This is a genomic window from Bradyrhizobium sp. LMG 9283 (genome assembly GCF_045571415.1).
In the GTDB taxonomy this organism is placed as follows: Bacteria; Pseudomonadota; Alphaproteobacteria; order Rhizobiales; family Xanthobacteraceae; genus Bradyrhizobium.
Genome location: NZ_CP120691.1, coordinates 4,026,087 through 4,137,442, shown reverse-complemented (window position 1 = coordinate 4,137,442; position 111,356 = coordinate 4,026,087). Strand labels below are relative to the sequence as shown.

At 64.2% G+C, this 111,356-nt stretch carries 110 protein-coding genes, 2 tRNA genes and 1 pseudogene (2 of these 113 cut by a window edge); 42 read left to right on the top strand and 71 right to left on the bottom strand.

Features of this window, described 5'->3' with window-relative positions; all coding sequences use genetic code 11:
- Positions 1-396 carry the 5' portion of a DUF169 domain-containing protein gene (locus P6U29_RS19550; RefSeq protein WP_407119044.1) on the bottom strand. The gene continues 387 nt to the left of window position 1, outside the view, so only the first 396 of its 783 coding nucleotides appear in the window; its start codon is at positions 394-396; the stop codon falls past the left edge of the window.
- 52 nt (positions 397-448) lie between these two features.
- Positions 449-1,216, bottom strand: a complete 768-nt coding sequence (locus tag P6U29_RS19545) for a YdcF family protein (protein ID WP_407119362.1) — start codon at positions 1,214-1,216, stop codon at positions 449-451.
- Positions 1,217-1,384: 168 nt separating this feature from the next.
- Between P6U29_RS19545 and P6U29_RS19540 the strand changes: the two genes are divergently transcribed.
- From P6U29_RS19540 to P6U29_RS19530, 3 genes are all read left to right on the top strand, one after another.
- Positions 1,385-2,326, top strand: coding sequence for an acetamidase/formamidase family protein (locus P6U29_RS19540; protein WP_407119043.1), 942 nt, complete (start codon positions 1,385-1,387; stop codon positions 2,324-2,326).
- A 200-nt stretch (positions 2,327-2,526) separates the two neighbouring features.
- Positions 2,527-2,724: a hypothetical protein gene (locus tag P6U29_RS19535; protein ID WP_024341172.1), complete on the top strand. Its 198-nt coding sequence runs from the start codon at positions 2,527-2,529 to the stop codon at positions 2,722-2,724.
- Positions 2,725-2,798: 74 nt separating this feature from the next.
- Positions 2,799-3,278: a GcrA family cell cycle regulator gene (locus tag P6U29_RS19530; protein ID WP_407119042.1), complete on the top strand. Its 480-nt coding sequence runs from the start codon at positions 2,799-2,801 to the stop codon at positions 3,276-3,278.
- A 275-nt stretch (positions 3,279-3,553) separates the two neighbouring features.
- Here the strand turns inward: P6U29_RS19530 and P6U29_RS19525 are convergent, their stop codons facing one another.
- A complete protein-coding gene (locus P6U29_RS19525; RefSeq protein ID WP_407119041.1) occupies positions 3,554-5,110 on the bottom strand; it encodes a porin in 1,557 nt (518 codons plus the stop codon).
- A 408-nt stretch (positions 5,111-5,518) separates the two neighbouring features.
- Between P6U29_RS19525 and P6U29_RS19520 the strand changes: the two genes are divergently transcribed.
- Positions 5,519-6,025, top strand: coding sequence for a MarR family winged helix-turn-helix transcriptional regulator (locus P6U29_RS19520; RefSeq protein ID WP_407119040.1), 507 nt, complete (start codon positions 5,519-5,521; stop codon positions 6,023-6,025).
- A gap of 16 nt (positions 6,026-6,041) precedes the next feature.
- On the opposite strand, the gene P6U29_RS19515 is transcribed toward P6U29_RS19520, so the two are convergent.
- Positions 6,042-7,154 (bottom strand): alpha/beta hydrolase family protein, encoded by a 1,113-nt coding sequence (locus tag P6U29_RS19515; protein WP_407119039.1) that lies wholly within the window; start codon positions 7,152-7,154, stop codon positions 6,042-6,044.
- A gap of 249 nt (positions 7,155-7,403) precedes the next feature.
- Positions 7,404-8,375 carry an SDR family NAD(P)-dependent oxidoreductase gene (locus P6U29_RS19510; RefSeq protein WP_407119038.1) on the bottom strand — a complete coding sequence of 324 codons (972 nt, stop codon included), beginning with the start codon at positions 8,373-8,375 and terminating at the stop codon, positions 7,404-7,406.
- A gap of 408 nt (positions 8,376-8,783) precedes the next feature.
- On the opposite strand from P6U29_RS19510, the gene P6U29_RS19505 reads away from it, so the two are divergent.
- Positions 8,784-9,023 carry a hypothetical protein gene (locus P6U29_RS19505; RefSeq protein ID WP_407119037.1) on the top strand — a complete coding sequence of 80 codons (240 nt, stop codon included), beginning with the start codon at positions 8,784-8,786 and terminating at the stop codon, positions 9,021-9,023.
- A 122-nt stretch (positions 9,024-9,145) separates the two neighbouring features.
- Here P6U29_RS19505 and P6U29_RS19500 read toward each other — a convergent pair whose 3' ends face one another.
- Positions 9,146-10,120: an alpha/beta fold hydrolase gene (locus tag P6U29_RS19500; protein ID WP_407119036.1), complete on the bottom strand. Its 975-nt coding sequence runs from the start codon at positions 10,118-10,120 to the stop codon at positions 9,146-9,148.
- 121 nt (positions 10,121-10,241) lie between these two features.
- Between P6U29_RS19500 and P6U29_RS19495 the strand changes: the two genes are divergently transcribed.
- Positions 10,242-10,865, top strand: coding sequence for a TetR/AcrR family transcriptional regulator (locus P6U29_RS19495; protein ID WP_407119035.1), 624 nt, complete (start codon positions 10,242-10,244; stop codon positions 10,863-10,865).
- 28 nt (positions 10,866-10,893) lie between these two features.
- Here P6U29_RS19495 and P6U29_RS19490 read toward each other — a convergent pair whose 3' ends face one another.
- Positions 10,894-11,262: a hypothetical protein gene (locus tag P6U29_RS19490; protein ID WP_407119034.1), complete on the bottom strand. Its 369-nt coding sequence runs from the start codon at positions 11,260-11,262 to the stop codon at positions 10,894-10,896.
- Positions 11,226-12,953 carry an IS1182 family transposase gene (locus P6U29_RS19485; RefSeq protein WP_407119033.1) on the bottom strand — a complete coding sequence of 576 codons (1,728 nt, stop codon included), beginning with the start codon at positions 12,951-12,953 and terminating at the stop codon, positions 11,226-11,228. Before P6U29_RS19485 ends, P6U29_RS19490 begins: the two co-directional genes overlap by 37 nt.
- On the opposite strand from P6U29_RS19485, the gene P6U29_RS19480 reads away from it, so the two are divergent.
- The 4 genes from P6U29_RS19480 to P6U29_RS19465 all read left to right on the top strand — a co-directional run bounded on the left by P6U29_RS19480 (position 12,952) and on the right by P6U29_RS19465 (position 15,239).
- Entirely contained in the window at positions 12,952-13,212 is a 261-nt protein-coding gene (locus P6U29_RS19480; protein WP_407119032.1) for a hypothetical protein, read from the top strand. The genes P6U29_RS19485 and P6U29_RS19480 overlap by 2 nt on opposite strands.
- A 398-nt stretch (positions 13,213-13,610) precedes the next feature.
- A complete protein-coding gene (locus tag P6U29_RS19475) occupies positions 13,611-14,018 on the top strand; it encodes a hypothetical protein (protein ID WP_407119031.1) in 408 nt (135 codons plus the stop codon).
- Positions 13,993-14,583 carry a helix-turn-helix domain-containing protein gene (locus P6U29_RS19470; RefSeq protein WP_407119030.1) on the top strand — a complete coding sequence of 197 codons (591 nt, stop codon included), beginning with the start codon at positions 13,993-13,995 and terminating at the stop codon, positions 14,581-14,583. Before P6U29_RS19475 ends, P6U29_RS19470 begins: the two co-directional genes overlap by 26 nt.
- Complete coding sequence (locus tag P6U29_RS19465) at positions 14,580-15,239, top strand: hypothetical protein (protein WP_407119029.1); 660 nt, start codon at positions 14,580-14,582, stop codon at positions 15,237-15,239. Before P6U29_RS19470 ends, P6U29_RS19465 begins: the two co-directional genes overlap by 4 nt.
- Positions 15,240-15,339: 100 nt before the next feature.
- On the opposite strand, the gene P6U29_RS19460 is transcribed toward P6U29_RS19465, so the two are convergent.
- Positions 15,340-15,570, bottom strand: a complete 231-nt coding sequence (locus P6U29_RS19460) for a helix-turn-helix domain-containing protein (RefSeq protein ID WP_407119028.1) — start codon at positions 15,568-15,570, stop codon at positions 15,340-15,342.
- Between the two features lie 76 nt (positions 15,571-15,646).
- Here P6U29_RS19460 and P6U29_RS19455 point away from each other — a divergent pair, with 76 nt between their 5' ends.
- Positions 15,647-15,931 (top strand): helix-turn-helix transcriptional regulator, encoded by a 285-nt coding sequence (locus P6U29_RS19455; protein WP_407119027.1) that lies wholly within the window; start codon positions 15,647-15,649, stop codon positions 15,929-15,931.
- Positions 15,932-16,011: 80 nt separating this feature from the next.
- On the opposite strand, the gene P6U29_RS19450 is transcribed toward P6U29_RS19455, so the two are convergent.
- The 7 genes from P6U29_RS19450 to P6U29_RS19420 form a co-directional block, all read right to left on the bottom strand.
- A tRNA-Pro gene (locus tag P6U29_RS19450) sits at positions 16,012-16,089 on the bottom strand.
- 114 nt (positions 16,090-16,203) lie between these two features.
- Positions 16,204-16,782, bottom strand: coding sequence for a MerR family transcriptional regulator (locus P6U29_RS19445; RefSeq protein ID WP_407119026.1), 579 nt, complete (start codon positions 16,780-16,782; stop codon positions 16,204-16,206).
- 24 nt (positions 16,783-16,806) lie between these two features.
- On the bottom strand, positions 16,807-17,148 hold the full coding sequence (locus tag P6U29_RS19440; protein WP_407119025.1) for an integration host factor subunit alpha: 342 nt from the start codon (positions 17,146-17,148) through the stop codon (positions 16,807-16,809).
- A gap of 133 nt (positions 17,149-17,281) precedes the next feature.
- Entirely contained in the window at positions 17,282-18,262 is a 981-nt protein-coding gene (locus P6U29_RS19435) for a beta-ketoacyl-ACP synthase III (protein ID WP_407119024.1), read from the bottom strand.
- Entirely contained in the window at positions 18,259-19,320 is a 1,062-nt protein-coding gene (plsX, locus tag P6U29_RS19430; protein ID WP_407119023.1) for a phosphate acyltransferase PlsX, read from the bottom strand. Before plsX ends, P6U29_RS19435 begins: the two co-directional genes overlap by 4 nt.
- A 297-nt stretch (positions 19,321-19,617) precedes the next feature.
- Positions 19,618-20,184 carry a YceD family protein gene (locus P6U29_RS19425; protein ID WP_407119022.1) on the bottom strand — a complete coding sequence of 189 codons (567 nt, stop codon included), beginning with the start codon at positions 20,182-20,184 and terminating at the stop codon, positions 19,618-19,620.
- On the bottom strand, positions 20,181-20,732 hold the full coding sequence (locus P6U29_RS19420) for a ubiquinol-cytochrome C chaperone family protein (protein ID WP_407119021.1): 552 nt from the start codon (positions 20,730-20,732) through the stop codon (positions 20,181-20,183). The genes P6U29_RS19425 and P6U29_RS19420 overlap by 4 nt, the downstream gene beginning before the upstream one ends.
- 98 nt (positions 20,733-20,830) lie before the next feature.
- On the opposite strand from P6U29_RS19420, the gene P6U29_RS19415 reads away from it, so the two are divergent.
- Both P6U29_RS19415 and P6U29_RS19410 read left to right on the top strand, forming a co-directional pair.
- Entirely contained in the window at positions 20,831-21,316 is a 486-nt protein-coding gene (locus P6U29_RS19415) for an outer membrane protein assembly factor BamE (protein ID WP_027577348.1), read from the top strand.
- A gap of 194 nt (positions 21,317-21,510) precedes the next feature.
- Positions 21,511-22,536: a Bug family tripartite tricarboxylate transporter substrate binding protein gene (locus tag P6U29_RS19410; protein ID WP_407119020.1), complete on the top strand. Its 1,026-nt coding sequence runs from the start codon at positions 21,511-21,513 to the stop codon at positions 22,534-22,536.
- A gap of 172 nt (positions 22,537-22,708) precedes the next feature.
- On the opposite strand, the gene P6U29_RS19405 is transcribed toward P6U29_RS19410, so the two are convergent.
- The 12 genes from P6U29_RS19405 to P6U29_RS19350 all read right to left on the bottom strand — a co-directional run bounded on the left by P6U29_RS19405 (position 22,709) and on the right by P6U29_RS19350 (position 33,383).
- The gene (locus P6U29_RS19405) at positions 22,709-24,829 is read right to left on the bottom strand and encodes a sodium-translocating pyrophosphatase (RefSeq protein ID WP_407119019.1); all 2,121 of its coding nucleotides are present in this window, start codon (positions 24,827-24,829) and stop codon (positions 22,709-22,711) included.
- Between the two features lie 236 nt (positions 24,830-25,065).
- Positions 25,066-26,064 carry a thiamine-phosphate kinase gene (thiL, locus tag P6U29_RS19400; protein ID WP_407119018.1) on the bottom strand — a complete coding sequence of 333 codons (999 nt, stop codon included), beginning with the start codon at positions 26,062-26,064 and terminating at the stop codon, positions 25,066-25,068.
- 175 nt (positions 26,065-26,239) lie between these two features.
- Positions 26,240-26,737: a transcription antitermination factor NusB gene (gene nusB / locus P6U29_RS19395; protein WP_027573694.1), complete on the bottom strand. Its 498-nt coding sequence runs from the start codon at positions 26,735-26,737 to the stop codon at positions 26,240-26,242.
- Positions 26,738-26,741: 4 nt separating this feature from the next.
- Positions 26,742-27,233, bottom strand: a complete 492-nt coding sequence (ribH, locus tag P6U29_RS19390; RefSeq protein ID WP_407119017.1) for a 6,7-dimethyl-8-ribityllumazine synthase — start codon at positions 27,231-27,233, stop codon at positions 26,742-26,744.
- Between the two features lie 125 nt (positions 27,234-27,358).
- Positions 27,359-27,967: a riboflavin synthase gene (locus tag P6U29_RS19385; protein WP_407119016.1), complete on the bottom strand. Its 609-nt coding sequence runs from the start codon at positions 27,965-27,967 to the stop codon at positions 27,359-27,361.
- Entirely contained in the window at positions 27,967-29,115 is a 1,149-nt protein-coding gene (ribD, locus tag P6U29_RS19380; protein ID WP_407119015.1) for a bifunctional diaminohydroxyphosphoribosylaminopyrimidine deaminase/5-amino-6-(5-phosphoribosylamino)uracil reductase RibD, read from the bottom strand. Before ribD ends, P6U29_RS19385 begins: the two co-directional genes overlap by 1 nt.
- The gene (gene nrdR / locus P6U29_RS19375; RefSeq protein WP_011087793.1) at positions 29,112-29,594 is read right to left on the bottom strand and encodes a transcriptional regulator NrdR; all 483 of its coding nucleotides are present in this window, start codon (positions 29,592-29,594) and stop codon (positions 29,112-29,114) included. Before nrdR ends, ribD begins: the two co-directional genes overlap by 4 nt.
- A 15-nt stretch (positions 29,595-29,609) precedes the next feature.
- Positions 29,610-30,908 (bottom strand): serine hydroxymethyltransferase, encoded by a 1,299-nt coding sequence (gene glyA, locus P6U29_RS19370; protein ID WP_407119014.1) that lies wholly within the window; start codon positions 30,906-30,908, stop codon positions 29,610-29,612.
- A gap of 242 nt (positions 30,909-31,150) precedes the next feature.
- Positions 31,151-31,372: a hypothetical protein gene (locus tag P6U29_RS19365; protein ID WP_407119013.1), complete on the bottom strand. Its 222-nt coding sequence runs from the start codon at positions 31,370-31,372 to the stop codon at positions 31,151-31,153.
- A gap of 37 nt (positions 31,373-31,409) precedes the next feature.
- On the bottom strand, positions 31,410-31,643 hold the full coding sequence (locus tag P6U29_RS19360; protein ID WP_407119012.1) for a hypothetical protein: 234 nt from the start codon (positions 31,641-31,643) through the stop codon (positions 31,410-31,412).
- Between the two features lie 200 nt (positions 31,644-31,843).
- Positions 31,844-32,362 (bottom strand): transcriptional regulator LdtR, encoded by a 519-nt coding sequence (gene ldtR, locus P6U29_RS19355; protein WP_407119011.1) that lies wholly within the window; start codon positions 32,360-32,362, stop codon positions 31,844-31,846.
- Positions 32,363-32,879: 517 nt separating this feature from the next.
- A complete protein-coding gene (locus tag P6U29_RS19350; RefSeq protein ID WP_407119010.1) occupies positions 32,880-33,383 on the bottom strand; it encodes a DUF6163 family protein in 504 nt (167 codons plus the stop codon).
- A 122-nt stretch (positions 33,384-33,505) separates the two neighbouring features.
- Between P6U29_RS19350 and hemB the strand changes: the two genes are divergently transcribed.
- The 3 genes from hemB to P6U29_RS19335 all read left to right on the top strand — a co-directional run bounded on the left by hemB (position 33,506) and on the right by P6U29_RS19335 (position 36,404).
- The gene (gene hemB / locus P6U29_RS19345) at positions 33,506-34,567 is read left to right on the top strand and encodes a porphobilinogen synthase (RefSeq protein WP_407119009.1); all 1,062 of its coding nucleotides are present in this window, start codon (positions 33,506-33,508) and stop codon (positions 34,565-34,567) included.
- Between the two features lie 402 nt (positions 34,568-34,969).
- On the top strand, positions 34,970-35,512 hold the full coding sequence (locus tag P6U29_RS19340) for an RDD family protein (protein WP_407119008.1): 543 nt from the start codon (positions 34,970-34,972) through the stop codon (positions 35,510-35,512).
- Between the two features lie 115 nt (positions 35,513-35,627).
- Positions 35,628-36,404 (top strand): arginyltransferase, encoded by a 777-nt coding sequence (locus tag P6U29_RS19335; protein ID WP_407119007.1) that lies wholly within the window; start codon positions 35,628-35,630, stop codon positions 36,402-36,404.
- Positions 36,405-36,535: 131 nt separating this feature from the next.
- On the opposite strand, the gene P6U29_RS19330 is transcribed toward P6U29_RS19335, so the two are convergent.
- On the bottom strand, positions 36,536-37,900 hold the full coding sequence (locus P6U29_RS19330) for an Nramp family divalent metal transporter (protein WP_407119006.1): 1,365 nt from the start codon (positions 37,898-37,900) through the stop codon (positions 36,536-36,538).
- A 166-nt stretch (positions 37,901-38,066) separates the two neighbouring features.
- On the opposite strand from P6U29_RS19330, the gene P6U29_RS19325 reads away from it, so the two are divergent.
- Positions 38,067-39,320, top strand: coding sequence for an MFS transporter (locus tag P6U29_RS19325; protein ID WP_407119005.1), 1,254 nt, complete (start codon positions 38,067-38,069; stop codon positions 39,318-39,320).
- On the opposite strand, the gene P6U29_RS19320 is transcribed toward P6U29_RS19325, so the two are convergent.
- Positions 39,317-40,576 (bottom strand): adenylate/guanylate cyclase domain-containing protein, encoded by a 1,260-nt coding sequence (locus P6U29_RS19320; RefSeq protein WP_407119004.1) that lies wholly within the window; start codon positions 40,574-40,576, stop codon positions 39,317-39,319. The two genes, P6U29_RS19325 and P6U29_RS19320, sit on opposite strands and share 4 nt — an antisense overlap.
- A 174-nt stretch (positions 40,577-40,750) precedes the next feature.
- Here P6U29_RS19320 and P6U29_RS19315 point away from each other — a divergent pair, with 174 nt between their 5' ends.
- On the top strand, positions 40,751-41,908 hold the full coding sequence (locus tag P6U29_RS19315; protein WP_407119361.1) for an MFS transporter: 1,158 nt from the start codon (positions 40,751-40,753) through the stop codon (positions 41,906-41,908).
- Positions 41,909-41,939: 31 nt separating this feature from the next.
- The gene (locus tag P6U29_RS19310; RefSeq protein ID WP_407119003.1) at positions 41,940-42,131 is read left to right on the top strand and encodes a hypothetical protein; all 192 of its coding nucleotides are present in this window, start codon (positions 41,940-41,942) and stop codon (positions 42,129-42,131) included.
- On the opposite strand, the gene P6U29_RS19305 is transcribed toward P6U29_RS19310, so the two are convergent.
- The 3 genes from P6U29_RS19305 to dmeF all read right to left on the bottom strand — a co-directional run bounded on the left by P6U29_RS19305 (position 42,128) and on the right by dmeF (position 44,968).
- Complete coding sequence (locus tag P6U29_RS19305; RefSeq protein ID WP_407119002.1) at positions 42,128-43,006, bottom strand: DMT family transporter; 879 nt, start codon at positions 43,004-43,006, stop codon at positions 42,128-42,130. The two genes, P6U29_RS19310 and P6U29_RS19305, sit on opposite strands and share 4 nt — an antisense overlap.
- A gap of 80 nt (positions 43,007-43,086) precedes the next feature.
- Complete coding sequence (locus P6U29_RS19300) at positions 43,087-43,917, bottom strand: N-acyl homoserine lactonase family protein (RefSeq protein WP_407119001.1); 831 nt, start codon at positions 43,915-43,917, stop codon at positions 43,087-43,089.
- Positions 43,918-43,990: 73 nt separating this feature from the next.
- Positions 43,991-44,968 carry a CDF family Co(II)/Ni(II) efflux transporter DmeF gene (gene dmeF, locus P6U29_RS19295; protein WP_407119000.1) on the bottom strand — a complete coding sequence of 326 codons (978 nt, stop codon included), beginning with the start codon at positions 44,966-44,968 and terminating at the stop codon, positions 43,991-43,993.
- Positions 44,969-45,164: 196 nt separating this feature from the next.
- Here dmeF and P6U29_RS19290 point away from each other — a divergent pair, with 196 nt between their 5' ends.
- Both P6U29_RS19290 and chrA read left to right on the top strand, forming a co-directional pair.
- Positions 45,165-45,983: a chromate resistance protein ChrB domain-containing protein gene (locus tag P6U29_RS19290; RefSeq protein ID WP_407118999.1), complete on the top strand. Its 819-nt coding sequence runs from the start codon at positions 45,165-45,167 to the stop codon at positions 45,981-45,983.
- Positions 45,983-47,368 (top strand): chromate efflux transporter, encoded by a 1,386-nt coding sequence (gene chrA, locus P6U29_RS19285; RefSeq protein ID WP_407118998.1) that lies wholly within the window; start codon positions 45,983-45,985, stop codon positions 47,366-47,368. The genes P6U29_RS19290 and chrA overlap by 1 nt, the downstream gene beginning before the upstream one ends.
- A gap of 93 nt (positions 47,369-47,461) precedes the next feature.
- Here the strand turns inward: chrA and P6U29_RS19280 are convergent, their stop codons facing one another.
- The 3 genes from P6U29_RS19280 to P6U29_RS19270 form a co-directional block, all read right to left on the bottom strand.
- On the bottom strand, positions 47,462-48,433 hold the full coding sequence (locus P6U29_RS19280; protein WP_407118997.1) for an ABC transporter substrate-binding protein: 972 nt from the start codon (positions 48,431-48,433) through the stop codon (positions 47,462-47,464).
- A gap of 117 nt (positions 48,434-48,550) precedes the next feature.
- Positions 48,551-50,095 (bottom strand): GMC family oxidoreductase, encoded by a 1,545-nt coding sequence (locus P6U29_RS19275; protein ID WP_407118996.1) that lies wholly within the window; start codon positions 50,093-50,095, stop codon positions 48,551-48,553.
- A gap of 4 nt (positions 50,096-50,099) precedes the next feature.
- Positions 50,100-51,650 (bottom strand): ABC transporter substrate-binding protein, encoded by a 1,551-nt coding sequence (locus P6U29_RS19270; RefSeq protein WP_407118995.1) that lies wholly within the window; start codon positions 51,648-51,650, stop codon positions 50,100-50,102.
- A gap of 404 nt (positions 51,651-52,054) precedes the next feature.
- Here P6U29_RS19270 and P6U29_RS19265 point away from each other — a divergent pair.
- Positions 52,055-53,231: pseudogene (locus P6U29_RS19265) on the top strand (IS481 family transposase).
- 40 nt (positions 53,232-53,271) lie between these two features.
- On the opposite strand, the gene parC reads toward P6U29_RS19265, so the two are convergent.
- The 11 genes from parC to rpoZ form a co-directional block, all read right to left on the bottom strand.
- Entirely contained in the window at positions 53,272-55,530 is a 2,259-nt protein-coding gene (parC, locus tag P6U29_RS19260; RefSeq protein WP_407118994.1) for a DNA topoisomerase IV subunit A, read from the bottom strand.
- Between the two features lie 60 nt (positions 55,531-55,590).
- Complete coding sequence (locus tag P6U29_RS19255) at positions 55,591-55,866, bottom strand: hypothetical protein (protein ID WP_407118993.1); 276 nt, start codon at positions 55,864-55,866, stop codon at positions 55,591-55,593.
- Between the two features lie 101 nt (positions 55,867-55,967).
- Positions 55,968-56,720: a DNA repair protein RecO gene (gene recO / locus P6U29_RS19250; RefSeq protein ID WP_407118992.1), complete on the bottom strand. Its 753-nt coding sequence runs from the start codon at positions 56,718-56,720 to the stop codon at positions 55,968-55,970.
- 181 nt (positions 56,721-56,901) lie between these two features.
- The gene (locus P6U29_RS19245; protein ID WP_407118991.1) at positions 56,902-57,282 is read right to left on the bottom strand and encodes a hypothetical protein; all 381 of its coding nucleotides are present in this window, start codon (positions 57,280-57,282) and stop codon (positions 56,902-56,904) included.
- A gap of 22 nt (positions 57,283-57,304) precedes the next feature.
- Positions 57,305-58,231 carry a GTPase Era gene (era, locus tag P6U29_RS19240; protein WP_407118990.1) on the bottom strand — a complete coding sequence of 309 codons (927 nt, stop codon included), beginning with the start codon at positions 58,229-58,231 and terminating at the stop codon, positions 57,305-57,307.
- A complete protein-coding gene (gene rnc, locus P6U29_RS19235) occupies positions 58,221-59,072 on the bottom strand; it encodes a ribonuclease III (protein WP_407118989.1) in 852 nt (283 codons plus the stop codon). Before rnc ends, era begins: the two co-directional genes overlap by 11 nt.
- Positions 59,069-59,833 (bottom strand): signal peptidase I, encoded by a 765-nt coding sequence (lepB, locus tag P6U29_RS19230; RefSeq protein WP_407118988.1) that lies wholly within the window; start codon positions 59,831-59,833, stop codon positions 59,069-59,071. Before lepB ends, rnc begins: the two co-directional genes overlap by 4 nt.
- A 249-nt stretch (positions 59,834-60,082) precedes the next feature.
- A complete protein-coding gene (acpS, locus tag P6U29_RS19225; RefSeq protein WP_407118987.1) occupies positions 60,083-60,502 on the bottom strand; it encodes a holo-ACP synthase in 420 nt (139 codons plus the stop codon).
- Complete coding sequence (locus P6U29_RS19220; protein ID WP_407118986.1) at positions 60,499-61,251, bottom strand: pyridoxine 5'-phosphate synthase; 753 nt, start codon at positions 61,249-61,251, stop codon at positions 60,499-60,501. Before P6U29_RS19220 ends, acpS begins: the two co-directional genes overlap by 4 nt.
- A 45-nt stretch (positions 61,252-61,296) precedes the next feature.
- A complete protein-coding gene (locus P6U29_RS19215) occupies positions 61,297-63,579 on the bottom strand; it encodes a RelA/SpoT family protein (RefSeq protein WP_407118985.1) in 2,283 nt (760 codons plus the stop codon).
- A gap of 207 nt (positions 63,580-63,786) precedes the next feature.
- Positions 63,787-64,179: a DNA-directed RNA polymerase subunit omega gene (rpoZ, locus tag P6U29_RS19210; RefSeq protein WP_007603391.1), complete on the bottom strand. Its 393-nt coding sequence runs from the start codon at positions 64,177-64,179 to the stop codon at positions 63,787-63,789.
- Between the two features lie 328 nt (positions 64,180-64,507).
- Between rpoZ and P6U29_RS19205 the strand changes: the two genes are divergently transcribed.
- Both P6U29_RS19205 and P6U29_RS19200 read left to right on the top strand, forming a co-directional pair.
- Positions 64,508-65,152 (top strand): NYN domain-containing protein, encoded by a 645-nt coding sequence (locus P6U29_RS19205; RefSeq protein ID WP_027573659.1) that lies wholly within the window; start codon positions 64,508-64,510, stop codon positions 65,150-65,152.
- Positions 65,133-65,807 (top strand): uracil-DNA glycosylase, encoded by a 675-nt coding sequence (locus P6U29_RS19200; protein ID WP_407118984.1) that lies wholly within the window; start codon positions 65,133-65,135, stop codon positions 65,805-65,807. The genes P6U29_RS19205 and P6U29_RS19200 overlap by 20 nt, the downstream gene beginning before the upstream one ends.
- 104 nt (positions 65,808-65,911) lie before the next feature.
- On the opposite strand, the gene P6U29_RS19195 is transcribed toward P6U29_RS19200, so the two are convergent.
- From P6U29_RS19195 to dapA, 4 genes are read right to left on the bottom strand one after another with little or no spacing between them, the layout of a single operon-like run.
- The gene (locus P6U29_RS19195) at positions 65,912-66,493 is read right to left on the bottom strand and encodes a peroxiredoxin (protein WP_407118983.1); all 582 of its coding nucleotides are present in this window, start codon (positions 66,491-66,493) and stop codon (positions 65,912-65,914) included.
- Between the two features lie 4 nt (positions 66,494-66,497).
- A complete protein-coding gene (gene smpB, locus P6U29_RS19190; RefSeq protein ID WP_254194047.1) occupies positions 66,498-66,971 on the bottom strand; it encodes an SsrA-binding protein SmpB in 474 nt (157 codons plus the stop codon).
- Between the two features lie 59 nt (positions 66,972-67,030).
- A complete protein-coding gene (gene mscL, locus P6U29_RS19185) occupies positions 67,031-67,444 on the bottom strand; it encodes a large conductance mechanosensitive channel protein MscL (protein ID WP_407119360.1) in 414 nt (137 codons plus the stop codon).
- A gap of 56 nt (positions 67,445-67,500) precedes the next feature.
- Positions 67,501-68,391: a 4-hydroxy-tetrahydrodipicolinate synthase gene (dapA, locus tag P6U29_RS19180; RefSeq protein ID WP_407118982.1), complete on the bottom strand. Its 891-nt coding sequence runs from the start codon at positions 68,389-68,391 to the stop codon at positions 67,501-67,503.
- A 280-nt stretch (positions 68,392-68,671) separates the two neighbouring features.
- Between dapA and P6U29_RS19175 the strand changes: the two genes are divergently transcribed.
- Positions 68,672-71,071, top strand: a complete 2,400-nt coding sequence (locus tag P6U29_RS19175; RefSeq protein ID WP_407118981.1) for a transglycosylase SLT domain-containing protein — start codon at positions 68,672-68,674, stop codon at positions 71,069-71,071.
- Between the two features lie 468 nt (positions 71,072-71,539).
- Here the strand turns inward: P6U29_RS19175 and P6U29_RS19170 are convergent, their stop codons facing one another.
- Positions 71,540-73,111, bottom strand: coding sequence for a porin (locus tag P6U29_RS19170; protein WP_407118980.1), 1,572 nt, complete (start codon positions 73,109-73,111; stop codon positions 71,540-71,542).
- A gap of 836 nt (positions 73,112-73,947) precedes the next feature.
- Between P6U29_RS19170 and P6U29_RS19165 the strand changes: the two genes are divergently transcribed.
- Positions 73,948-74,040 (top strand) — tRNA-Ser (locus tag P6U29_RS19165).
- A gap of 441 nt (positions 74,041-74,481) precedes the next feature.
- On the opposite strand, the gene P6U29_RS19160 is transcribed toward P6U29_RS19165, so the two are convergent.
- The 8 genes from P6U29_RS19160 to P6U29_RS19125 form a co-directional block, all read right to left on the bottom strand.
- Entirely contained in the window at positions 74,482-74,748 is a 267-nt protein-coding gene (locus P6U29_RS19160) for a hypothetical protein (RefSeq protein ID WP_407118979.1), read from the bottom strand.
- Positions 74,749-76,293: 1,545 nt separating this feature from the next.
- On the bottom strand, positions 76,294-77,772 hold the full coding sequence (gatB, locus tag P6U29_RS19155; RefSeq protein ID WP_407118978.1) for an Asp-tRNA(Asn)/Glu-tRNA(Gln) amidotransferase subunit GatB: 1,479 nt from the start codon (positions 77,770-77,772) through the stop codon (positions 76,294-76,296).
- Positions 77,769-78,071: a hypothetical protein gene (locus P6U29_RS19150; protein ID WP_407118977.1), complete on the bottom strand. Its 303-nt coding sequence runs from the start codon at positions 78,069-78,071 to the stop codon at positions 77,769-77,771. Before P6U29_RS19150 ends, gatB begins: the two co-directional genes overlap by 4 nt.
- Entirely contained in the window at positions 78,062-79,537 is a 1,476-nt protein-coding gene (gene gatA / locus P6U29_RS19145; protein WP_407118976.1) for an Asp-tRNA(Asn)/Glu-tRNA(Gln) amidotransferase subunit GatA, read from the bottom strand. Before gatA ends, P6U29_RS19150 begins: the two co-directional genes overlap by 10 nt.
- Positions 79,534-79,746: a hypothetical protein gene (locus P6U29_RS19140; RefSeq protein WP_027547180.1), complete on the bottom strand. Its 213-nt coding sequence runs from the start codon at positions 79,744-79,746 to the stop codon at positions 79,534-79,536. The genes gatA and P6U29_RS19140 overlap by 4 nt, the downstream gene beginning before the upstream one ends.
- Before the next feature lie 21 nt (positions 79,747-79,767).
- Entirely contained in the window at positions 79,768-80,055 is a 288-nt protein-coding gene (gatC, locus tag P6U29_RS19135; RefSeq protein WP_007611211.1) for an Asp-tRNA(Asn)/Glu-tRNA(Gln) amidotransferase subunit GatC, read from the bottom strand.
- A gap of 77 nt (positions 80,056-80,132) precedes the next feature.
- Complete coding sequence (locus tag P6U29_RS19130; protein ID WP_407118975.1) at positions 80,133-81,209, bottom strand: NAD(P)H-dependent flavin oxidoreductase; 1,077 nt, start codon at positions 81,207-81,209, stop codon at positions 80,133-80,135.
- A 53-nt stretch (positions 81,210-81,262) separates the two neighbouring features.
- Positions 81,263-82,240, bottom strand: a complete 978-nt coding sequence (locus P6U29_RS19125; protein WP_407118974.1) for an NAD(P)H-dependent flavin oxidoreductase — start codon at positions 82,238-82,240, stop codon at positions 81,263-81,265.
- 97 nt (positions 82,241-82,337) lie between these two features.
- On the opposite strand from P6U29_RS19125, the gene P6U29_RS19120 reads away from it, so the two are divergent.
- Positions 82,338-83,228 (top strand): LysR substrate-binding domain-containing protein, encoded by an 891-nt coding sequence (locus tag P6U29_RS19120; RefSeq protein ID WP_407118973.1) that lies wholly within the window; start codon positions 82,338-82,340, stop codon positions 83,226-83,228.
- 190 nt (positions 83,229-83,418) lie between these two features.
- Positions 83,419-84,354 (top strand): cyclase family protein, encoded by a 936-nt coding sequence (locus tag P6U29_RS19115; RefSeq protein WP_407118972.1) that lies wholly within the window; start codon positions 83,419-83,421, stop codon positions 84,352-84,354.
- 119 nt (positions 84,355-84,473) lie between these two features.
- Here P6U29_RS19115 and P6U29_RS19110 read toward each other — a convergent pair whose 3' ends face one another.
- On the bottom strand, positions 84,474-86,618 hold the full coding sequence (locus P6U29_RS19110) for a DNA/RNA non-specific endonuclease (protein ID WP_407118971.1): 2,145 nt from the start codon (positions 86,616-86,618) through the stop codon (positions 84,474-84,476).
- Between the two features lie 439 nt (positions 86,619-87,057).
- Here P6U29_RS19110 and ruvX point away from each other — a divergent pair, with 439 nt between their 5' ends.
- On the top strand, positions 87,058-87,549 hold the full coding sequence (ruvX, locus tag P6U29_RS19105; protein ID WP_407118970.1) for a Holliday junction resolvase RuvX: 492 nt from the start codon (positions 87,058-87,060) through the stop codon (positions 87,547-87,549).
- Between the two features lie 3 nt (positions 87,550-87,552).
- Positions 87,553-88,476, top strand: coding sequence for an AEC family transporter (locus P6U29_RS19100; protein ID WP_407118969.1), 924 nt, complete (start codon positions 87,553-87,555; stop codon positions 88,474-88,476).
- A gap of 131 nt (positions 88,477-88,607) precedes the next feature.
- On the opposite strand, the gene P6U29_RS19095 is transcribed toward P6U29_RS19100, so the two are convergent.
- Genes P6U29_RS19095 through P6U29_RS19085 form a run of 3 tightly spaced genes read right to left on the bottom strand, consistent with a single transcriptional unit; the run spans position 88,608 to position 91,818 of the window.
- Positions 88,608-89,378, bottom strand: a complete 771-nt coding sequence (locus tag P6U29_RS19095) for a CPBP family intramembrane glutamic endopeptidase (protein WP_407119359.1) — start codon at positions 89,376-89,378, stop codon at positions 88,608-88,610.
- Positions 89,379-89,401: 23 nt separating this feature from the next.
- Positions 89,402-91,045 carry an acyl-CoA dehydrogenase family protein gene (locus tag P6U29_RS19090; RefSeq protein ID WP_407118968.1) on the bottom strand — a complete coding sequence of 548 codons (1,644 nt, stop codon included), beginning with the start codon at positions 91,043-91,045 and terminating at the stop codon, positions 89,402-89,404.
- A gap of 20 nt (positions 91,046-91,065) precedes the next feature.
- Positions 91,066-91,818 carry a M15 family metallopeptidase gene (locus P6U29_RS19085; RefSeq protein WP_407118967.1) on the bottom strand — a complete coding sequence of 251 codons (753 nt, stop codon included), beginning with the start codon at positions 91,816-91,818 and terminating at the stop codon, positions 91,066-91,068.
- 168 nt (positions 91,819-91,986) lie between these two features.
- Between P6U29_RS19085 and P6U29_RS19080 the strand changes: the two genes are divergently transcribed.
- From P6U29_RS19080 to P6U29_RS19065, 4 genes are all read left to right on the top strand, one after another.
- Complete coding sequence (locus P6U29_RS19080; protein WP_122402883.1) at positions 91,987-92,934, top strand: aspartate carbamoyltransferase catalytic subunit; 948 nt, start codon at positions 91,987-91,989, stop codon at positions 92,932-92,934.
- A gap of 5 nt (positions 92,935-92,939) precedes the next feature.
- On the top strand, positions 92,940-94,241 hold the full coding sequence (locus tag P6U29_RS19075; RefSeq protein WP_407119358.1) for a dihydroorotase: 1,302 nt from the start codon (positions 92,940-92,942) through the stop codon (positions 94,239-94,241).
- 32 nt (positions 94,242-94,273) lie between these two features.
- On the top strand, positions 94,274-94,870 hold the full coding sequence (gene plsY, locus P6U29_RS19070) for a glycerol-3-phosphate 1-O-acyltransferase PlsY (RefSeq protein WP_407118966.1): 597 nt from the start codon (positions 94,274-94,276) through the stop codon (positions 94,868-94,870).
- Between the two features lie 150 nt (positions 94,871-95,020).
- Entirely contained in the window at positions 95,021-96,217 is a 1,197-nt protein-coding gene (locus tag P6U29_RS19065; RefSeq protein ID WP_407118965.1) for a patatin-like phospholipase family protein, read from the top strand.
- Here the strand turns inward: P6U29_RS19065 and P6U29_RS19060 are convergent.
- Positions 96,209-97,453: an amidase gene (locus P6U29_RS19060; RefSeq protein ID WP_407118964.1), complete on the bottom strand. Its 1,245-nt coding sequence runs from the start codon at positions 97,451-97,453 to the stop codon at positions 96,209-96,211. The two genes, P6U29_RS19065 and P6U29_RS19060, sit on opposite strands and share 9 nt — an antisense overlap.
- Before the next feature lie 91 nt (positions 97,454-97,544).
- Here P6U29_RS19060 and dprA point away from each other — a divergent pair, with 91 nt between their 5' ends.
- Positions 97,545-98,687, top strand: a complete 1,143-nt coding sequence (gene dprA, locus P6U29_RS19055) for a DNA-processing protein DprA (RefSeq protein WP_407118963.1) — start codon at positions 97,545-97,547, stop codon at positions 98,685-98,687.
- Positions 98,688-98,773: 86 nt separating this feature from the next.
- On the opposite strand, the gene P6U29_RS19050 is transcribed toward dprA, so the two are convergent.
- Complete coding sequence (locus P6U29_RS19050; RefSeq protein ID WP_407118962.1) at positions 98,774-99,229, bottom strand: winged helix-turn-helix transcriptional regulator; 456 nt, start codon at positions 99,227-99,229, stop codon at positions 98,774-98,776.
- Between the two features lie 83 nt (positions 99,230-99,312).
- Here P6U29_RS19050 and P6U29_RS19045 point away from each other — a divergent pair, with 83 nt between their 5' ends.
- Entirely contained in the window at positions 99,313-99,921 is a 609-nt protein-coding gene (locus tag P6U29_RS19045; protein ID WP_407118961.1) for an FMN-dependent NADH-azoreductase, read from the top strand.
- A 68-nt stretch (positions 99,922-99,989) separates the two neighbouring features.
- Here P6U29_RS19045 and P6U29_RS19040 read toward each other — a convergent pair whose 3' ends face one another.
- Both P6U29_RS19040 and P6U29_RS19035 read right to left on the bottom strand, forming a co-directional pair.
- The gene (locus tag P6U29_RS19040; RefSeq protein WP_407118960.1) at positions 99,990-100,172 is read right to left on the bottom strand and encodes a hypothetical protein; all 183 of its coding nucleotides are present in this window, start codon (positions 100,170-100,172) and stop codon (positions 99,990-99,992) included.
- A gap of 169 nt (positions 100,173-100,341) precedes the next feature.
- Positions 100,342-101,115, bottom strand: a complete 774-nt coding sequence (locus P6U29_RS19035) for an SDR family oxidoreductase (RefSeq protein ID WP_407118959.1) — start codon at positions 101,113-101,115, stop codon at positions 100,342-100,344.
- 121 nt (positions 101,116-101,236) lie between these two features.
- Here P6U29_RS19035 and P6U29_RS19030 point away from each other — a divergent pair, with 121 nt between their 5' ends.
- Entirely contained in the window at positions 101,237-101,707 is a 471-nt protein-coding gene (locus P6U29_RS19030; RefSeq protein ID WP_407118958.1) for a winged helix-turn-helix transcriptional regulator, read from the top strand.
- A gap of 146 nt (positions 101,708-101,853) precedes the next feature.
- Here the strand turns inward: P6U29_RS19030 and P6U29_RS19025 are convergent, their stop codons facing one another.
- Positions 101,854-102,093 carry a hypothetical protein gene (locus P6U29_RS19025; protein ID WP_407118957.1) on the bottom strand — a complete coding sequence of 80 codons (240 nt, stop codon included), beginning with the start codon at positions 102,091-102,093 and terminating at the stop codon, positions 101,854-101,856.
- Positions 102,094-102,320: 227 nt separating this feature from the next.
- Between P6U29_RS19025 and topA the strand changes: the two genes are divergently transcribed.
- The 4 genes from topA to P6U29_RS19005 are packed head-to-tail and all read left to right on the top strand — an operon-like array spanning position 102,321 to position 108,631.
- The gene (topA, locus tag P6U29_RS19020; protein WP_407118956.1) at positions 102,321-105,059 is read left to right on the top strand and encodes a type I DNA topoisomerase; all 2,739 of its coding nucleotides are present in this window, start codon (positions 102,321-102,323) and stop codon (positions 105,057-105,059) included.
- Between the two features lie 7 nt (positions 105,060-105,066).
- The gene (rnr, locus tag P6U29_RS19015) at positions 105,067-107,415 is read left to right on the top strand and encodes a ribonuclease R (RefSeq protein ID WP_407118955.1); all 2,349 of its coding nucleotides are present in this window, start codon (positions 105,067-105,069) and stop codon (positions 107,413-107,415) included.
- Positions 107,409-107,849: a DUF983 domain-containing protein gene (locus P6U29_RS19010; RefSeq protein WP_407118954.1), complete on the top strand. Its 441-nt coding sequence runs from the start codon at positions 107,409-107,411 to the stop codon at positions 107,847-107,849. The genes rnr and P6U29_RS19010 overlap by 7 nt, the downstream gene beginning before the upstream one ends.
- 29 nt (positions 107,850-107,878) lie before the next feature.
- Positions 107,879-108,631, top strand: a complete 753-nt coding sequence (locus tag P6U29_RS19005; protein ID WP_407118953.1) for an NUDIX hydrolase — start codon at positions 107,879-107,881, stop codon at positions 108,629-108,631.
- 37 nt (positions 108,632-108,668) lie between these two features.
- Here P6U29_RS19005 and P6U29_RS19000 read toward each other — a convergent pair whose 3' ends face one another.
- Together P6U29_RS19000 and P6U29_RS18995 are read right to left on the bottom strand one after the other, a co-directional pair.
- Positions 108,669-110,039 (bottom strand): metallophosphoesterase family protein, encoded by a 1,371-nt coding sequence (locus tag P6U29_RS19000; RefSeq protein ID WP_407118952.1) that lies wholly within the window; start codon positions 110,037-110,039, stop codon positions 108,669-108,671.
- Positions 110,040-110,119: 80 nt separating this feature from the next.
- Positions 110,120-110,320: a hypothetical protein gene (locus P6U29_RS18995; RefSeq protein WP_407118951.1), complete on the bottom strand. Its 201-nt coding sequence runs from the start codon at positions 110,318-110,320 to the stop codon at positions 110,120-110,122.
- A 170-nt stretch (positions 110,321-110,490) separates the two neighbouring features.
- Between P6U29_RS18995 and P6U29_RS18990 the strand changes: the two genes are divergently transcribed.
- Positions 110,491-111,356, top strand: partial view of an LLM class flavin-dependent oxidoreductase gene (locus P6U29_RS18990; protein ID WP_407118950.1) — the 5' portion only. It continues 460 nt past the right edge of the window; only the first 866 of its 1,326 coding nucleotides appear in the window; it begins with the start codon at positions 110,491-110,493; the stop codon falls past the right edge of the window.

Genomic DNA, 111,356 nt, shown 5'->3' with positions numbered 1-111,356 from the left:
ACTGACGGCGAGCGCCTGATAGTGTCCGAACGGAACCACGTCCAGCGCCTCCTGACGCTTGCGCGCATCTTCTGCGGTACCATGCCAGACCCCGACATAGTTCTCGCCGGCGAGCCATTTGTCGTCCTGCGGCGCAAGCCCGATCACCGCGCGGCATTGGCTACCTACGAGATCGTCGGCGGTGATGCCGACGGTCCAACCGAGGCGCGCCGCCATGCTGACGATCTGGTCGGTGGTGTGAATTGCATTCGGGCGGCGGACCTTCGGGATCGCCTCCATCTCTGCGGCCGTTGCGAACAACTTCATGCCGATCACATTCGTCTTCAGCCGCAGCAAGCTATTGAGATCGGCGACGAGGCCGGCAAGATCGATCCTGTCTGCACTCTGCTGTTGCATGGCTTCCTCCGCGCCGGCGATCGCGCGCCGTTCTTGTCTTGGTGCCCTCGTTCTAGTCCTTGCCCGGTCCCGGAAGCAACTCGCCGGTCCGGCCCCTCAGACGGTAAGCCACGAGTCCGATCCACTCGCGTACGGCCACTTCGGTTCGGCCCAGCCCGTCCGCTCCTACGTTGGTGAAGGAAAAAAGATCGTCTCGTCCCCCCATCCGCCAGTCCACCGGATAGGCCTCGACGTCAAATCCGGCCTTGCGGAAGATCCCCATCGAGCGCGGCATGTGGAAGGCCGACGTCACCAGGAGCCAGCGCTCGCCCGGTTTCGGCGATACCAATCTCTTGGTGAAGATCGCATTCTCCCAGGTGTTGCGGGAATCACGTTCGAAGATCAGGCGTTCCTTCGCTATGCCGAGATTTTCCAGGATCGGCGCGGAATAGTCCGCCTCCTTCGCCTCGGTCGAAACCAGGTTCGCTGAGCCTCCGGTGAAGACGATGCGCGCGTTCGGATAGCGGCGCGCAAGCTCGGCCGGCGCAAACAGACGATCGGCGGCGTGCGCGACGACCGGCGTGCGATGCGCCGCCGACAGATCGGTGTCGACCGAGCCGCCGAGCACGATGATGCCGTCGGGCGCGCCGCGCGAGGCGTCCCACGCTGGAAAGCGCGATTCCAGCGGATAGATCAGGAGATTGCCGAGCGGCGAGAACGCCGCCAGCGCCAGCAACACCAGCGTGGTCACGGCAAGCTTGCGGCCGAGCGCGGCAAAGCGCGTGGCCATCAGCACCAGCGACAGGATACCGAGCTCGACCAGAAGGTTGATCGGCAGCAGCGCGGTGCCGAGGGTCTTAGACAGAACAAAAAACAGGGGAGCCTCGCTGAAATCATCTAACCTGTCTGTACGGGGCTTGACCGGCCGCGCCATCTTCAGAAATCTTCATGAAAGAGGATCGATCGCCGGGTCAAGCCCGCGGCCGAGGAAACCGACCGGACGCGGCACATGACCCATCATCACCTGCATTCCAGCCCCGAAACCTGTCATTGGGGCTTCTTCGAAGCCGCGCTCAAGCCCGTCCTCAGCATTGCCAGCGGCGATGAGGTGACGGTCGACACCATCAGCGGCGGACCGGACATGCTGCCCGATTGCGACACATTTCATATTCCGCCTGAGATGCACCAGGTTCATGCCACAAACGAGCGCATGCTGCCCGGCCACATCCTCACCGGCCCGATCGCAGTCGAGGGTGCCGAGCCCGGCAACGTGCTCGCGGTCGAGATCCTCGACGTCCAGCTCCGGCAGGACTGGGGCTGGAACATGATCAAGCCGCTGGCCGGCACCCTGCCTGACGATTTCCATGAGACGCGCATCCTCAACATCCCGCTCGACCGGACGCGGATGGTCGGCCGCATGCCGTGGGGTTTAGACCTGCCGCTCAAGCCGTTCTTCGGCGTGATGGGCGTGTCGCCGCCACCTAGCTGGGGCCGCATCTCATCGCTGATCCCGCGCGCGATGGGCGGCAATCTCGACAACAAGGAGCTCGGTGCGGGTGCGACGCTCTATCTGCCGGTGTTCGTTCCGGGTGCGATGTTCTCCTGCGGCGACGGCCACGGCGTGCAGGGCGACGGCGAGGTCTGCGTCACCGCGATCGAGACCGCGCTGCAAGGCCGCTTCCGCCTGACGGTGCGCAAGGACCTCAGGCTCGACTACCCCCGCGCCGAGACGCCGACGCACTACATGACCATGGCGATGGACCCCGATCTCGACCAATGCGTGGTGCGTGCGCTGCGCGACATGATCGCGCTGCTCGGCGAGACGCGAAATCTGTCGCGCGAGGATGCCTACACGTTGTGCAGCCTGGCCGCCGACCTCAGGGTGACCCAGACCGTCAACGGCGCCAAGGGCATCCATTGCATGATCGAAAAGACGATCGTGCACGGCTGAGCCGCCGCGCGCTTCCCTGACCTGCCGACATCGAGCCCCCGCCCGGTCTTCCCCGCGGCGCCCCGCGCCGTGTCCGATTCCCAAGCGATTTCAACCAGGTGGGCTGCTGCTTTGGCGCTGATTTGACTTCCACCCCCGAACCTAAATAGAGTCTTAATCGTTACTTTTATGTACCCGAGTAAGAGGCTAGCGTTCGGGCCATGGCCACCGAAAAAGCCGAGACTGACCGCATTCCCGTAACCTTGGCGCTCTCGACCATCGCCTATCTGGAGAAGCTGGTGAGACAGGGCACCCACGGCACCAGCGTTCCCGGCGTCGCACGGACATTGATCGAGGAAGGCATCCGTCTCGCCATCAAGGACGGGCTTCTGTCGATCCGCGACAATGGCAGGACGTGAGCGCGCGCTGGACGTGAGGCGGACGGATCTCGAGTGGGCGGATGGCCGACATCTGCAACCTGGGATCGTTACACATGCCTGTTCTCTCGCCCACCTGGACCGACGAACGCATTGAACTGTTGAAGCGGCACTTCGAGGCCGGCCTCTCCTGCAGTGAGATCGCCGCCGACATCGGCGTCAGCCGCAACGCCGTGATCGGCAAGTTGTCGCGGCTGAATCTGACGCGCGGCCGGACGGCCGAGGAGCGCAAGGTCCGGGACAGAAGCTTTGCGCCGGCGCGCGCGCCGAGAGCGGTCCCGCGGCTGCAATACGAGATGCTCGCCACGATCTATGGCGAGGCCGACGCGCCGGTGGTCGCAGGCCCGATCGACGAGGCCAATCGCTGCTCGCTGCTGGAGCTGGCCGAGAACCGCTGCCGATGGCCGATCTCGACGCCGGGCGAAGACGATTTCTGCTTCTGCGGCAACACGACGCCCGACGGCCAGCCCTATTGCGCCGGTCACAGCCGCCTCGCCTACCGGTCGTATGCGCGCGCTCGCGCGATACGCGGCTGATACTGCAGCATCTCCAAAAACAAAAAACCTCCGGCGGGGCATCACCGGAGGTTTCTGGAGGCTTAGCATGAAGCTAAGAGCCGCAACTTTCGTATTTGGCTGAGAGTCATATAGCTTAGTAACTCAGGTAAGTAAATAAATCTGAGGCGATCGAATCGCATGGCTCGTCTTCGCCTTCCGCAAAAGGCCACCGGATTTTCTGAACGGCCCTCTTTGCGGAAAAAGCCCCGGCGGTTTCCCGCCGGGGCTTCATCAAAGTTTGATAAACCTAAGGCTTACCAGTTGCGCTGGGCGCGCAGCAGCAGGCTGTAGGTGTCCTGGTCCTTCAGCTCGTAGGTCGCCGCCGGCTTGGCGACGCCCGTCAGGGCTCCGGTCGTGATCACGCCCGAATACTTCTGGTCGAGGTGGCTGTAGGTGAAGTCGGCCGAGAAGGTCAGGTTCTTCACTGGCGTCCAGCGGGTGATGACGCCGACCTGGCCGATGTTGAAGTCCGGGTTGCAGGTGCCGGTCAGGGTGGCGAACGCGGCGCTGCCGCAGATCAGGCCTTTCGCCGTGCCGCTGTAGTTGACCGCAGCCCACGCGCCGTACAGCGCCGTGTTCCAGTACGGATTCCAGTTGTGGGTGTAGGCACCCCGGAAGCCGTAGGTCTTGGTCAGCTCGAGCTGCCCGCCCGGGCCGAACACCGCGTCAGACACGCCGGCGAAGCCGATGCTCTGATAGGCCGCGTTCGAGCTGCCGAACATCGAGTAGCTGGTCGCGGCCAGCTCCTGGAAGTTGTAGCGGCTCGCACCTTCGGTGTAGACGCCCGAGATGTTGATCACGTCGCCGGCGCCAGTCGGGATGTTCTTGATGCCCAACGCGAGCTGGACGGCCCAGCCCCACTTGTCTTCCGGATGACCGGTGGCTTCAGTGGCGCCGTAATAGGCGACATGGTTGTCGTGCGCGGCGACCGATGCCTGGAAAAGACCCCATGCCTGATCGACGCGAACCATCGCGACGAGATCGGGCGAGCGGCTGCCGCCGAGGTCGTTCGAGCCGTAGGCACCGCCGAGCACGCCCGTGGTCGACATGCCGGCCGTGTTCCAGATGTTGGTCTGGAAGACCTGCGTCTGGTCCTGCGCCGAGAACGAAGCCGTGATGCCCTGGCCGAAATCGGCCGTGTAGGTGAACTGCGCCACGCCGTTGGTGGTGCCGCTGCCGCCGACCAGCTGGTCGAAGTTGTTGCCGGGATAGTTGATCCAGGGCGCGTCGAACTGCGACACCGCCTTACCCATGGTGAAACCGGCGAACTGGATGAAGGCGTAGTAGACGCCGAGCGCGCCGCCGGAGATGCCGCCGTCCGTGCCATTGACCGCGCCGCCGCTCGAGCCGGTGAGGCCGGTGCCGGCCGCGTTGAGGCCGATCGTGCCGCTGTACTGGGTCGCGCCGGTGGCCGAACCGGTGCCGCCATAGTTGCCGGTCGTCCAGGTGAAGACCGCGTCGAAATAGGTACGGACGACGCCGTACTCGGTCGCGGTGCGGGTGTCGATGTTGAGATCTTCACGAGCGCGCATCGAGTAGTAGTTGGTCAGGCGGTTGTTGGCCGCGAATACGCCGTTGTACTGGGCGCTGTAATTGCCGCCGGCGTTGAGCGCCACTTCGGCACGCAGATAGCCGCCCAGCTTGATGCAGGTGTCGCTGCCCGGGATGTAGTAGAAGCCGGCGCCGTACAGCGTGCAGATCTTGACGTATTCGACCGCCTTGGCCTTGACCGGAAGATCGGCCGCCTGGGCTCCACCGACGGCGATCAGACCCGCCGCAGTGCCGAGCAAAAGGCTCTTCACCACTTTCATTTAAAACCTCCAAGTTGCTCATTTTACGGAGACCGGACCGTGAGGCCCCCCATGATCCCCATCTCTCAAATCCGCTCGGCCGCTTTGCGCTTTCGGCCACACCCGCATTCGAGGCGAGGGACGTGAGCGAACCACCTGCAACGGGACGATCGAGTACCCCCCACCGTCACGCATCAATATGCCTGCCCTGTTCCGCTAATCAAAATAGTTTATTAGCTCAGCTTATTGGTTTCACTAAACCTGTGCCCGCGGCGCAACACTTCGGCCGGGGCCTATAGCCTGACTTTCTCATCTTTGTAATTTTAGTGACGAAATTACCCTGCTCTGCACTTGCGTCAGGGCAGGCTTGCGTGGACTATGGCATCCCACGATCACCGGCCTGAAAGATCAGTTCACGGGAGTGACGCTGTGTCCGCGACGAGGAAAGAGGGAGCGCGCCTGCGCTCGATCGGCAACCTGGATATCATCAGGCGCTTCACCTGGGAGATATCGTCGATCAACATGTATCTGGAGGAGGTGCGGCAGATCTGGGCGCGGACGCTCGGCATCAGCGGCCCGCAATGGCTGATCCTGATGGCCATCTCCGACCTCGACAAGGACGATGGCATCCCGGTCAACGTCGTCTCCAAGCTCCTGCACGTCGATCCGTCCTTCGTCACCACGCAATCCAAGCTGCTCGAGAAGAAAGGCCTGCTGCGCCGCCGTCCCTCGCCGACGGACGCAAGGGTGGTGCGGCTGTCCCTGACCGAGAAGACGCAGAAGCACCTGGCGAGCCTCAACGAGCAGTACAAGACCATCAAGGAATTCGTCTTCCAAGAGTTCGACGAGCACGAGCTCACCGAATTCACCACCAAGCTCGCGATGTTGAAGTCGCGCCTCGAGAAGGCCTGCGTCCGCCTCAGCCTCGATTTTTAAGGGAGATCGTAGCGCTTCAGATTCGCAGAGCCGAACTGAGCCGGGATTCGAGCCAGTCGAAGATGTATTCGTTGGCGAGGCTCGGATTGTCCGCGTGGGCCTGCGCGGCGCCGGTTTCACCGGCGGTGAACACCTTGAGCATGACCTCGGAGCTGCCAAGGCGCGACGTTTGCACGATCTGGCGGGCGCGGTCGGCCTTGAGCCAGCCGTCCTCGCCCAGCGTGATCAGCACCGGACATTCGGCGCTGGAGGCCATCAGCGGCGCGTGGGGCACCGGCACGATGCTGACGTCGCTCATCGCAAAGCGGCTGGCGAAGAAGGCCCGCTCGTGCAAGTCCCACAGTCCCCCGTCGCAAACGGCCGCCGCCAGTCGCGGCTCCTGCAACACCGCGCGCGCCACGAAGGACGAGCCCCAGCCATCGGCCACGATGGCGATGCGGCCGACATCGACATCGCTGCGCGTCTCCAGATAGTCCATCACCGCCGGAATTGCGCTTTCGAGATCCCGGCGCCGCAGCAGCACGTCGAGATAATCGTCGCGCTGATCGCCGAACAGGTCCAGCGCCAGCATCGCAAAGCCACGCTCGCGCGCATGCGGCGCCAGCTTGAACAGAAACTCTTCCTTGCGGTGTCCGGGCTCGCCGATGCAGATCACGGTCGGGTCCGGCCCTCGACCCGAGGGCACAGGCAGGAAATAGCCCTGCAACGGATGGTCATCGAGCCAGGGGATCGTCACGACTTCGCCGGGGGGCGTGCGCGCAGACAGATAGCGGCGGGCGCATTCCTGCGTCGCCAGCACCGCGACCCAGCGGCGCTCGTCGGCCGCCTCGAGCGGCATCGCCGCCGCAGCGTAGTAGTTCATCGCGCGCAACCAGTTGCGCTGCGCGCTCGCCAGGTGACCCTCCGCAAACGCGGCTTCGGCGCGCTGCCGGTTGGCCCGCGCCAGCCTCTTCCACTCGCGATGCCAGGACCGGTCGTCGCCGCGCTTCAGCTGCCGTGCGATCATCAGGCATTCCGCGATCGTGGCGCCGCCCTCCTGGGCCGCGGTGAGCAGTCGCGTGAACTCAGCGGAAATGTCCTCTCGTTCCGGGCAAAGGGTCCAGTCGTCGGAGAGGCATGCGGGAATCATCGGGAGCTACGCTCTATCGTCGCGTTACGCTCATTGACTAAACTATTTCAGTTCGCCAACCAAGCGGCCGTGCGCTCGATGAGAGGGGTTTCAGATCACCATCGCTTGAACATCGTCATGTCGCATGCGTGACATTCCGATTGATCATGGAGCAGGCGAAAATTGGCAAGAGGTGGCACGCAAAATTGCTTACCCATCTCTTGCCATGATGATCATCATACCTATATTTGCGCCCGCTCGGAGGCGGCCTCAACCAAGCCGCCAGCCGACCTCCTGCGTGATACTTTCGAAGAAGGCGCGGTCGTAAGCCTGCTCCGGCGTGGCGCGCACGCGCTCGTCGAGCTGTTTGGCGTCCTCGCCGACGAGAATGCGCCAGCGTTCCGCCTTGACGCCGTCGAGAATGATCTTCGCCGCCTGCGCCGCCGTCGTCGGCGCATCCTCCAGGAAGCTGCGGGCACGCTTGGCGAAGGCCGCCCGGATGTCCTCGTCCGACATCTTGTCGGCATCCGGCACGCCGGCCGCGGCCATGCGCTTGCGGGTCAGCGCCACCTCGTCGTCGCTAAGCCGCTCCGAGCCGTCCGCGCTCTGCACCTTGCGCGAATTGGAGACGATCGAGGTGCCGATGTGACCGGGCATCACCACCGAACATTTGACGTGCGGGGCATGCAGGCGAAGATCGTTGATCAGCGCTTCGGTAAATCCTTTCACGGCGAACTTGGCCGAGCTGTAGGCGGTGTGTGCCTGGTTCATGCCGATCGAGGCCCAGAAGCCGTTGACGCTCGCGGTGTTGATGATGTGGGCCTCGTCCGCGGCGACCAGCATCGGCAGGAAGGTGCGCACGCCGAGATAGACGCCGCCCCAGCAGATGTTGAAGGTGCGCTCCCACTGCTCGCGCGTGTTGGTGAACAGACTGCCGCCGCCGCCGATGCCGGCATTGTTGAACAAGAGATGGATCTTGTCCGTCTTCTGCTGCTCGGCGAGCTCGTCGCGAAAACGCTTCAGATGATCCTCGATCGCAACGTCGGCGACATGAGTCGTGACGCGCAGGCCCTGCGGCAGCTTCTCGACCTCACACAGCCGCTTGGTCTCGGCCATCGCCGCTTCCGAGACGTCGCACATCGCGACGTTGCAGCCCTCGGCTACGAGTTGCCGCGCGAGCTCGCGCCCCATTCCCGTGCCGCCGCCGGTGATGACCGCGATCTTTCCAGCAAAATCCTTCATGGGACTCGGTCCCTCCCCTTGTCGGTATGTTTTTTCGTCACAGCGCCGCGCAGCGCGGCGCGCGCAAAACTGTAGCAGCGCCACATCCGCGGGTAAAAGCGGCGCGCTGTCGTTCGATATCAGTTATTTCGGCGGACGAACTATTCCGCCGCTGCGACGCGCGGCCGGCTCAGCGCATGGGGCACGCCTCGTGAAAAACCATCGGGTGGCTTGCACCAAAGATCGGGGATGACTGCCCGCCACCCGTATTTGCCCGGGTTAAGGGCATTTTTTTACAATCCGAATCGTCAAATGGGTGATGGACGCTGGGTTGAGTCGGCTAGGCCCGCGTGTTGTTTGCGTGTCACAGGCTCTGGCACTCCGCTTGCATCCTCTTCGTGGTCAGAAACAACCGATGAGGTGACAGGAATGTTCGTGACCGTCGTTGCCGTGCTCTGCCGGCTTAGCGCAGCCAGCTCAGGCAGTTGCGTCGAGGAAATCGTGACCGACAGCAACATGACGCCCGAGATTTCGATGATGCAGTGCGCGGTCGGCGCACAAGCCCCCTTAGCGAAATGGATGGGCGAGCATCCGATCTATCACGCCAATTGGCGCCTCGAGCGTTACAAATGCGTGCCGGGTCGTTACGAGATAAAGGGCCACGCCTAAGGTCCTGCAAAACTACGGCTTCGAGGAAACGCCCCGGAGGCGCAGGTCTCCCTCCGCATGGGCTCGACAGCGCCAGCTTCATTAAGCTGCTGCGCTCCATGACAACGATCACACCTTCTCCCTTAGGCCACCTCACGCAAGATGATCGCACGCGCGCGTCGTCCCTCCGGCGTCGGCATCAACGGGAAGTTGTGGGGCTGGTCACGGAGCAGATGCAGCTCGACCGCCACGCCCACCGCCCTCGCCCGCTCCGTCAGATCGAGGCTATCGGGGTAGAGCAGATCGCGAGTCCCTGCGAAGATCGTCATCGGCGCGAGCGCGCGGAAGGCGCCGTTGAGCGGGCTGACGAAGGGATGGCCGACATCGAGCGCGCCGGCATAGAGCCGCCCCGCCTCGATGATGCCCGGAATGTCCTGGATTGGATCGCGCGCCGCGATCGCCACCTGCTCAGGACGGCTGACCGAGGCTTCGGCCGCCGGCGAGATCAGCACCAGCCGGCTCGGCTGCCGATGGCCGCGATCACGCAGCCACTGGCAGGCCGCGAGCGCGAGGCCTGCGCCGGCCGAATTGCCGACCACCGTGACCTTTGCTGCCCCTGCGTCTTCCAGCAGCATGCGCAACAGCTCGGCCGTCGCCGGCACGACGTCCTTGGCGGTCGCGCGCGGCGCCAGCGGATAGATCGGCACGACGCACGAGACGCGCGCCTTGCGCGTCATCTCGCCGACAAAGCGCCAGTGCCCCGGCACGATCTCGTTGATGTAGCCGCCGCCATGCAGGAACATGACGTAGTTGCAGCCCTCGTGTCCTGACGACGGCGTGGTGTAATAGACCGGCCATCCGCCCATCTTCGTCAGCGTTGCCTCGACGCCGCAGCCAAGTCCCGTCGGCTCGAACGTTGCCGGCTCCAATGCGAGCTTCTGCACGTGTGCCTGAACGGCTTCGGCCGACGCAAGCTGCTTCTTGAACGGAAGAAGGCGCAGCAGCAGGTTGAAGGCGCGGCTTTGCAGGCTTGGTGCTGGATCGCGCCGGGCCGGTGGACTGAACACGCAACCGCCCGGGCACAACTGCAAGGCCGACACGATTCTGGCAACGCTCATGGCCACATCCCCATCTGGCTCTTTCGAAATGGCGACAAAGAGGCTTGCCGACCCGCCGCCACTTGCCGGTATAATGTGAGCATTCACTCGCTTTTCCTACTCGCATTCAGATCACAAGGCCGTGGCCCGCAAACCGCCCACAAAACCCCGGAAAAATGCCTCGCAGGAGCGATCCCGCGCCACCGTCGACGCGCTGGTCGAGGCAACTGCTCGCATTCTGGTCAAGGAAGGCTTTGAGAAAGCCAGCACCAACCGTATCGCCGAAATCGCCGGCGTCAGCGTCGGCTCGCTCTACCAATACTTCCCAAGCAAGGAAGCGCTCGTCGCCGCCGTGATCGAGCGTCACAATGAGGAGATCATGGCCATCGTCCGCACAGCGCTCACAGAGGTCGCCGACCTCCCGATCGAGAAGGCCGTGCGAAAACTCGTCGCCGTCGCGATCGAAGCCCACCGCATCAACCCGAAACTGCACCGTGTCCTCGCCGAGCAGATCCCGCGCACCGGCCAGCTCGCCGAGGTCGAAGCCTTCAACCGCGAGGTCCACACGCTCGTGCGCGCCTATCTCGAAAGCCGCCGCAAGGAGATGCGCAAGATCGACCCGGGGTTAGCGACGTTCATCTGCGTCAGCGCGATCGAGGCGATCGCGCACAACACGGTGCTGAATGCGGCCGAGATGCTGTCGGAGAAGACGGTGCGGACGCTGGTGGACGAGACGACGCGGATGGTGGTGGGGTATTTGAGGTAGGTCGCGTCAATGCTCAGCAGGCGAGCTCCTAGGGAATCCGGCGCTCTCGAAGCTCCCGAATCTGCCGCCCGATCGCGATCGCCCTCTCCTGCGCCCACAATTGGTCGTATTGCGCGACTTCATGCCTGACGAGATCTTCCGACGTCGCGCCCTGCACGATCCGTTCTCTATTCTTCTGACTGCAGAAATGGGCAACGAGTCCGGCAATCTTTTGCTGCTCGTCTGAAGTTTGATTGGACAATCGCGCCAAGCTCTCGCGCCACAGACAATCCTCGCGCGCGATCTCATCACGAAGGACCTGCATCAGCCGATCAGTTTCTTGATCTTTCGGCCGGTCGCCGGCCAAGGTAGGCGAGGCGGTCACCGCGAACGTACAGAGCAGAGCGATCCGATACATTCCCCCCATCCCACCAGGCCGCCATGATGACATAATGCTCCTGTTTTGCCCGACGAGACTGAGCAAGAATTACTCGTTTTGGCGGAGTCAGGCCGGTGTGGGCGACCGATTGCGATCGGAGGCGGGTGATTGATCCAGAAGGCCTCTGGAGCAAGCTGGATGCCCTGCAGGAGGGCTGCGAGGGTGCCTCGGCCAGGAGCGAGCGTCTTTGCGAGGGCGGCCAGAAACACGTCTAAGCCAAGAATGTTGAGCACGCGGGTAAAGTTGTAGCAGAGCGCCATCAGGTTCCACTCACCGCGGACCTTATCGAAGCCGCGGACCAGGAAATGACGATAGCCGGCGCGGCATTTGAGCGTGCCAAACGGATGCTCGACGATGGCAAAACGACGGCGCATCAGCTCGCCTGCACCCTGCATCCGCGCGCGATGACGTTCAAGAACGCCTTCATGCTCCCAGCGACCGATCGTCCGGTAGGCCGCGTTCGACGAGAGACACTGGACCTTGAGCGGGCAGGTCCTGCAGATCGCTCCGCGCGCCGCATAGCGGATCTCGATGCGGCCGCTGGTGTTCTTTTGCCTGCTCTTCATCGGATGTAGCGGTTGGCCGGCAGGACAACGGTAGGTGTCGGTTGCGCCATCATAGTTGAAGTCCTTGAGGGCAAAGCGGCCTTGCTTCTCGAGCCGGGCGTTGCCCTCCGGCACCGGCACATAGGGCGTGATGCCATCGTCTTCACAGGCCTTCAGTTCGCGACTGCTGTAATAGCCCTCATCTGCCAGCGCCTGCAGGGCCCCGACCTCGAGAGCCTCTTTTGCCGCCATGGCCATCGCATGTAGCTGGCCGACATCGCTGCTGTCGTTCACCACCTCGCTGGCGACAATGAGCTTGTGCTTGTCATCGACGGCGGTCTGCACATTGTAGCCTGCGACGCCCTGGCCGCTCTTGACCAGAAGCCGGGCATCCGGATCAGTCAGGGATAGCTGCGTCGCGCCATTCTCTTCCAGCCGAGCAAGGTCGCCTTGTGCGCGCAAGCGCTTCGCCAGCAGCGCCGCGATCTTCGCACCGATGTCGCCGCCACCTCCGCCGCCGCCATCGGGGCCATCCTTGCCCGGCTTCTTGGCTTCCGCGGCATCATTGTCCTCAAGGCACTTGCCGTAAGCCTCGATCTCTTGGTCCAGCTTGATGATCTGATCGGCAAGCCGTTTGCGCGTAAAGATGCTGGCCTTGCTGGCGTCGCCATGGAAGAACGAGCCGTCAATTGCAACAACGCTGCCGCCGACAAGACCAAGCTCGCGCATCAGCAGCACGAAGCTGCGGTTGGCTGCCTTCAGCGCCGCCCAGTTCTCTTTGCGGAAATTGCCGATCGTCCGATAACCCGGCTTCAGATTCCTCAGCAGCCAGATCAGTTCCAGATTGCGGCCGGCCTCCCGCTCCAACCGACGCGACGACCTGATTTGGTTGATGTAGCCGTAAAGGTAGAGCTTCAGCAGATCGGCTGGATCGTATGGCGGCTGGCCGACCTCTTCAGCCTTGCGATCCGCATGGCGAAAGCCGAGCTTGGCAAGGTCGAGGACACGAACGAAGCTCTCAATCGCCCGGACGGGGTTGTCCGGTCCGACATAGTCCTCAATCCGAGCAGGAAGCAGGCTGGCCTGGTCGCGGCTCTCGCCGGTCTTGAATGTGCGATTCGTCATGAACAGAATCGTACATCAACTCACCAAAATGCCGAGTTCTTGCTCAGTCTCGACGCGTCAAATCGCTTCGGAAAAACATCATCCCATCAATGCCATCGCTACTGTGCATGGGGTTGTTTTTCGAAATTTCGATGCACTGGCCGCTGAAGCCGCCAGCACTCCAATCACGCGATCCGCCAAGGGCGGGAGCAAGCCCCACGCCGACGGTCAATCCACCCAACCGATGCTTTGGAAAAATGGTCGGAGCGAGAGGATTTGAACCTCCGACCCCTAGTCTCCCAGCCTATTTTTTGACAGTTAGGGAAACAAACCGAAACGAGGTATATCCTGTATTTTCAGTGCGTTAGCGCCCACGAGGCCCTCGGCGTTTCATGAGGTTTCGTCGCATTTAGGGCTGAGCCCTACTACCCCAGGGGCGGCGCAGGGAAAGCGAACGGGGTGAATATCTGAAGCGCCGTCACAAAGCGGGGCCGCGCTTAGGGGCTGCTCTGAAGCGTGTCGGTTCGACCAAACGCAAACGACCACTCTGCACAGGCAATTGCTCCCCACAGGGTGACAGAACTCCCAACGGCAATTAGCGTGTGCGCCTCCCATCACTCGCTCAAAGCGCGCGCAGCGCGACGTTAACCTGCCTTATAGCAAAAATGGAATAAACGATTGCCGTTGCCCTCCAGTTTCAGCTACTATGGGCGAGAGGATGGAGGGAGCATCGACAGCGATGTCCGGCGGGCTTACGAGGATGGCTCCCCCAAGCTCAAGGCGATCGCGCTTTCTCGCCTACGAATTTTGGCCACCCTTCCTCGGCGTGAGTGGCACGAAGGTTACTTCAAGAAGCTCTCTGGCAACTGTGACGGCCTTTGGGAGATCAGATTTCTGGCCGAGAACGTGCAGCAACGACCCCTCGGATTTCATATTACGGAAACTGAGTTCGTCATCCTTCTTTGGGCTCGCGAGAAGGGCGGCAAATTTGTTCCCAAGGCGGCATGCGAGATCGCGCTTAGGCGCAAAGCGGAACTCCTCCAGGACAGGAAACTAAAACATGACCTATGGCTCGCACTGGAGTGAAGCATTTCTGCAGCCGCTTTCTCAGCCTGACATCCGGAAGGAGTTCGTTGCTGACCAAGTGCGTGCCCGCATCGCCCAACTCATTCGCGTGCTGCGCGAGCAACCCGGTCGGGAATGGACGCAAGCTCAACTCGCCGAGCGCGCTGGCACGAGCCAGAATGTGATTTCTCGCTTCGAGGATCCGAACTACGGGAAGATGTCTCTGCAATCCCTGTTGGAGATCGCGGCAGCGCTCGATGTGCCGGTTTGGATCGACTTCCCTGAATGGAGCGATTGGCTCGCCGCAATTTCTGATTTTCCGAACAGCGGGACAAAGCGATCAGCTTTCGACGTAAACAAGCTGATGGAGCAAGGTGAGGCAGTGGTGGTGTCGGCTCCCCTCGGGAGCGCTGCAGCATCGGCAGCAAAAGCCGTTCGAAATATGCTGAGTAGTCAACCAGAGATCAGTTCGATCATGAATGCCGCAGTCAACGAGAACGCCACCGTGCCAAATCGCCCGTCTTACGGGCTGCTGGCCGAGAGAGCGTCAATGGCCAATGAGGTGACCCGAGGTTTGGCTGCATGAAGATACAACGCACTGAAGCTCAAGTTTGGTGGATTGCTATCGCCGACGAGCTTCGGCCTGTACGAGGTATTGATAGCCAGCTGGTAATCGGCGGACTGCAAGGTCTGTTTGGTTTTCCGGGGCCGCCAGCGCGCCTCGAAAATGGTGGCATTGAGTTCGCCGATGGCCGGATGTCTGAAGGTGCAGATCAGATACTGATCACAAAGATCGCTGCATTCGAGGATGGCATCAATATTCAGGTGCCAACTGATAGTGAGGACGCTGAAAAAGTCCTACAGCGAACCCTCGCTTTCTTCTTCAGCATAGGGGTTCGCCAGCCGACAACTCCTCCTGTGCACTTCTACCAGAGCATTGTGGTTGCGGACTTTGAAGGAAGTCTTGAGAAGTTTTTCCCATCACTCCTGCTGAAGAAAATCTCCAAGGCTCTGCCCGTTGGTCTCGCTACATCAGCGCTTTCGTTCAGTTTCAACACCGATCCCTTACAAATAGCTGACGCTCGGTGGCGCGGAATAAACCCGAGCATGTTCAAAATCGAGCGGCGAGCGTCTATTCCCTATGCGACCAATCGGTATTTTTGCCTAGCAAACATGAGTACAGCCGATCACATCGAGCTGCTAACTGAGTTCGAGCGCGTGGCTGTAAAGGTGGGCACGTAGCACTTAGGACCGCCGAGCGGCGACAGGATCGGGGCTGCTCGCTGAGAAGCCACGCCACGTGTTCCTTCGCGCTCCTCTGGAGACATCATACGGCGCGGGTCTAGATGCGCCCTCCTCGGCGCGTCCGACGCCTTAAGAATTCTTCCGGCTCAACACCCAATGTCGCAGCGAGCTTTCCGATTACTTTGAGGCTCACGTAGAACGACCCCTTCTCGATCTGGCTCAAATAGCTTCGGCTGATCTTAGCGTCATACGCGAGGTCATCCTGCGAGAACCCCTTCTCGGCTCGTATACGGCGCAAGTTGCTGGCAAACGTTTCACGCAAATCCATCCGGGCAAGGATGGCTATTGTTCAGTATATAGCACCTCGATATATTGAACAAAACGAAACCCGAGAGGAGATTTCCGTGTCGGCCAGCGCCGCAACCGAGCTTGATCAAGAACCGCGCCCCAACGCGGAGGCCCCTCGCCGCATGCTGAGCGTCGAACAGGTGTTGGAAATCCTGCCGCTAAGTCGGACGACGCTGTTCAGAATGGAGCGGGACGGAGTTTTTCCGCCCAGCCATAGTATCAGCGCCGGCAAGCGCGCTTGGTATGCGGATGAAGTATTGGCTTGGCAAAAGGCTCTGCCGCTCAACAATCGGATAAGCCGTCGCTCTGCTGCGTCGGGCCGTGTCAAGGGCAAAACCTAGCGATTTTAGACCCCTAGTCCGTCAGACTAGTGCGCCTACAAAAAATACCATCGCATAAGCGATTGATTTTATTGGAAAAATGGTCGGAGCGAGAGGATTTGAACCTCCGACCCCTAGTCTCCCAGACTAGTGCGCTAACCGGGCTGCGCCACGCTCCGAATGTCGTTCCATTAGCTAGGATCGCCGCTTTGCGCAAGGCGAGGTCACACCATTTTGGTGTATCCGCCCAAACCGCCCCCGGAACTGTCCGCAAAGCTGGCGAGAAGCGGCCCCTACCCGTCCTTCAGCGCCTGATCCAGCATCTCCTTAGCTGCGACGAGGTCGGCGAGTGCCCGCCCCAAGCGCTCCCGGTCAAGCGCGCTGGGGCCGGCGGGAGCGGCGGCGGCGCCGCCTTTGCGGAAGGTGGTGAGGATCTCCTCGTCGTCGATCTCGGTGAAGCGGAAGTCGATGCCTTCCTCCTCATCGCCCTGGAAGTCGTCGTCGTCGGTGTCGGTGATGCCCTTGATGGGCGCCTCGTCGTCGGGCTCCATCAGGCTCTGCCCGATGGCGTCCTCGATCGCTCCGAACGAGACCGCGGCCGCGCTGTCGGCGAGGCCCTGCACCGATTTGACGCCGTGCTCCTTCAGGATCCGCTGCACACCGCGGATGGTGTAGCCCTCGCCGTAGAGCAGCCGGCGGATGCCCTTGAGCAGGTCGACGTCGTCGGGGCGGTAATAGCGGCGGCCGCCGCTGCGCTTCATCGGCTTGATCTGGGAGAACCGGGTCTCCCAGAACCGCAGCACGTGCTGCGGAATGTCGAGTTCCTGCGCTACTTCGCTGATGGTTCGGAACGCATCCGGCGCCTTGTCCAAATGCCAGTCCTTTCCGAAGGCGGTTTAAGCCTCTTCTTGAGCCTTGGTGGCGTCGCCATTGGTGCGGTGCTGGGCATTGATCCGCTGCTTCAGGATCGCCGAGGGCTTGAACACCATGACGCGGCGCGGCGAGATCGGCACCTCGGTGCCGGTCTTCGGGTTGCGGCCGATACGCTGGCCCTTCTTGCGCACCATGAAGGAACCGAACGAAGACAATTTCACCGTCTCGCCCTTCTCCAGGCAGTCGGTGATCTCCTTCAGCACGAGTTCCACGAAGGCGGACGATTCCGTGCGCGACAGGCCTACCTTCTGGTAGACGGCTTCGCACAGATCAACTCGCGTTACGGTTTTACTAGTCTCGGTCATCGCCCTGCCCCACATCACGGCGAACAATTGTTGTCTGAAATTATGAGGTTACGATACGACGGTCAACTGCGCTCATCAATGCCGACGCATTCATAATCGGCGCTGATTCCGGCAAAATTTTATCTGATGTGGCTTACCAGCGCACCAGCGCGGAACCCCAGGTGAAACCGCCGCCCATGGCCTCCAGCAGAACCAGGTCGCCCTTCTTGATGCGGCCGTCCTTGCGCGCCGCCGATAGCGCCAGCGGGATCGAGGCGGCCGAGGTGTTGCCGTGACGGTCCACCGTCAGCACCACCTTCTCCGGCGCGATATGGAGCTTGTGCGCCGAGGCGTCGATGATGCGCTTGTTGGCCTGGTGCGGCACGAACCAGTCGATGCTGTCGGCATTGAGCCCGGTCGCGTTGAAGGCGTCGACGATGACGTCAGTGATCATGCCGACCGCGTGCTTGAAGACCTCGCGGCCCTCCATGCGCAGATGGCCGACGGTTTGGGTCGAGGACGGTCCGCCGTCGACGAACAGCTTGGCCTTGTGGCGGCCGTCGGAGCGCAAGTGCGTGGTGACGACGCCGCGGTCGGTCGCGGCATTGCCCGGCTGCTCCTGCGCCTCCAGCACCACGGCGCCGGCGCCGTCGCCGAACAGCACGCAGGTGCCGCGATCGTTCCAATCGAGGATGCGCGAGAAGGTCTCGGCACCAATCACCAGCGCGCGCTTGTAGGCGCCGGTGCGCAGGAAATTGTCCGCGGTGGCGAGCGCGAACACGAAGCCCGAGCACACCGCCTGGAGATCGAAGGCCGCGCCATGGTTGATACCGAGCCCGTGCTGCACCGCGACCGCCGTCGCGGGGAACGTGTTGTCCGGCGTCGAGGTCGCCAGCACGATCAGCTCGATCGATTGCGCGTCCACGCCGGCGTCAGTGAGCGCGGCCTGGGCCGCCTTGATCGCCAGGTGCGAGGTGAACTCGCCCTCGGCCGCGATGTGCCGTTCGCGAATGCCGGTGCGCTGGACGATCCACTCGTCGGAGGTGTCAATGCGCGCCGCCAATTGGGCGTTGGTCACTACCTGCTCCGGCAAGTAAGAGCCGCAGCCGAGCACGACCGAACGAATTTGAGTCACGAAACAGCCTCCTGCGCGGCCTGCACGGAACTGAGTGCACCACCCTCGCGGTTGAGCATCTGATTGATCTTGTTCAGGAGATCGTAGTGAGCCATCTCATAGCCAACATCGATCGCATAGGCAAAGCCTTCGGCGTTGGTTCCGCCATGGCTCTTGACCACCACCCCGTTCAGTCCCAGCAGCACGCCGCCATTGGACTTGTTGGGGTCCATCTTGTCGCGAAGGGCCTGGAAGGCGCTGCGCGCGAAGACATAGCCGAGCTTGGAGAGCCAGCTCCGCCGCATCTCGTTACGGAGCAATTCCGCCATCTGCCTCGCGGTTCCCTCGGCGGCCTTGAGCGCGATGTTGCCGCTGAAGCCCTCGGTCACGATCACGTCGGCCAGCCCCTTGCCGATGCCGTCGCCCTCGACGAAGCCGATATAGTCGAGCTCCGGCAGGTTCCTCGCCCGCAGGATCTCGCTGGCCTCGCGGATCTCCTCGTGCCCCTTGATCTCCTCGGCGCCGATATTGAGCAGCCCGACCGTGGGCCGAGCCTTGTTGAACAGCACGCTCGCCTTGGCCGCGCCCATCACCGCCATCGAGACCAGGTGGTGGGCATCGCCGCCGAGGGTGGCGCCGAGGTCGAGCACGACGGACTCGCCGCGCATGGTCGGCCAGATCGCGGAGATGGCCGGGCGATCGATGCCCGGCAGCGTCCGCAGATGGAAGCGCGCCATCGCCATCAGCGCGCCGGTATTGCCGGCGGAGATCGCGACGTCCGCCTCGCCTTTCTTGACCGCATCGATCGCGAGCCACATCGATGAGGTCTTGCGGCCGCGCCGCAGCGCCTGGCTCGGCTTGTCCTCCATGCTGACGGCGACGTCGGTATGCACAATCTTGGAGGCGGCTTTCAGCTTCGGGTGTCTATCGAGCTCGGGCTCGATCTTGGCGCGGTCGCCGACCAGGAGAAACTCGGTATCGCGATGCCTCTCAAGCGAGATAGCGGCGCCCGGAATGACCACGGCGGGGCCGACATCGCCTCCCATGGCGTCCAGCGCGATGCGAACCTTGCTTGGCATAAAAGTCCTGGAAACCTGGTCTGGTGCGGTCTTGGATCAGCGGGGCCGCAAAATGGGTTCGCCACGGACATGGCGACCGGCCAGGCGCCACGCCGCACCCGGACCGGGGCGCGACAATAGCGTTTTGTGCCCCCGAAACAACCTCTTGCCCCCAGCCTTTTGCATTCGGGGCGATCCGGCCACGAACCCCGTGTTTCGCAGGAAATACATTGAAATCAGAAGGATAAGCGGCTCTTTCAAACCATCAAGGCAAATGGCTCGCGTCCCCTTGCGAGGCCGTCACAAGCGGAAATGCCGCTATTGGCCCTTCTTCTTGTCCTGAAGCGCCTTCAGCGCCGCGAAGGGATGATCCTCGGGATCGGGAGCGGTGAGCTCCGCCTCGAACACGGCCCCCTCCTTGCGCGGATAGGGATCGATCGCCAGGAACAGCGCATCGGTGGCGAGGCGGCCGAGATCGATGATGCCGCCAGCGATCGGCTCGGGCGGGTCAGCGACCTCAGGCGGCTCGTCGTCCTGCCCCTCCTCGATCAGGTCGGCCAGGCGGCGCGCCTCGGCCTCGGGGGCGAACATCAGGTCCACCTCCTCCTCGATCTCGCTCTCGATCGGATCGAGCGTGACGACGCAGGTCTGGCCGATCCGACCGCGAACGAGGCCCGTCACCTGGACCCGCCCACCGCTTTTCGGCACGACATCAAAGCTGGCATGGGCGGACAGGATCTCGCGGAGGCCTGCGACCTCCGCCATGGCCTGCCGCTCAGCCGCCGAGGCCTCGAGCTCGCGATGCAGCCCGGCGTCGGGGATCTGCGCAACGATGACGGGTGCCCGCCAGGGATCGGGCTCGGATCCGGCATTCGGTCGGCTCATGGCGTGACATCCTCAGGAAGTGCTGGAGGAAACTTGAAGGCGGCGAGCAGCAGCGCGGCATCGTCGGTCCGGCCAAGATCGGCCTCACTGGCCCGGACATAGGCCGCAAGCCACTGCGCCTGGTCGAAGCCGGTCCCATTCAAGATATTCTTGCAGATCGCCGATGCCAGCGCCTCGCCGCCAGCCTCCATGGCCTGGTCATAGGCCTGGACGCGGCCGTAGAAGGCCTCGCCGAAGGCCCGCATCCGCTTCGGCACGGTCTGGTCGCCCACCCCCATCTCGCGCAGATTGTCGTCCATGTCCTCGCAGAAGCGGTCGAACAGCGCCTGGGACAGTTCGGTGGCGCCCTGAGCCGTGCGCAGGCGGCGCAGCAGCAGCCAGAGATGCAGCAGCAACAGGTCGAAACGCCCGTTAACCGTATCGGGCACGCCCAAGTCGCGGTAAAATATGGGTCCTCGCGCCTGCGTCACGATCATGCCATAGATGGCTTCAATGGTGCCCGGCGGGGTTCGCCGGGGTTTCCTGAAGTGATTGAACGGCCAAAGCATTGTGGTTTCCGCAAGCGGGCGCGCGCGTGTTGCATTCAGAGCCTCCGCCCGGTACTTCAGCGCCTCGCGCGACGCAAGGGGACGGAATCAGTTCCACTATGACAACAACCAACCAGACGAGCCTGCGCGCGGACAAGCGGCGCGGCCTTCACGCATGCTGGCGCGGCTTGCGCATGCTCGCGGCTACGGCCGTGGTCGGCGTAGCGCTTGCGGGCTGCACCGGCGAGCAGTTCCAGAAGGGGTACATCCTGCCGCCCGGCGCGCTCGAGCAGATTCCGATCGGTGCGAGCCAGGACCAGGTGCTGATCGTAATGGGCACGCCCTCCACCGTCGCGACCCTCGACGGTGAAGTGTTCTATTACATCTCGCAGCGCTCGGAGCGCCCGGTCGCCTTCATGAACCAGAAGGTGGTCGATCAGCGCGTGATCGCGATCTATTTCGACAAGAACCGGCGCGTGCGCCGGCTTGCGAATTACGGCCTCCAGGACGGCAAGATCTTCGACTTCATCAGCCGCACCACGCCGACCTCGGGTCAGGAGATGAGTTACCTCGCGCCGCTGTTCAAGCTGCTCAGCTTCAACTGAGGCTTCGCGGTATTTTCGAGCGAAGTGGATATCGGTTCGCGTCATAGGGCGCGCGCCAATTCCGCCGCAAGGTAAATCGCTTGAGCCTGCGGCTTCGTGCCGCCCTCCGCGCGGCACTTGCCGCCGCGCACGACTTGCGGCCGCACGAGCGGTTCCGTACCGTCCCAGCAAAGCAAGAAGCAGGGAGCGGATTCGTGCCCAAGAAAATTCAGAACACATTTCAGAACACCTTGTTGTCCCGCCGTCGCGTGCTCGCCGGCGCTGCCGGCCTTTCGGCCGCAACGATCCTGCCGCGATCGAGCCTTGCCGACTGGAAGCCCACCGAAAATGTCCGCCTCATCGTGCCGGCTGCGGCCGGCGGCTCGACCGACGTGATGGGCCGGCTCCTCGCCGCACATCTGCAAACCGCCTGGGGCCAGTCGGCGGTCGTGGAAAACCGCTCCGGCGGCGGCGGCACGATCGGCACGGCCGAGGCCGTGCGCGCCAAGCCGGATGGTCACACCATCCTGATCGGCAACCCGGGGCCGAACGCGATCGCCTACAGCATCTTCAAGAACCTGACCTACAAGCCGGACCAGCTGCAGCCGGTCTCGAACATGATCCGGATCCCGAACATCGTCTCGGCGCATCCGAAGACCGGCATCAAGTCGATCCCCGAGTTGATCGCTTACCTGAAGGCCAACCCGGACAAGCTCAGCTACGCCTCCTCGGGCGTCGGCCAGAGCCCTCACCTCACCGGCGCCTGGTTCCTGCAGCTCACCGGTCTCAAGATGACGCACATCCCGTTCCGGGGCGCCGGACCCGCGCTGCAAGCGGCCCTCGCCGGCGACATCCAGATCCTGTTCGACAATCTCTATCCGAGCCTGCCTCAGGTGCAGAACGGCACGCTCAACGGCCTCTGCGTGACCACGACCGAGCGCAGCGACCTCGCGCCGAACCTGCCGACCATGCGCGAGAGCGCGCCGGAATTGGCGAACTTCGACGTCTCGTCCTGGTTCTCCGTGTTCCTGCCGAAGGGTGTCTCGCCCGAGGTGCTCAACGCGCTCAATCTCCAAGTCAAGGCGATGCTGGAGCGCGACGACATCAAGAAGCAGATCGCCGCCATGGGCGCCCGCGCCGACTACGGCACGCCGCAGCAGTTCGCCGCCTTCGTGGACGCCGAAACGAAGAAGTTTGCCGGCATCATCCAGAAGGAAGGCCTGCAGATGGATGTGCAGTAGTTCTCTCCCTGTCATTGCGAGCGTAGCGAAGCAATCCAGAATCTCTCCGCGGAAAGACCCTGGATTGCTTCGTCGCAAGAGCTCCTCGCAATGACGTGGCGAGAGCGTCCAACTCATCAAACAAAAACCCCGCGGCTCGCGCCGTGGGGTTTTTTCTTCTCGTCATCGCCGCTCAGTGCGCCAGGATCGCCAGCAGCAGCAAGGCAACAATGTTGGTGATCTTGATCATCGGGTTCACCGCGGGTCCCGCCGTGTCCTTGTAGGGATCGCCGACGGTGTCGCCGGTCACCGCCGACTTGTGAGCATCAGAGCCCTTGCCGCCGAAATGACCGTCCTCGATGTACTTCTTGGCGTTGTCCCAGGCGCCGCCGCCCGAGGTCATGGAGATCGCGACGAACAGGCCCGTCACGATCACGCCGAGCAGCATAGCACCGACGGCGGAGAACGCGGCCGACTTGCCGGCCGCGCCACCGCCCGCGAGCGCGTAGATCAGGAAGTAGACGACGATCGGCGACAGCACCGGAAGCAGCGAGGGGATGATCATCTCCTTGATCGCCGCCTTGGTGAGCAGGTCGACCGCCTTGCCGTAGTCTGGCTTGTCGGTGCCCTGCATGATGCCCGGCTTTTCGCGGAACTGACGCCGCACCTCCTCGACGATCGCGCCGGCGGCGCGGCCGACCGCGGTCATGCCCAGCGCGCCGAACAGATACGGCAACAGGCCGCCGAACAAGAGGCCTACCACCACGTAGGGATTGTTGAGCGAGAAGTCCGGATTGACGCCGGCGAAGTAAGGATGCTGCCCGGACCCCGCAACGAAGAACTTGAGGTCCTGATTGTAGGCCGCGAACAGCACGAGGGCGCCGAGACCGGCGGAGCCGATCGCGTAACCTTTGGTCACTGCCTTGGTGGTGTTGCCGACCGCGTCGAGCGCATCGGTCGACTTGCGCACCTCCTTCGGCAGGCCCGCCATCTCGGCGATGCCGCCGGCATTGTCGGTGACGGGACCGAAGGCGTCGAGCGCGACGATCATGCCGGCCAGCGCCAGCATGGTGGCAGTCGCGATCGCGATGCCGAACAGGCCGGCGAGGCTGTAGGTGACCAGGATGCCGGCGATGATCACAATCGCGGGCAACGCGGTCGCTTCCATCGAGACGGCGAGGCCCTGGATCACGTTGGTGCCGTGGCCGGTGACCGAGGCCTGCGCGATCGACTTCACCGGACGATAGTCGGTTCCGGTGTAGTATTCGGTGATCCAGATGATCAGCGCGGTGACGACGAGGCCGACCACGCCGCATTCGAACAGCGCCATGCCGGTGTAGTCGACGCCATCGAGCTTGCCGAAGCCGATCAGGTAGTAGATCACCAGCGCGATGCCGATCAGGGAGAGGATGCCGGTCGCGATCAGGCCCTTGTAGAGCGCGCCCATGATCGACTGGCTCGGCCCGAGCTTGACGAAGAAGGTGCCGATGATCGAGGTAATGATGCAGATGCCGCCGATCGCGAGCGGCAGCGTCATCATATTGGCGAGGATCGGCGTCTTGGCGAAGAAGATCGCCGCCAAGACCATAGTGGCGACCGCGGTCACCGCATAGGTCTCGAACAGGTCGGCGGCCATGCCGGCGCAGTCGCCCACGTTGTCACCGACGTTGTCGGCGATGGTCGCGGGGTTGCGCGGATCGTCCTCGGGAATGCCGGCCTCGACCTTGCCGACGAGGTCGCCGCCGACGTCAGCACCCTTGGTGAAGATGCCGCCGCCAAGACGGGCGAAGATCGAGATCAGCGAGGCACCGAAGCCGAGCGCCACCATGGCGTCGACGACGGTGCGGCTGTCAGGCGCGAGCTTCAGCGAGTGGACCAGGAAGCCGAAATAGAGGGTCACGCCCAACAGCGCGAGACCGGCAACCAGAAGTCCGGTGATGGCGCCCGCCTTGAAGGCGAGCTCGAGGCCGCCGGCGAGCGACGTCGTTGCGGCCTGGGCGGTGCGCACATTGGCGCGGACCGAGACGTTCATGCCGATGAAGCCGGCCGCTCCCGACAGGACGGCGCCGATGGCAAAACCGATCGCGACATAGACCCCGAGGAAATAGGCAAGCAGCACGAAGATGACGATGCCGACGAGACCGATCGTGGTGTACTGGCGCCGCAGATACGCCTGTGCGCCTTCACGCACTGCGCCCGCGATCTCCTGCATGCGCGGCGACCCCGCATCCGCGCCCAACACCGAAGACGTCGCCCAAATCGCGTAGACGACGGAAAGCACTCCGCAGAGCACTATCAACCATAATGCTGTCATGTGATTTTTGCCTCAGATCCTTGATGTACCCCCGGCGCCTTTTGTTGTCCGTCGTGCGGTGCGGCGCCTTGATTTTGAACAAAGCCGCCCCCTTGCCCTAAAGGGGCGGCTCCAGTCGGTTGCGAGCTTGCCAAAATCAAATTGAGGGTGCAACGCCGGATAAGGCCGAAAACGCCGATCTCGGCAGGTATTTAGGACCAAGTGCTGCGAACTAAGATGCCGGTTTGGAGCAATTCCTAGAAGTGGCTGTAGGACAGCCGTGTCAAGAGCAGTTCCTGGCCCTGCCCGTCCAGGAAGCGCGGCCGCTCGTGCCCCTCCACGATCGTACCGATCGCGGTCACGGCAACGCCCATGACCTGCCCCGCGGCAATCAGCGCGTCGCTTTGCGAGGGCGGAACGGTGCACAGCACCTCGTAGTCATCGCCCCCCGCAAGCAGCGTCTCGACGCGAACGACGTTGCCGGCGAGCAGGCCGGCCGCCGCGGCCGAGAGTGGCACGCTTGTCACGTCGACCGAAGCCGAGACCCCGGACGCTGCACAGAGTTTGGTCAGGTCACCAGCGAGGCCGTCGGAAACGTCCATTGCGGCCGTCGCATGATCGCGCACCGCTCGCGCCAGCACGTTGCGCGGCTCCGGCAACCGATAGCGTGCGATGAGAAAATCCCGTGTAGCGGAATCGAATGTCAGCGCGCCAGCCGCGGCACCACCTCTGAGCACGTCGAGGCCGAGCGCGGCGTCGCCGATCGTCCCTGTCACCAGGATGCGGTCGCCCGGCCTTGCGCCGGTACGGCCGATCATCCGCCCCCGAGGCACACGGCCGAAGGCCGTGATCGAGATCATCTGTGGGCCCGGCGTCGACACCGTGTCGCCGCCGAGCAGAGGACAAGCGAAATTCTTTGCGTCCTCGCTCAACGCGTCCGCAAAGGGACGGAGCCAGGCATCCTCCTTGCTGCGCAATGCCAGCGTCAGCACGAAGCCTGCTGGCAACGCGCCCTTGGCGGCGAGATCGGACAGGTTCACCCGCAGCGCCTTGCGCGCGATGGTGTCAGGCGGATCGCTGGCAAGATAATGCACGCCCTCAACGACGGCGTCGGTGGTGACGACGATGTCCTCGCCGGACGAGGACAGCACCGCAGCGTCATCGACCAGCCCGAACGCGCCGGGATCGGTCGCCAGCGGCTTGAAATAGCGCGCGATGAGGGAGTCTTCGCCGGAGGGATTTTGCGTGCTTGCCATCGGCGTCAGCCTCAAACTCCGCTGTCATCGTCCGGCTTGACCGGGCGATCCAGTATTCCAGAGACGGTCGTGAAAAATCGATAGGCCGCGGCGTACTGGATCACCCGCCTTCGCGGGTGATGACAACGGAGTATGGGGCAGCCACATCGCATCAATTCACCGCCTTCGCGGAAAACTACCCCCGCCCGAACTCGTCCCCGCGAAACTGCCGGCCGATCTGGTCGAGCACCGCATTCACCATGCCGGTCTCCTCGCGGTCGACGAAGGCATTGGCGACGTCGACATATTCGGAGACCACCACCCGGCCCGGCACGTCCTTGCGGTGCTGGAGCTCATAGGCCCCGGCCCGCAGCACCGCGCGCAGGATGGCTTCGATCCGCTTCAAGGGCCAGCCCTTCGACAACGCCTCGTCGATCAGGGGATCGAGCTTCTTCTGGTCGCGCACGACGCCGGAGACGACGTCGCGGAAGAACGCGGCTTCAGCCGGCAGGTACGTGTCGCCCTCAACCTCGTTGCCGAGCCAATGGCTCTCGAACTCGGCGAAGATATCGTTGATGCCGGCGCCGGCGATGTCCATCTGGTACAACGCCTGCACGGCGGCGAGCCGCGCCGCGCCGCGCCGGTTTGCTTTCTTCTCTGGATTGCCAGCTGGTTTCTTGCTGTTGTCGGCCATGGCTTCAGGCCCGTGCCAGGCGGCGTTTGATGTGCAGCATCGCCAGCGCCGCGCGCGCGGCATCGCCGCCCTTGTTCAGTTCGCTGGCGCGCGCCCGCGCCCAGGCCTGCGCTTCGGTGTTGACGGTGAGAATGCCGTTGCCGAGCGGCAGCTTTCGCGCCACGGCGAGGTCCATCAGCGCGCGCGAGGATTCCTGCGACACGATCTCGAAATGAATGGTGTCGCCGCGGATCACGCAGCCAAGCGCGATTACCGCATCATAGGGCTTGCCGTTCGCCGCCGCGGCATCGACCGCGATGGCGACCGCCGCCGGAATCTCCAGCGCACCGGGAACCGTGATGACGTCATGCGTCAGGCCGGCCGCCTTCAGCTCGGCCACCGCGCCTTCGAGCAGCGCGTCCTGGAGATCGTCATAGAACCGTGCCTCGACTACAAGCGCGCGCGCGCCGGAAATGTCGGTCTGGTCCTTCAGGGGTGCGCGCCGCGCGTCTGCCATCGTTCAATCCGTTTCGAAAGGGGTTGGCGCGTTATGTAGTCGCCGTAGGCAGGTAAGCCAAGTTCAAAGAAACTGTCATTCCGGGGCGATCCGAAGCATCGAACACGGAATGACGGCTGTGCCGGTCACTTCATCTCCGTCAGCCGCGCCGCGTAGCGGGCCATCAGGTCGACCTCGATATTGACCTCGTCGTCCGCCTTCCAGGTGCCGATGGTCGTGACCGTCAGCGTGTGTGGGATGATCAGCACCGAAAAGGTCACGTCCGCAACCGTATTGATCGTGAGCGACACGCCGTCGAGCGTGATCGAGCCCTTGGTGGCAATGAACCGCGCCAGCTCCCGCGTCGTCGAGAGCACGAAGCGCGCCATATCAGGCAGGTCTTCGCGGCTGACAATGGTGGCGATCCCGTCTGCATGGCCGGCGACGATGTGGCCGCCGAGCTCGTCACCGATCTTCAGCGCGCGCTCGAGATTGAGCTTCGTCCCCACCTTCCAGTGCTTGGCCGTCGTCAGCGCCAGCGTCTCGGCTGCCGTGTCGACGTCGAACCACGTCCTGCCATCCGCAACGCCCGAGGCAACCACGGTCAGGCAGACGCCGTTGCAGGCGATCGAGGCGCCGTCGGCAATGGTGCTCTGATCGTAGCGGCAGGCGATGCGCAGGCGGTGCAGCTGCCCCTGCGCCGTCGGCGTGAAGCTGACGATCTCGCCGATATCGGTGACAATGCCGGTGAACATTACGGGCGCTCGTAGATGGTGAGAGTATCCTTGCCGAAGGTCTCGCTAGCATGAACCTTGTAGGCCTGCGACTGCGTGATTTTCGACAGGGGCAATGCATCGAGCGCATCGACGCCGCCTTCGCCGACCGCTTCCGCGCCGCGGAACAACCAGATCTCGTCGACGAGATCGGCCGCCACGAACGAAGCCGCAACACGGCTGCCCCCCTCGACCATCAGCCGCGTGATGCCCTTCTCGGCCAGCGCATCGAGCACGGCCGGTAGATCGAGCCCTGATGCACCTCGCGGAGGCACGCGCAACATTTGCGCGCCGGCCGCGCCAAGCCGCGTGGCAGCTGAGGCTTCGGCGAGCTCAGAACCAACCACCCAGAGCGGCGTCTCGCGCGCGGAGCGCACGAGCCGGCTCGATGCGGGAATGCGCAGGCTCTGGTCGAGCACGATACGCACCGGCGAGCGCGCCGCCATGCCCGGCAGGCGGCAGGTGAGAAGCGGATCGTCCGCCAGCACCGTGCCGATTCCGACCAGAAGGGCATCGCTCTGCGCGCGCAAAAGGTGCACGCGATCGCGCACGGCCTCGCCCGTGATCGCGACCGGCTTGCTGCCGGCCGCGCCGATCTTGCCGTCAGGCGATACCGCGAGCTTCAGGATCACATGCGGGCGCTTGTCCCGGATGCGGCGGAAATGGCCGGCATGATCGAACGCGGCCTCCGCCGCGCACAGCCCGACATCCACCGTGATGCCGGCTGCGCGCAGGCGCGCATGGCCCTGGCCCGCGACTTGGGGATTGGGATCCTCGATCGCCGCCACCACCCGCTTGATGCCGGCCGCGATCACCGCGTCGGCGCAAGGCGGCGACTTGCCGAAATGCGAGCACGGCTCCAGCGTGACATAGAGTGTGGCGCCCCGCGCCGCCTCGCCCGCGCGCCGTAGCGCCTCAGGCTCGCCGTGCGGCCGTCCTCCGGGCTGCGTCCAGCCGCGGCCGACGATGACGCCGTCCTTGACGATCACGGCGCCCACGGCCGGATTGGGCCAGGTGCGCCCTTGCCCGCGCTTACCCAGTGCCAGCGCAAGCTCCATGAAACGGCGGTCGGCCTCCTTGGCCTCGCGGGCCTGCCGCGCGAACTGATCCTCCAGGATGCGGAAGATCATTTGCGGATCGCGGCGAGCCGCGCTTCCTCCTCACCGGAGAGCTCGCCGAGCACGTCGGCGAAATCCTTGGCCTCGCGGAAATTGCGGTAGACCGAGGCAAAGCGCACATAGGCGACGTCGTCGAGCGTGCGCAGATGCTCCATCACGGTCTCGCCGATCACCTCCGAGGAGATCTCGGCCTCGCCCCCGGTCTCGAGCTCGCGCACGATGGTGGAGACCATCTTCTCCACCCTTTCAGGCTCGACCTGCCGCTTGCGCAGCGAAATCTGCACCGAGCGCATCAGCTTGTCGCGGTCGAACGGCACGCGGCGGCCGTTGCGCTTGATGACCGTGAGCTCGCGCAGCTGCACGCGCTCGAAGGTGGTGAAGCGGAAATTGCAGGCGACGCACACGCGCCGCCTGCGGATCACGGACGAGTCCTCGGTCGGACGCGAGTCCTTTACCTGCGTATCGAGACTGTTGCAGTTCGGGCAGCGCATCCGTGTACCTTGACCTTACTGGTAGATCGGGAACCGGTCGGTGAGCGCCTTGACCCGTTCCTTGATCGCAGCTTCGACCAGCGGCGCCTTGCCGTCGTCGGACTGCGCGATCGCGTTCAGGACCTCGGCGATCATGCCAGCGACCTGCTGGAATTCGGCGACACCGAAACCGCGAGTGGTCGCGGCCGGAGTGCCGAGACGCAGGCCCGAGGTGACGAAGGGCTTTTCGGGGTCGAACGGAATGCCGTTCTTGTTGCAGGTGATGGCGGCGCGGACCAGGGCCTTCTCCGAGACGTTGCCCTTCAGGCCCTTCGGCCTGAGGTCAACGAGCATCAGATGGTTGTCGGTACCACCCGAGACAATATCGAAGCCGTGGCCCTTCATCGCCTCCGCCAGCGCCTTGGCGTTCTCGACGACGTTCTTCGCATAAACCTTGAAGTCCGGACGCAGCGCCTCGCCGAAGGCGACCGCCTTCGCCGCAATCACGTGCATCAGAGGACCGCCTTGCAGGCCGGGGAAGATCGCCCCGTTGAGCTTCTTGGTCAGCGTCTCGTCATTCCACAGCATCAGGCCGCCACGCGGACCGCGCAGCGACTTGTGCGTCGTGGTGGTGGTGACGTGCGCATACGGCACCGGCGAAGCATGCACGCCGCCGGCGACGAGACCGGCGAAATGCGCCATGTCGACCAAGAGGTACGCGCCGACGCTGTCCGCTATTTCGCGGAAACGCTTGAAATCCCAGGCGCGCGAATAGGCGGAGCCGCCGGCGACGATCAGCTTCGGCTTGACCTCTTCAGCCTGCTTCTGGACCGCATCCATGTCGATGATCTGGTCCTCGCGGCGTACGGTGTAGTGCGCGGCCTTGAACCATTTGCCGCTCATGTTGACGGGCGAGCCGTGGGTGAGATGGCCGCCGGCGGCGAGATCGAGACCCATGAAGGTGTCGCCGGGCTGCAGCAGCGCCAGGAACACCGCCTGGTTCATCTGGCTGCCGGAGTTCGGCTGCACGTTGGCGAAATTGGCGCCGAACAACTTCTTGGCGCGATCGATCGCAAGGTTCTCGGCGACGTCGACCCACTCACAACCGCCGTAATAGCGCGCGCCCGGATAGCCTTCCGCATATTTGTTGGTCATCACCGAACCCTGCGCTTCCAGCACGGCCCGGCTGACGATGTTCTCGGAGGCGATCAGCTCGACCTCATGGCGCTGCCGGCCGAGCTCGCCCTTGATGGCGGCGGCGATTTCCGGATCGGCCTGCTCGAGCGAGGCGGTAAAAAACGAATCGGGCGCGGAGGCGGTTTTGGGTGCGGTCATCTTGCGAATATCTCCACCGCCGCAGCCTTTTGGCGGGCTACGGGCGGGTCTGGTGTGGCGGTCGGAAGCATGCGCGATCTACCACATCGCCCGCCCCCGGCCAAGCATTTGCGGGTCGGGCCTGATATTTATGCAAGATATGGGGGATTGGAGGTTTTCAGCCCGGAAGCGGTTCTATGGCACCACCCCTGAACTAGCGCAGCTTTGGCCTCTTCTCTCTACCCGGCGGAGCCAGTGTCGTTTCATAGCCCGGTATACCCCGCCTTCACCGGATCCACGCTGCCGTCGAGCTGGCGCAAGTAAGTCAGGCCGCACACTGTCAACCGATGGGTGTCCGTCTCGCCGGCTTCCATCAGGATGTTCAGGTAATTCGTCACCTTTTCCCGCGCCTCCTCACTCGCCGCCGCGGTGCGGTTGGCAAGCAGATCATAGGTCTGCATGATGCGGTCGATGGCGGTTTCCATGGCACCCTCTGGTTCGTCGCTATTTTGGGAGTCTTGATCAGGCAACCGCTCTGGCCTCGGTCTGCTGGAACTTGGCGATTGCCTTGTTCGCCAGCCTGATCTTGTTGAATTCGCCTTGCTGGAGCAGCTTGATGATGAGGCCGAGCAGGCGCTCGTTGGTAACGAGAGAGACGGGGATCGCGCCGGAATGGCGAAGAAAGTTCGCGGCGATGGCGTAGGCTTCGCTTACGAGTTCCACGTTCATCGCCTGAAGCCCGCGCTCGACCAGCATCGACGTTTCTCCGATCCGAAGGAGATAAGCGCCGGGCCCGGAACTGGTTCCTCGCGCCCGAGACATTTTTTCGCAGGTGCAAAATATGGAACGCACCGGTCCGGGAGTAGTCCGGGCCGGCGCGCTTGGGGAAGTCAGGCACGTTCGGGAGACTTGCCGGTCTTGTTGTCGGGCCGGCTTGGCCTTGTCCCTTGGAAAGATCAGAGGCGATACAGGATCTGGTCGGTCCAGAACCGCTCGAGGCGGTGCAGCGATTTGTTGAGGGTCGAGAACTCCTCGCCGGAGATGCCACCGACCTGCTCCACCGTCTTGACGTGCTTCTGGTAGAGCGCCTCGACGATGCGGCGGACTTCCTGGCCCTGCGGGGTCAGGCGGATGCGCACCGAGCGGCGATCGACGCGCGAGCGCTGATGATCGAGGAAGCCGAGCTCGACGAGCTTCTTTAGATTGTAGGAGACGTTGGAGCCGAGATAGTAACCGCGCGTGCGCAGCTCGCCCGCGGTCAGCTCCTTGTCGCCGATGTTGTACAGCAAGAGCGCCTGGACCGAGTTGATGTCCGCACGGCCGCGGCGATCGAATTCATCCTTGATGACGTCGAGGAGCCGGCGATGCAGCCGCTCCACCAGAGTCAAAGCTTCCAGATAGAGCGACTGCACCGAACCCTGCTGGCCGGAGACGCGCTCTGCGGTATCTGCCGCAGTTGCGACGGCTTTCATCATGACACTTCCCCTGTTGTCGTTTTTATCGACACTTATTCGACGAAACTTGTGTCCCGTCTGATAGGTGCAACTTAAGGGGCGCGTTTGAAGATCGGCTTAAATAAGAGAATAAAGAGATCATGAATTTAAGACAGTGAATTGCGGATTAAGCCTGTGCCACAAGCACTTTTCGAAAGCCTCTGTTGACCTTCGCAAGGTCCTGTTCACCCTCCGTCCGCCGCTGTTGTCGCATTCCAGCACAGCCCCGCCCCGTTTCGAAACGAGCGCGTAACAGCTGTGGCGGAACCGGCTGGTCAATGAAAACTTACCGCAAATTTTAGGCAACCAACGGTCAACCAAGCGCAACATTCTCGTGTCCCGGACAAGATGCAACGCGCAGCGATGCATCGCAGAGCCGGGATCCAGAAAGCCGCAAGCGAGATGTTCGAGAGATGGGCCCCGGCTCTGCAGCGCACCGCTGAAGTAGCGCTGCGCTGGCGTCCGGGGGCACGAGAGCATCGCGCGTCGAGAAATGCTGCTACGGCGGCCGTTCGCGCGCGGCCATCCAGGCGAGCGCAAGATAGGCGGCAAGCATGAAGACCTCGACGCCGACCACGACCAGGCTACCGCCGTAGATTCCCGGGAACATCAACTCGATCACGGCCATCGACACCACGGTCGTCAGCCACACCACCGCGCCCCAGGGCGTCGCGAGCCACAGGCCGACGGCGGCGACGAGCTCGATCACGGCGAAGTAGACGGTCGCGGCCTGCCAGGCCATCGACTGGTTCTCGAAGGCCTCGTCCTCGCCGCCGACAAAGCCCGTGACCTGCGCCCAGTGATAGAGGCCCTTGAGGATCGAAAGCAGCGCCATCACCCGGAGGAACAGCACCAGCCGGCGCGTCCACACATTGTCGTCGGACTCTGAGCGCTCCGACGAGATCGCCGCCACCGACAGTGCACTGTCTCTGGCATTGTCTCGGGCGGCGTCCCTGGCATTGGTGTTGTCGCGGGTCGCATCGCGGGTGGATATCTCGGACATGGCCCCTTCTGGCTGCTTCGTCCCGCAAAATCAATCGGCTGCCATCCCTTGCGGCAGGTCAAGCCGCGGTGGCGGGAACCATGCGAGCTGGTATAAGAATAATTCCAGCCGGAGGAAGAGTGATGGCGATCAAATACGGACGTCCGATCGAATTGCGTGAGGTTTCGCGCAAGGATGGCGGAGCGGCCTCCCCTGCCCTCGATCTGCCCGTCCGACCGCGCCGCAACCGCAAGGCCGAGTGGGCCCGGCGGATGGTGCGCGAGAACGTCCTCACCACCGACGATCTGATCTGGCCGCTGTTCCTGATCGACGGCCACAACAAGCGCGAGCAGGTCGCTTCGATGCCGGGCGTCGACCGGCTCAGCGTCGATCAGGCGGTGCGCGAGGCCGAGCGCGCAATGAAGCTGACGATCCCCTGCATTGCGCTGTTTCCCTACACCGATCCCTCCTTGCGCGACGAAGAGGGCTCGGAAGCCACCAATCCGAACAACCTGGTCTGTCAGGCCGTGCGCGCGATCAAGAAGGAGTTTCCGGAGATCGGCGTCCTCTGCGATGTCGCGCTCGATCCCTTCACCAGCCACGGCCATGACGGCCTGATCTCCGACGGCAAGATCTTGAACGACGAGACGGTGGCAGTGCTCGTGCGCCAGGCGCTGGTGCAGGCCGAAGCCGGCTGCGACATCATCGCGCCCTCCGACATGATGGACGGCCGCGTCGCAGCGATCCGCGAGGGGCTGGATCGCTCAGGTCTGCTCGACGTCCAGATCATGGCCTATGCGGCCAAATACGCCTCCGCCTTCTACGGACCGTTCCGCGACGCCATCGGCTCGGCCAAGACGCTGACAGGCGACAAGCGCACCTATCAGATGGACAGCGCCAACACCGATGAAGCACTGCGCGAGGTCGAGCTCGACATCGCCGAGGGTGCCGACATGGTGATGGTGAAGCCCGGCATGCCCTATCTCGACGTGGTCCGCCGCGTGAAGGACACGTTTGCGATGCCGACCTTCGCCTACCAGGTCTCCGGCGAATACGCGATGATCGCCGCCGCCGCCAACAACGGCTGGCTCGACGGCGAACGCGCCATGATGGAAAGCCTGCTCGCCTTCAAGCGCGCCGGCGCCGACGGCGTGCTGAGCTATTTTGCGCCAAAGGCGGCGGAGAAGCTGCGCGCGCAGGGATGAGGTGCTTCGTCCACTCTATCCGTCCTCCCGTGCCTCGGACGCAATGCAGCACGGCGCACTTGCGACGTGATGCGTTGCAGAGCCGGGGCTCCATCTCACTGCGATCTTGCTTGTTGCCTCTGGGTCCCGGCTCTGCGCGCCGCTTCGCGGCGCCTGTCCGGGACACGAGGGCGGGTTGCGCACGTTTGTTGTAGGATGGGTAGAGCGCAGCGAAACCCATCGATGAAAGGGCGACGATGATGGATACCGCTGCGCTCCGCCCACGGCATCGCGCCGGTCCCCGCCCCCGAATCGCCGGAATATTTCCGCTCCATCGCGCCCGCGCGCCCTTGGCACGGGGATGGCCTGCTCCCATGTCCTGCCTCGAGGGTTTTCCTCTGTTTCCCCTTGGGAGGACGGACGATGTCGTATGACTCGGGCAGTTCAGGCACCTGGCGTAATGACGGCGGGGTGCAGCCCCACGCCTACGACCCTTACCTGCATCCGGAGCTGTTCCGCGGCGTAGCGACGCGGCGGGTGTTTGCCTTCCTGATCGACATGGTCGTGATCTCGGTACCGGTGATCCTCGGCTACATCTTCATCGCATTGTTCGGCGTGGTCACCCTCGGCATCGGCTGGGCGCTGTTCTGGATCGCCTGGCCGGCCTCCGTGATCTGGGCCATCGTCTATTACGGCGCGTGCATCGGCGGTCCGTCGTCGGCGACGATCGGCATGCGGGTCATGGATCTGGAATTGCGCACCTGGTACGGCGCGCCCGGTTACTTCGTGCTCGGCGCCACCCATGCCGTGCTGTTCTGGGTGACGGTCTCGTTCCTGTCGCCCTTCGTGGTGCTGATCGGTCTGTTCAACGGCCGCCGGCGCCTGCTGCACGATTTCGTGCTGGGAACCGTCGTGATCAACAATTCCGTCCGCGCGCCGGTGTCGCAGGCCGCCAGGACCTGGTGAGGAGCTGGCAACCTGTACCTGCTAGGGTGGCGAGCCTGTCCTGCCGCGCAGGCCGATTGACCGGGAGCTTTGGTAGCGCGATGCTGATGTCCAGTTCGGAGGCCTACGACGTCCCTTGACCCAGCACTCTCGCGATACCCCGCAGTTTTACCTCACGGCGCCATCCCCATGCCCCTATCTGGCGGGCCGCCATGAGCGGAAGGTGTTCACGCACCTCGTGGGGGATCGCGCCGGCGACCTCAACGACCTCCTGACCCATGGCGGCTTCCGCCGCAGCCAGTCGATCGCCTATCGTCCCGCCTGCGACCAGTGCCGCGCCTGCGTCTCGGTCCGCGTCATCGCCAACGAGTTCCGGCCCTCCCGCAGCTTCCGCAAGGTGATGGCACGCAATGCCGACATCATCGGCGAGCAGCGCAGTGCGGTGCCGACCTCCGAGCAATATTCGGTGTTCCGCGCCTATCTCGACGCCCGCCACCGCCACGGCGGCATGGCCGACATGACCGTGCTCGACTACGCCATGATGGTCGAGGACAGCCATGTCGAGACCCGCATCATCGAATACCGCAAGCGCGGCCCCGACAGCGGCCTCACCGGCCGCGGCGAGGAGCTGATCGCGGTGGCGCTCACCGACGTGCTTAGCGATGGCCTGTCGATGGTCTATTCCTTCTTCGATCCGAGCCAAGTCAGCCGCTCGATGGGAACCTTCATGATCCTCGACCATATCGCGCGCGCGAGACGTCAGGGCCTGCCTTACGTCTATCTCGGGTACTGGATCGAAGGCTCCAAGAAGATGGACTACAAGGCCCGCTTCCTGCCGCAGCAGCGCCTCGCCCCCTCAGGCTGGCTGCGCGTCGACGCGCAGGGCGATACAGCATCCGAGCCGCAGGATTAGTTTTCTGTCATGCCCTCGCTTGACCGGGGCATCCAGTACGCCGCGGCTTCTCGGCTCAATCACAACCGTCTCTGGATAGTGGGTTGCCCCCCGGTCAAGCCGGGCGACGACAGCGGTGTGTTTTGGGTCACTCACCCAAACAGCGTATCCGCCAGCAGCTTCACATTCAGAACCACGATGACGCCCGCGACGATCCACGCGATCGCGGCGACGGACACTGGGATCGCGAACTGACCCATCTTGCGTCGGTCGGAGACAAAGCGGACCAGTGGGATGACGGCGAAGGGCAGTTGCATCGACAGCACGACCTGGCTGAACACCAGGAGATCCGCGGTGCCGCGCTCGCCATAGATTGCCGTGACGATGATCACGGGGATGATGGCGATACCGCGCGTGAGCAGGCGGCGCGCCCAGCTCGGCAGCCGCAGGTCGAGAAAGCCCTCCATCACGATTTGGCCGGCGAGCGTCGCCGTCACCGTCGAGTTCAGGCCCGAGGCAAGCAGCGCCACTGCGAACAGCGTCGAGGCGATGCCGAGGCCGAGCAGCGGCGATAGCAGCTCGAAGGCCTGACCGATCTCGGCAACGTCGGAATGGCCGCTTCTGTGGAAGGTCGCAGCCGCCACGACCAGGATCGCGGCATTGATGAACAGCGCCAGCATCAGGGCGATGGTGGAGTCCGTCGTCGCCCATTTGATCGCTTCGCGACGGCCGGTGTCGTTGCGCTGATAGGCGCGCGTCTGCACGATCGAGGAATGCAGGTAGAGATTATGCGGCATCACCGTCGCGCCGATGATGCCGATCGCGATGTAGAGCATGTCGGAGTTGGTGAAGATCTCGCTCTTCGGCACGAAGCCCCGCAAAACTTCGGCCACCGGCGGGGCCGCAGCCACGATCTGGACCACGAAGCAGACCGCGATCACCGCCAGCAGCGCAATGACAAAGGCTTCCAGGAAGCGGAAGCCGCGGTTCATCAGGAGCAGCAGCAGGAAGGCGTCGAGTGCGGCGAGAAGCGCGCCGCCGATCAGGGGAATGCCAAACAGAAGTTTGAGTGCGATCGCCGTGCCGATCACCTCGGCGAGATCGCAGGCGATGATCGCCGCCTCGCAGGCGAGCCAGAGCAGGAAGTTCACCGCCGGCGAATAGGTCGCGCGGCAGGCCTGCGCGAGATCGCGGTCGGTGACGATGCCGAGCCGCGCCGCCAACGACTGCAGCAGGATCGCCATCAAATTCGAGAGCAGGATGACCGAGAGCAGCGTGTAGCCGAACTTCGACCCGCCGGCGAGGTCGGTCGCCCAATTGCCGGGATCCATGTAACCGACCGAGACCAGATAGCCCGGACCGACGAAGGCCAACAGCCGCCGCCACCACCGGCCGGCGGCCGGAATGGCGACTGTGGAATTGACCTCGGCGAGGCTCTTGGTGATGGGCGCGTCAGCGCGCCAGCCGGCGACGTCTTGGGACAAGGTTTGGGTCAGGTCGGGCGATCGCGCATCCATGAGAGGAGAATACCCAAGTCGGCGCTTATTGCAACTCATTTGCAACTGCATCTAGCGGCATCGGTTCCGGTCTGGTCGTTATCCGCCGCCCTGTCGGAAAGCGGGTGGGTTTGGCCGCCCATGGGAGCGGATACTGGCAGCAACTCGACTTTGCAGGACATGACCGATGTCAACGCCCCCTCGCCTCCCCGACACCTTCAACCGCCTCGCCTGGTCGAATCTCGCGGCGCAGTCGGCCGAGCAGATCGCGCTCGCCGCAGCGCCCATCGTCGCCGTGCTGACGCTGGGCGTTGCCGAAGGTCAGACCGGCCTGCTCCAGACCGCGCTCACCCTGCCCTTCGTCCTGTTCGCCATTCCCGCCGGCGTGCTCGCCGACCGCATCTCCCGCCGCTGGCTGATGGCGGGCGCGGAGGCGCTGCGGGCGGCTGCGCTCGCGGCCATCGTGCTGCTGCTGGTGCCGGGCGCCCTCAACTTGCCGCTGCTGGCGCTGCTCGGCTTTGCGGCCGTGTGCGGCACCGTCGTCTACAGCGTGGCGGCGCCGGCGCTGGTGCCCTCGCTGGTGAGCTTCGATTTGTTGCCGGCGGCGAATGCGCGGATCGAACTCGCGCGCACCATCGCCTTCGCCAGCGGCCCTGCACTCGGCGGTGCGCTGGTGGGATGGTGGGGCGCGAGCCCGGCGTTCGGCTTTGCCGCGGCGCTCTCGGCCATCGCGGTGGTGCTGCTCTCCGGCATCTACGAGCCCACGCGCGCCCCGGCGTCGCGCCGTCATCCCTTTCAGGAGATCCGCGAAGGCGCGGCCTTCGTATTTCACCATCCGCTGCTGCGGCCGGTGTTCATCACCCAGTTCATCTTCAATACCGGCTGGTTCCTGCAGATTGCGGTGTTCGTGCCCTACGCCGTGCGTCATCTTGGCCTGACGGCCGCCGGTGTCGGTACGGTGCTGACGATGTACGGTGTCGGCATGGTGATTGGCGCGCTGATCGCCACGCGCGTGATGAAGCGCATCGCGTTCGGCCTCGTGGTCGGACTCGGCCCCGTCACCGGCTTCGTCGCCGCATTGGTGATGGCGCTGACGGTGCTGCTCCCCTCGCCCTGGCTCGCAGCCTTGAGCTTCTTCCTGCTCGGCGCCGGTCCGATCCTCTGGGTGATCTCGACCACGACCCTGCGCCAGTCCGTGACGCCGCCGCGTCTTCTGGGCCGCGTCTCGGCCATCAACATCATGAGCTGCGGCGCCCGCCCGCTCGGCTCGGCATTAGGGGCGATCGTCGGCGGCCTCTGGAGCGCGGAAGCATGCCTCTATCTCGCCGCCGCCGTCTTCGGCATGCAGGCGCTGGTGATCCTGTTGTCACCGGCAGTGGCGCTGGATCGGCAGCCGGACATGGTGGGGGACGAGGCGGCGACGCTGGAGCAGCCGGCCTAACCCGCCAGGTAGCGCTCGTAGCTCCCCGCCACCGGCTCGCTCGCGTCGACCTCCGGATCCAGCGTATAGAGATCCTGCGCGCGGCCGATGCCGCGCAGCGCATAGCGGCCGGTGGAGACGAGGTAGCGGCGGCCGACGGCATCGAGGCCCTTATAGAATTCGGATGAGGCCAGCAGCTCGCGGTCGATCGAGCGGCTCATCGAGGCGATGCGGCTGACCTCGTTGACGGTCGGCCCGACCACCGTGAAATCAAGCCGGTCCTGGCTGCCGATATTGCCGTAAAAGACCTCGCCGACATGTAGCCCGATATAGGCTGACGTGGTCGGACGGCCCTCCGCCGCCCGCCGCTTGTTCAGCGCGGCGACGTTCTTGCGGAAGAGATGCTCGGCCCGTAATGCGGCCCGTCGCGCATCCGCCATGTCCTCGCCCCAGAACATCGCGAGCACGCCGTCGCCGATCAGCTTCAGCACGTCGCCGCCGGCTTCGTGGATCGGATCGATCACGGCCTGCGCATAGTCGTTGAGGAACGGGATGATCTCGTCGGGACCGATGCTCTCGCTGATCCCGGTCGAGCCGCGCAGGTCCGAATACCACAGCACGGCGTTGATGCGCTCAGTCACCCCACGCGAGATGCGCCCGCGCAAGACCTGCTCGGAGGCGTCGCGGCCGAGATAGACGCGGCCGAGCGTGCGCGCGATGTCGACCTGCTGCGCCGACTTGATCGCGAGCCCCAGCACCGGCACGAGATCGCGCAGCGCTTCCAGCTCCGATTGCGTGAAGCCGTCCTCGCGCCGGGTCGTCCAGTAGGAGTAGAGACAGTCCATCTGCCCCAGCGCGCCGGTTTCGCCGAAGCGATGGACGAAAGCAAGGAAATGCCGATGGCCCTTCTCGGCGAGATCGCCGATCTGCGAGAAATCGAGCGTGGCTGCGTCGGCGAGATCGATCACCATCTCGTCCTCGCCATGCTCGAGCAAATGATAGAACACCGACCGGCGCCAGTTCTTGTTCGGATCCCCCTCAGCCGTCGAACCGTATTCGAACATGTCGCTCTCGTTGCTCGACCGGTCGGTCCAGCGAAAGCCGCGGCCCTCATAGATCGGGTGCAACGTGTCGATGAAGACCAGCCCGCGCGACAGGTCGAGCCCTTCTGCGCAGCAGCGCTCGCAGAAGCCGCGCAGCAGTTCGGGCTCAGACAGGCCGGTAAGCCCCTGGCTGGTGACCCAGTTCATGAGTGAGAGACGCGAAGTGACTTGCATGCGTCATTATGGCGTGCATTCGTGACGGGCGAAAGGCACGAGGAGCCGGCCTGCGCGCCAGGCTCCCGCCTCTTGCAGATCGAATATGTCGCGGGCGCGGTTGACGCACTTGCCGCACGGGCGGCAAATGCCCGCGATGAAAACTTCGTCGGCCAGAATCGGAGGCACGCGCGGATGACCCAGCGCCAGCTTCCGATCATCCTGGCGCTCGGCACCACGCAAACTCTGGCCTGGGCCTCGAGCTACTATTTGCCGGCGCTGCTCGCCGATCCCATGGCGCACGACCTCGGCGTCTCCTCCAACTGGATTTTTGGCGCATTCTCCGCTTCGCTGGTGATCTCGGCGATGCTCGGCCCGCGCATCGGACGCCAGATCGATCTCGTCGGCGGCCGTCAGGTGCTGTCGGCCTCGAACCTGACCATTGCCGCCGGCCTCGTGCTCCTCGGGTTCTCGCAATCGATCGCGGTGATGGCGATCGCCTGGCTCGTGCTCGGCATCGGCATGGCGATGGGTCTCTACGACGCCGCCTTCGCCGCTTTGGGGCGCATCTACGGCACCGAGGCGCGCAGGCCGATTACCGGCATCACGCTGATGGCGGGCTTCGCCTCCACTGTCGGCTGGCCGCTCACCGCCTGGAGCATCGCCCATATCGGCTGGCGCGACACCTGTTTTGCCTGGGCCGCCGCCAACATCCTGATCGGCCTGCCGCTCAACTTCTTCATGCTGCCGGCGATCAAGGGCGCCAAGCAAGCGGCGGCCACGGCCGAGAAGCCGCATTTGCCGCTCGACCGCACCATGCTGCTACTGGCCTTCATTTTCGCCGCGGTGTGGACCGTCACCGGCGCCATGGCCGCGCATTTCCCGCGCATCCTGGAGACGACGGGCGCAACGCCGGCCGAGGCCATTGCGGCCGGCGCGCTGATCGGCCCGGCGCAGGTCGGTGCACGCATGCTCGAAGCCGGCTTCCTCAGCCGTTTCCATCCGCTGTGGTCGACACGGCTCGCCAGCCTCACCCATCCGGTCGGAGCCGTGATCGTCGCGATCTTCGGCGGTGCTGCAGCGAGCGCGTTCGCGTTGTTCCACGGCTCCGGCAACGGCATCTTGACGATCGCGCGCGGCACGCTGCCGCTGTCGATCTTCGGCCCGAAGGATTTCGGCTACCGCCTCGGCATCATCGGCGCCCCGGCGCGGATGGCGCAGGCGGTGGCGCCACTCGCCTTCGGTCTGCTCATCGACCTCATGGGCGCCAAGGTGCTGATCGTCTCGTCTGCGCTCAGCCTCTCGGCGCTTGTGGCGCTGTTCCTGATCCGCCCCGTGTCGCGGCCTGATTGACGGCGCCAGAGCTTTCGCGCACAAGCGAGCCATGAGCAACGACGCCGGCCCGCCCCGCACATTCAAAGGTCTCCTGCGCTGGGCGACCACGCCGCCGCAGGCCTGGGGCGTCTATCTCCTCGCCGTCCTCTTGGTCTGGCTACTCTCGTTCTATGCCGGCACGCTGAAGCCGAAGAAGACGCCGGACGCGAATCCGCCGACGGTGACCGCGCCGCGGAACTAAACCGCCTTCGCCTCGCTGGTCGCAATCCAGATACCGGCGAACACCGCGACCAGCCCGGCCAGAAGATTTCCCGTAATCGGCTCGCCGATCAGCAGCGCCGCCAACAGAGCGGCTGCGATCGGATTGACCGTCATCGCATTGGCGACGCGTGTCGGCGTCGCCCGTGCCAGCGCCATGACCCAGAGGATGAAGGCGAGCGCGCCGCCGCCAATGCCCAGATAGACGCCGGCAATCCACTGTGCGGCCGTGAAGTGCCCGAGCGCCGCAAAGCTGCCCTTTAGCAGACCCGCCAGCACCAGCACGACGGTGCCCGCGCCCATGCCAACGGTGAGAAAACCGAGCGCGCTGGAGCGCTGCATCAGTGGACGCGACAGCACGTTGTAGAACGCCATGCAGAACACGGCGCCGGTCATGATCAGCTCACCGCGCCAGGCCCCTCGCGGGCTCTGCGCGAGGCCCGCGGCCAGCGCCGCCGTCACGCCAAGTACGGCGATACTGACACCCGTGATCTTGCGCGCCGACAGGCGCTCCACGCCGAGCAGCGCGCCGACCACCATGGTGTGGAGCGGCAACGTCGCCAGCGCAAGGCTGGCGCGCGCGGCGGTCGTGTAGGAGACCGCGATGTTGTAAAGGATGAAGAACAGACCGAAGAAGCAGATGCCAAGCAGAATCACCGCTGGCCAGTCGGGCCGCTGCGGCCAGCGCACGCCGAGCAGAAGCGCGCAAGGCAACAAGCATAGAAAGCCGATCCCCCAACGCAGGATCGCGAGCAGGACGGGATCGGCGCCGCCGACGAGATAGCGAGTGATGGCCGCAGCAGTCCCGCCGAAGCTGCTCGACGCCAGCGCGATCGCAACCCCGGCCCACTCGCCCACGATCAGCTCCTGTTGCGGAGTTTCGCAGGTCCTAGCACGCACCTGCTGCCAGCGTCATGGCAGCAGCCGCGTCGTGCGCCTCAGTCGTAAAACTCCGGCGCCATCTTCTGGCTATCACGCTGAGCCTTGTCGTGGTTGATCCAGAGCTGCGCCTTCTCCTTGGCGAGCGTGTCGGCGATCTTCTGCATCGAGGCCGCGCTCTGGTCCTTGTCGACGTTCACGCTGGGCACGCGGCGGTTGTCCCAATTGTCTTTGAAGTGCACGGCATCGCCCGACAGCAGAACCGCGCCGGTTTTCGGCAGCTTCACCAGCAGCGACTGGTGACCTGGCGTGTGACCCGGCGTCGAAAGGATGGTCACGCTGCCGTCGCCGAAGACATCCTTGTCGCCCGTGAGCAACTCGACCGGATGCGACGGCTTGAAGCGCGGCGCGTTGTTGGCGCCGGGCCAGTCGTATTCGGCCTTCTGCACGTAGAGCATGGACTGCGGGAACAGCTCGACATTGCCGGTATGGTCCGGATGGGTATGCGAGACGGCCATCGCCTTGATGTCATCGGGCTTGAGGCCAAGCTGCTCGAGCTGCGCTTGCAACGTCTTCGGCCGACGCCAGGTCACGGCTTTGGGATCGGCGGGCGCGAGACCGTTCGGCATCGCGGCAACGGAATCGGCAATGCCGGTGTCCCACAGGAACCAGCCCTTGGCGTGCTTGATCAGATAGCAGGTGTCGACGAAATCCATCGTCTTGCCTTCGTTCAGGCCCGGCGTCCACCGCGAGATGTCGCCGGCGGTGCCCTCTCCGCAATTCAGCACATAGAGCTTTTCAACGCCGGCCTTTTCCGATTGCGCCAGCGCCCCGAGGCTGGAAAGAGCGAGTGCAGCGATGGCGACAGCGAACGTGGTCCTGTGCATCATTGTTCCTCCCGTACAGCCATGCAGACTGAGAACCAAGGATCACCCCCGGCCGCGCAGCAGAATTCCGGCCCCATCAATGCGTACAGGTCTCGACCTCGACTGTGACGTGGCTCAAGCCCTTCAGCCCTGCGAGCCGCCGCTTGTAGACGGCCGGCTGCTTCGGCTTGTCCGACACCACCGACACCAGCACGGCACAATGGCCGGGGCCGACCTGCCAGAGATGCAGGTCAGTCACGCGATCTTCGCCGACCTCCATGCGGGCCCGGATCACCCGCTCCAGCTTCTCGTCGGCGCGCACGTCGAGCAGCACCGCACCCGATGACTTGATCAGGCCGAACGCCCAGCTCGCGATCACGGCGCTGCCGATCAGGCCCACGGCCGGATCGGCCCAGACCCAGCCCGAATACATGGCGACGGCGAGCGCTGCGATCGCCAGCACCGAGGTCGCGGCATCGGTCATGACGTGGACATAGGCCGCGCGAAGGTTATTGTCGTGGTGATGATGGCCATGATGATCATGGTCGTGGTCATGATCGTCGTGGTCATCATGCGCATGGCTGTGGCCATGCTCATGACCGTGATGGTGATGATCGTGGCTATCGCGCAGCAGCCACACACTGGCGAGATTGACGCACAAGCCGAGGGCAGCCACGGCCATGGCTTCGCCGTAGACGATCGGCACCGGCGTGATCAGCCGCAGCACGCTCTCATAGGCGATCTCGACCGCGATCAGTCCCAGGATGATTGCGCTGGCGAAGGCGGCCAGATCCCCGAACTTCCCGGTGCCGAAGGTGAAATGCGCATTGCCCAGATGCCGCCGCGCGAAGCGGTAGGCGAAGGCGGCAATGCCGAGCGCCGCCGCATGCGTGCCCATGTGCCAGCCATCGGCTAGAAGCGCCATCGAGCCGAACAGCGAGCCGGCAACGATCTCGCCGACCATCATGACTAGCGTCAGCACGACCACGAACCAGGTGCGCCGCTCGTTCTCGTCGTGCTTCTCGCCCAGGAAGGCGTGGTCATGGGTCCATTGTTCGATGGAATGGGAATGCATCGAATTCTCCCGAAGATTCATGTCTGTCGGCGTGCAATATAGACGGCGGGAACCGATTTTCTAAGGCCCAATCGTCCCGCGGATTGACAGTGCTTCTTAGTTTCGCTGTAATCTGCCTCATGGGGATTTGAGCGATCTCCCCACGAGGCGACAGGCCCAAGCATCGCGTCCCGTTCGTTTCTTGCGAGGACGCATCATGTCTACATTCACGACCATCTCATCTGACAAAATGGCACGGCTGATCGGCACGGCGAACGCGCCTGTCCTGATCGACGTGCGCACCGAGGAGGATTTTGCCGCCGACCGGCGGCTGATCCCCGGCTCCATCAAGCTCAGCCACGACAATGTGACGGACTGGGGCGGCACATTCGCCGGTCGCCGCGCCGTCGTCTCCTGCTTCCGCGGCGAGAAGCTCGCGCAGGGCACGGCGGCCTGGCTCCGTCAGCTCGGCGTGCAGGCCGAGACGCTGGAGGGCGGCTTCGAGGGCTGGAAGGCGGCCAAGCTGCCGCTGCTCGACACCCGCAAGCTGCCGCCGCGCGATGCCAGGGGGCGCACCGTCTGGGTCACGCGGGCGCGGCCGAAGGTCGATCGCATCGCCTGCCCGTGGCTGATCCGCCGCTTCGTCGATCCCAACGCGGTGTTCCTGTATGTGGCGCCGTCCGAGGTGATCGGGGTCGGGGAGCGGTTCAATGCGGCCCCCTTCGACATCGAGAACGTGTTCTGGAGCCACCGCGGCGCGCTCTGCACCTTCGACGTGATGATCGAGGAGTTCGGGATCGCCACGCCGCCCCTGCTCCGCCTCGCGACACTGGTGCGCGGTGCCGACACCGCGCGGCCCGAGCTCGCGCCGGAGGCGCCCGGCCTGCTCGCGGCCTCGCTCGGGCTCTCGCGCATGTATGACGACGACCTCGAACAGCTCGGGGCCGGCATGTTGCTCTACGATGCCTTCTACCGCTGGTGCCGCGACGCGACCACCGAGACTCACAACTGGCCGACCAACAAGGTGAAGGCGTAATGGACACGCGTAACGTTCAATCAGGAGCTGACGCCGGTCACGGCGTCAGCTTCAATGAGGCCTTTCGCGTCTGGCTCCGCGTCGCCTGCCTCAGTTTTGGCGGGCCCGCGGGCCAGATCGCAGTGATGCACCGCATCCTCGTCGAGGAGAAGAAATGGATCTCCGAGGGGCGTTTCCTGCATGCGCTGAATTACTGCATGCTGCTACCGGGGCCTGAGGCGCAGCAGCTCGCGACCTATGTCGGCTGGCTGATGCATCGCACCGCAGGCGGGCTGATGGCGGGCGGACTGTTCATCCTGCCCGGCATCATCGCCATCATGGGTCTGAGTTACATCTACGCCGCCTTCGGCAATGTCAGCTTCGTGGAGGCGCTGTTCTTCGGACTCAAGGCCGCCGTGCTCGCCGTCGTCGTCGAAGCCGTTGTGCGCGTCGGCAAGCGCGCGCTGAAGAACCGCATCATGATCGCGCTCGCGGCCGCGGCCTTCATCGCGATCTTCTTTTTTGCCGTTCCCTTCCCGATCATCATCATCGCCGCCGGCCTCATCGGCTATGCCGGCGCGCGGAGCCGCCGTCCGGAGTTCGCGCCGGCCGGTCACGGCCATGGCGGCAGCGGTGCCGCGATCGACAGTATGCTCGGCGAGGCGGTGCCCGATCACGTCCGCCCCAACACCGCGCGCACCATCCGCGTCGGCGCGCTGTGGCTGGCGCTCTGGCTGGTACCGGTGATCGCCCTGCTGGTGGCCTTGGGCCAAGCCAATGTGTTCAGCCAGATCGCGCTGTTCTTCTCCAAAATGTCGCTCGTCACCTTCGGCGGCGCATATGCGGTGCTGGCCTACGTCGCCCAGCAGGCGGTCGAGCACTATCACTGGCTGAAACCGCAGGAGATGCTCGACGGCCTCGGCATGGCCGAGACCACGCCGGGCCCGCTCATCATGGTGCTGCAGTTCGTGGGCTTCATGGCCGCCTATCGCGATCCTGGCGGCCTGTCGCCGATGGTCGCGGCAACCTTCGGCGGCCTGCTCGCAACCTGGGTCACCTTCACACCCTGCTTCCTCTGGATCTTCGTCGGCGCTCCCTACATCGAGCGCCTGCGCGGCAACACCGGCCTTGCCGGCGCGCTCAGTGCGATCACCGCCGCCGTCGTCGGCGTGATCCTCAACCTCTCGATCTGGTTCGCCCTGCACACGCTGTTCCGCGAGACCGTGCCGGTGCAGGCGTTTCCGCTGAACTTCGACATGCCGGTGCTGAGGAGCGTTGATATTCCCGCGCTCGTGCTGTCGATTGCGGCGGCGACCGCGATCTTCCGGTTCAAGCTGGGGATGCTCACGGTGCTTGCGGGTAGCTGCGCAGCGGGCGTAGCGCTAAGGCTGGCGGGGGTGATCTGAGGCATGTACCATTATGCGGCTGGCCGTCTCGCTCAGCGGCGTTTATGCGGGCGGCCACTTCGCTGATGGACCCAACAAGCGACGTCAGAGTGCCTACTCGATCACTACATCGGCCCGCGTCAGCAGGGTCGGTGGCATGTCGATACCGAGTGCCTTGGCGGTCTGGAGGTTTATAACAAGTTCATACTTGGTCGGCCGTTCGACCGGCAGATCGCCAGGTTTCGTACCCTTGAAAATTTTGTCGATAAGGGTCGCAGAACGTCGAAACTGATCTGGCAAGTCAGTTCCGTAGCTCAAGAGGAAGCCCGCTTCCGCGTACTCTCTCACCGCAGAGATTGCAGGCAGCCGATTTCTGACGGCCATGACGCCAATCAGGCCGCGATGGTTGAACAGCACGCCATCGCTCAGCACGAGGAGCACCTGCGCGCGCTCACTCACCATCGCCGCGAACGCTTGTTCAAGTATGTCCGGGCCGCGCGCCTCGGCTGGGACAAGCGTCAACCCCAGCGTCTTGGCAGCTTCCCGCAGCGACCTCAGCCGGTCCTGATTGGGCGCAAAGTCCGGATTCCACAGGATGCCGACACGCGAGAGGTTGGGCAGAGCGTCCTTCAGAAATTCCAGCCGCTTGCCGTTGATTTCGTCGCCGGGCTCCGAGCTGAAGCCCGTGACATTGCCACCCGGGCGCGCCAGACTGGCGACGAATCCTGCACTGACCGGCTCGGCACTGTTGGCCATCACGATCGGGATCGTCCGGGTCGCCTTCATGGCAGCAACGGTGGTCGCATTGGTTCCGGAGACGATGACGTCCACGCCGAGCCCCACCACCTCTGTGGCAAGCGCCGCCAGCCGCTCCGTGTCTCCGTCGGCAAAACGGTACTCGATGACAACATTCTCGCCGACCCGATAGCCAAGGCTCCGCAGGCCGGCTTCGAAGGCTCCAACATTACGAAGTGTTTGCTCCCGCGACGCGCTCGCGAGATAACCTACCCTGTAGACCCATTTTGCCGGTTGCTGCGCACCCGCGCCGAGCGGCCACGCCGCTGCCGCGCCGCCGATCAGCCCCATGAACTCGCGTCGTCTCATTGAGCACCGCGGAGGAAACGCCGGTCGATGTCCAACCTAGCACTTTGCGATGAGACGGCCAGTGAGAATGGGCAAGGGGAATGACACCATGGTGTCGCGCTACCGCATCATCATCCGCGCGATCGCTTCCCCGATCACCACCGTGGTGAAATGGGTGTTGGCGCGGCAATCGGACGGCATGATCGAGGCGTCGGCGACGCGCAGGCCGGTGATGCCTTTCACGGTGCCATCCGGGTTGACTACACCATCGGAGTCGTCAAGGCCGCTCATCCGGCAACTGCCGGCGGCGTGCTGGATATCGCCGGTCTCTCGCCGCAGCAGCGCATCGAGCTCGTGATTGGGCAGCGCTGCCGCCTGCGGCAGCGTCAGGTCGGTGTCGGCGAGCCGGATCCAGTCGGCGATGCCTGATAGCGCCGGCTGCGAGGTGATCACGGCGAGCCGCTTCACCGCATCCATCATGCGCAGCATGTCGCGCGGATCGGCCAGCATATTCTCCTCGACGATCGGATCAATCGCAGGATCGGTCGAGGCCAGCTTGAGCGTCCCACGCGAATACGCGTTGAACAGGCCTGCGCCGATCGCCCCGGGATTACCGATGCCACGGTGATTGAACGCGATCAGGATCATGTCGCGCTTGCCGCCATTGGCGAGGCCCGAAGAATAGGTCACGCAGCAATTGGTGTGGCGCGTATCGGGATCGGTGGAACGAAGCTCCTCCCGCAGCTGGATCGTGGCGCGAAACAGCGGGTGATCGAAGAAATAGCGGCCGACCGGCAGATCGCGCTCGACCTTAATCCCTATCGCCTTGAGCTCCTCGGCCGGGCCGATGCCCGAGCGCAGCAGGATCGCCGGACTGTGGATGGCGCCGGCGCACAGCACGATCTGGCGTGCGCTGATCTCGTGGGTGCCCTGCCCCTCGATATGGACGCGGACGCCGGTCGCCCGTCCGTCGCTGATCAGCACGCGATCGACCAGCGCATGCCCGCGGATCTCCAGATTGGCGCGACCGCGCGCGGGCTCGAGATAGCCTTCATTGGTGGTGATGCGGCGACTGTCACGGCTGTTGATGGGATAGCAGGCAACGCCCTCGCCATCAGGACCGTTGAGGTCCGCGCACCAGGAGTAACCGCTCGCCAGCGCAGCATCGCGCAGGCCGCGATCGATTGGGCCCCATGTCTCCGGCGGCGCGCGATAAACAGGCAACGGCCCGCCGCGTCCGTGGCCATCAACATCGCCAAACTCCAGATCGTCCTCGATCACCGAGAACAGCGGCATCACCTCCCTGGCCGACCAGCCGGTGCAGCCATTGGCCGCCCATTCGTCGAAAGCATCCGCAACGCCGCGGATCGCTATCTGGCCGTTCATCATCGACGAGCCGCCCAGCCCCTTGCCGCGCCAATAAAAGCGCGGCTCCTGCCCCGCCACGCGGCGCGTCAAGAGATCGGGCCATTGCCATTTCTCCTGGTATTCGCGCCTGTGAATGATCGGGATCGGGTTCGGCGTCCGCACCTCCCAGGGCGCTTCAGCAGCGCGCCAGTCGAGGCCCGCTTCGAGCAGCAGGACGCGCCGTGCCGGATCCTCGGACAGCCGCGCCGCAACAGCTGCGCCGGCGGAGCCGCCGCCGACAACAATGACAACGTACATCGCGTTATTTCTCAATGTTCCAGAACACCGGGATGGCGGACGGTATCAGACCGCGCAAAGTCGCGCGATAGGCGGCCGGCTGAGCGAACTGGCCCCACGGAATTGCGGGCGCCTGATCGTACATGACGGCCTGGATCTCGCCCGCGATCTTCTTGCGGTCCGCCTCGGCCGGCGCCTTGGCGAAGGCTTCCATCAGAGGGGTGATGCGCGCATCGCACTGCCAGCCGGTGAAATCGGCGCAGTTGAAGGCGACCATGACGTTGGTCAGCGGCGAGCCCAGATCAAAGCCGCCGGCGTGAACGCCATAGACGCTCCAGCCCTCCTTCTTGGCACGGCGCGCCAGCACGCTTGCCCAGTCCATCACCTGCAGATCGACGTTGAACCCGGCAGCCTTCAACCTCTCGGCCAGCACCTGCGCCGAGACGCGCGGGGCTTCGAGATCGTTGGCCTCCAGGACGATCACAGGCTCGCCGGCGTATTTGGTTGCCTTCAGCGCAGCCTTCGCCGCTTCGATCGAGGGCTTTGCCGCCGCTTCCGTGCCGGCCTTGTTTTCATAGGTGGTACCGCAGGTGAAGAACGTCGCGCACGGGCTGGCGTATTTGGCGTCCAAGCCGAGTGCATCCAGTACTTCGCGCTGGTCCACCAGCTTCCACAGCACGCGACGAATCTCGGGATCGTCGAACGGTTTCGATGCGGCATTGAGGCGATAGGCGCCCGCGAACATGTTGCCGCCGGTGAAGTTGACGAGTTTGACGCGCGAGTTCTTCTCCAGCTGCGGCAACAGATCGAACGGCGCGTATTGCATGAACTCGATTTCGCCGGCCTGCAGCGCGGAGGCCGCCGTCGCGCCATCGGGAATGACGCGGATCTCCAGCGTATCGATGTTGACGCGCTTGCCACCGGCGAGGAAGTCGGCGGGTTCGGGACGCGGCACATAGTCGGCGAATTTCTTCAGGATCATGCGGTCGCCGGTGCGGTGCTCGGCCTTGCTGTAGACGAACGGACCGGAGCCGATGATCTCGGCGATCCGCTGGTCGCCAGGCGTTTTCGCGATGCGCTCGGGCATCATGAAGGCGACCGGGCTGACGGGATTGCCGAGCGCGTCGATAACGAGCCCGGACGGCTCCTTCAGGGTCAGCACGAAGGTTTTCGCATCGGTCGGCTCGAGCGAGGCCGTGATCGCGGAAATGCGGCGGCCGAGTGCGCTGCGGGTGCCCCAGCGACGTAGCGAGGCCACGCAATCGACTGATGTGACCGGCTGGCCGTCATGCCATTTCAAACCGTCGCGCAGCGTGAACGTGTAGGTCAAGCCATCGGGCGAGACTTTCCAGTCCTGCACCATCTGCGGTTTGATGTCGCCCTTGGAATCCTTCGCAAACAGCGTGTCGAACACCATGTAGCCGAACGTGCGCGAAATATAGGCCGTGGAGAAATGCGGATCGAGTGTGACGATTTCCGCCTCGAGCACCGCGACCAGATTGCCCGCCGCATGTGCGGGCGCAGCCACCAGCGCGAGGCCGAACAGCGCAGCAATGAAAGCCTTCAGTTTGAACATTGGGATGTGTTTGCCTTTTCACCAGCCGTTTGCAGTCACCAGGAAAAGCAATGTTCGTGCCCGCACGTATGCACTCGGGACTATCTGCTACGCGTTTGCGGGGTACTCAATGTCAGTTGGAGAGCATCGCTGCCGCCTCTCGTCATTGCGAGCGTAGCGAAGCAATCCATGCGCTCGCAATGACGATGTGGAGACAGGTGCGCGCCACACTCTCGCTGTCGTCGCCCGGCTCAATGTGCGGACCGGGCGACCCAGTATTCCAGAGACAGCGACGTATACGGAGAAGCCGCGGCGTACTGGATGCCCCGGTCAAGTGTTTAGCCCGGACAGATCACTGACGGGTGTTCGGAGACATAGCTGACACATCAAGAATGGCTGGATTGGTCCGATTCGGGAGGCCGTCCATGCCGTGGAATGAGGTGTCAGTCATGGATCAGCGACGCGAGTTCGTTCGGCTTGCGATGCAGGAAGGGGCGAACCGGCGGGAGCTTTGCCGCCGGTTCGCCATCAGTCCTGATGTTGGCTACAAATGGTTGAGGCGCTGGCAGGCCGGCGATCGGGAGTTGGCCGATCAGTCTCGTCGTCCGAAGCGGATGCCCAAGCGGAGTGAGGCTTCGATCGAGACGCAGGTTCTCGGCGTGCGTGACAAGCATCCCGCCTGGGGCGCACGCAAGATCGCCCATTGCCTCAAGCGCAGTGGGCAGGTTGTGCCCGTGCCATCCACGGTCCACCGGATCCTGTGTCGGAACGACCGGATCAAACCGAGCGAGAATGCACCGCCAAATCCGGGGCACCGCTTCGAGAAGGACGCGCCCAACCTGCTGTGGCAGATGGACTTCAAGGGGCACCTGCCGCTCGCCAACGGAACGCGGTGCCATCCGCTAACGATCGTCGACGATCACTCGCGCTATGTTCTGTGCCTGAAGGCGTGCGCCGACGAGCAGCGTCTTACCGTGCAGGATCACCTGACGGCGACGTTCCGCTGCTATGGCTTGCCGGAAGCCTTCTACACCGACAACGGCTCACCTTGGGGCGACACGTCCGGCGTTCGTTGGACCGGGCTGAAGGTGTGGCTGCTCAAGCTTGGCGTCCGGGTGGTGCACGCCAGGCCATGTCACCCACAGGCCCGCGGCAAGAACGAACGCTTCCATCGCACCCTGAAGGCCGAGGTCTTCGCCATGCGCCGCTTCCGCACCCTTGCGGACGTCCAGCGTGCGCTCGACGCCTGGCGGCCCATCTACAATCTGGAGCGTCCGCACGAGGGCCTCGATATGCATGTCCCCGCCGATCGCTTCCGGCCGAGTGCTCGGGCCATGCCGGCTCGCGTTCCGAACGTCGAATACGACAGTGGCGAGATCGTGCGAAGGGTCTCATCGACAAGACCCTATATCTCCTTCAAGGGACGCTTCTGGAAGGTTCCCCAGGCCTTCGCCCGTGAACGCCTTGCTATTCGGCCCCTGAACCGCGACGGCCACTACGGAATCTTCTTCGCCAGCTGGCAGGTTGCATCGATCGACTTGACCAATGGCCAACCTTGTCAGTGATGTGTCCGAACGGGTGTCAGCTATGTCTCCGGACTAAACATCAAGCCGGGGCATGACACCGTTGGTGAGAGTCGCCCCTACCCGATCACCTTGCCGAACTTGTTCGATTTCGGAAAACCCTTCGGCGGCAGGCGGCCCGCATCGGCGCGCGTGCCTTGCCACTCCGCGAGCTCCTTCATGGTCGCCGAGAACTCGCGTCCTGCGGAGTCCTTCCAGGTCAAGCCCGCCTTGGCGTCGAATACGGCAACGTCGGAGAGACCGCCATCCTTGTACTTCTGCAGCCGCACGCCGCGGCCGCGGGCCATTTCGGGCACTTGGTCGAGCGGGAAGATCAGCATCTTGCGGTTCTCGCCAATGACCGCGACGGTGTCGCCTGTTACCTCGGTGATCGCACGCGCCTCGTTCGGCATGTCGACGTTGAGGACCTGCTTGCCCTTCTTGGTGGTGCCGACGCAATCGTCCTCGTTGACGATAAAGCCCTGGCCCTCGTGGCTGGCGACCAGGAATTTGCGTCCGCCCTTATGAACGAACAGCGCCACCGGCGCCGCTTCCTGCTCGAGGTCGATGAACAGGCGGATCGGCTCGCCATGACCGCGGCCGCCCGGCAGCTTTGCGACATCGAGCGAGTAGAACTTGCCGTTGGTGGCGAACAGCAGCAGCTTCGAGGTCGTCTCGGCGAAGAAGGCGAAGCCGAGCTTGTCGTCCTGCTTGAAGGCAAGGCCCGAGAGATCCTCGACATGCCCCTTCATGGTGCGGATCCAGCCCTTGTCGGACACGACGACGGTCACCGGCTCGCGTTCGACGAAAGCTTCCTCGATCGCGGCGAGATCGTGCTCGGGCGCATCCGCGAAGGTGGTGCGGCGCTTGCCGAGCGGCGTCTTCGGTCCGAACATGTCGCGGACCTTGCCGACCTGCTCGCCGACCTTCTTCCACTGCTCGGCTTCGGAGGCGAGCACCGCATTGATGCCCTTGAGCTCGGCGCGGAGGTTCTTGTCCTCGGTGCGGATCTCCATCTCCTCGAGCTTGCGCAAGGAGCGAAGGCGCATGTTGAGGATGGCTTCGGCCTGCACCTCGGTGAGCTTGAACGCCTTCATCAGCTCGGGCTTCGGCTCATCCTCGGTACGGATGATCTTGATCACCTTGTCGATGTTCAGATAGGCGATCAGGAAGCCGCCGAGCACTTCCAGTCGGTGCTCGATCTGAGCCTTGCGGTAGTTGCTGCGCCGGATCAGCACGTCACGCAGATGGTCGAGCCATTCGCGCAAGGCTTCGGCCAAGCCGACCACCTTGGGGATGCGGCCCTTGACCAGGACGTTGAGGTTCAGCGGAATCTTGCTTTCGAGCTCGGTCAGCCGGAACAGCGATTCCATCATGAGGGCCGGATCGACGTTCTTCGACTTCGGCTCGATGACGAGACGGACGTCCTCGGCGGATTCGTCGCGGACCTCGCCCACCAATGGCAGCTTTTTCTGGTCGAGCAGCTCGGCGATCTTCTCGACCATCCGCGACTTCTGCACCAGATACGGAATCTCGGTGACGACGACGACCCAGGTGCCGCGCGCGCCCTCCTCCTGCTCCCACTTGGCGCGGACGCGGAACGAGCCGCGGCCGGTGGTGTAGGCCTCCGCAATGGCCTGCTTGGAGTCGACGATGATGCCGCCGGTCGGGAAGTCCGGACCCTTGACCCACCTCAGCAGCGACTTGGATTTCGCGTCGGGCTTCTCGATCAGATGCAGCGCGGCATCGCACAGCTCGGCGGCATTGTGCGGGGGGATCGAGGTCGCCATACCGACCGCGATGCCCTGCGCGCCGTTGGCGAGCAGGTTCGGAAAGCCGCCGGGCAGCACGACCGGCTCCTTCGATTGGCCGTCGTAATTGGCGCGGAATTCGACGCCGTCCTCGTCGATGCCCTCGAGCAGAAGCCGCGCGACGTCGGTCATGCGCGCTTCGGTGTAGCGGTAGGCGGCGGGATTATCGCCGTCGATATTGCCGAAATTGCCCTGGCCGTCGACCAGCGGATAGCGCGAGGAGAAATCCTGCGCGAGACGGACCATGGCGTCGTAGATCGCCTGGTCGCCGTGCGGATGGAACGAGCCCATCACGTCGCCGACGATCTTGGCGGATTTCTTGAAACCCGTGCCGGGGTCGAGCCGGAGCAGGCGCATGCCGTAGAGGATGCGCCGGTGCACCGGCTTCAGGCCATCGCGTGCATCCGGCAGCGCGCGGTGCATGATCGTAGAGAGCGCATAGGCGAGATAGCGCTCTTCCAGCGCCTCGCGCAGCGGCACCTCGTGGATTTCGGCCGGTTCTTCCGGCGGAACGATTCGTTTTCCCATGCCGCCCGGTTAAACCGTGGAAGCGAATCGGGCAAGGATCGAATGGTTCCCCGTGGGGGCCTACTGGCCTGCAAAGCCGGCCGTGAATGTCTGGGTCTTGGCTTGACCCGGCGCCGGCGCATTGGTCAAGCAGCGGCGGGCCGCCTCGATCTCGGCCTCAGTCGCACCATGGGACCGCGCCCATGTCTCTGCAGCGGCAGCGGAATATTTCGCCACATAGTACCGGACGAGCGTGCAGGACGCGCGGCGAAACACGCCAGGTTGCGGCTCGCCGGCCGTTGCATCGGGCGCAAACGCAAGCAGCGCCGCGGAAAAGGCGAATCCCCTGATCAACATTTAGGCTGTCCCCCAATGTGGAACCTGAACGGGAACTCGACCGGCGCGATTTTGGTTCCGCGGAACTCCATGCGAAAAAGCAATGCAGAGGCCCGATTGGCTCAAGGCGCGGGGATCGCCGCTTTCGTCTGCTGCCGCATCAAGGCATTGATGAAGCCGGCCCGCGCATCGGAATGGCCCTGCCCGCGCGGCTCCAGCACGTGGCGCAGCAGGAACAGGCCGGTCAGCCGGAAGCCGTCCTGGAGATCCTGCTCGGTGAGATCGCTCGCGGTCTCGCCTTGGCGCAGGAATGGCGGCAGGCGCAACAGCCGATCGCGCCACGGCTCGCCCGCGCTGCGCGACACCGCGCCGCCGGATTTCGGCGAGACATAGATCAGGTCCGAGGTCTCGCCGGTCACCGCGCAATTGTCCAGCGCCAGTCCGAAACCCAGCTCGGCGAGCATCGCCAGCTCGAAATGGATCAGGTGCACGGCGGCGCTGCCAATATCGTCGAAATCATCCAGCGAATGTTCGAGCAGCGCAAAGATGTCTTCGTGCGGATCGCGCTCCGGCAAGAGCCGCGCGATCGAGGCGAGATGGGTGACGCCATAGACGCCGTGGGACGATGCCAGCAGCGTCGCCGCGCGCAGCTTCAATCCCTCGATCGCATAGGTCCCGAGATGCTCGTCGAGCCGTGCCCGCCACACCGCACTGACGCTGTTGCCGGGTTGCAGCAGCGGCCGCATCCGCGAGCTGGCCCCTCCGCGCACAAGGCCCAGATGCCGGCCGTGCGCGCGCGTCAACAGCTCGACGATGGCACTAGACTCGCCATGCCGCCGCACCCCCAGCACGATGCCTTCGTCGGTCCATTCCATGGGGGAATATTACAGGATTCCGGTGCCGCTCGCACTTACTCCTGCCCCGGCCAAAACGCGGCGCGCAAGCGATGCGTTGCCGAGCCGGGGCCCATCTCTCTGTACCGTACCGAGTCCCCTTCTGGGTCTCGGCCCTGCGATACAGCGCTCGCGCGCTGTATCTTGTCCGGGACACGGGGCTTCATGCGTTGAACCAGCCTTGCGCGTCACCGGTGAAGGAGAAATACAGGCCCATCGTCGTCAGCGCGCAGGAGACGATCTCGATGGCGCTGTCGAGTTCCATGCCCTTCTCGCCGATGATCTGGCCGAGCGAGATCACCGACAGCACGAGGGCCGCCGCCAGCACCCAGCGCGGCCAGTTCTTGCGCCATCGCGCAGCGAGCCAAACGAAATAGACCAGCAGCAGGATCATGCCGCCGGCGAGCAGCGTCGCCGTCATGATCATCTGCTCGGTCACCTCGGCATTGGGCGTGCGGTCCTGCACGGCGACCGAGAGGGCATCCAGCATCAATGATGCATAGAGCAGCGCTTCGAAGCGCCGGACGTTGCTGGGCACGCTCATCGGTGACCTGTCTTGTCTTGGGTTATTCCTTGGGGAAGTCCAGGCCCATCTCGCGATAGCGGTCGGGATCGTCGCCCCAGTTCTCGCGCACCTTGACGAACAGGAACAGATGCACCGGCACGTCCAGGATCTGCATCAGCTCTTTCCGAGAATCTGCGCCGATCGACTTGATGGTGGCGCCGCCCTTGCCGAGCACGATCTTGCGCTGGCTTTCGCGCTCGACGAAGATCGTCTGCTCGATCCGCACCGACTTGTCCTTGCGCTCCTCCCACTTGTCGGTTTCGACCGTGGACTGGTAGGGCAATTCCTGATGCAGCTTCTGATAGATCTTCTCGCGCGTGATCTCGGCCGCGAGCTGCCGCATCGGCGCGTCCGACATCTGGTCCTCGGGATAGAGGAACGGCCCCGGCGGCACCATGTCCGCGAGCGTCTTGCGGATGTCGTCGACGCCGTCACCTGAGATCGCCGAGATCATGAACGTCCGCGCGAACTTCATGCGCTCGTTGGCGGCCTGGGCCAGCGCCAGCAGCTTCTCGCGCTGGACGAGATCGATCTTGTTGATCACCAGGATCTTCTCGTGATTGACGCTGGCCGCCTTGGCGAGGATCGCCTCGGCCTCCTCGTCGATGCCGGTCTTGGCATCCAGCAGCACGCAGACGAGATCGGCGTCATGCGCCCCGCTCCAGGCGGTCGAGACCATGGCGCGGTCGAGCCGACGCTTGGGCAGGAAGATACCGGGCGTGTCGACCAGGATGATTTGCGCGTTGTTCTCGATGACGATGCCGCGGATCAGCGCGCGCGTGGTCTGCACCTTGCGCGAGACGATCGTGACCTTGGCGCCGACCAGCGCGTTGACCAGCGTGGACTTGCCGACGTTTGGTGCGCCGATCAGCGCGACGAAGCCGCAGCGCGTAGCAGTGGGCGCCTCGCCGCTTGCTTCAGCCGTCATTGCCGCCGCCAACGCCTTCGCGTTCGATCATCACTGAAGCTGCCACCTTCTCCGCCGCGCGCTTGCTGCCGCCGATTCCTTCGGCCGGCGCCAGCCCCGGCAGATCGACCGCGACACGGAACTGCGGATCGTGATGCGGGCCGGTGCGCTCAACCTCGCGGTAAACAGGGGTCGGCAGCCCCTTGCCCTGCGCCCATTCCTGCAGCACCGTCTTGGGATCGCGCAAGGGACGGCGCGGCTTGTGCATGCGCTCGGTCCAGTTGCGTTTGACGAACTCCGCTGCTGCCGCATGGCCGCCGTCGAGGTAGATGGCACCGATCACGGCCTCGCAGATGTCGCCGAGCACCGACTTGCGCAGGCGCGCGTCGGCGCTGGGGCCGACCGAGCCCAGCTTGATGTCGTCGAGCAGACCGAGCGACTTGGCGACGTCGGCGCAGCTTTCCTTGCGCACGAGCTCGGCAAGACGCTTGGACAGCTCGCCTTCATCGGCGTTCGGAAAGGCGTGATAGAGCATGTCGGAGACGACGAGCCCGAGCACGTGGTCGCCGAGGAATTCCAGCCGCTGATAGCTGTCGCCGCGCTTGCGCCCGGACTTCAGCGCCGAGACATGCGTGATCGCCTGCATCAAGAGGTTCGGATCCGTGAAGCTGTGGCCGATGCGCGCCTCGAGCGCTGCATTCGCATCCGTGCCCTTGACCTTGCTGCTCCGCACCCGCTTCTTCTTCGCAGCTGCCTTGTTTGCAGGCGTCTTGTTTGCAGGCGTCTTGGCCGCAGCTTCCCCTTCGGGGCCCGCTTGCGCCTCGATTGGTTGGGTCGCGATGTCCTTGGCTTCGTCTTTCATCGAACGATTTTGAAGAACCGATTCCAGCGCACCGCCCACGGCCAGCGCCAGAACATCCAGGCATGCTCGCCTTCAGCGATGGAGAAGAAGATCATCTGGGCGCGGCCGATCAAATTCTCCTTTGGCACGTAGCCGACCTGGCCGAGGAAGCGGCTGTCGGTGGAGTTGTCACGGTTGTCGCCCATCATGAAGAAGTGGCCGGGCGGCACCGTGTAGACGTTGGTGTTATCCATGTAGCCGTTGTCGGCGCAGTCCAGCGTCTCGTAGGACACGCCGTTCGGCAGCGTCTCCTTCCAGCGCTTCACCCGGGAGATGCCGCCGCCTTCCGAGCCGCAGGGGTCCTCGCCGACATATTCGCTCATGCGCTGCCGTTCGACGGGCGTGTCGTTGATATAGAGCAGACCGTCACGCATCTGGATGCGGTCGCCGGGAAGTCCGATCACGCGCTTGATGTAGTCGGTGGAATCGTCCTTCGGCAGGCGAAACACGACGATGTCGCCGCGGTTCGGATCCGAGCCCCAGATTCGTCCCGAGAACAGCGGCGGCGAGAGCGGAATCGAATAGTGGCTGTAGCCGTAGGAATATTTCGAGACGAACAGGTAGTCGCCGACCAGCAACGTCGCCTTCATCGAGCCGGACGGGATGTTGAAGGGCTGAAACAGGAAAGTGCGGATCACCAGCGCGATCAGGAGAGCATGAATGACGACCCGGATCGTTTCACCGACGCCGCTCTCAGATTTCGTTCCTGAAGTCACGCTCATTGCTCTCTCAATTCCGGCCGGCGGTCACAGAGCGCCCTCCTGGCGCGAACAGCCCATTGCTTCGCGGCCCATGGAGATTGTCCTGATTCTGATAGTGAGGGCCAATTCCGGCGTAAAGCCGAATTCGCCCAAGCTGATTTGCGTTGGCGGACTTTTAGACGGTTGTCGGAGGCCACGCAATCAAGGATCGCATCAAAACTGAATAAGACATTGAATTTACGTACGAATCATAAAATCGAACGGATCGCGTCAGGGCTTAGCCATGGGCACGGCGGAAATGATGACAAAGGCCTGTGCCAGCGGCCAGTCGTCGGTGATCGAAACGTCGATCCGCGCCTCGAACCCCTCCGGCGTCAGGGCCTGGAGCCGGGCCAGGGCGCCGCCGGTCAGTTGCATGGTCGGCCGCCCGCCCGGCAGGTTGACCACCCCCATGTCGCGCCACCAGACGCCGCGCCTGATGCCGGTGCCAAGCGCCTTGGAGCAGGCCTCCTTGGCGGCGAAGCGCTTGGCGTAGGTCGCCACCACCATCTTCTCGTTCTTGGCGCGCCGCTCCGCCTTGGCCCGCTCGGCCGCGGTGAAAATACGGTCGAGGAAGCGCTCGCCATGGCGCTCGATCACCTTGGCGACGCGGGTGATGTCGATCAGGTCGGAGCCGATGCCGATGATCATGCCCGGCCCCGGCCGCGGTCCATCGCCGCGCGCATGCTGCGCACGGTCTCCGCCAGCCCCACGAAGAGCGCCTCGCCGATCATGTAGTAGCCGATGTTGAGCTCCATGATCTCAGGCAGGGCCGCGATCGTCTCCGCCGTCGCATAGTCCAGCCCGTGCCCGGCGTGGACCTCGAGCCCCGCATCCTTGGCGAGCTTTGCCCCGGCCACGATCCGCTGCCATTCGGCCTCGGCCTTGTCGGTGTGGCCGTCGACGACGGCGTCGCACCAGGCGCCGGTGTGGATCTCGATCACGGGCGCGCGCAGCCGTGCCGCCATCTCGATCTGGGCGGGATCGGCGGCGATGAACAGCGAGACCCGGATGCCCGCATCGTTGAGCCGCGCGATATACGGCGTGAGCGCGGTGTGCTGGCCGACCACATCCAACCCGCCTTCGGTCGTCACCTCCTGGCGCCGCTCCGGCACGAGGCACACCGCGTGTGGCTTGGTGGCAAGCGAGATCCGCATCATGTCGTCGGTCGCGGCCATCTCGAAATTGAGCGGCTTGGAGATCTCCGCCTTCAGCCGCGCCATGTCCTCGTCGCGGATATGCCGGCGATCTTCGCGCAGGTGGGCGGTGATGCCGTCGGCGCCGGCCTCGATCGCGAGCAGCGCCGCACGCACCGGATCTGGATTGCGGCCGCCCCGCGCGTTACGCAGGGTTGCGACATGGTCGACATTGACGCCGAGGCGGAGCGGAGGTGCGGGCATTTCAGAACTCACGAAATCAGAGCGATGGAGGCATACGCAAAGCGCCTATCCATTAACACGTTCGACACGGGCGACGACTGCCTTCGCGCGCAGCTGGGCCAGGATCGCGCTCAGGTGCTTCAGGTCGTAGACTTCGAGATCGATCGTCGTCTCCGTGAAGTCAGGCGAGCGGCGCTGCATGCTGATGTTGTCGATGTTGCCGTCGTGCTCGGCGATCACGGTCGCGATCTGCGCCAATGCGCCGGGCTCGTTGACGTTCTCCACCTTGATGCGGGCCGGAAAACGCTGCGGCGCGGAGTCCTCAATGTCCCAGCGGACGTCGAGCCAGCGCTCCGGCTCCTCCTCGAAATCCTTCAGGGCCGGCGCCTGAATGGGATAGATCGTGATGCCCTCGCCCGGCGTGACGATGCCGACGATGCGATCCCCGGGCACGGCCCCGCCGTTCGGAGCGAACTTCACCGGGAGGTCGGAATTGATGCCGCGGATCGGGATCGCGACCGGGCTGCGCGGCTCCGAGGACTTCTCCTTGAGCTTGGCGGCAAGCCCCTTCTTGCCCCCGTAGCGTGCGACGCGCTCCTCCTTGTAGTCGGGATACATCGCACGCGCGACGTTGGAGGCCTTGATCTCGCCGCGGCCGACCGCCGCCATGACGTCATCGATCGAGGTGCGCGCGAGCCGCGGCAGCGCGCCCTTCAGCTTGTCATCGGCATATTCGATCTTGGCGCGCTCGAACAGACGCTCGACGATGCGCCGGCCGAGCCCGGCATATTGATCGCGCACGGCGGTGCGCGTGGCGCGCCGGATCGCGGCACGTGCCTTTCCGGTGACCGCCAGCGTCTCCCAGGCCGACGGCGGCGCCGATTGCGCCTCCGAGGTCAGCACCTCGACCTCGTCGCCGTTCTGGAGCTCCGAGGACAGCGGCGCGAACTTGCCGTTGATCTTGCAGCCGACCGCGCTGTTGCCGACGTCGGTGTGCACCGCATAGGCGAAGTCGATCACGTTGGCGTGGCGCGGCAGCGCGATCAGCTTGCCCTTCGGGGTGAAGCAGAACACCTGGTCGTGGAACAGCTCGAGCTTGGTGTGCTCGAGGAATTCCTCGGGATTGGCGCTCTCGGAGAGGATTCCGATGGTATGGCGCAGCCAGGCGAACGCGTTGGACTCGCGCTTGAGGAATTCGGTCGGCGAGCCCACGCCTTCCTTGTAGAAGACGTGCGCGGCAATGCCGCGCTCGGCGATCTGGTCCATCGCCTCGGTGCGGATCTGGAGCTCGACGCGCTGGTTACCGGGGCCGATCACGGTGGTATGGATCGAGCGATAGTCGTTCTGCTTCGGCGTCGAGATGTAGTCCTTGAAGCGCCCCGGCACGACCGGCCAGGTGGTGTGGACGATTCCGAGCGCGCGATAGCAGGCCTCGATGTCGCTGACGACCAAGCGAAAGCCGAAGATGTCGGACAATTGCTCGAAACCGATCGATTTGCGCTCCATCTTGGTCCAGATCGAGAACGGCTTCTTGCGGCGGCCATAGACCCGCGCGCCGAGACCCCTGTGGCGCAGATTGTTGGAGAGCTGGTCCTCGATCTCGCCGATCAGATTGCGGTTCCGCTCGGCGAGCGCATCGAGCCGCTGCATCACGACCGAATAGGCTTCGGGATCGAGGGTGCGGAACGACAGATCCTCCAGCTCCTCGCGCATTTCCTGCATGCCCATGCGCCCCGCCAGCGGCGCGTAGATGTCGAGCGTCTCCTCGGCGATGCGCCGGCGCGATTCCGTCGGCACGAAATCCAGCGTGCGCATGTTGTGCAGGCGGTCGGCGAGCTTGACCAGGAGCACGCGGACATCGTCGGCAATGGCCAGCAGCAATTTGCGCAGGTTCTCGGCCTGCTTGGCCTCCCGCGAGACCAGCTCAAGCCGCTTCAGCTTGGTCAGGCCCTCGACCAGCGCGCCGATTTCGGGTCCGAAGATCTGGTCGATCTCGGCCCGCGTCGCCTCGGTGTCCTCGATCGTATCGTGAAGCAGCGCGGCCACGATGGTGGCGTCGTCGAGCTTCAGATCGGTGAGAATCGCCGCCACTTCGAGCGGGTGCGAGAAATAGGGGTCGCCCGAGGCGCGGGTCTGCGAACCATGCGCCTTCATGGCGTAGACATAGGCGCGATTGAGCAGGTCTTCGTTGGTGTTGGGATTGTAGGATCTGACGCGCTCGACGAGGTCATATTGACGCATCATGCGCGCGCGGGGCCTGGCCGGGCGCGCGACCGGCGCAGTCGGGGCCACGGCAACCGATTCGGTTGCGGCCTGCATCTGCGTGGATCTGCGACGCCGATATACCATTCCGTCCTGCCTTCAAACGGGCCCTGAGCCGGCCCGTTGTATACATCCTAGCCCCGATCGCGCTTGTGTCCGATCAATTCGGTGACAGGGCGCAGCGCCAACCGGCAACGCTATGGTAACCACGAAAAGGTCAACAAAAGCAAAGGCCCGAACGATGGTTCGGGCCTTTGATAAGATCACAAGAAGTCGATGATCGCGACGGAGGAATTACTCGTCTTCCTCGGGCTGCTCCTCGGGCGGAGCGAGGCCTTCCAGGCCCTTCAGAAGCTCCTCCTCGGTCATGCGCTCGACGGCGACCTCGGTGTCGTCCGCGTCGACGCTGGCACCCGCGGAACCGATCAGCGGCACCGTATCCGGCTCGGGCTCATCCACCTCGACGAACTTCTGGAGCGAGTGCACCAGCTCCTCGCGGAGGTCCTCCGGCGAAATTGTCGTCTCGGCAATTTCACGCAAAGACACAACAGGGTTCTTGTCGTTATCGCGGTCAACCGTTAGTTGTGAGCCGGACGAGATCATGCGGGCACGGTGGGCGGCCAGCAGGACCAAGTCAAACCGGTTGTCGACCTTGTCGATACAATCTTCTACGGTGACGCGAGCCATGGACTGTCGCTCCGTTGCGGGTGGGACGAAATATGTGGATGATTGGGGGTAGTTATAGGGGCCGGGACGGTTTCGCAAGGCCAATTTGTGATTTGGCCTCGCCAAACGGCTCTGGTACCCCCACATTGGGGCTGGGACGGATGGTTTTCCGGGCTGCCATCGAGGGCGGCCACGGGCGTATGCGAGTCCGCCATAACTATACCTTGATTGCCCCGACTTCTCCGGATTTGCGGTTTCGACGGGACTCAGCGGCACTTTAGAACTGCGCGGCTTGCTGTCGCCGCGCCAACAATAAACGATCAATCACGAGCACTACGCGAGCAACTGAATGTCACCTTCTCCTACCAACAAGATCGCGCTCTTCATCGATGGGGCCAATCTCTACGCGACGGCGAAAACTCTGGGCTTCGACATCGATTACAAGCGCCTGCTGAAGGAGTTTCAGAGCCGCGGGACGTTATTGCGGGCGTTCTATTACACCGCCATCATCGAAGACCAGGAATACTCCTCGATCCGACCGTTGATCGACTGGCTGGACTACAATGGCTACACCGTCGTCACCAAGGCGACCAAGGAATTCATCGACGCCTCCGGCCGCCGCAAGGTGAAGGGCAACATGGATATCGAGCTCGCGGTGGACGCCATGGAGCTCGCCGAGCACATCGACCAGATGGTGCTATTCTCGGGTGACGGCGACTTCCGCTCCCTAGTCGAGGCGGTGCAGCGCCGCGGCGTGCGGGTCACGGTGATCTCCACCATCGCCAGCCAGCCGCCGATGATCGCAGACGAGCTGCGCCGCCAGGCCGACGTCTTCACCGACCTCGTCGAGCTGCAATCCAAGCTCGGCCGCGACCCGTCCGAACGCCCCGCCCCGCGTGACCGCGGCGAGCGTGGCGAACGCCACCACGCCCCGCAATTCCTCCAGCGCGCGACCACGATGGCGCCGAGGGGCGATGACGACTTCGAGGAGTGAAGCGGCCCAGTCGAGCCGCCAGCCTCCCACCGTCGTCCCCGACCGTGACTGTCCGCTCTGTCCGCGCCTGGTCGCCTTTCGCGAGGCGAACCGCGCACGTGAGCCATCATGGCACAATGCGCCGGTTGCGCCGTTCGGCGACATCGAGGCGCGCCTTTTGATCGTCGGCCTCGCGCCCGGCATGCAGGGCGCCAACCGCACGGGACGGCCGTTCACCGGCGATTATGCCGGCGACCTGCTCTACGCCACGCTGGTCGAATACGGGTTTGCCAGGGGCACCTATCAGGCGCGGCCCGACGACGGCCTGAAGCTGGTGGACTGCCGGATCGCGAACGCGGTGCATTGCGTGCCGCCGCAGAACAAGCCGCTGCCGATCGAGATCACCACCTGCCGCCGGTTTCTCATCGCGAACCTCGAGACAATGCCGAATCTGCGCGCGGTCGTCGCGCTGGGGAGGATTGCGCACGACAGCGTGCTCAAGCCGCTAAACCTGAAGGCCTCTCAGGCCCCCTTCAGCCACGGCGCCGTGCATCAGGCCGGCGCGTTCAAGCTCTACGACAGCTATCATTGCTCCCGCTACAACACCAACACCGGCGTGCTGACGCCGGACATGTTCCGGAGCGTGTTCGCTAGGATCAAGGCCGACCTCGATTAGGGCTAATGCAATTAGGTCGGCCGGTCGTGGTTCACCTCTCCCCGACGGGGAGAGGTGGTCCCCTGGTCACACCGATGCAACCAAAACTCATTCCTCTGGTGGTCCTAGCCCCTCGCCGGGTTGGCCTTCAGCCAATCGAGCACATCGCCGGCATTCCGGTCGGGCGGAAACACCGGATAGAACACATGCGTGATCCTGGACTCGTCGATGATCAGCGCCAGGCGCTTGATCAGGGTCAGGCCTGCGACCTCCATCGTCGGCAAATTCAAGGCGCGCGTCAGCGCCAGCTTCTCGTCCGAGAGCACCGGAAACGGCAGATGCAGGCGCGAGGCCAACTCGGTCTGGTAGTCGTTGCTCTGGGTCGAGAGGCCGAACACGTGGGCGGCGCCGGCGGCTTTCAGGTCGGCGAACAGATCACGGAACGCGCAGGTCTGCGGCGTGCAGCCGCGCGCTCCCGGAATCATATCCCAATCGTCCACCAGCGCGATCTTGCCGGGCTCGCCAGTACGCGGATAGGCGAACACCACGGTCCGGCCACGCAGCGCCGACAGCGTCACCGACCGGTCGTCGGTCGCGAGCAGGCCGATCGGAGGCAGCGTCATGCCCGTGAGATGCACGGCAGCGCCGTCATCGGCGGGTGCCGGGATCTGGCTCCAGTCGACCTCGAGCAGGTTCCGCTGGTTCATTGCACTATCCCCTCGCCCGCATCAGCCGGCCCTTCTCGCGGCTCCAGTCGCGCTTCTTCTCGCTCTCGCGCTTGTCGTGCAGCTTCTTGCCCTTGGCAACCGCGAGCTGCAATTTGGCGCGACCGCGCTCGTTGAAGTAAAGCTTGAGCGGGATCAGCGTCATGCCCTCGCGGTCAACCGCACCCATCAGCTTGTTGATTTGCCGGCGATGCAGCAGCAGCTTTCGCGGCCGCTTGGGCTCGTGATTGAAGCGATTGCCCTGGAGATATTCGGGAATGGTGGCGTTGATCAGCCAAATCTCGCCGTCCTTGGAATCGGCGTAGGATTCCGCGATCGTGCTTTTGCCGTTGCGGATCGACTTGACCTCGGTGCCGGTCAGCGCAATGCCCGCCTCGACCGTGTCTTCGATCGCATAGTTGAAGCGAGCCTTGCGATTCTCCGCCATGACCTTGATCGGACGTTCGTTCTTATCGGCCATGGGCAACAAACCTGATCGAGATGCGCACGTAAGCTAACAGTTTGGGTGAAGCGCGCGCGTCACTTCTTGAGGAGATCGCGGATCTCGGTCAGCAGGACGACCTCCGCGGACGGCTTCGGCGGTTCCGCGGCCTTGGTCTCTTCCTTGCGCTTCAACGTGTTCATGGCGCGGATCACCAGGAACAGCACGAAGGCGATGATCATGAAGTTGATCGTCAGCGTCAGGAAGCTGCCGTAAGCAAGCACCGCGCCTTGCTTTTTCGCATCCGCTAAGTTGGTGGCGGTCACCGTCTTCGACAAGGGGATGAAGTAGTTCGAGAAGTCGAGACCGCCGGTCGCAGCACCAATGATCGGCATGATGATGTCGCCGACCAGCGACGTGACGATGGCGCCGAAGGCCGCGCCGATGATGACGCCGACCGCGAGATCGACGACGTTGCCCTTCATGGCGAACTCGCGGAACTCCTTGAGCATCTGCCTGCTCCTTTCGTCGACCCGGCTCATCACAAGCTCCCCGAAAGCCTACCGCATCAGTTGATCAGGCCGGCGTGAACCATTGCGCTGCGTACGGCAACGCGGGTCGGCTCGGAAATCGGAACCATCGGCAGCCGCAACGTCTCGTCCAGCTTGCCGAGCAGCGACATCGCGTACTTGATCGGCGCCGGGTTGCTTTCGATGAAGAGGTTGTTGTGCAGCGGCATCAGCTTGTCGTGGATCGCGAGCGCCGTCTTGGTGTCGCCCTTCTGCCAGGCGGCGTGGAACTCCGAGCACAGGCGCGGCGCGACGTTCGAGGTCACCGAGATGCAGCCATGACCGCCATGGGCCATGTAGCCGATGATGGTGGCGTCCTCGCCCGAAAGCTGGTTGAAATCCTCGCCCATCGCCGCGCGCTGCTGCGACACGCGAACCATGCTGGCGGTGGCATCCTTGACGCCGGCGATGTTCTTCAGCTCCCACAGCCGCTTCATGGTGTCGACCGACATGTCGATCACCGAGCGCGGCGGGATGTTGTAGATGATGATCGGAATCCCGATCGCATCGTTGATCGCCTTGAAGTGCTGGTACATCCCCTCCTGGGTCGGCTTGTTGTAATAGGGCGTGACGATCAAGACGGCGTCTGCGCCCGCCTTCTCGGCGTGCTGGGAGAGTTCGATCGCCTCCTTGGTCGAATTGGAGCCGGCCCCCGCGATAACAGGCACGCGGCCTTTGGCCTCAGCGATGCACCATTCGACGACCTTCTTGTGCTCGTCATGGCTGAGCGTCGGGCTTTCGCCGGTGGTGCCGACCGGGACCAGTCCATTGGTGCCCTCGGAAATCTGCCAATTGACCAGGGAGCGAAACGCCGCCTCGTCCAGCGAGCCGTTCTTGAACGGCGTGACCAAGGCGGTGAACGATCCCCGGAATTTCGTCTTGGCTGCCATGGACTTCCTCCGTACGCGGCAATCTTGAGAGCAAGCCCCATACATATCGGGTCTATCCCGGCGGTAAAAGGGCCGCTTCGGTGCGAAGCTGAGTTTAGGTCGCGATTTTGCCGCGGTGCTGGTGCAAATCGGCCTGAGGTAAGCGGCTGTTGGTATTTTCTCCGCATATTCAATCAAATTCAGCTAGGTCTTGAGCCACTTCACTGATTCGGGGCGACAAAACGCCGTGACCTCCTTTGCTCGTGCCGCATGGCGATCCCTAGGTCTGGCCGTGTGCCTGATGGCGTGGCTGTCAGTGGGCTGCGCCGCGCTCGCCAAGTCCAATGAGACGGCCGCGGAGGCCAAGGATACCGCGAAGCCAGCCGCCAAAGACGCCGCGAAGGGGCCAGTCAAGGGATCAGCCAAGGACTCAGCCAAGGGAACCGGCAAGGACGCAGCGAAGGGCGCGGGCAAGAGTGCGGCTGGCGCCCCGGCCAAGGACGCCGCAAAGAAGCCTGCCAAGGATGCTGCTGGTAAGGAACCCGCGAAAGACAAGTCGAAACCCGCGGCAGCAGCCACCTCGCCAAAATCACAACCGACCGCCAACGGGTCGTCACCCAAGACCGCATCACCCAAGACCGTATCACCTAAGACCGCGCCGGCGGTGACGGCCACGGTCAGACCCACCGCCCCAGCCGCCGCCAGACCGGTGACAGCTCCCGTCCTGGCTCCGGCGACGCGCCAGCATGCGGCGCCGCGCAAGCCCGTCATCCCGGCCGCCGTCGCGGCGACGTCGTCGACGTCGCAAGCGGACAAGGAGACGCTGGAAAGCGTCATCGAGCTCGTGCGCAAGCGCAAGGCCAGCGATGCTACCAACGTCGCAGCCGGCATCTCTGATCCGGTCGCGCGAAAGCTCGCCGAATGGATCATCCTGCGCAGCGAGGACAACGGCGCCAGCGTGGAACGCTATCGCGCCTTCCTCTCCGCCAATCCGAGCTGGCCGTCGCAGACTTTCCTGCGCCGGCGCCTCGAGGCTGCGATGTGGGACGACAGGCGCGACGATTCGGTCGCGTGGTCGTGGTTCGAGAACGAGTCGCCGATCTCCGCCAAGGGCCGCTTCACGCTCGCCAAGGCGATGCTGGCGCGCGGTGACCGCGCCAATGCCGAGCGACTGGTGCGCGAAGCCTGGCGCAGCGATCCGATGTCGGAGGACACCGAGAACAACGCGCTTGACCAGTTCGGCGCCCTGCTCACGCCGGGCGATCAGAAAGCGCGGATGGACACCCTGCTCTACGGCAGCGAGACCGAAGCGGCGCTGCGCGCCGCAAAGCGCCTCGGCGCCGGCTATGTCGCGCTCGCCAAGGCTCGCATCGCTGCGGTCAAGAAAGCGCCGAACGCGCGGGCGCTGCTCGACGCGGTGCCGCGCGAGCTGCACAGCGATCCCGGCTTCATCTTCAGCAAGATCCAGCTCTTGCGTCGCGAGGAGAAGTTCGCCGAGGCCGCCCAGCTGATGCTGTCCGCGCCCAAGGATCCGGGTCGCCTCCACAATCTCGACGAATGGTGGATCGAGCGGCGCCTGCTGGCGCGCAAGATGATCGACACCGAGGAATTCCGCAGCGCCTACCTGATCGCGCGCGACGCCGCCCTGCCCTCGCGCGACATCTACAAGACGGAGCAGGAGTTCACCGCCGGGTGGATTGCGCTACGCTTCCTCAACGACCCTGCGACCGCCGCCCAGCATTTTGCTCGCATCGGGGTCGGCAGCGTCAACCCGACCACGCTGGCGCGCGCCGGCTATTGGCAGGGCCGCGCCGCGGAAGCGATGGGCCGCCAGCAGGAGGCGCGCAACGCCTATGCCCGCGCGGCCGAGCAGTCGACCAGCTATTATGGCCAGCTCGCGCGCGCAAAACTCGGCCTGCCGCAGATCGAGCTCAACAGCCAGCCGCGCGGGCGCGGCGCCGAGCGGCTGGAGATCGTGCGCGCCGCGCAACTGCTCTACGAGCTCGACGAGCGCGAGCTCGCAGTGCCTATGCTCGCCGACATGGGCGAGAACGGCGATCCCGAGGCACTTGCCGGTCTCGGCGAGCTCACCCAGCGTTACAGCGATGCGCGCGGCATGTTGCTGGTCGGCAAGGCCGCGCTCAATCGCGGCCTGCCGTTCGACTTCTACGCCTACCCCGTCAATGGCATTCCGCATTTCACGCCGATCGGCCCCGAGGTCGAGCGCAGCATCGTCTACGCCATTGCCCGGCAGGAGAGCGCGTTCAATCCGTCGGTGGTCTCGCCAGCCCAGGCATACGGGCTGATGCAGGTGACGCCGGATGCCGCGCGCTATGTCTGCAAGCGGCACGGCGCGACCTACGATCTGGGACGGCTGAAGAACGATTCGGTCTACAACGCCACGCTCGGCTCGGCCGAGCTCGGCGGACTGCTTGAGGATTATCGCGGCTCCTACATCATGACCTTCGCCGCCTACAATGCCGGTCGCGGCAGCGTGAAGAAGTGGATCGACCGCTACGGCGACCCACGCGACCCGAAGGTCGATGCTGTCGATTGGGTCGAGCTGATTCCGTTCTCCGAGACGCGCAACTACGTGCAACGGATCATGGAGAACCTGCAAGTCTACCGCGCCCGCTTCGGCGGCGGCACGCGCCTGCAGATCGAAGCCGATCTGCGCCGCGGCGTCGGAAGCGTGGAATAGCGATCTCCTCTCTCACTTCGCAGGCCCGGCACATCGGGGGACGAGCGCCGTCTCCCGGTCAGCACCTGAGCAGGCGAAGCATCTCGATCGATCGACGATTATCCTCGGGCGCGCCTTCTCGAGCGCGGCTCGAGCGCGGCGGCGGCTGCCGTCCGATCGGCAGATTCGGCGGAGCTCTCCGCCACTCGGCAATGAAGCCGGCGGTCGGCTCCCGCTGCAAGACACGGCCGGCAATGCGCGCGCACGGCCGAGCCGGCCGACGCGGCAGCCCTCCCCGGCGTATCTCGGTCGGGACTTGTGACGCGGATCCCCTCTCCCACGACAGCTGGCATCGGGTCGCACGGAACGATCGATGAAGGGAAGCCGCGCGAGTTCGGCGCTTGGCGCAAGACCGCGGGCATCCGAGGCCAAAAAGAAAAGCCCCGGCGGTTTCCCGCCGGGGCTCTCTGTCAGGTCGTTAGACCGAACTTACCAGTTGCGCTGAGCGCGGAGGAGCAGGGTGATGGTGTCCTGATCCTTCAGCTCGTAGAGCGCGGTCGGCTTGGCGGTTACACCGGAGGGGGTAACACCAACCGTACCGGAGTACTTCTGGTCAACGCGGGTCCATGCGAGGTCAGCCGAGAACGTCAGGTTCTTGACCGGAGTCCAGCGAGTGATGATACCCGCCGAGTACACGGAGAAGTCCGGGTTGCAACCCGTCACACCAGCGACAGCTGCTCCCGTGACGAACACGCCACCGACGCCGCAGATCGTGGTCTTAGCCAGGGTACCGAACTGGGCCTGAGCGTAGGCACCGTAGATCGAGGTGTTCCAGTACGGATCCCAGTTGTGGGTGTACGCACCACGGAAGCCCCAGGTCTTGACGGTTTCCTGCTGCGAGCCGGTGATGTACACCGTGTCCGGAGCGTTGGCGAAACCGACGCTCTGGTAGGCGATGCCCGAGCTGCCGAACATCGAGTAGCTGCTGCCCGCGAGGTTCTGGAAGTTATAGCGGGTCGCACCGTCGGTGTAGACGCCCTGGACGTTGATCGTGTCACCCGCGCCGGTCGGGATGTTCTTGATCGACAGAGCGAGCTGAACCGCCCAACCCCACTTGTCGTCGGGGTGGCCAGTGGGCTCGGTCGCGCCGTAGTAGGCAACGTGGTTGTCCTTCGCAGCAACCGACGCCTGGAACAGACCCCAAGCCTGGTCGACGCGAATCTGACCGACGAGGTTCGGCGAACGCGAACCGCCGATGGCGTTGGAGCCATACGAACCACCAACAATGCCAGCCACCGAAGCGCCGCTCATGTTGAGGTTGCCAGCCTGCATGTAAGCAGTCGGGTCTTCAGCCGAGAACGACGCCGTGATGCCCTGACCGAAGTCAGCAGTGTAGCTGAACTGCGTGATACCAGTGACCGTGCCGCTGCCGCCGACGAGACCGTCGTAGTTGTTGCCGGGATAGTTGGTCCAGGGCGCGTCGAACTGCGACACGGCCTTACCCATCGTGAAGCCGGCGAACTGGATGAAGGCATAGTACACGCCGAGCGAACCGCCCGAGGTACCGCCGTCAGTCGGGTTGATCGTCGAACCAACGAGCGCCGGAGTGGCACCGGAGGTGTTGAGGCCCAGCGCGGCGCTGTAGACCGTCGAGCCGGTCGCACTGCCGCTGCCGGAATAGTTACCGGTCGTCCAGGAGAACACGGCGTCGAAGAAGGTACGGACGACGCCGTACTCGGTCGCGGTGCGCGTGTCGATGTTGAGATCTTCACGAGCACGCATCGTGTAGTAGTTCGTCAGACGGTTGCGCGCACCGTTGTTCGTGGTGAACTGGCCGTTGTAGTCCGAGTTCGTGTTCAGCGCGACTTCAGCGCGCAGATAGCCACCCAGCTTGATGCAGGTGTCGGTGCCCGGGATGTAGTAGAATCCAGCACCGTACAGGGAGCAGATCTTCACGTATTCGACCGCCTTGGCCTTCACGGGCAGATCGGCTGCCTGCGCTCCGCCCACGGCGATCAGACCCGCCGCTGAGCCGAGCAAAAGGCTCTTAACCAACTTCATGTTAAACCTCCAAGTTGCTCTTTCAGGGAAGGTTACTGACCGGACGGCCAATTCCCCAACCCCCTCTAAATCCCCGCTTTTGGCCCCTTCGCGCCTTCGGACACACCCGCATGAACGCGAGGGACTTAAGCGAAAGACCTAAACGGGACGACCTTGGGATGCCCCCCTCCGTCGCTCAGTCACAATTACCGAACGTCCTTGCACACACAACAAGAGAACGCTCCGAAACGGCCCGATGAAGCGTGTTTTCCGACGGGTGTTGCACAAATAGCACGCAGATGTGATCAAACCACTCTCGCAACATATTGTTTACATTGATGTTTTCGGAGCGGTTCCATTTGCCATCAAAGTTCCCCACATGAGGCACCGCAGACGAGAGCTCGGCCTGGAGCAGCTTTGATGGGTTCGAATCGTGGAATCAGAAGGAGACTCAAGGAGCAGGCATCAGCCGCCTCCGCGCCTCCAGTTTGACACAAGCGGTCACAACAACGCCTGAGCCGCACGGCAGATACTCGCTATCGAGGCGGAGATGATTGGGAACGGGCCGGCAGCTCGGCGGCCAAGACGCAGGGATGCCGACTTTCCATAGGCCCCCTCTCTCGTATCATTGAATTTCCTAGCAAATTCAGCTTCTGACACGAGCAAACAGGCTTCTCTACGCGGAACATCCTTGCGCCTTGTGCCAGATGTTCCAGCTTTGGGCCTGTTCCTACAGCGCCACTCGCGCGCCCCCGAGAACAAACCCGTTTGTTTCGAAAATCACTGGGAATATTCGAGCGAAAACACGCGCTTCCAAATTGACCAGCCCGAGCAAATAGATGCATAAGGCTCGCACCGGAGAGGTGGCCGAGTGGCTGAAGGCAACGCTTTGCTAAAGCGTCATACGGTCTCAAGCTGTATCGAGGGTTCGAATCCCTCCCTCTCCGCCACCCAGCAGCAGAATCATCCAAGGTCTTCTGCGTTCTTTCAGCTGAAAGCGGCGTGGCGCCGGCGCGAAAGCCTGGCGCAAGCATGAGCGCGGCAAGCCCAGCTCGATTCGCGTGCTCCTTATATATGTGTGCACGCACCTAAATGCCGGATTGCCGTATCCACCAATGCGAGGGCGATATCAGCACAACCTCGTCGGCCCAAACCTTGAACCAGACGGCGCCCCTGCGCCGGCATGGAAAGGACCGGGGCAAAATTCCCGTCTTGTGCAGACGCCCGAGTTCCAGATCGCACTCATCGGGGGCGATCCGAATCGGTAGCCATCGTCCATTCGCTTCTTGATCGGCCATTCCGTCGGGTCTTATGCGGCGGCACGACGCGGAAGCTTGATTCAGCGCAACCGGGCCCACCCATGAAAATGCGGGTCGGACGCGATTCTCATCTCAGCGCGCGGAGACCCAGGCCCTCGCCTCGCGCTGCGCGACCGAGATCTCGGTATCCGACATCTGCCCCGCGACTTCCTGGCGCAACGCCACGGCATCCTTGCGGCCCTTCAACGCGGCAAGGTTGAACCATTTGTGCGCAGCGACGAGATCGACGATCCCGGAGCGGCCGCTCGCCCAGTAGATCTCGCGCTCGAACAGAATGTCCGACAGCGCGCTCGCGTCGACCGGCGTTGCGGTCTCCAGATCGAAAGTACCCTGAAACATCACGCATCCCCTTTGTTCTTATGCCGTCTCGTTCCCCCGAGCGCGGCTCCCGTCCAAAAAGCTGTTCAACTTATCCCCACGCCGTTTGCCGGCTTGTTGGAGGCGATGATGGCGGGCAAATTTGAATGGCAGTTTAAGTATCGCGATGAAGCAGACGTAAACGCGAGCGTGCGACCAGGGTGCGCGGAATTCGAGAAGTCCCTGATTTGCAGGCACTTCTGCGATTCGTCAGATTCGGTTTACCGTGGGATTTTGGGAGAACGATAACCATTGCGCGCGGAGGCGCGGATCCTGTGGTTGCTCCCTCCAACTGTCGTCACCCGCGACCCGGCTACGCCAAGGCTTCGCCGGGGCATGCGGTCTCGGGCCGCCGAAGCTTCGGCGAAGGCGGCAGGCGAGTGACCCAGTCTTCCAGAAGCCGCAGTCGTCCCCCGAGAAGCCGCGGTGTACTGGATCGCCCGGTCGGAGCCGCGATGGCACCGCGCGTGAAGAAGCGGCGCGCAATCGCGTCGCAGCCCGCCCTGCCTCTCTAAGCAAGGCGATCAAGCCAGCACGACAGAAGCGGCGCGGACGCGGCGCAGTCAGATCAGCAATGTCGGAAAGGGAATGCCGGCAATACCCCGGCTTCAAGAGAACGAGGGCGTCGGCGAACACGTCAGGACCAGATTCCACATTGGCCCGAAGGCCTGTCGTGAAATTGCGGAGCCCTCAAGAAGGAGAACCGCACCGAACGAAGAAAACTCGTTTCTTCTGCCGGACCGCGAAAGAGAACAGCCCGACCGTTGACCTGATGTCTCGCCGACACCCTCTATCGTCGACCAGAACCTCTAGGAGGCGCTGATGACGTGCCGGCTATCTGGAGCCGGCAACTTCAGAAGCGAAGTTACTTCTTCTTCTTCGCGACCTTGCGGGTCTTCTTCGCAGTCTTCTTCACTGCGCTCTTCGCCTTCTTCGCCTTCTTCGCTTTCTTGGCCATGTTGCCCTCCGATGTGTGAGATGGCTTTAATCGCTGCGTGCACTCGGGGATCGAATGCACTTCATCCCGAATACACCAACACGAAGAAAAAAACAGCTTCTCGCTTAAAGAAGTGTTGACGCAGCAAGGCGCGTGCGCTTGGCGGGCGCGAGGCAGGCGCTTCGCATCACGTGCGATTGCGATCGAGCAGAGTGATCGCATCGTCGCCGTTCGCGAACGACGCGATTGCACAAAAACACTATGCAGCAAGTATTTTTTCGCACGCGCGCATCGCGTGCGATCAACGCGACGATGCACATCGACAATCGCGCGATCGCCTCGCGAAAGCGTTTCGCGGACTCTGAGTCGCGAGTTTTGGCAACGAAAATATTTTCATGCTTAACGGCGCGAGCGCTCACCGGAGCGTGCGCAAGGCGCCGTTTTGGGCGAATCGCGTGACGGCGATTCGGTCGCGGCATCGCTGTCGATCGGGATGAAGTTTGCCGTTCGAGGATGCGCGCGAGCGGCGCACCGAGAGCCGAAAGCGAGGTGCCGAAACGTGTCCGTCACCTCGTTCGAACGCGTGAGGATTAGACGCCGAGCTTGGACTTGAGCAGGTCGTTGACGCTCTGCGGGTTGGCCTTGCCGCCGGACGCCTTCATCACCTGGCCCACGAACCAGCCGAGCGACTGCGGCTTGTCCTTGACCTGCGCCGCCTTGTCGGGATTGGCCGCGATGATGTCGTCGACCACCTTCTCGATCGCCGAGAGGTCGGTGACCTGCTTCATGCCGCGGCTTTCCACCAGCGCGCGGGGATCGCCGCCTTCCTGCCAGACGATCTCGAACAAATCCTTGGCGATCTTGCCCGAGATCGTGCCCTCGCCGATCAGATCGATGATCGCAGCGAGCTGCTCGGCATTGACCGGAGAGTCCGTAATATCCCGGCCTTCCTTGTTGAGACGGCCGAACAGCTCGTTGATCACCCAGTTCGCCGCCATCTTGCCATCACGGGCGCGGTTGGCAAGCCTGTCGAGCACGGTCTCGTAGAACACCGCGCTCTCGCGCTCGGCGACGAGCACGCTTGCATCATAGGCCGAGAGGCCGAAATCGGCGACGAAGCGCGTCTTCTTCTGGTCCGGCAGCTCCGGCAGCTCAGCCTTCAGCTCGTCGACGAACGCCTGGCTGAATTCCAGCGGCAGCAGGTCGGGATCGGGGAAGTAGCGATAGTCGTGCGCCTCTTCCTTGGACCTCATCGAGCGCGTCTCGCCCTTGTTGGGATCGTAGAGCCGCGTCTCCTGCTCGATCTCGCCGCCGTCCTCGAGGATCTCGATCTGGCGTCGCGCCTCGTACTCGATCGCCTGGCCGATGAAGTTGATCGAGTTCATGTTCTTGATCTCGCAGCGGGTGCCGAGCGGTCCGCCCGGCTTGCGCACCGACACGTTGACGTCGGCGCGCAAGGATCCCTTCTCCATGTCGCCGTCGCAGGTGCCGAGATAGCGCAGGATAGAGCGCAGCTTGGTCACATAAGCCTTGGCCTGCTCGGCATCGCGGATATCGGGCTTGGAGACGATCTCCATCAGCGCGACGCCGCAGCGGTTGAGGTCGACATTGGACATGGTCGGTGACCGATCGTGCAGCAACTTGCCGGCGTCCTGCTCCAGATGCAGCCGCTCGATGCCGATCGTGACGCTGCGGCCGCCGTCGAGCTCGACCAGCACCTCGCCCTCGCCGACGACCGGCGATTTGTACTGGCTGATCTGGTAGCCCTGCGGCGAGTCCGGATAGAAATAGTTCTTGCGGTCAAACACCGAGCGCAGATTGATCTTGGCGTTGAGGCCGAGGCCGGTCCGGACAGCCTGCCTGACGCATTCCTCATTGATCACAGGCAGCATGCCCGGCATTGCGGCGTCGACCAGCGACACATGGCTGTTCGGCTCGCCGCCGAATGCGGTGGACGCGCCCGAGAACAATTTTGCGTTCGACGTCACCTGGGCATGGATCTCCATGCCGATGACCATCTCCCAATCGCCGGTGGCGCCTTTGAGAAGTTTGTGCGTGGCCGTGCTCATGTCTTGCTCCCAAGCAGCGTGGCAGCGATCCGCTCCCACTCCGCTTCCAATGAATCCTTTGCCGTCGGCTGGCCGGCCTGCCCATACCAGTAGCCGGCATTGCCGAGATCGCCTTCGACGCGGTGCAGATAGGCGTGCACCCAGGCGGCCTCACGGCTGCTTTCGTCCTGAACGATCTTGTGCGCGCGGTCCCAGTCGCCCTTCGCCGCCCACCAGAGGCCGGCGAGCGGCGCGCTCAGGCTAGGCGCGGGCGCCGCGCCGTCGAGGCTCGCGATGAAATCAGCGACATTCACCACCACCTCGCGGGCGTGAACCGGCCGGCGGCCTGCTCGATCACCTCGCCGAGCGAGAACAGCGTCTCCTCGTCGAAGGGACGGCCGATCAGTTGCAGGCCGAGCGGCAGGCCCTGCGCGTCCTTGCCGGCGGGCACGGCGATGCCGGGCAGGCCCGCCATGTTCACGGTCACCGTGAAGATGTCGTTGAGGTACATCTCGACCGGATCGGCACCGCCCTTCTCGCCGATGCCGAAGGCCGCCGAGGGCGTCGCCGGGGTGAGGATCGCATCTACGCCCTTGGCGAAGCAGTCCTCAAAATCCCTCTTGATCAGCGTGCGCACTTTTTGCGCGCGCAGATAATAGGCGTCGTAATAGCCTGCGGAGAGCACATAGGTGCCGATCATCACACGGCGCTTCACCTCCGCGCCAAAACCCTCGGCACGGGTGTTCTCGTAGAGCTCGATGATGTTCTTAGCCGACTCGCGCAGGCCGTAGCGCACGCCGTCATAACGCGCGAGGTTGGAGGACGCCTCCGCCGGCGCCACGATGTAATAGGCCGGCAGCGCGTATTTGGTGTGCGGCAGCGACACCTCCACGAGCTCGGCGCCGGCGCTCCTCAGCCAGTCCGCGCCGGCTTGCCAAAGCTTCTCGATCTCCACCGGCATGCCGTCGAGACGGTACTCCCGGGGAATGCCGATCTTCATGCCCTTCACTGACTTGCCGATCGCCGCCTCGTAATCCGGCACGGCGATATCGACCGACGTCGTGTCCTTGGGATCGTGGCCTGCCATCGAGCGCAGCAGCATCGCGGCATCGCGTACGCTGCGTGCGATCGGACCGGCCTGGTCGAGCGAGGACGCAAAAGCGACGATGCCCCAGCGCGAGCAGCGGCCATAGGTCGGCTTGATGCCGACGGTCGCGGTGAACGCCGCCGGCTGGCGGATCGAGCCGCCGGTATCGGTCGCGGTCGCGCCCATGCACAGCAGTGCCGCCACGGCCGAGGCCGAGCCGCCGGACGAACCGCCTGGCACCAGCGTGGTGTTGCTGCCGTCGCGCCGCCAGGGATTGCCGACGGGCCCGAAGCAGGAGGTCTCGTTCGACGAGCCCATCGCGAACTCGTCATTGTTGAGCTTGCCGAGCATCACGGCGCCATCGCGCCAGAGCTGCGAGGTGACGGTGGACTCATACGTCGGCACGAAATTGCCGAGGATTTTCGAGCACGCCGTAGTGCGCACGCCCTTGGTCGCGAACAGGTCCTTGATGCCGAGCGGAATGCCGGCGAGCGGGCCGGCGTCCCCCATGGCGATCCTGGCGTCAGCTTCGCGCGCCATCGTGCGCGCCTGGTCGGGCGTCTCCATCACGAAGGCGTTGAGCACGCGCGCGGCTTCGATCGCGGAAAGATGCGCGTCGGTCAGCTCAAGCGACGTGAAAGTCTTGTCGGCGAGACCCTTGCGGGCCTCGGCGAGCGTCAGCGATGTCAAATCGGTCATTTATTGATCGGGCTGCAGAAGAACGGAGACAGGGTCTTGTCGTTGGCCGGGTCGTCTTTTTTGGCAGCGGCTTTCGCGGCAGCCTCGATCTCGTCGAGCACGGCATTGACGGCGACATTGGGATCGGCAGCCTTGCCCTGCCGTTCCATCTTGTCGAGATAATTCATGTAGGCCTGATAGGCCTTCTCATCGTCGCATAGCAGGCACATCGGACGGCGTCCTGAATTGAATTACTCGACGACCTTGGGCACCAGGAAGAAGTGACCTTCGGTCGCGGGCGCGTTGGCAACGATATCGTCGGCGATCTCGCCGTCATTGACCACGTCCTGCCGCTTCTTCATCTGCATCGGGGTCACCGAGGTCATCGGCTCCACACCCTCGACATTGACCTCCGAGAGCTGCTCGACAAAGGCGAGCATGGCGTTGAGCTCGCCCTGCAGATGCGGAACCTCGCCCTCGGAAACCGCAATGCGCGCCAGATGCGCGATGCGGCGGACGGTAGCGGCGTCGACGGACATTATATAAGGCCTCTCACGGCAAAACCTAAGTGCCGTATAGCAGAGGCCGCTTTTGCGCCGCAACCGGCCCCGGAGGCCTAGCTGGCGAGCGCTTTCAGGCGAGCCAGCGCCGAGTTGGCGAGATCCCGGGTCAATTCAGCGGCTGGCACCTCGCGACCGAGGGCAATTGCCTGTCCCGCCCAGAGATTGGTGAAATCCACCCTGCCCTGCTTTTCGGCAGCCGCCCTCAGCAGCCCCAGCGCGGTTGCGGCATGGGGGAACGGCGGCGCATCCGGCGAGACCGGGCCCGCCTCACGCATCAGCCGGTTCTGCACGCCGCGCGCCGGACGGCCGGTCATGACATTGGTGATCACGGTGGAATCGTCTCGCGCTTCAGCGAGCGCCTTGCGGCCGCCGGCGCTGACCTTGGATTCCGGACAGCGCAGATAAGCGCTGCCGATCTGCACGCCGGAGGCACCGAGCGCAAAGGCTGCGGCAATGCCGCGCCCGTCCGCAATGCCGCCGCAGGCGATCACCGGCACCTTCACGGCATCGACGACCTGCGGCACCAGCGCAAAGGTGCCGGGCTGCTCCGCAATTCTGTCAGTCAGGAACATGCCGCGATGACCGCCCGCCTCGGCGCCTTGCGCGATCACGGCGTCGACGCCGCGCTCTTCCAGCCAGACCGCTTCCTTCACCGTCGTGGCGGACGAGATGACGAGGCAGCCGGCCGCCTTGACGCGCCTCAGCAGCGCTTGCTCCGGCAGGCCGAAATGGAAGCTGACGACCTCCGGCTTCAGCTCCTCGACCACCTCGCAGAACGCCGCGTCGAACGGTGCGCGGTTCGCAGCATTGATCGGCGCCGAGGGATCGAGACCATGCTCGGTGTAATAGCTCGCGAGCCGCTGCTTCCAGCGCGCTTCGGCTTCCGTCGTGAACTCGACCGGCGTGTGGCAGAAGAAGTTCATGTTGACCGGCGCCTTCACACGCTGGCGGATGAGACCGACCTGCTCGCGCGCCTTCTCCGCCGAGATCATCGCACAGGGCAGCGAGCCGAGCGCCCCGCCTTGCGCAGCGGCAATCACCAGCTCCGCATCCATCACGCCGGCCATCGGCGCCAGCACGATCGGGAATTCGGTCTTGAAGAGGTCGATCAGTCGACGGTCAGGCCACATGGTATGTCTCTCTCGTTCGTCCTTACCCTTCCCTGGAGGGGGAGGGTAAGAGTCTACGCCGCTATCACCGAATTCCGCCGCCCTTCCAACAACTGCTCCGCCTCAACCACAATTCGCTCGACTATCTCCCCCGCCGGCGGAATATCATGGATCAGGCCGACCGCTTCGCCCGCGATCACGGCAGCGACATCGAAATTGCCGGCTGCCCTTGCCGTGGCATACTCCGCCGCGACTGCGGCGACATTCTGCATCAGCTCGACTTCGCGGCCGATCCAGCGCCGGGCATGATCGTTGACTAGGCATCGCCCCGTGAACGGCGCCGGCCAGACATTGTTGCGGGAGAGGTCGAAGATGATGCCACGCACCGTCGAGCCGCTGCTTGCCGTGCAGATGCGGCGCTTGGCCTCCTCCGCGCCGTCGGCCTCCTGGCTCGCATAGAAGCGCGTGCCGAGCAGCACGCCGCTCGCGCCCAGCATCATCATGGCGGCGAGCCCGCGCCCGTCGGCGATACCGCCGGCGGCGACGACAGGCACGCGGCCGGCCGCAAGATCGACGATAGCAGGCACGAGATCGACGGTGGTGCGTGAAGCACCATGACCGCCCGCCTCCGTCCCTTGCGCGATCAGGATGTCGGCGCCGGCGTCGAGCGCCTGTCGCGCCATCGCTTCGTCCTGCACCTGGCAGATCAGGCGGGCGCCGGCCGACTTGATCTTCGGTGCGAACGGCGCGGGATTGCCGAAAGACAGCATGATCGCGGAGGGCTTTGCAGCGAGCGCCACATCGAGCAGCTCGGGCCGCTTGGCGAGGCTCCATGTGATGAAGCCGATGCCGAACGGCGCACGCAGACCGGCGAGCTTCGCCGTCTCCTGCTCCAGCCAGGTCCGCTCGCCATAGCCGCCGCCGAGAATGCCGAAGCCGCCGGCACGGCTCACGGCCGAGACCAGCCGGCTGCCGGCGATGATGTCCATCGGCGCCAGCAAGATCGGATGCTCGATCCCCAGCAGCGTGGTCAGCGACGTCGCAATGGGCATGGCTCCTCCCCGATCTGGACAGCGAGACTAGACGCGACTAGCATTCTCGAAAAATGAATTGTTGCGAATGCTGCCATCTCAAAAGCGGAACGGCGCTATGGAACTCAGCGACATCAAGACCTTCGCCGCCGTCGCCCGCACCGGCGGCATCACCCGCGCCGCCGAAGAGCTCAATACCGTGCAATCGAACGTCACCCAGCGCGTGAAGGCGCTGGAGGCGGAGATCGGCACGCCGCTGTTCGAGCGCCACAGCCGCGGCATGACGCTGACCGGCGCCGGCAAGCGCCTCCTCCCCTACGCGCAAAAGATGGCGGCGCTGTCGCGCGAAGCCTTGCTCGCTGCGCGTGACGACGGCGAGCCGAAGGGACCGCTCGCGATCGGCTCGATGGAGACCACGGCGGCGGTGCGCCTGCCGCCGCTGCTGGCGGATTTCCATCGCCGCTTTCCTGCCGTGCGCCTATCCCTGCGCACCGCGCCGACCGTCGACCTCGTCACTGGCGTGCTCGACGGCACGCTCGACGGCGCCTTCGTCGCGGGACCCATCACGCATGACGACCTCAGCGCGACGAGCGCCTTCCGCGAGGAGCTGGTGCTGGTCAGCGCACGACGCTGGGCTTCGCTGGCCGAGCTGCGCGCCGGCACGTCAGAGTCCGGCCCGACCGCACTGGTGTTCCGCACCGGCTGCACCTACCGTCAGCGGCTCGAGCAGGTGTTCGTCGAGTTCGGCTGGCCGTCGGCGGCGCGCTTCGAGCTCGGCACGCTCGACGGCATGATCGGCTGCGTCGCCGCCGACATGGGCGTGACGCTGCTGCCGCGCGCCGTCGTGGAACGCAGTGCGATGCACGGCAGCGTGTCGATCCATACGCTGAGCCCGTCGCATGCACGCGTCGAGACACTCTTCATTCAGCGCCGCGCCGGACATCAATACAGCGCGCTGAGCGGCTTTGCCGACTGCCTGAAGAAAGATGACGACGTCATCGCAGCCTGACGCGACGAAGCGTTCCACTCCGCGAAATTCGTCACAAATCCATCGCGTTTCCACGTTGCGTTCTGCCCTCGCAGCGCAGCACATCAAAAAGCTTTGAAGCCGGCGATCATTCTACGTTAGGATGACTGACTAGCCAGCGCGAAACCATAACGAAGCCAAACATCGGCAGAAAACATCGGGAGGACTATCGATGCGCAATACGCTTGTGTTGTGCTGCGTCGCTGCGTTGTCGGCGATAACAGGCACGGCAAATGCCCAGGACTGGACCAAATCGAAATGGGGGCCGAGCGATGAGATCGGTGCCGCCAATTACATGACGCCCGAGCTGGTGGTGAAGGCGGCGTCGCTGGTGAAGACCGGTAAGACCTATGCCCTTGGCATTCCCGTCACGCCGCAGACGCCCGCTTATCCGCCGCGCACCTTCAAGCTCACCATCGTGCAGCCCGGACAGGCCGGCAGCCCGGGTCTCGGTCCGAACAAGGCCACCTATAACGACGACATCCTCGACACCTGGGTCGGCATCGGCAGCCAGCTCGACGGGCTCGGCCATCTCGGCATCGAGCACGTCTATTATAACGGCAACAAGCTCGCCGATTTCGCCGATCCCAACGGGCTGAAGAAGCTCGGCATCGAGAAGGTGCCACCCATGGTCACGCGCGGCGTGCTGCTCGACATGGCCGCCTATTTCAAGACCGACGTGGTGAAGGAAGGCACCGCCTTCAACGTCAAGGAGATCGAGGAAGCCGCCAAGCAGCAGAACGTCGAGATTCGCCAGGGCGACGTCGTCATCTTCCACACCGGCTGGCTCAGCCTGATCGGCAAGGACGACAAGCGTTACTCGGCCGGCGAGCCAGGTCTCGGCGTCGAAGGTGCGAAGTACCTCACCGGCAAGGGCGTCGTCGCAGTCGGTGCCGACACCTGGGGTCTCGAGGTGCTGCCGTTCGAAGGCAAGACCGTGTTCGAGGTGCATCAGATCCTGCTCGCGATGAACGGGACCTACATCCTCGAAAACATGGACACCGCCGCGCTCGCCAGAGACAAGGGCTACGAATTCCTGTTCGTGCTGGGACAGCCGCGCTGGACCGGCGGCGTGCAGGCGATGATCAACCCGATCGCGATCCGCTGACATCCCACACGCTTCCGTCGCAACAGCCCGGGTGAGGGTGTTGCAGTGTCTCCAGAGAGTACACTGCTCCCCTCACCCGAACGCCGGGTCGGTTCGCTGGCCGCGAACAGCCCCGCTCTTCAGATCCGAATATCCTCATAGGATTCGATCCGCCGCGGGCCAACCGAGGTCGCCTCGTGCGAGTCCGCGTCGGCGAGATTGCCGAAATCGAGCTTGGTCAATTTCGTCAGATCCGCGATCGAGACCTGGAAGACGCTGACGTCCTCCTCGGACATCCGCTCGAGCAGATCCGCCTCGTGGATACGGTCGATCTCCATGACCTGCTTTCGCTGGCTCATCAGGAATGCCGCCGCCTTGAGAGCGTCTTCGTCGCGTCGGATCAAGATCTTCCAGAAATATTTCGGAATTTGAACCCCGCCGAAGCTCGGATCCTTGTGAGGCCGGCCGGCGGGATTTGGCAGATCGGATTCATCGGCATCCGGTCCGTCGAGCACCGGACCGTTCATGACGATGCCCTTCTCCTCGCCTTCGAGCAGGACATCGCGCGTGTAGTCCTCCAGTCCTGCCCAGAGCTGCTTGCCCTGATTGAACGAGAAAAATTGCGGCGAGCAATTGGTGAAATGGAAGGAATCGTCGCCATGCTGCTTGGCCGCGGCGACGGTGTCGCCCCAGGTCGCATCGAGGCGGCGCACGAGATGACCGCGGTCGAACGGATTCTTGCTGCGGTCCGCCTCAAAAGTGGCCTGCTTGCGGTAGAACTCATCGCCGATCTGGGCATCGTCGTCGATGCGCGGATCGCGCAGCCAGGAATCACCTTCCCGCTTGCCGACGTCCTGCTGCTTGCCGCCGTCGATATTGACACAACTGAAGAAGGCGAGCCGGCGCGCCTTGTTCATGACGACGCTGTAGTTGAAGTATTTCAGCTCGGACTGCTTGGAGCTTCCCTTCAGCATCGCGATCCGGGACTTGAGAGCGGCCGGAATCTTCGGCAACGGCACCGAGAACTTGCCTGTGCCTAGGAAATTCGCCTTGTATCCGGGACGCGATTTCAACGTGCTCTGATCGATATGCACGGCCTCCATCGGCAGGCCGTTCTTCGCACTGATGTTGGGCAACAAGCCCGCCGGTGGGGCGATCAACGGCTTGCCGCCGTTCTGCATACCTCCGTTCGGTGCTCCTCCGTTACCTCCCGCCGGGCCCTGCACGGGCGCGAGCGGAGGCATCGGAATTTCCGTCCTGAACATCGGCAGTGGCACGCGGATCGGAACCACGAGCGAGGTCCCGTCAAGCGATTGCTCGACCCAGGCATTGGCACCGAAAGCAGGCGCTGCCGCCGGCGGCCGGACTTTCGCGACCTCGTCCCGGATCGGCGGCTCCTCCTCGTCGAGCACCGGCCTGATCAAGGGATGAGAACCAACGGCAACCTTGAGATCGGCGACGATCGCGCTGATCCGGATGCCTTCGTTGGCGATCCAGTCGATCGAGGATTCGTCCATCGACGGCTTCCACACCTTGCCGTCCTTGGTCAGGGTGCGGCCCTGCCCATCCTTCCGGGGAACGCCACTGTGGTGCAGCGCGACCACCTGCCAAAAGCGGTTGAACGCCGGCGACCCTGACGACCCCGCGGTCGTGTCGGTGTTGTACCAGAGGAAGTCGCCGACATATTTGAGCAGCTTGTTCTCGCGGACGCAGACCTGCTTCATCTGCCCGCTGGGATGCTGGATGATGGTGAGATACTCGCCCGGGTCTGCCTTGCCGGGCGCGCCGCTCAGCGGCAGCCATCCCCAATCCTCGAGCTCCTCGTGGCCTGACAGCGAGGTCGGCGCCACCGCAACGACCGAGAAATCCAGCCTGTCATTGGTGTAGAAGAATTTCCCCGGCTCGAATCCGAACCGCACCGGCACACGCTCCTGTCCTGAAACGTCCAATTCGTAATTGAAATCGGCGACCGAATTGACTGCGTCGGCCGGCTTGCCGAAGACATGATGGTTCGTCAGCAGCAGGCCGGGCCCGATCAGAAAGCCCGAGCCATAGCCGAGCAGGTTCGACTTGATATCCCTGAGCTGAATACGGCAGACCGAGCGCGAGGCGGCCGTCCCCTTGGCGAGATAGTTGATGCTGTCGAGATCATTGCCCCGGAGGATCCGCTCCAGGCCGATCTCGGCCGCTTGCACGTCCTGCGTCTCGGCCAGGAGCTGGCGCTGGCGCTGGCGTATCTTTTCAGCGCTCAGCTCGATCGGGCCGTCGCCCAATTTTCGGTTCAAGACATCGGGTGAGAACTCGGCTTGCTTGAATCGCCTTTTCTGAGCCCGCGATCAGGCTTGGCTTGATGAGCATCATGACCTCTCAAAATACTTGGCGAATATTGGACATGGTCGGCGCCTGAAAAATCTGCGCCAAGGTTGCAGCGCGGTTCGGACCGCCGATTGCGGCCGATCGTCTCGAAATCGGGGCACGTTCGCCCAATACTACTTTAGACCTTCAAATTTACAGCTACACAACCATAGCGTCAATCGACGTGCGCTGCCGAGGTCGCGACATCATGCCATGGTCTGCGACGCCGCCCGTGTGAGATTTGCCACAAATGATCGTTGCATTTGTGCGTGGCCCAGCATCGCCGTGACGGCGAACAGGCCGAATAATATCAGCGCATCCATGTTCCGGGTTCACTCCGCAGCGTGCCGCGTGATATGCGCTAACGCCATGCCGGCTCTTATCCTGCCTCTCGTCGAAGCTGCAACCCATTGGCCCGCGCGCGGCGCGCTGGTCGGGCTCGATCTCGGCACCAAGACCATCGGCGTTGCCGTGTCCGACCCCGATCGTCGGCTTGCGACCGGCGTCGAAACCATCTCCCGTAAGGCGTTCAAGCAGGATGCCGCCCGCCTGCTCGTGATCGCGGCCGAACGCAAGGCGGCCGGATTCGTGCTCGGCCTGCCCATCAACATGGACGGCAGCGAGGGCCCGCGCGCGCAATCCACCCGCGCCTTTGCGCGCAACCTTGCCGGCCTGACCGTGCTTCCCATCGGCCTCTGGGACGAGCGCCTCTCGACCGCGGCGGTCGAGCGCGAGTTGATCGGCATGGACGTCAGCCGTGCCAAACGCGCCGAGGTGATCGACGAGCATGCCGCGATCTTCATCCTGCAAGGCGCGCTCGACCGCCTCGCCAATCTTCGCGCCAGCCCGGGGATCGATTGATCCATGGCCGTCGTCGTCGCGGCGCTGCTGCCGGTTTTCATCCTCATCGTGCTCGGCATCGTGCTGAAGCGCAGCCTGATGCGGCTCGACACGCAGTGGCACGGGCTGGAGCGGCTGACCTATTTCGTGCTGTTCCCGATGCTGCTGATCCAGACGCTGGTGAAGGCGGACCTCTCCAAGGTGCCGGTCGCCGGCGTCGGCGGCGCGCTGCTGCTGTCGGCGCTCGCAATGTCGCTGCTGTGCCTCGCGCTGCGCCCGACCCTTTCGCGACTCGGTATCGATGGCCCCGCCTTCACCTCGATCTTCCAGGGCGCGACGCGCTGGCAGACCTTCGTCGGGCTGTCGGTGGCCGCCAACATGTTCGGCGACGTCGGGCTGGCGCTCGCCTCAGTGGCGATGGTCGCGATCATTCCCCTGGTCAACGTGTTCAGCGTCGCGGTGCTCGCCCATTACGCATCGCCCGAAAAGCAATCCGGCAGCGCCATCGTCATGACATTGGTGCGCAATCCTCTAATTTGGGCCTGCGCGATCGGCCTCTTCATCAATGTCACCCACCTGCCGCTGCCAAAGCTCTGGCATGAGGTTGCCGACGCGCTCAGCCGTTCCTCGCTCGCCATCGGCCTGCTCGTCACGGGCGCGGGGCTGCATCTGGAAGGCCTGCTGCGTCCGAGCGCTGCCGCTGCGATCGGCGTCGCTTTCAAGCTGGTGCTGATGCCTGCAGTCGCCCTCGCGCTTGCCGTCTGGTTTGGCCTGTCGGGCGACAGCCTGGCGATTGTTGCGATCTGCTCGGCGGTGCCGACCTCGTCGAGCGCCTATGTCCTCGCCCGCCAGATGGGCGGCGACGCGCCGCTGCTGGCGCAGATCATCACGCTGCAGACGATGCTGGCGGCGGTCACAATGCCGATGGCGATCGCGCTGGCGGCTTAGACCTCGTCGCGCGGAGCTCTCTCACCTCGTCATTGCGAGGAGCCCTTGCGACGAAGCAATCCAGACTGCCACCGCGGAAAGACTCTGGATTGCTTCGCGGCGCTCGCAATGACGGAGTGTGAAGCTTCTTCCTAGCTCCCCAGCCACATCGTCGCCACCACCGCGGTCAGATTGTTCAGCGCATGGAGCACGATGGTGAGCCACAGCGAGCCAGAGCGATAGCGCATGTAGCCGAACCACAGGCCGATGGTGAAGACTTCGGCGAGGAAGTAGATGTCGTATTGCAGGTGCACGATTGTCCAGACCAGCGACGACAAGAGAATCGCGCCCGGCACGCGCATGAAGCTCGCCGACCAGCCGCGATAGAGGAAGCCGCGCGCCAGGATCTCTTCCGACATCGGCGCAGCCACGCTGAAGGCGAACAGAAGCAACAGCGCAGCGCCCTTGTCGCGTCCCGATTTCAACAGATCGGTCATGAAGCCCGGCGTCGCCTCGCGGCCGAGCGCGCGCGACATCGTCTCCCAGATCAGCACGATCAGGATGAGGCCGACGGCGCCGAACAGCAGCTGCTTCCAGGACGGCCAATGCAGCGCGAGATAATCGACAAAGGAGGCCTTCTTAATGCGGATGGCGAGCCAGACCGCGGCCAGCGTCGCCGGCAGGCCCATGATGACCGAGAGCGCGAGCGTCTGGGGCTCATGGCCGACGAGCTGGAGCGAGGCGATATCCATGGGAAGGCCACGCTGCGCCACCAGCAGAACGACGGCGCCGATCTGCCCGACGAACATCGCGACGAAGATGAGGAGGCCCCACAGCGCCGTGCCCCAGAACTTCCAGACAAGTGGCGCGTACTCTGCTCGCGTCATGACGAGCGGCGGATGGTCGGGATTGAGGGTGTCCATCAGGAGGCTTTCGTTGGGGAGACTCACGGCAGCGCACGCTCCAGCAGCGCGCGCACGTCGCCGCGGTCGAGTTCGACCGCGCCATACATGCTGGCGTGATTGGCGGCGAGACGCGTGCTCGCAAACAGTTCGGCATTGTGCGGTGACACGCCGTTGAGCGCTGCGGCGGCGGCGAGCAACGCCAACTTCTCGACCGCAAGCCGCGCGACGCGCTCGCCGTCGGCGCGACGAAAAGTCTTGCCGATGAACGCGACCGCCTCCCCCGCCCCCGGCAGGCTCTTCGTGTCGGCCGCAAGCGATTGCAGCACCGCCATCGCCGCCTCGCCCTCGCGCGAGAGCGCGCGGAGCACATCGAGGCACATCACGTTGCCCGAACCTTCCCAGATCGCATTCACCGGCGACTCGCGATAGTGGCGCGCCAAGATGCCGTCCTCGACATAGCCGTTGCCACCGAGGCACTCCATCGCCTCGTAGAGGAACGGCGGCGCGCTCTTGCAGGTCCAGTATTTGATCGCGGGCGTGAGCAGCCGCATATAGGCGGCATCGGCCGCATCGTGCGGCGTGCGGTCGAAGGCGCGGCAGAGCCGCATCACGAGCGCGGTGCTCGCCTCCACATGCAGCGCCATGTCCGACAGCACGGCCTGCATCAGGGGCTGGTCGGCCAGATGCTTCTGGAACACGCTGCGGTGACGGGCATGATGCAATGCATGGGCGAGGCCCGAACGCATCAAGCCGACGGACGCAATCGCGCAATCCTGCCGCGTCAGCTGCACCATCTGGATGATGGTGCGGATGCCCTTGCCCTCCTCGCCGACCGCTTGCGCATAGGCGCCGACGAACTCGACCTCGGACGAGGCATTGGAGCGGTTGCCGAGCTTGTCCTTCAGCCGCTGGAACTGGATGGCGTTGACCGAACCATCCGGCGCGAAGCGCGGCATGAAGAAACAAGTCAGCCCGCCTTCCGCCTGGGCCAGCACCAGGAACGCATCGCACATCGGCGCCGACATGAACCATTTATGGCCGGTGATGCGATAGCCATCTCCGTCGCGCACGGCGCGCGTCATGTTGGCGCGCACGTCGGTGCCGCCCTGCTTCTCGGTCATGCCCATGCCGAGCGTCATGCCGCGCTTTTCCCACCACGGCGCGAAGCTGGGATCGTAGCTCTTCGTCGACAGCACCGGCATCACGCACGCGAGCAGATCGGGCTGCATCGCCAGCGCACCGACGGAGGCGCGCGTCATCGTAATTGGGCAGAGGTGGCCGGTCTCGACTTGCGCGGCGATATAGAATTTCGCGGCCCGAATGACTTCGGCGGCATCGCCGGCAGGTTTTCCATCCGCCGTCCACGTTGAATTGTGCACGCCCGCATGCGCGCTGTGCGCCATCAGCTCGTGATACGAGGGGTGAAACTCGACCTGGTCGCGCCGGTTGCCCTTGGTATCGAAGGTGCGCAGCTTCGGCGTGTTCTCGTTCGCGAGGCGCCCGCGATCGGCCATCGCGGTCGAGCCCCAGTGCTTGCCGAATTCCGACAGCTCGCCCTCCGCCACCGCGCCGCCATTGGCCCTGACCGCCTCGACCAGCGGCCGATCCGCGGCGAACAGGTCGACGTCCTCGAACGGCGGCGACTGGTTGAAGACCTCGTGGGTCGCAAAGCTCGGTTGGGTCATGGTGCTTCCTCGGATCGGAATTAGTTCCGCCGCGGCTGGATCGGGAAATCATAGGCCGCCCCGCCCGCCCCCGGCAGGGAAAAATGCCACCACTCCTTCGAATAGTTCACAAAGCCTTGCCTGGCCATCGCGGCGATCAGCCGCTTGCGCCAGGCGCGCTGCTCCGGATTGATCGACGGTGCCGCAGTGTGCCCCTTCGCATCGGTACAGTCGTAGCCGGTACCCATGTCGACGCTGCCCTCCGGCGCCCGAGCCTCGGCCGGCCCCGTGCAGTCGGCATAGGTTCTTGTCGGGTCGTATTTGGCGGAATTGTCGGCTTTGAGATCGACCAAAGTGAGATCGAGCGCTGCACCCGTGGAATGCTGCGAGCGGCTCGCAATATAGCCGAGGCGGAACAGCTCGGTCTTCGGAATCTCAGGGTTGTAGCGCCGCTCGGCCGCCGTCTCATGACCGTTCTGCGACCACTTCACCATGTCGAGCGACGCCCGCGCCGGCCGGTAGCAGTCGAACATCTTTAGCGACAAATTTTGCGCCGCCAGTTCCTCCTGCACCGCCTTCAGCCGCAGCCCCACCTCCCGTTTCACCACGCATTCGCCGGCGCCGTAGCCGGCGAGTGGACGGCCGACGAAATTGTTCGATGTGGCGTAGCGGATGTCCTGGATGATGCTGGGATCGATGTCGCGCAGGTACATGAAGCCGCCGGGAAGCGATTGGGCGTGGGCGGATGCGGCGATCGCGAGAAATGAAATCAAAATCGATCTGATGAAGCGCATTCTCTCTTCCCCTGTCATTCCGGGGCGGCTCCGGAATCTCGAGATTCCGGGTCTGGTGCTTACGCACCATCCCGGAATGACGGCAAGACCGACAGATCAGGGGATAACTCTCTTCCTCCTGTTTGCCCCTTGCCCCTCCGACCATCCGCGCCTATAGCTCTGGCTTTAATGACATCGAAATCGACCTTCGTCCTCGGCCACCGGCATTTGCTGGGCATCGAGGGCCTTTCCGCGGCCGACATCAGCGGCCTCCTCGACCTGTCCGAAGAATATGTCGAGCTCAACCGCCAGGTTGACAAGAAGCGCACCGTCCTGCGGGGACGGACGCAGGTGAACCTTTTCTTCGAGGCTTCCACCCGGACCCAATCCTCGTTCGAGCTCGCCGGCAAGCGGCTGGGTGCCGACGTCATGAACATGTCGGTGTCCTCGTCCTCGATCCGCAAGGGCGAGACCCTGATCGACACCGCCGTGACACTGAACGCGATGCACCCCGACATCCTGGTGGTACGCCATCACGCCTCCGGCGCGGTGGAACTGCTGGCGCGCAAAGTCGACGGTTCCGTGATCAATGCCGGCGACGGCGCGCATGAGCATCCGACCCAGGCGCTGCTCGATGCCCTCACCATCCGCCGCAACAAGGGGCGGATCGAGGGGCTCGTGGTGGCGATCTGCGGCGACGTGCTGCATTCGCGCGTCGCCCGCTCCAACATCATCCTGCTCAACACCATGGGCGCCCGCGTCCGCGTCGTCGGCCCCTCCACGCTGCTGCCAACGGGCATCGAGCGGATGGGCGTCGAGGTCGCGCGCGACATGCGCGAGGGTCTCGAAGGCGCCGACATCGTCATGATGCTGCGCCTGCAGCGCGAGCGCATGAACGGCTCCTTCGTGCCTTCGTCATCGGAATATTTCCACTATTTCGGGCTCGACCAGAAGAAGCTCGCCTACGCCAAGCCGGATGCGCTCGTGATGCATCCAGGTCCCATGAACCGCGGCGTGGAGATCGACTCGATCGTGGCCGACGGCGCCCAGTCCCTGATCCGCGAACAGGTGGAGATGGGCGTCGCGGTGCGCATGGCCGTGCTGGAAGCGCTCGCCCGCAACCTGCCGAACGCGTGATGCCGATGTTGACCGACCGCCGCCCCATTCTGCTCGCCAACGCCCGCGTCGTCGATCCTTCCAGGGAGTTCGACGGCATCGGTGACGTTCTCATTGCCGACGGCACCATCCGCGAGACGCGCCGCGGCATCGGCGCGGCCGGGGTGCCCGAGGGCACCGACATCATCAACTGCTCCGGCAAGATCGTGGCGCCGGGCCTGATCGACATGCGCGCCTTCGTCGGCGAGCCCGGGCTCAGCCACCGCGAGACCTTTGCCTCGGCGAGCCAGGCCGCTGCGACCGGTGGCATCACCACCATCATCTGCCAGCCCGCCACCTTGCCCGTCATCGACAATTCGGCGACCGTCGATTTCGTGATGCGCCGCGCCCGCGACACCGCGATCGTCAACATCCAGCCGATGGCCGCGCTCACCAAGGGCATGCAAGGCGAGGAGATGACCGAATTCGGCCTCCTGAAGGCGGCCGGCGCGGTCGCCTTCAGCGACGGCGACAAAAGCGTGACCAACGCCCAGGTGATGCGCCGCGCGCTGACCTATGCCCGCGACTTCGACGCGCTGATCGTGCATCACACCGAGGACCCCAACCTGGTCGGCGAAGGCGTCATGAACGAGGGCGAGTTCGCGACCCGGCTCGGCCTGATGGGGATCCCGAATGCCGCCGAAGCCGTGATGCTGGAGCGCGACCTGCGCCTCGTCGCCCTCACCGGCGGCCGCTACCATGCAGCTTCGCTGACCTGCATCGACTCTCTCGACATCCTCCAGCGCGCTCGCGATGCTGGGCTCGCGGTCAGCGCCTCGGTCTCGATCAACCATCTGGCGCTGAACGAGAACGACATCGGCCCCTACCGATCGTTCCTGAAGCTGTCGCCGCCGCTACGCACCGAGGACGACCGCCGCGCGGTGGTGGCGGCGCTCGCCTCCGGCCTCCTCGACGTCATCATGTCGGACCACAATCCGCAGGACGTCGAGGTCAAACGCCTGCCGTTCGCGGAAGCCGCACCCGGCGCCGTCGGCCTCGAGACCATGCTGCCGGCCGGCTTGCGGCTGGTGCATAATGGCGAGATGGAACTGAAGACGCTGATCCGTGCGATGTCGACCCGGCCGGCCGAGCTGCTCGGGCTGCCAGGCGGAACCCTGCGCGCGGGCAGCCCGGCCGATGTCATCGTGATCGACCCCGATACGCCCTGGGTGGTCGATCCCGCCGACCTCAAATCGCCCTGCAAGAACACCCCGTTCGATGAGGCCCGCTTTACAGGCCGCGTGGTGCGCACCATTGTCGGCGGACGGACGGTCTACGAGCATGTCTGACATGCGAGATCGTTCGACACGGAGATCCAGCAATGGGGCTTGAAGCATTTTTGCCGGTCGCCTTCGTCATCGGCTATCTCCTCGGCTCGATTCCGTTCGGGCTGATTCTGACCAGGCTCGCAGGCACGCAGGATATCCGCTCAATCGGCTCCGGCAGCATCGGTGCCACGAACGTGCTGCGCACGGGACGCAAGAGTCTTGCCGCGGGCACCCTGCTGTTCGACGCGCTCAAGGGCACCGTGGCCGTGGTGATCGCCGGCTACATCGCAGGCCCCAATGCCGCGATGGTGGCCGGGCTCGGCGCGTTCCTCGGCCATCTGTTCCCGGTCTGGCTGAAGTTTAGAGGCGGCAAGGGCGTGGCGGTCTATATCGGCATCCTGCTCGGCCTGTTCTGGCCTGGCGCCGTCGTGTTCTGCCTGCTCTGGCTGGCTACCGCCTTCACCACACGCTACTCTTCGCTCTCGGCGCTGGTGGCGGCGTTCATCACGCCGATGTTCCTGTGGTGGTTCGGTCACCTCGCATTGTCCGCACTGGCAGCAGTGCTGACGCTGCTCTTGTTCTACGCGCATCGCGAGAACATCAAGCGCTTGCAGGCGGGCAAGGAAAGCCGGATCGGCGAGAAGGCTTGAAACCGGAAAAAGTCCGGATACCGCCGCACCCCTACCGCATTAAATGCCGAATCCTGTTCGCAACTTTGCTGCGACTCACGGCGGGCTGTGGCGAACGAGGTCCATGCCTGTCATCCTGACACAGGAAACGGCGTTACGCGGTTGCTCAGAATGAGCGAGAAGATTGTCGGCGCGCAGGACGGGGGTGGTTCGCAAGGTGCTTCCGGCACCGCGGCAAGCCGGCTGCTCTCGGCGACCAACATCTGGTCCGATGCGCCGCCATCGCCTGTCCCTGTCTCACGCCCAGCGCCGCAGCCTGAGCCCGCCGCGCAACCCGCCGCTCCGCTCGATATCGTGTTCGCCAAGGTTGCATCGGTCGCGCCCGCGCAGGCGCGTGCCGACCAATGGCCGCCGCGAAACCTTTCGCTGGCACTTCAGGGCGGTGGCACCTTTGCCGCCTTCACCTGGGGCGTGCTGGAGCGGCTGCTGGAAGAGCCTGACATCGCGATCGACACCATCAGCGGCGCCAGCGCCGGCGCCATCAATGCGCTGCTGCTCGCTTGCGGCTTGGCCGAAGGCGGACGCGAAGGCGCCCGGTCGCGACTGAGCCGGTTCTGGGTCCGGCTGATGCACGAAGCCTCGTTCCGCTCGCTGATGCTGATCGGCGGCTTTTCGCCCGCGGGAAGCTCGGTCGCATTCGGCCCGACGCTGCGCTCCGGGCAGTTCGATCCGTTCGATCTCGATCCGCTACGGCAGGCCCTGTCGCGCGACATCGATTTTGCCGCACTGCGTGACCCAAGGTGCCCACGGCTCATGATCGCGGCGACGCGGATCCGCGACGGCCAACAGCAGATCTTCCGCAACGACGCCGTTACCGCCGACGTCGCGCTGGCCTCGACCTGCCCGCCCCTGGTTCACTGCGCCGTCGAGGTCGACGGCGAAGCCTGTTGGGACGGCGGCTTCGGCGGCAACCCGCCGCTGCTGCGGCTGGCGCAGGAGACCACGACGTCCGATGTCCTGCTGGTGCAGGTCACGCCGACGCGCGACAGCTACGTGCCAATCACGCTCGCCGCGATCGACCGTAGGCTCGACCAGATCGCGGCCAACGCCGCGCTCCACGCCGAAATCGCGGCGATCGAATGGGCGCAGGCCCATACCACGCCGTCGCTGCGGCTCTCCAGGATCGCGGCGGAAGACTCCATTGACGGCCTGGCGCAGCGCTCGTCCACCGATCTTGGCCGCGGTTTCATTCGCCTCTTGCACCGGAGCGGCCGCGAGGCCGCCGAGCGCTGGCTCGGGCAAGGTGCGGACCGCAATGCGCCCGCGCGCGTTCCGCAGCCAGCTCGGGCCGAACCTGCCCTAGCCTGATTTCGCCAGTGCCTCCTCCAGAAACCAGGCCGCCGCAAGCGCGAGCGGATCATTGCCGAAGCGCGCGATCACCTGCACGCCGATCGGCAGGCCACCGACCTTCAGCACCGGTACGTTGACGCAAGGATTGCCCATCAGCGTCCACAGCCGGTTGTAGCGGGGATCGCCGGTGGTGGCGAGCTCCTTGGCCGGCGCGGTGCCCGGTGCCGAATAGGTCAAGAGTACGTCGACGCCCTCGAACAATTCGCCGAGCTCGCGGCGGCCGCGACGGCTGATGCGGCGCGCCTCGTCATATTCCTTCGGCGTCAGCCCGACCGTCGCATCGAGACTGGCGCGCAGCATCGGCGCGATCTCGTCGTGACGCTCTGAAAACTCCCAGGCGAGTGCGCGATGCGCCTCAAAGTCCTGGATGATTGGGTGGATGCGCCAGGCCTCTTGGACGGCCTCGGGCAGATCGATGGTCTGCACGCTTGCACCGGCGCGCTCGGCCGCCCTGATTGCGGCTTGCAGCCCCTCTTCGGCCGCCGGCTCCACGGCGCCGGCGAACTCCTGCCTGACCACGCCGATCCGCGGCGACTTCGCCGGGATGATGCCCGAGAAATCGGTGCGCCCCGTCATCGCCAGCAGCCCACGCGCGAGATCTTCCGCACGCGCGCCGAACAGGCCGACCGTATCGAGCGCCCACGAATAGCACTTCACGCCCACCGTCGGCAGCATCCGGAACGACGGCTTGATCGCGGCCGTCCCGCAATAGGCGGCGGGCCGGATCACCGAGCCGCCGGTCTGGGTGCCCAGCGCCAGCGGGAGCATGCCGGCGCCAACGGCCGCCGCCGAGCCCGAGGACGAGCCGCCCGGCGAATGACCCAGATTGTGCGGATTGCGCGTCGGCGTCGGATCGCGCGAGGCGAACGCAGTCGTGGTGGTCTTGCCGATGATGGTGGCCCCTGCTCGCTTCAGCATCATCACGACAGGTGCATCAGCGCGCGGCTGCCAACCGCGATAGATATCCGAGCCCATCTCGGTCGGCATGTTCGCGGTATCGATGATGTCCTTTATGCCGACCGCAATGCCGCGCAGCGGCCCGGTGCCTTGCGCCTTTGCCGACTTGTCATGACGGACGAAGGCGTGGACGTCCTTCTCCTTGGCCTCGATCGCGGCATGCGATTGCGCGATGGCGGTATCGGGCGAAAGCTCCCCCGCTTCGATGCGGCGCTGGAGGTCGGCAAGTGAGATCATGGCAAAATCCTTCTTATTGCCATCGCTTTTAGCATCGGGGCGATGCCGCGCAAGCGCACGTCCCTGTTGCGCAACGCCCTCAGGTTGTTCCATGCTGTCCCTGCAAGGAGACACCGTGGACGCCATCAACCCAAGTGTGGAGCTGACCGAGACTGAGCGGATCGACCGCCTGCGGCTGATCCGTTCCGACAATGTCGGCCCGCGCACCTTCCGCTCGCTGGTCGATCATTTCGGCAGCCCGCGCGCCGCACTGGAGCGTTTGCCCGATCTGGCACGCCGTGGCGGTGCGCAGCGATCGGGGCGCATCTGCAGTGCGGATGAGGCAAAGGCCGAGCTTGCCGCAAGCCGCAAATTCGGCATCGCCTGGCTCGCGCCCGGCGAGGACGGCTATCCGGCACGGCTCGCGACACTCGATGATGCGCCGCCGCTGCTTGCCGTGCGCGGCGACACAAAAACCTTGATGAGGCCGATGATCGCAATCGTCGGCTCGCGCAATGCCTCCGGTGCCGGCTTGAAATTCGCCGGCCAGCTCGCGCGCGAGCTTGGCGAAGCCGGCTTTGTCATCATCTCGGGGCTGGCGCGCGGCGTCGACCAGGCCGCGCATCGCACGAGCGTCGAAAGCGGCACAATCGCCGTGCTCGCCGGCGGTCACGATTGCATCTATCCGCCCGAGCATGGCGACCTGCTCGCCGCGATCCTGGATCACAAGGGCGCGGCGATCTCCGAGATGCCGCTCGGCCACGAGCCGCGCGCCCGCGACTTTCCCCGTCGCAATCGCCTCATCTCGGGCGCCGCGCTCGGCGTCGTCGTGGTGGAGGCGGCGCACCGCTCGGGCTCGCTGATCACAGCACGCATGGCGGCCGAACAGGGCCGCGAAGTGTTCGCAGTCCCCGGCTCTCCGCTCGATCCGCGTGCCGCCGGCACTAACGATCTGATCAAGCAGGGCGCAACGCTCGTCACCGAAGCTGCCGACATCATCAACGCGGTTCAGCCCATTATGGAGCGGCCGCTGATGCACCCCGCGGGCGAGCCCGACAGCGAGCCGTTCGAAAGCGATCCGCAAAGCCATGATCGCGACCAGATCACCGGCCTGCTCGGCCCAGCCCCGATCTCGATCGACGATCTCGTCCGAATGTCCGGCGCCTCGCCGGCAATCGTGCGCACCGTGCTGCTGGAGCTTGAGCTCGCCGGGCGGCTCGAGCGCCACGGTGGCGGATTGGTGTCGCTGCTTTAGTGCATGATCAAATGACTCTCGAACTTACCCTCCCCCTCCAGGGGAAGGTAAAATCGACCTCGCAGCATGAGCAGAGCGCTTACTGCTTATTCTCCGCTTCCGTCGTTGCGCTCGTCGAAGCGCGTGCGTGCTGCCGCGATCTGCTCCTGATGCGCGATCGCCCATTCTCCGAGCGCTTTCACCGGCTGCTGGAGGCCGCGGCCGAGATCGGTCAGCTCATAATCCACGCGCGGCGGAATGGTCGGAAAGATCGTGCGCGTGACGAGGCCGTCGCGCTCCAGCCCGCGCAGCGTCAGGGTCAGCATGCGCTGCGAGATGCCGTTGATCATGCGCTTGAGCTCGTTGAAGCGCTTCGGGCCGTCGCTCAGCATCATGATGACGAACACGCTCCATTTGTCGCCGACGCGGGACAGTACGGAGGCGACACCGCGGCAGTCCGCATGGTTGGGATCCGGTATGGGATCGGGCCTTGTATCCGACCTTGGATTTGGCCGCGGCGGAGCAGGCAAATCGGTGTTCTCAGGTTTCAAAGATGTGCCCATGGCTCAAAAAAGTGCGTTCTTGCGGGGATTTCGATGGTCACTCATGTAGCTCTGGTTACAAACTTATACCAGGGTGACCCCACATGAAACTGCTCCATATCGACTCCAGCGTGCTCGGCCCCCACTCCGTCAGCCGGCAGGTTTCCGCCGCCATCGTCGACCGGCTCCGCCAGGCGACGCCCTCGCTTGAGGTCGTCTATCGCGACCTGAGCCAGGCGCCGCTTGCCCACCTCTCCGGCTCGCACCTCGCCGCTGCGCAAGGCGCTGTCGCACCGGCGGAACTCGGACCAGACCTTGCCGCAAGCGCGGCGGCGCTGGAGGAGTTCCTGGCTGCCGACATCGTCGTGATCGGCGCGCCCATGTACAATTTCACCATTCCGAGCCAGCTCAAGGCCTGGATCGACCGCATCCTGGTGGCGGGGAAGACGTTCAAATACGGCGCGGCCGGACCTGAGGGGCTCGCCGGCGGCAAGCGCGTGATCGTCGCGATCTCGCGCGGCGGCTTCTACGGCGCCGAGACGCCGTACGCGGCCGGCGAGCATCTCGAAACCTATCTGCGCTGGGTGTTCGATTTCATGGGTATCACTAGCGTCGAATTCATCCCTGCCGACGGCATCCAGATCGGCCCGGACCACCGCGAGAAGGCGCTCACCGGCGCGCTCCAGGCAGCAACGAACCTGCGCGCGGCCTGAGATCGACATAGTCAGTCGCCGCGGGATTGCCTGCGGCGGCTGATGGACGGCAGGCGCGATCTCCAAGGCTAGAACCAGACGCCCTGCATGCCCAGGATCACGGCAACGAGCGAGACGAACAGGCCGATCCCTGAGAACAACGCGATGGCGACGAACTCGGAGGCGTCGGGACGATTGGCCGGTACGGCGGATCTTTCGGTGAAAACGCGCGGCGACACAATCGATGAGAGAAGGCGGGCTGCTTTCGTCATAACCGACTCCCTTAAATAGTGAGTCTGTCTCCTGCCCTTAAAAAGGTCTTTGCAGACTGCGCTAAGGTTCAACGCCTCACACAAAGATTCGATCAATGCGTGCCACAGGACGCAGGACCGGCCGGCGCAACCGCACTCCGCCGGCCGCTTCAATTTGCGCTTGATTTGATCAGCCGCGATAGATCGGCGCGCCGCTCGGGGAGGCCACCGCGCCGCCGTCGACGAAGATTTCCTGGCCCTGCACATGCGCGGAATCATCGGAGGCGAGGAACAGCACCGTCTTCGCAACATGGTCCGTTTCACCGATGCGGCCGAGCGGCGTCGACAGCGCAATCCGCTGCTCGAACGCCTTCTCGGCTTCCGGCGTCGCGGTCGCGGGCCCCCAGATCGGCGTGCGGATCGCACCCGGTGCGACCACGTTGACCCGGATGCCGCGCGGCGACAGCTCCGAGGCCATGATCCGCGCCATCGCCCGCACGCCGGCCTTCGCGGCGCCGTAAGCCGAGTAACCGGGAATGCCGAGCACGGAGATCACGGAACCGTTGAGGATGATCGAGGCATTGTCGTTGAGATAAGGCAACGCGGACTGCACGGTGAAGAACACGCCGGTTAGATTGGTGCTGATCACCTTCTCGAAGACCTCGAGCGTGGCCGAGCCGAGCGGCGTGCCGCCGGCGATGCCGGCATTGGCGAACACGACGTCGAACTTGCCGAGCTTTTCCGCGCCCTGCTTGATTGCGGCTTCGGTGGCGGCGGTGTCGGTGGCATCGGCGGCGAGCGCGAGCGCGTTCGGCCCGAGCTCCTTCGCGGCCGCCGCTAGCGTCTCCTTGTTGCGCCCGGTGATCACCACCTTGGCGCCCTCGGCCACGAACAGTTTCGCCGTCGCAAGCCCGATGCCGCTGTTGCCGCCGGTGATCAGAGCCGTCTTGTCCTTCAGTCTCACGCTCGCCTCCGATAGTTGCATGATGAAACTAGATTGCCATCTAGGGCATTTGGTTTTATGATGCAACCACACAAGCGCGTGATCGGCAGCTGGCGCCGTGCGAACGCGACAGGACAAGACGATGGTGAAACGAACGAGCTTCGAGGGCGATGCCTGCCCGATCGCGCGCTCGCTGGACGCGCTCGGCGACTGGTGGTCGCTCCTGATCATCCGCGAGGCGCTGTTCGGCGTCCGCCGCTTCGGTGAATTCCAGAGCAAGCTCGGCATGGCCAAGAACATTTTGTCGGCGCGGCTGCGCGCGCTGGTCGATCACGGCATCCTGGCAACAGCCCCCGCTTCCGACGGCAGCGCTTATCAAGAGTATGTGCTGACGCCGAAGGGACGCGGCACCTTCCCGATCCTGATCGCACTGCGGCAATGGAGCGAGGAGTTCGACGATCACCCCGAGGAGATCGCGACTATTCTGGTGGATCGCGAAAAAGGTCGCCCGGTGAACAAGCTCGAAATGCGGGCGGAGGATGGGCGACTGCTCGGTCCGGCGGACACCACGCTTAAGCCACAGCCCGCGCCGCGGCGAAGGTCGGCGAGATAGCCATCACGCGAGCCACTCAGTGGCGCAATTGCGCACTGAGGCGGGCGATCCAGTATCCCCAGAGACGGCGATGTTTCCCCGATAGGCCGCAGCGTACTGGATTCCCCGCTTTCGCGGGGAATGACACCCGTTCTGGAGCGCGTCCCTCACGACAGCTTGCGCTTGGTCCGCAGCCGCAAACGCTCGTCGGCCTCGAGTTGCGTCATCCCCAAGAGATAATGCAGCACGTCCAGCTTGTGGCACCCGGCGAGCTTGCGCAAGGCAGACACCTGCTCGGCGATGAATGCGACCGCCTCATCTGCCCCGCCCTCCCCCGGTTCCTCGTGACGCGAGCCCGCCCGCGCGCCTGATCCGGCGCGCGCCCGTTTCTTTCTTGGCCTAGTCACCAGACCCCACCCGAATCCATGCCCCGCAGAAACATTACGCCGACATGAACCGCAACTCCAAGGTGGTATTTTGCAACTATTTCGATATGAAACTTTTCCCATTCCGGCGGATTTCAACACCCCCCGATTTGACAGGGGCCGGCTCACCACCCATGTTCGGGTCGAAACGGCCGACCCGAGTCCTTTCGTTTTCGGCCCGAGATTTTCCCGTAAGACACTGGAACTAAATGAATATCGTCATTGTGGAGTCGCCGGCGAAAGCCAAGACGATCAACAAATATCTGGGCTCGTCCTATGAGGTTCTGGCCTCGTTCGGCCATGTCCGCGATCTTCCGGCGAAGAACGGTTCCGTCGACCCCGACGCCAATTTCAAGCTGATCTGGGAGGTCGACCCCAAGGCGGCCGGCCGGCTCAACGAGATCGCCAAATCCCTGAAGGGTGCTGACCGCCTGATTCTCGCCACCGACCCTGATCGCGAGGGCGAGGCCATCTCCTGGCACGTGCTGGAGGTGATGAAGGAAAAGCGCGCGCTGAAGGACCAGAAGATCGAGCGGGTGGTGTTCAACGCCATCACCAAGCAGGCAGTCTCGGACGCGATGAAGCATCCGCGCGAAATCGACGGCGCGCTGGTCGACGCCTATATGGCGCGCCGCGCGCTCGACTATCTGGTCGGCTTCACCCTCTCCCCCGTGCTGTGGCGCAAGCTGCCGGGCGCCCGCTCGGCCGGCCGCGTGCAGTCGGTGGCGCTGCGCCTCGTCTGCGACCGCGAGCTCGAGATCGAGAAGTTCGTGCCGCGCGAATATTGGTCGCTGATCGCGACCTTGCTCACCCCGCGCGGCGATGCCTTCGAGGCCCGCCTCGTCGGCGCCGACGGCAAGAAGATCCAGCGCCTCGACATCGGCACCGGCGCGGAAGCCGAGGATTTCAAGAAGGCGCTGGAAGCAGCCAGCTACGCCGTGACTGCGGTCGATGCCAAGCCGGCGCGGCGCAATCCGCAGGCGCCCTTCACCACCTCGACGCTGCAGCAGGAGGCCAGCCGCAAATACGGCTTTGCGCCGGCGCACACGATGCGCATCGCCCAGCGCCTCTATGAAGGCATCGACATCGGCGGCGAGACCACCGGACTCATTACTTATATGCGTACCGACGGTGTGCAGATCGCCCCGGAGGCGATCACCCAGGCGCGCAAGGTGATCGGCGAGGATTACGGCAATGCCTATGTGCCGGACGCCCCCCGCCAGTACCAGGCCAAGGCCAAGAACGCCCAGGAAGCGCACGAAGCGATCCGCCCGACCGACCTCTCGCGCCGCCCCGACAGCATGAGCCGCAAGCTCGATGCCGATCAGGCCAAACTCTACGAGCTGATCTGGAAGCGCACCATCGCGAGCCAAATGGAATCGGCCGAGCTCGAGCGCACCACGGTGGACATCACGGCGAAGGCCGGCGGCCGCACGCTGGAGCTGCGCGCCACCGGTCAGGTCGTGAAGTTCGACGGCTTCCTCGCGCTCTACCAGGAAGGCCGCGACGACGAGGAGGACGAGGATTCCCGCCGCCTGCCCGCGATGAGCCAGGGCGAGGCCGTGAAACGGCAGAGCCTGTCCGTCACCCAGCACTTCACCGAGCCGCCGCCGCGTTTCTCGGAGGCCTCCCTCGTCAAGCGCATGGAAGAGCTCGGCATCGGCCGGCCCTCGACCTATGCCTCGATCCTCCAGGTCCTGAAGGACCGCGGCTACGTCAAGCTGGAGAAGAAGCGCCTGCACGGCGAGGACAAGGGCCGCGTCGTGATCGCGTTCCTGGAGAGCTTCTTCAGCCGCTACGTCGAATACGACTTCACCGCCGCGCTGGAGGAGCAGCTCGACCGCATCTCCAACAACGAGATTTCCTGGCAGCAGGTGCTGAAGGATTTTTGGCGCGACTTCATCGGCGCCGTCGATGATATCAAGGACCTGCGCGTCGCGCAGGTGCTCGACGTGCTCGACGAGATGCTGGGGCCGCACATCTATCCGCCGCGCGCCGATGGCGGCGACGTCAGGCAGTGCCCGAACTGCGGCACCGGCCGGCTGAACCTCAAGGCCGGCAAGTTCGGCGCCTTCGTCGGCTGCTCGAACTATCCGGAATGCCGCTACACCCGTCAGCTCGCCGCCGATGGCGAAGCTGCCGCCGACCGCTCGCTGGGCCAGGATCCCGACACCGGCTTCGACGTCTGGCTCAAGGCCGGCCGGTTTGGCCCATATATCCAGCTCGGCGAACAGAAGGACTACGAGGACGGCGAGAAGCCGAAGCGTGCGGGCATCCCGAAGGGCACCTCGCCCAGCGACGTCGACCTCGAGCTTGCACTGAAACTGCTGTCGCTGCCGCGCGAGATCGGCAAGCATCCGGAGACGGGTCTGCCCATTACCGCGGGCCTTGGGCGCTTCGGGCCGTTCGTGAAGCACGACAAGACCTATGCGAGTCTCGAAGCCGGCGACGAAGTCTTCGACATCGGCCTCAACCGCGCGGTCACGCTGATTGCGGAAAAAGCCGCTAAGGGCCCGAGCCGCCGCTTCGGCGCCGATCCCGGCAAGGCGATCGGCGATCATCCGACGCTCGGCACCGTCACCGTGAAGAGCGGCCGCTACGGCCCGTATGTTACCGCCGGCGGCGTCAACGCGACGATCCCGGCCGAGTTCGAGAAGGACGCCATCACGCTGCCGCAGGCGATCGCGCTGATCGACGAGCGCGCGGCCAAGGGCGGCGGCAAGACGAAGGCGAAGAAGGCGGCAAAGCCCGCCAAAGCCAAGAAGGCTGCGGACGGCGAGGACGCCGCGCCGAAGCCGAAGAAGCCGGCCGCGAAGAAAGCCGCGGCCAAAACCAAATCCGAATCCACCAGCAAGGCGCGCGCCGCCGTGCCGTCGACGGCAAAGACGTCGCCGACCAAGGCAGCCGCCACCAAGCCTCCGGCCAAGAAGAGTGCCGGCAAGAATTAGAGGTTAAGTGAAACGCAAGAATGACCATGGCTTTCCCGACAGGCAAGCCATCGTCGCCTTCATCAAGGCAAATCCAGGAAAGGTCGGCACTCGCGAAATTGCGCGCGAGTTCGGCCTGAAGAACGCCGATCGCGCCGAGCTCAGGCGCATGCTGCGCGAGCTCGCCGACGACGGCATCATCAAGAAGAAGCGCCACAAGGTCTCCGAGCCGGACGCGCTGCCGCCCACGCTGCTCGCCGACATCACAGGCCGCGACAGCGACGGCGAATTGATCGCCTCCCCCGCCGAATGGGACGAGGTCGAGAGCGGCGAGCCGCCAAAAATCCTCATCGAGATGCCGCGCCGGGCCAAGCCCGGCACCGCCGCCGGCGTCGGCGACCGCGCACTGCTGCGCGTCGATCGCAGCGAGGATGATGAAGGCCCCGCCTATCGCGGCCGCATCATCAAGATCATCGACAAGGCCAAGAGCCGCATCCTCGGCGTGTTCCGCAGCCTTCCCGAAGGCGGCGGGCGGCTCGTCCCCGTCGACAAGAAATTCGCCGACCGCGAGCTCAACATCGCGAAGACCGACACCCAGGGCGCGCAGGACGGCGACCTCGTCAGCGTCGACATCGTCCGCTCGCGCGGCTTTGGCCTGGCGTCCGGCAGGGTCAAGGAGAAGCTCGGCTCGGTCAAGTCCGAGAAGGCGATCAGCCTGATCGCGATCTACGCCCATGACATCCCGCTGCAATTCTCCTCCGCCGCGACGCGCGATGCGGAAGCCGCGGAGCCCGCCAATCTGAAAGGCCGCGAGGACTGGCGCGACGTCCCGCTCGTCACCATCGATCCGCCCGATGCGAAGGATCACGACGACGCGGTGCATGCGCAGGCCGATGACGATCCCAACAACAAGGGCGGCTTCGTCGTCAACGTCGCCATTGCCGATGTCAGCTTCTATGTGCGGCCGGGCACCGCGCTCGACCGCGACGCGCTCGACCGCGGCAACTCGGTCTATTTCCCCGACCGCGTCGTGCCGATGCTGCCCGAGCGCATCTCCAACAATCTCTGCTCGCTGGTGCCGGGCGAGCCGCGCGGCGCACTCGCGGTGCGAATGGTGATCGGCCCGGACGGGCGGAAACGCTCGCACAGTTTCCACCGCATCCTGATGCGGTCCGCCGCGAAGCTGCATTATGCGCAGGCACAGGCTGCGATCGACGGTCGGCCCGATGACACCACCGGCCCGCTGCTCGATCCGATCCTCAAACCGCTCTACGCCGCCTATGCCTGCGTCAAGCGCGCCCGCAACGAGCGCGATCCGCTCAATCTCGAGCTGCCCGAGCGCAAGATCCTGCTGAAGAGCGACGGCACGGTCGATCGCGTCGTCGTGCCGGAGCGGCTCGACGCGCACAAGCTGATCGAGGAGTTCATGATCCTCGCCAACGTCGCGGCAGCGGAGATGCTGGAGAAGAAGTCGCTGCCGCTGATCTACCGCGTGCATGACGAGCCGACGCTGGAGAAGGTCCACGCGCTCGCGGAGTTCCTGGAGACGCTGGACGTCCCCTTCGCTAAATCAGGCGCGCTGCGTCCGACCACGTTCAACCGCGTGCTGGCCCAGCTCGAAGGCCACGACTATTACCCGCTGGTCAGCGAGGTCGTGCTGCGCGCCCAGGCGCAGGCGGAATATTCCGCCGAGAATTACGGTCATTTCGGCCTCAACCTGCGCCGCTACGCGCATTTCACCTCGCCGATCCGCCGCTATGCCGATCTCGTCGTGCACCGCGCCCTGGTCCGCGCGCTCGGCCTCGGCGAAGGCGCGCTGCCCGACAGCGAGACACCTGAAAGCCTCGGCGAAGTCGCCGCGCATATTTCCCTGACGGAGCGGCGCGCGATGAAGGCGGAGCGTGAGACCGTCGACCGCCTGATCGCCCATCACCTCGCCGACCGCATCGGCGCCAGCTTCCAGGGCCGCGTCTCCGGCGTCACCCGCGCCGGCCTGTTCGTGAAGCTCACTGATACCGGCGCCGACGGATTGATCCCGATCCGATCCCTCGGCACGGAATATTTCAACTATGACGAGAGCCGTCACGCGCTGGTCGGGACGCGCAGCGGCACCATGTATCAGCTTGGTGACGTCGTCGACGTCCGCCTGGTCGAAGCCGCTCCCGTTGCAGGCGCGCTGCGCTTCGAATTGCTGTCGTCCGAGAACGAGAGCGGCCAGCGCGACCGCAGGCCATTCCGCCCGCAGCGCAAATCATCAAAGGCGCACCCAGGTCGCAGCCCAGAGAAAAAACGCAAGCCGGAGAAGCAAAAGTTCGGCAAGAGCAAGAAGGCCAAAGGAAAGAACAAGGGAAGAGGCAAGAAGGGCAAGGCATGGTGACGACGAGCACGGCCCCAAAAATCTGGACGCGCGAGACCGGTCTCGTCGAGAAGCGCGACGTGTGGGCGGCAATGAAGCGCGGCTTTCGCGGCCGCTGTCCGCGCTGCGGCGATGGCAAGCTGTTCCGCGCCTTCCTGAAGACGGCGGATAATTGCGTCAAATGCGGCCTCGATTTCACGCCGCATCGCGCCGATGATCTTCCCGCCTATCTCGTCATCGTCATCGTCGGCCACATCGTGGTGCCGGCCATCCTCTGGATCGAGACCAATTATTCGACGCCGGTCTGGCTCAGCTTCGCGGCCTATCTGCCCTTCACCTTCGTCGCCTCGCTCGCGCTGTTGCAGCCCGTCAAGGGAGCTGTGGTCGGCTTGCAATGGGCTCTGCGCATGCACGGGTTTGACGAGAACCCTCCCGATGGTATTCCGCCGGTGTAAGCAGATAAAAGAACAGTTCGGGTGAGGACATGACCGATGTTTCGCAGGCCGAGGAGAAGGCCAGGGTTCACGAGGAGAAGGAAGCCGACCACCATCCCTATTTCCGTCCGAGGGATGCGGCGACGCTGATCCTGGTCGATCGCAGCGGCGCCGTTCCGAAAGTGCTGGTCGGCAAGCGCCACGACAAGGTGGTGTTCATGCCCGGGAAATTCGTCTTTCCCGGCGGCCGCGTCGACAAGGCCGATTATCGCGTGCCGTGTGCGGCGCCCATCACCGCGGAGTTAGAGGCCAATCTCGCCAAGGGCAGCCCGAAGACACCGGCTTCGCGCGCGAAATCGCTTGCCATTGCCGCGATCCGCGAAGCCTGTGAGGAGACCGGCCTCTGCCTCGGACGCAAGGCCGAGGGCAAGTTGGCAAAGCTCGAAGGCCCCTGGAAGCCGTTCGCGGATGCGGGCCTGTTGCCCGATCCCTCCGGCCTGTTCCTGATCGCGCGCGCGATCACTCCGCCCGGCCGCGTCAAGCGCTTCGACACGCGCTTCTTCACCGCCGATGCCTCCGCGATCACCCATCGCGTCGAGGGCGTGATCCATGCCGACGCGGAGCTGGTCGAGCTCGTGTGGGTCGAGCTCGGCTCGAAGCCGCTCGCCGATCTGCACCCGATGACGCGCAACGTGCTCAACGAGCTCGACACCCGCCTTGCCACCGGCCCGCTCCGCCACGACGCACCGGTGCCGTTCTTCCATTTCTATGGCGGCAAGATGCAGAAGGATATTTTGAGCTGACGCTGCGGGCGTCGCCGTACTTCGGCACGTGCTACCATCAATTCCCGTCTGACGCGATGAGCACACTCAGCGCAGCGCCTTTGAAGGCACGGTCTTCGTGGCCAGCCTGTCCGTGGCCGATCGCCCAATGCCGGGGCCACGACAGCTGCTCCAGCCCCCGCGCCGTCGCGGAGGTGAAGGACGACCAGCGCGTGGAGTCGTGACGATGGTACAAAAGACCGCCGGGGCCCATGTCTGTGTAGATCGTGACGTGAATGTCAAAAACCTCGCCCGGCGAAAGATCAGGTCCGAACCAATAGGTCGGGCTTCGTCCCGGCTGACGACTTATGATAGCTGTCAGGGTTTGCCGCGATCCCCGCAGCCCGAGCCAGAACGGCGCGATCGAGCCCGGCTCGAAAGCCGTGAAAATCGTCTGAGCCGTTGCGACATCGGCTCCAGCGCTTTGCCCCACGAGCCTCAACGCGATCCGGCGTCCGCTCTTCACATGTCCGCTGAATGGTGCTTCGATATCTCCGGGCTGCAGCTCCCTCCACCCGGCGGGATCGGCATCAGGCAACGGCCATTGCAGCTTCTCCCTGACAACGCCGTCGGTATCGAGCACCTGGTAGCGAAGGCCCTCCTCGTCGAGCGCGGCCTGAATGCAATGCAGATACTCGACGCCCTCAGGCATCCTGTGCGCCGTTCCCGCGCCCGCCGTGCAGATCTGGAGGACACCGCGATGCGCCTGGACATCGAAGGCGAGGATGTGGCTGCACAGATAGGCCAGCACGTTTTCGTTGACGAGGATGTCCCAGAACGGGCGGGCGTATTCGTGGCCGATCTCGCGCTGATAGGTTCCAGTAAATCCGTTGATGGGAAATACCGGGTGATGGCCAAGGACAAGCTTGTGGCGGGCATCACGATGCTCTCTGAGCGTCGCTTCCAGCCACGCGAGCTCGAGATGGCCCTCACCGCCAAGGCCGCTCCAGAGCGTGTTGACGAACACCATCAGGAGGTCGCCGCGCCGTACGAAATACGAGAGACCGGCCTGGCCCGGCGGCCCATTGTCCGGCAGGTCCAGCACTTCGCGAAACACCGCCTCGCTCATCGCGTCATAAGTCGTGTGGTTACCGGTGGTGTGCCAGACCGGAATCGCCGCGCGGTCAAGCCACGCCATTTCCGTGTCCCACCAATATCGCCACTGCGCACGCAGGCCCTCTGGATCAGGCGTGAGTCCGATGATCTCGTCACCCGGAAAAAGGACGAAGTCGGGCTGCGGCCTCAGGCGCTGCACGATCGCGTTGACGGAGGCGAAGGTCTTTTCGTGTAGAGCGCCGGGCACGCCCGAACAGGAATCGCCATACAACAGAAACTGGTGGCCCTTGCCGCGCGGCAGGAGCGCGGGAATGAAATTATTCGCAGAGGTCATTTGCAGAGGTCATGGCCTTCCATAGCGGTGATCGACCGCAAGGATGGCAATTTCCGCAACGGGTCGCAACCAAGCCTTGATCAATCAGCGTCCGGCTCTGTGCCGACATAGTCGCGCGCCGGCAGCTTGAGGACGCGGCCGATTTGCTGGCGAGCTTGTCCGCTTCCTCGCGCCGCGTGAAGCTCACCAGCATGATCGGCTCGGTGCCCTTGTTGCCGCAGAGAAATGCCGACCAGCAGGCCGAGCCCGGGGCGCCGCAGAGCGGCGAGCCGGGAATCCATAACCACGATCGTGAGTATGGATTCCGGGCTCGCGCTACGCGCGCCCCGGAATGACGGAATCGTGCTGCACACGACACGAAAAACAAAAAATTCTTCCCGCCTCCAGCAATGGCGGAGTTCCCGTGCGTACCTATGTCTTTCCAAACGACAATGAAGAAGGACACCGGGCGATGGCACAACGGCAACTCAAGCTTGGCGCGTTCATGCGCCCGATCAGCATCCACACCGGCGCCTGGCGCTATCCTGGGGCCTGGCCGGACGCCAATTTCAACTTCGGTCAAATCAAGCAACTGATCCAAAAGCTCGAGGCCGGCAAGTTCGAGGCCTTCTTCATGGCCGATCACCTCGCCGTGTTGAACATGCCGATCAATGCGCTCAAGCGCAGCCACACCGTGACCTCGTTCGAGCCGTTCACGCTGCTGTCGGCGCTCTCGGCGGTCACCGAGCGCATCGGCCTGATCGCGACGGGCTCGACCACGTTCGACGAGCCCTATCACGTCGCACGCCGCTTTGCCTCGCTCGACCATCTCAGCGGCGGCCGCGCAGGCTGGAACATCGTCACCACATCGAACCCGGACGCGGCGCTGAATTTCGGCCTCGACGACCACATGGAGCACGCCGAGCGCTACAAGCGCGCCCGCGAGTTCTACGACGTCGTTACCGGCTTGTGGGATTCCTTCGCCGACGACGCCTTCGTGCGCGACGTCGAGAGCGGCCTGTTCTTCGATCCCGCCAAGATGCACACGCTCGACCACAACGGCAAATATCTGAAGGTGCGCGGCCCCCTCAACATCGCCCGTCCCGTGCAGGGCTGGCCGGTGATCGTGCAGGCCGGCGCATCGGATGATGGCAAGCAGCTCGCGGCCGAGACCGCGGAAGCGGTATTCACCGGCGGCGGCAGCCTCGCCGACGGCCAGAAGCTCTACGCCGACATCAAGGGTCGCATGGAGAAGATCGGCCGCGATCCCGAGCATCTGAAGATTCTCCCCGGCGCCTTCGTCGTGGTCGGCGACAGCGTCCACGAGGCCAAGGAGAA

What these genes read in the sequence shown, in the direction of transcription:
- P6U29_RS19540 (WP_407119043.1), top strand. Translation starts at nt 1,385, where the DNA reads ATGACCCATCATCACCTGCATTCCAGCCCCGAAACCTGTCATTGGGGC.
- P6U29_RS19535 (WP_024341172.1), top strand. Translation starts at nt 2,527, where the DNA reads ATGGCCACCGAAAAAGCCGAGACTGACCGCATTCCCGTAACCTTGGCG.
- P6U29_RS19530 (WP_407119042.1), top strand. Translation starts at nt 2,799, where the DNA reads ATGCCTGTTCTCTCGCCCACCTGGACCGACGAACGCATTGAACTGTTG.
- P6U29_RS19525 (WP_407119041.1), bottom strand. Translation starts at nt 5,110, where the DNA reads ATGAAAGTGGTGAAGAGCCTTTTGCTCGGCACTGCGGCGGGTCTGATC.
- P6U29_RS19515 (WP_407119039.1), bottom strand. Translation starts at nt 7,154, where the DNA reads ATGATTCCCGCATGCCTCTCCGACGACTGGACCCTTTGCCCGGAACGA.
- P6U29_RS19510 (WP_407119038.1), bottom strand. Translation starts at nt 8,375, where the DNA reads ATGAAGGATTTTGCTGGAAAGATCGCGGTCATCACCGGCGGCGGCACG.
- P6U29_RS19505 (WP_407119037.1), top strand. Translation starts at nt 8,784, where the DNA reads ATGTTCGTGACCGTCGTTGCCGTGCTCTGCCGGCTTAGCGCAGCCAGC.
- P6U29_RS19500 (WP_407119036.1), bottom strand. Translation starts at nt 10,120, where the DNA reads ATGAGCGTTGCCAGAATCGTGTCGGCCTTGCAGTTGTGCCCGGGCGGT.
- P6U29_RS19490 (WP_407119034.1), bottom strand. Translation starts at nt 11,262, where the DNA reads ATGTATCGGATCGCTCTGCTCTGTACGTTCGCGGTGACCGCCTCGCCT.
- P6U29_RS19480 (WP_407119032.1), top strand. Translation starts at nt 12,952, where the DNA reads ATGAACAGAATCGTACATCAACTCACCAAAATGCCGAGTTCTTGCTCA.
- P6U29_RS19485 (WP_407119033.1), bottom strand. Translation starts at nt 12,953, where the DNA reads ATGACGAATCGCACATTCAAGACCGGCGAGAGCCGCGACCAGGCCAGC.
- P6U29_RS19470 (WP_407119030.1), top strand. Translation starts at nt 13,993, where the DNA reads ATGACCTATGGCTCGCACTGGAGTGAAGCATTTCTGCAGCCGCTTTCT.
- P6U29_RS19465 (WP_407119029.1), top strand. Translation starts at nt 14,580, where the DNA reads ATGAAGATACAACGCACTGAAGCTCAAGTTTGGTGGATTGCTATCGCC.
- P6U29_RS19460 (WP_407119028.1), bottom strand. Translation starts at nt 15,570, where the DNA reads ATGGATTTGCGTGAAACGTTTGCCAGCAACTTGCGCCGTATACGAGCC.
- P6U29_RS19440 (WP_407119025.1), bottom strand. Translation starts at nt 17,148, where the DNA reads ATGACCGAGACTAGTAAAACCGTAACGCGAGTTGATCTGTGCGAAGCC.
- plsX (WP_407119023.1), bottom strand. Translation starts at nt 19,320, where the DNA reads ATGCCAAGCAAGGTTCGCATCGCGCTGGACGCCATGGGAGGCGATGTC.
- P6U29_RS19425 (WP_407119022.1), bottom strand. Translation starts at nt 20,184, where the DNA reads ATGAGCCGACCGAATGCCGGATCCGAGCCCGATCCCTGGCGGGCACCC.
- P6U29_RS19420 (WP_407119021.1), bottom strand. Translation starts at nt 20,732, where the DNA reads ATGCTTTGGCCGTTCAATCACTTCAGGAAACCCCGGCGAACCCCGCCG.
- P6U29_RS19415 (WP_027577348.1), top strand. Translation starts at nt 20,831, where the DNA reads ATGACAACAACCAACCAGACGAGCCTGCGCGCGGACAAGCGGCGCGGC.
- P6U29_RS19405 (WP_407119019.1), bottom strand. Translation starts at nt 24,829, where the DNA reads ATGACAGCATTATGGTTGATAGTGCTCTGCGGAGTGCTTTCCGTCGTC.
- thiL (WP_407119018.1), bottom strand. Translation starts at nt 26,064, where the DNA reads ATGGCAAGCACGCAAAATCCCTCCGGCGAAGACTCCCTCATCGCGCGC.
- nusB (WP_027573694.1), bottom strand. Translation starts at nt 26,737, where the DNA reads ATGGCCGACAACAGCAAGAAACCAGCTGGCAATCCAGAGAAGAAAGCA.
- ribH (WP_407119017.1), bottom strand. Translation starts at nt 27,233, where the DNA reads ATGGCAGACGCGCGGCGCGCACCCCTGAAGGACCAGACCGACATTTCC.
- P6U29_RS19385 (WP_407119016.1), bottom strand. Translation starts at nt 27,967, where the DNA reads ATGTTCACCGGCATTGTCACCGATATCGGCGAGATCGTCAGCTTCACG.
- ribD (WP_407119015.1), bottom strand. Translation starts at nt 29,115, where the DNA reads ATGATCTTCCGCATCCTGGAGGATCAGTTCGCGCGGCAGGCCCGCGAG.
- nrdR (WP_011087793.1), bottom strand. Translation starts at nt 29,594, where the DNA reads ATGCGCTGCCCGAACTGCAACAGTCTCGATACGCAGGTAAAGGACTCG.
- glyA (WP_407119014.1), bottom strand. Translation starts at nt 30,908, where the DNA reads ATGACCGCACCCAAAACCGCCTCCGCGCCCGATTCGTTTTTTACCGCC.
- P6U29_RS19365 (WP_407119013.1), bottom strand. Translation starts at nt 31,372, where the DNA reads ATGGAAACCGCCATCGACCGCATCATGCAGACCTATGATCTGCTTGCC.
- P6U29_RS19360 (WP_407119012.1), bottom strand. Translation starts at nt 31,643, where the DNA reads ATGCTGGTCGAGCGCGGGCTTCAGGCGATGAACGTGGAACTCGTAAGC.
- ldtR (WP_407119011.1), bottom strand. Translation starts at nt 32,362, where the DNA reads ATGATGAAAGCCGTCGCAACTGCGGCAGATACCGCAGAGCGCGTCTCC.
- P6U29_RS19350 (WP_407119010.1), bottom strand. Translation starts at nt 33,383, where the DNA reads ATGTCCGAGATATCCACCCGCGATGCGACCCGCGACAACACCAATGCC.
- hemB (WP_407119009.1), top strand. Translation starts at nt 33,506, where the DNA reads ATGGCGATCAAATACGGACGTCCGATCGAATTGCGTGAGGTTTCGCGC.
- P6U29_RS19340 (WP_407119008.1), top strand. Translation starts at nt 34,970, where the DNA reads ATGTCGTATGACTCGGGCAGTTCAGGCACCTGGCGTAATGACGGCGGG.
- P6U29_RS19330 (WP_407119006.1), bottom strand. Translation starts at nt 37,900, where the DNA reads ATGGATGCGCGATCGCCCGACCTGACCCAAACCTTGTCCCAAGACGTC.
- P6U29_RS19325 (WP_407119005.1), top strand. Translation starts at nt 38,067, where the DNA reads ATGTCAACGCCCCCTCGCCTCCCCGACACCTTCAACCGCCTCGCCTGG.
- P6U29_RS19320 (WP_407119004.1), bottom strand. Translation starts at nt 40,576, where the DNA reads ATGCAAGTCACTTCGCGTCTCTCACTCATGAACTGGGTCACCAGCCAG.
- P6U29_RS19315 (WP_407119361.1), top strand. Translation starts at nt 40,751, where the DNA reads ATGACCCAGCGCCAGCTTCCGATCATCCTGGCGCTCGGCACCACGCAA.
- P6U29_RS19310 (WP_407119003.1), top strand. Translation starts at nt 41,940, where the DNA reads ATGAGCAACGACGCCGGCCCGCCCCGCACATTCAAAGGTCTCCTGCGC.
- P6U29_RS19300 (WP_407119001.1), bottom strand. Translation starts at nt 43,917, where the DNA reads ATGATGCACAGGACCACGTTCGCTGTCGCCATCGCTGCACTCGCTCTT.
- dmeF (WP_407119000.1), bottom strand. Translation starts at nt 44,968, where the DNA reads ATGCATTCCCATTCCATCGAACAATGGACCCATGACCACGCCTTCCTG.
- P6U29_RS19290 (WP_407118999.1), top strand. Translation starts at nt 45,165, where the DNA reads ATGTCTACATTCACGACCATCTCATCTGACAAAATGGCACGGCTGATC.
- chrA (WP_407118998.1), top strand. Translation starts at nt 45,983, where the DNA reads ATGGACACGCGTAACGTTCAATCAGGAGCTGACGCCGGTCACGGCGTC.
- P6U29_RS19280 (WP_407118997.1), bottom strand. Translation starts at nt 48,433, where the DNA reads ATGGGGCTGATCGGCGGCGCGGCAGCGGCGTGGCCGCTCGGCGCGGGT.
- P6U29_RS19275 (WP_407118996.1), bottom strand. Translation starts at nt 50,095, where the DNA reads ATGTACGTTGTCATTGTTGTCGGCGGCGGCTCCGCCGGCGCAGCTGTT.
- P6U29_RS19270 (WP_407118995.1), bottom strand. Translation starts at nt 51,650, where the DNA reads ATGTTCAAACTGAAGGCTTTCATTGCTGCGCTGTTCGGCCTCGCGCTG.
- parC (WP_407118994.1), bottom strand. Translation starts at nt 55,530, where the DNA reads ATGGGAAAACGAATCGTTCCGCCGGAAGAACCGGCCGAAATCCACGAG.
- P6U29_RS19255 (WP_407118993.1), bottom strand. Translation starts at nt 55,866, where the DNA reads ATGTTGATCAGGGGATTCGCCTTTTCCGCGGCGCTGCTTGCGTTTGCG.
- recO (WP_407118992.1), bottom strand. Translation starts at nt 56,720, where the DNA reads ATGGAATGGACCGACGAAGGCATCGTGCTGGGGGTGCGGCGGCATGGC.
- P6U29_RS19245 (WP_407118991.1), bottom strand. Translation starts at nt 57,282, where the DNA reads ATGAGCGTGCCCAGCAACGTCCGGCGCTTCGAAGCGCTGCTCTATGCA.
- era (WP_407118990.1), bottom strand. Translation starts at nt 58,231, where the DNA reads ATGACGGCTGAAGCAAGCGGCGAGGCGCCCACTGCTACGCGCTGCGGC.
- rnc (WP_407118989.1), bottom strand. Translation starts at nt 59,072, where the DNA reads ATGAAAGACGAAGCCAAGGACATCGCGACCCAACCAATCGAGGCGCAA.
- lepB (WP_407118988.1), bottom strand. Translation starts at nt 59,833, where the DNA reads ATGAGCGTGACTTCAGGAACGAAATCTGAGAGCGGCGTCGGTGAAACG.
- acpS (WP_407118987.1), bottom strand. Translation starts at nt 60,502, where the DNA reads ATGATCATCGGCATCGGCTCCGACCTGATCGACATCACCCGCGTCGCC.
- P6U29_RS19220 (WP_407118986.1), bottom strand. Translation starts at nt 61,251, where the DNA reads ATGCCCGCACCTCCGCTCCGCCTCGGCGTCAATGTCGACCATGTCGCA.
- P6U29_RS19215 (WP_407118985.1), bottom strand. Translation starts at nt 63,579, where the DNA reads ATGGTATATCGGCGTCGCAGATCCACGCAGATGCAGGCCGCAACCGAA.
- rpoZ (WP_007603391.1), bottom strand. Translation starts at nt 64,179, where the DNA reads ATGGCTCGCGTCACCGTAGAAGATTGTATCGACAAGGTCGACAACCGG.
- P6U29_RS19205 (WP_027573659.1), top strand. Translation starts at nt 64,508, where the DNA reads ATGTCACCTTCTCCTACCAACAAGATCGCGCTCTTCATCGATGGGGCC.
- P6U29_RS19200 (WP_407118984.1), top strand. Translation starts at nt 65,133, where the DNA reads ATGACGACTTCGAGGAGTGAAGCGGCCCAGTCGAGCCGCCAGCCTCCC.
- P6U29_RS19195 (WP_407118983.1), bottom strand. Translation starts at nt 66,493, where the DNA reads ATGAACCAGCGGAACCTGCTCGAGGTCGACTGGAGCCAGATCCCGGCA.
- smpB (WP_254194047.1), bottom strand. Translation starts at nt 66,971, where the DNA reads ATGGCCGATAAGAACGAACGTCCGATCAAGGTCATGGCGGAGAATCGC.
- mscL (WP_407119360.1), bottom strand. Translation starts at nt 67,444, where the DNA reads ATGCTCAAGGAGTTCCGCGAGTTCGCCATGAAGGGCAACGTCGTCGAT.
- dapA (WP_407118982.1), bottom strand. Translation starts at nt 68,391, where the DNA reads ATGGCAGCCAAGACGAAATTCCGGGGATCGTTCACCGCCTTGGTCACG.
- P6U29_RS19175 (WP_407118981.1), top strand. Translation starts at nt 68,672, where the DNA reads ATGGCGTGGCTGTCAGTGGGCTGCGCCGCGCTCGCCAAGTCCAATGAG.
- P6U29_RS19170 (WP_407118980.1), bottom strand. Translation starts at nt 73,111, where the DNA reads ATGAAGTTGGTTAAGAGCCTTTTGCTCGGCTCAGCGGCGGGTCTGATC.
- P6U29_RS19160 (WP_407118979.1), bottom strand. Translation starts at nt 74,748, where the DNA reads ATGTTTCAGGGTACTTTCGATCTGGAGACCGCAACGCCGGTCGACGCG.
- gatB (WP_407118978.1), bottom strand. Translation starts at nt 77,772, where the DNA reads ATGAGCACGGCCACGCACAAACTTCTCAAAGGCGCCACCGGCGATTGG.
- gatA (WP_407118976.1), bottom strand. Translation starts at nt 79,537, where the DNA reads ATGACCGATTTGACATCGCTGACGCTCGCCGAGGCCCGCAAGGGTCTC.
- P6U29_RS19140 (WP_027547180.1), bottom strand. Translation starts at nt 79,746, where the DNA reads ATGTGCCTGCTATGCGACGATGAGAAGGCCTATCAGGCCTACATGAAT.
- gatC (WP_007611211.1), bottom strand. Translation starts at nt 80,055, where the DNA reads ATGTCCGTCGACGCCGCTACCGTCCGCCGCATCGCGCATCTGGCGCGC.
- P6U29_RS19130 (WP_407118975.1), bottom strand. Translation starts at nt 81,209, where the DNA reads ATGTGGCCTGACCGTCGACTGATCGACCTCTTCAAGACCGAATTCCCG.
- P6U29_RS19125 (WP_407118974.1), bottom strand. Translation starts at nt 82,240, where the DNA reads ATGCCCATTGCGACGTCGCTGACCACGCTGCTGGGGATCGAGCATCCG.
- P6U29_RS19120 (WP_407118973.1), top strand. Translation starts at nt 82,338, where the DNA reads ATGGAACTCAGCGACATCAAGACCTTCGCCGCCGTCGCCCGCACCGGC.
- P6U29_RS19115 (WP_407118972.1), top strand. Translation starts at nt 83,419, where the DNA reads ATGCGCAATACGCTTGTGTTGTGCTGCGTCGCTGCGTTGTCGGCGATA.
- ruvX (WP_407118970.1), top strand. Translation starts at nt 87,058, where the DNA reads ATGCCGGCTCTTATCCTGCCTCTCGTCGAAGCTGCAACCCATTGGCCC.
- P6U29_RS19100 (WP_407118969.1), top strand. Translation starts at nt 87,553, where the DNA reads ATGGCCGTCGTCGTCGCGGCGCTGCTGCCGGTTTTCATCCTCATCGTG.
- P6U29_RS19095 (WP_407119359.1), bottom strand. Translation starts at nt 89,378, where the DNA reads ATGGACACCCTCAATCCCGACCATCCGCCGCTCGTCATGACGCGAGCA.
- P6U29_RS19090 (WP_407118968.1), bottom strand. Translation starts at nt 91,045, where the DNA reads ATGACCCAACCGAGCTTTGCGACCCACGAGGTCTTCAACCAGTCGCCG.
- P6U29_RS19085 (WP_407118967.1), bottom strand. Translation starts at nt 91,818, where the DNA reads ATGCGCTTCATCAGATCGATTTTGATTTCATTTCTCGCGATCGCCGCA.
- P6U29_RS19080 (WP_122402883.1), top strand. Translation starts at nt 91,987, where the DNA reads ATGACATCGAAATCGACCTTCGTCCTCGGCCACCGGCATTTGCTGGGC.
- P6U29_RS19075 (WP_407119358.1), top strand. Translation starts at nt 92,940, where the DNA reads ATGTTGACCGACCGCCGCCCCATTCTGCTCGCCAACGCCCGCGTCGTC.
- plsY (WP_407118966.1), top strand. Translation starts at nt 94,274, where the DNA reads ATGGGGCTTGAAGCATTTTTGCCGGTCGCCTTCGTCATCGGCTATCTC.
- P6U29_RS19065 (WP_407118965.1), top strand. Translation starts at nt 95,021, where the DNA reads ATGAGCGAGAAGATTGTCGGCGCGCAGGACGGGGGTGGTTCGCAAGGT.
- P6U29_RS19060 (WP_407118964.1), bottom strand. Translation starts at nt 97,453, where the DNA reads ATGATCTCACTTGCCGACCTCCAGCGCCGCATCGAAGCGGGGGAGCTT.
- dprA (WP_407118963.1), top strand. Translation starts at nt 97,545, where the DNA reads ATGCTGTCCCTGCAAGGAGACACCGTGGACGCCATCAACCCAAGTGTG.
- P6U29_RS19050 (WP_407118962.1), bottom strand. Translation starts at nt 99,229, where the DNA reads ATGGGCACATCTTTGAAACCTGAGAACACCGATTTGCCTGCTCCGCCG.
- P6U29_RS19045 (WP_407118961.1), top strand. Translation starts at nt 99,313, where the DNA reads ATGAAACTGCTCCATATCGACTCCAGCGTGCTCGGCCCCCACTCCGTC.
- P6U29_RS19040 (WP_407118960.1), bottom strand. Translation starts at nt 100,172, where the DNA reads ATGACGAAAGCAGCCCGCCTTCTCTCATCGATTGTGTCGCCGCGCGTT.
- P6U29_RS19030 (WP_407118958.1), top strand. Translation starts at nt 101,237, where the DNA reads ATGGTGAAACGAACGAGCTTCGAGGGCGATGCCTGCCCGATCGCGCGC.
- topA (WP_407118956.1), top strand. Translation starts at nt 102,321, where the DNA reads ATGAATATCGTCATTGTGGAGTCGCCGGCGAAAGCCAAGACGATCAAC.
- P6U29_RS19010 (WP_407118954.1), top strand. Translation starts at nt 107,409, where the DNA reads ATGGTGACGACGAGCACGGCCCCAAAAATCTGGACGCGCGAGACCGGT.
- P6U29_RS19005 (WP_407118953.1), top strand. Translation starts at nt 107,879, where the DNA reads ATGACCGATGTTTCGCAGGCCGAGGAGAAGGCCAGGGTTCACGAGGAG.
- P6U29_RS19000 (WP_407118952.1), bottom strand. Translation starts at nt 110,039, where the DNA reads ATGACCTCTGCGAATAATTTCATTCCCGCGCTCCTGCCGCGCGGCAAG.
- P6U29_RS18995 (WP_407118951.1), bottom strand. Translation starts at nt 110,320, where the DNA reads ATGGATTCCCGGCTCGCCGCTCTGCGGCGCCCCGGGCTCGGCCTGCTG.